The 115,343-nt window shown below is 44.1% G+C and carries 114 protein-coding genes, 1 other RNA gene, 2 pseudogenes and 3 other annotated features (1 of these 120 only partly in view); of the genes and pseudogenes, 17 read left to right on the forward strand and 100 right to left on the reverse strand.

Going from position 1 to position 115,343, the window contains the following annotated elements:
- Positions 1-133 precede the first annotated feature (133 nt).
- On the forward strand, positions 134-673 hold the full coding sequence (pssA, locus tag FOF60_RS17585) for a CDP-diacylglycerol--serine O-phosphatidyltransferase (protein ID WP_192470814.1): 540 nt from the start codon (positions 134-136) through the stop codon (positions 671-673).
- A gap of 114 nt (positions 674-787) precedes the next feature.
- Here pssA and FOF60_RS17590 read toward each other — a convergent pair whose 3' ends face one another.
- Complete coding sequence (locus FOF60_RS17590; RefSeq protein ID WP_192470813.1) at positions 788-2,569, reverse strand: M3 family oligoendopeptidase; 1,782 nt, start codon at positions 2,567-2,569, stop codon at positions 788-790.
- A 213-nt stretch (positions 2,570-2,782) separates the two neighbouring features.
- A complete protein-coding gene (locus FOF60_RS17595; protein WP_170029993.1) occupies positions 2,783-2,929 on the reverse strand; it encodes a hypothetical protein in 147 nt (48 codons plus the stop codon).
- Positions 2,930-3,105: 176 nt separating this feature from the next.
- Here FOF60_RS17595 and FOF60_RS17600 point away from each other — a divergent pair, with 176 nt between their 5' ends.
- Together FOF60_RS17600 and FOF60_RS17605 are read left to right on the forward strand one after the other, a co-directional pair.
- On the forward strand, positions 3,106-3,777 hold the full coding sequence (locus FOF60_RS17600; RefSeq protein WP_192470812.1) for a response regulator transcription factor: 672 nt from the start codon (positions 3,106-3,108) through the stop codon (positions 3,775-3,777).
- Positions 3,778-3,867: 90 nt separating this feature from the next.
- Entirely contained in the window at positions 3,868-4,224 is a 357-nt protein-coding gene (locus FOF60_RS17605; RefSeq protein ID WP_192470811.1) for a group I truncated hemoglobin, read from the forward strand.
- A 36-nt stretch (positions 4,225-4,260) separates the two neighbouring features.
- On the opposite strand, the gene FOF60_RS17610 is transcribed toward FOF60_RS17605, so the two are convergent.
- From FOF60_RS17610 to FOF60_RS17625, 4 genes are all read right to left on the reverse strand, one after another.
- On the reverse strand, positions 4,261-4,821 hold the full coding sequence (locus FOF60_RS17610) for a helical membrane plugin domain-containing protein (RefSeq protein WP_192470810.1): 561 nt from the start codon (positions 4,819-4,821) through the stop codon (positions 4,261-4,263).
- Positions 4,822-4,835: 14 nt separating this feature from the next.
- On the reverse strand, positions 4,836-5,972 hold the full coding sequence (locus FOF60_RS17615; RefSeq protein ID WP_192470809.1) for an NAD(P)/FAD-dependent oxidoreductase: 1,137 nt from the start codon (positions 5,970-5,972) through the stop codon (positions 4,836-4,838).
- A gap of 67 nt (positions 5,973-6,039) precedes the next feature.
- Positions 6,040-6,279, reverse strand: coding sequence for a sulfurtransferase TusA family protein (locus FOF60_RS17620; protein ID WP_192470808.1), 240 nt, complete (start codon positions 6,277-6,279; stop codon positions 6,040-6,042).
- A 121-nt stretch (positions 6,280-6,400) separates the two neighbouring features.
- The gene (locus tag FOF60_RS17625) at positions 6,401-6,802 is read right to left on the reverse strand and encodes a DsrE/DsrF/DrsH-like family protein (protein WP_192470807.1); all 402 of its coding nucleotides are present in this window, start codon (positions 6,800-6,802) and stop codon (positions 6,401-6,403) included.
- 269 nt (positions 6,803-7,071) lie between these two features.
- Between FOF60_RS17625 and sigK the strand changes: the two genes are divergently transcribed.
- Positions 7,072-7,794 carry an RNA polymerase sporulation sigma factor SigK gene (sigK, locus tag FOF60_RS17630; RefSeq protein WP_192470806.1) on the forward strand — a complete coding sequence of 241 codons (723 nt, stop codon included), beginning with the start codon at positions 7,072-7,074 and terminating at the stop codon, positions 7,792-7,794.
- Positions 7,795-8,233: 439 nt separating this feature from the next.
- Here the strand turns inward: sigK and FOF60_RS17635 are convergent, their stop codons facing one another.
- The 4 genes from FOF60_RS17635 to FOF60_RS17650 all read right to left on the reverse strand — a co-directional run bounded on the left by FOF60_RS17635 (position 8,234) and on the right by FOF60_RS17650 (position 11,421).
- Positions 8,234-8,371 (reverse strand): YrzI family small protein, encoded by a 138-nt coding sequence (locus FOF60_RS17635; RefSeq protein ID WP_102263671.1) that lies wholly within the window; start codon positions 8,369-8,371, stop codon positions 8,234-8,236.
- Between the two features lie 363 nt (positions 8,372-8,734).
- On the reverse strand, positions 8,735-8,989 hold the full coding sequence (locus tag FOF60_RS17640) for a YrhC family protein (protein WP_225649949.1): 255 nt from the start codon (positions 8,987-8,989) through the stop codon (positions 8,735-8,737).
- A gap of 318 nt (positions 8,990-9,307) precedes the next feature.
- Positions 9,308-10,012, reverse strand: coding sequence for a 5'-methylthioadenosine/adenosylhomocysteine nucleosidase (locus tag FOF60_RS17645; RefSeq protein WP_192470805.1), 705 nt, complete (start codon positions 10,010-10,012; stop codon positions 9,308-9,310).
- Positions 10,013-10,125: 113 nt separating this feature from the next.
- Positions 10,126-11,421, reverse strand: a complete 1,296-nt coding sequence (locus FOF60_RS17650) for an amidohydrolase family protein (RefSeq protein WP_192470804.1) — start codon at positions 11,419-11,421, stop codon at positions 10,126-10,128.
- 160 nt (positions 11,422-11,581) lie between these two features.
- Between FOF60_RS17650 and FOF60_RS17655 the strand changes: the two genes are divergently transcribed.
- Positions 11,582-11,788 (forward strand): YrzA family protein, encoded by a 207-nt coding sequence (locus tag FOF60_RS17655; RefSeq protein WP_192470803.1) that lies wholly within the window; start codon positions 11,582-11,584, stop codon positions 11,786-11,788.
- 31 nt (positions 11,789-11,819) lie between these two features.
- Here FOF60_RS17655 and FOF60_RS17660 read toward each other — a convergent pair whose 3' ends face one another.
- The 21 genes from FOF60_RS17660 to cymR all read right to left on the reverse strand — a co-directional run bounded on the left by FOF60_RS17660 (position 11,820) and on the right by cymR (position 33,381).
- On the reverse strand, positions 11,820-12,515 hold the full coding sequence (locus FOF60_RS17660; protein ID WP_192470802.1) for a DUF1510 family protein: 696 nt from the start codon (positions 12,513-12,515) through the stop codon (positions 11,820-11,822).
- An 85-nt stretch (positions 12,516-12,600) separates the two neighbouring features.
- Positions 12,601-14,376: a peptidoglycan D,D-transpeptidase FtsI family protein gene (locus FOF60_RS17665; protein ID WP_192470801.1), complete on the reverse strand. Its 1,776-nt coding sequence runs from the start codon at positions 14,374-14,376 to the stop codon at positions 12,601-12,603.
- A gap of 56 nt (positions 14,377-14,432) precedes the next feature.
- The gene (gene greA / locus FOF60_RS17670) at positions 14,433-14,909 is read right to left on the reverse strand and encodes a transcription elongation factor GreA (RefSeq protein ID WP_041967730.1); all 477 of its coding nucleotides are present in this window, start codon (positions 14,907-14,909) and stop codon (positions 14,433-14,435) included.
- Between the two features lie 207 nt (positions 14,910-15,116).
- Positions 15,117-15,752, reverse strand: a complete 636-nt coding sequence (gene udk / locus FOF60_RS17675) for a uridine kinase (protein ID WP_192470800.1) — start codon at positions 15,750-15,752, stop codon at positions 15,117-15,119.
- A gap of 4 nt (positions 15,753-15,756) precedes the next feature.
- Positions 15,757-17,025, reverse strand: a complete 1,269-nt coding sequence (locus FOF60_RS17680) for a peptidase U32 family protein (RefSeq protein WP_192470799.1) — start codon at positions 17,023-17,025, stop codon at positions 15,757-15,759.
- Between the two features lie 27 nt (positions 17,026-17,052).
- Complete coding sequence (locus FOF60_RS17685) at positions 17,053-17,982, reverse strand: peptidase U32 family protein (RefSeq protein ID WP_192470798.1); 930 nt, start codon at positions 17,980-17,982, stop codon at positions 17,053-17,055.
- 5 nt (positions 17,983-17,987) lie between these two features.
- Positions 17,988-18,626, reverse strand: a complete 639-nt coding sequence (locus FOF60_RS17690) for an O-methyltransferase (RefSeq protein ID WP_192470797.1) — start codon at positions 18,624-18,626, stop codon at positions 17,988-17,990.
- A 300-nt stretch (positions 18,627-18,926) separates the two neighbouring features.
- The gene (gene mltG, locus FOF60_RS17695) at positions 18,927-20,078 is read right to left on the reverse strand and encodes an endolytic transglycosylase MltG (RefSeq protein ID WP_192470796.1); all 1,152 of its coding nucleotides are present in this window, start codon (positions 20,076-20,078) and stop codon (positions 18,927-18,929) included.
- 525 nt (positions 20,079-20,603) lie between these two features.
- Positions 20,604-20,891, reverse strand: coding sequence for a DUF1292 domain-containing protein (locus FOF60_RS17700; RefSeq protein ID WP_192470795.1), 288 nt, complete (start codon positions 20,889-20,891; stop codon positions 20,604-20,606).
- Between the two features lie 15 nt (positions 20,892-20,906).
- Complete coding sequence (gene ruvX, locus FOF60_RS17705) at positions 20,907-21,323, reverse strand: Holliday junction resolvase RuvX (RefSeq protein ID WP_192470794.1); 417 nt, start codon at positions 21,321-21,323, stop codon at positions 20,907-20,909.
- A 1-nt stretch (position 21,324) separates the two neighbouring features.
- Positions 21,325-21,594, reverse strand: a complete 270-nt coding sequence (locus FOF60_RS17710; protein WP_023627198.1) for an IreB family regulatory phosphoprotein — start codon at positions 21,592-21,594, stop codon at positions 21,325-21,327.
- A 79-nt stretch (positions 21,595-21,673) separates the two neighbouring features.
- Entirely contained in the window at positions 21,674-24,307 is a 2,634-nt protein-coding gene (gene alaS / locus FOF60_RS17715; protein ID WP_192470793.1) for an alanine--tRNA ligase, read from the reverse strand.
- A gap of 352 nt (positions 24,308-24,659) precedes the next feature.
- Positions 24,660-25,739 carry an AI-2E family transporter gene (locus tag FOF60_RS17720; RefSeq protein ID WP_192470792.1) on the reverse strand — a complete coding sequence of 360 codons (1,080 nt, stop codon included), beginning with the start codon at positions 25,737-25,739 and terminating at the stop codon, positions 24,660-24,662.
- A 200-nt stretch (positions 25,740-25,939) separates the two neighbouring features.
- A complete protein-coding gene (locus FOF60_RS17725; RefSeq protein ID WP_225649961.1) occupies positions 25,940-26,065 on the reverse strand; it encodes a YrzQ family protein in 126 nt (41 codons plus the stop codon).
- Between the two features lie 34 nt (positions 26,066-26,099).
- Complete coding sequence (locus FOF60_RS17730; RefSeq protein ID WP_192470791.1) at positions 26,100-26,291, reverse strand: hypothetical protein; 192 nt, start codon at positions 26,289-26,291, stop codon at positions 26,100-26,102.
- A 9-nt stretch (positions 26,292-26,300) separates the two neighbouring features.
- A complete protein-coding gene (locus FOF60_RS17735) occupies positions 26,301-26,777 on the reverse strand; it encodes a PRC-barrel domain-containing protein (protein WP_192470790.1) in 477 nt (158 codons plus the stop codon).
- Positions 26,778-26,888: 111 nt separating this feature from the next.
- Complete coding sequence (locus FOF60_RS17740) at positions 26,889-29,348, reverse strand: SF1B family DNA helicase RecD2 (protein ID WP_192470789.1); 2,460 nt, start codon at positions 29,346-29,348, stop codon at positions 26,889-26,891.
- Between the two features lie 32 nt (positions 29,349-29,380).
- Positions 29,381-30,040, reverse strand: a complete 660-nt coding sequence (locus FOF60_RS17745; protein WP_192470788.1) for a tetratricopeptide repeat protein — start codon at positions 30,038-30,040, stop codon at positions 29,381-29,383.
- A 166-nt stretch (positions 30,041-30,206) separates the two neighbouring features.
- Positions 30,207-31,322 carry a tRNA 2-thiouridine(34) synthase MnmA gene (mnmA, locus tag FOF60_RS17750; RefSeq protein ID WP_192470787.1) on the reverse strand — a complete coding sequence of 372 codons (1,116 nt, stop codon included), beginning with the start codon at positions 31,320-31,322 and terminating at the stop codon, positions 30,207-30,209.
- A gap of 67 nt (positions 31,323-31,389) precedes the next feature.
- Complete coding sequence (locus FOF60_RS17755) at positions 31,390-32,538, reverse strand: cysteine desulfurase family protein (RefSeq protein WP_192470786.1); 1,149 nt, start codon at positions 32,536-32,538, stop codon at positions 31,390-31,392.
- Positions 32,539-32,958: 420 nt separating this feature from the next.
- On the reverse strand, positions 32,959-33,381 hold the full coding sequence (gene cymR, locus FOF60_RS17760; RefSeq protein ID WP_041967745.1) for a cysteine metabolism transcriptional regulator CymR: 423 nt from the start codon (positions 33,379-33,381) through the stop codon (positions 32,959-32,961).
- Positions 33,382-33,595: 214 nt separating this feature from the next.
- On the opposite strand from cymR, the gene FOF60_RS17765 reads away from it, so the two are divergent.
- Complete coding sequence (locus tag FOF60_RS17765; protein ID WP_264647582.1) at positions 33,596-34,906, forward strand: replication-associated recombination protein A; 1,311 nt, start codon at positions 33,596-33,598, stop codon at positions 34,904-34,906.
- Here FOF60_RS17765 and FOF60_RS17770 read toward each other — a convergent pair.
- The 5 genes from FOF60_RS17770 to FOF60_RS17790 all read right to left on the reverse strand — a co-directional run bounded on the left by FOF60_RS17770 (position 34,903) and on the right by FOF60_RS17790 (position 40,313).
- Complete coding sequence (locus FOF60_RS17770; protein WP_167831662.1) at positions 34,903-35,664, reverse strand: tRNA threonylcarbamoyladenosine dehydratase; 762 nt, start codon at positions 35,662-35,664, stop codon at positions 34,903-34,905. The genes FOF60_RS17765 and FOF60_RS17770 overlap by 4 nt on opposite strands.
- A gap of 422 nt (positions 35,665-36,086) precedes the next feature.
- A non-coding RNA gene (gene ssrS, locus FOF60_RS17775) (6S RNA) lies at positions 36,087-36,274 on the reverse strand.
- Positions 36,275-36,336: 62 nt separating this feature from the next.
- Positions 36,337-38,112, reverse strand: a complete 1,776-nt coding sequence (gene aspS, locus FOF60_RS17780; RefSeq protein ID WP_192470784.1) for an aspartate--tRNA ligase — start codon at positions 38,110-38,112, stop codon at positions 36,337-36,339.
- Between the two features lie 13 nt (positions 38,113-38,125).
- Positions 38,126-39,403, reverse strand: coding sequence for a histidine--tRNA ligase (gene hisS, locus FOF60_RS17785; protein ID WP_264647583.1), 1,278 nt, complete (start codon positions 39,401-39,403; stop codon positions 38,126-38,128).
- Between the two features lie 434 nt (positions 39,404-39,837).
- Positions 39,838-40,075: a binding site (T-box leader), on the reverse strand.
- Between the two features lie 61 nt (positions 40,076-40,136).
- Positions 40,137-40,313, reverse strand: a complete 177-nt coding sequence (locus FOF60_RS17790; protein ID WP_192470782.1) for a hypothetical protein — start codon at positions 40,311-40,313, stop codon at positions 40,137-40,139.
- Positions 40,314-40,504: 191 nt separating this feature from the next.
- Here FOF60_RS17790 and FOF60_RS17795 point away from each other — a divergent pair, with 191 nt between their 5' ends.
- Complete coding sequence (locus tag FOF60_RS17795) at positions 40,505-42,274, forward strand: N-acetylmuramoyl-L-alanine amidase family protein (protein ID WP_192470781.1); 1,770 nt, start codon at positions 40,505-40,507, stop codon at positions 42,272-42,274.
- Positions 42,275-42,428: 154 nt separating this feature from the next.
- Here FOF60_RS17795 and dtd read toward each other — a convergent pair whose 3' ends face one another.
- The 8 genes and pseudogenes from dtd to FOF60_RS17835 form a co-directional block, all read right to left on the reverse strand.
- Positions 42,429-42,869 carry a D-aminoacyl-tRNA deacylase gene (gene dtd / locus FOF60_RS17800; protein ID WP_192470780.1) on the reverse strand — a complete coding sequence of 147 codons (441 nt, stop codon included), beginning with the start codon at positions 42,867-42,869 and terminating at the stop codon, positions 42,429-42,431.
- Between the two features lie 58 nt (positions 42,870-42,927).
- Positions 42,928-45,124, reverse strand: a pseudogene (locus FOF60_RS17805) (RelA/SpoT family protein).
- Between the two features lie 551 nt (positions 45,125-45,675).
- Positions 45,676-46,188, reverse strand: a complete 513-nt coding sequence (locus tag FOF60_RS17810; RefSeq protein ID WP_192470779.1) for an adenine phosphoribosyltransferase — start codon at positions 46,186-46,188, stop codon at positions 45,676-45,678.
- Positions 46,179-48,545, reverse strand: a complete 2,367-nt coding sequence (gene recJ, locus FOF60_RS17815; RefSeq protein WP_192470778.1) for a single-stranded-DNA-specific exonuclease RecJ — start codon at positions 48,543-48,545, stop codon at positions 46,179-46,181. The genes FOF60_RS17810 and recJ overlap by 10 nt, the downstream gene beginning before the upstream one ends.
- Before the next feature lie 140 nt (positions 48,546-48,685).
- Positions 48,686-49,003 carry a LapA family protein gene (locus FOF60_RS17820; protein WP_192470777.1) on the reverse strand — a complete coding sequence of 106 codons (318 nt, stop codon included), beginning with the start codon at positions 49,001-49,003 and terminating at the stop codon, positions 48,686-48,688.
- A 20-nt stretch (positions 49,004-49,023) separates the two neighbouring features.
- A pseudogene (locus FOF60_RS17825) lies at positions 49,024-49,919 on the reverse strand (cation diffusion facilitator family transporter).
- A gap of 142 nt (positions 49,920-50,061) precedes the next feature.
- Positions 50,062-52,332, reverse strand: a complete 2,271-nt coding sequence (gene secDF / locus FOF60_RS17830) for a protein translocase subunit SecDF (RefSeq protein WP_192470776.1) — start codon at positions 52,330-52,332, stop codon at positions 50,062-50,064.
- Positions 52,333-52,604: 272 nt separating this feature from the next.
- Positions 52,605-52,901, reverse strand: coding sequence for a post-transcriptional regulator (locus FOF60_RS17835; RefSeq protein WP_192470775.1), 297 nt, complete (start codon positions 52,899-52,901; stop codon positions 52,605-52,607).
- Between the two features lie 123 nt (positions 52,902-53,024).
- Here FOF60_RS17835 and spoVB point away from each other — a divergent pair, with 123 nt between their 5' ends.
- Positions 53,025-54,584 carry a stage V sporulation protein B gene (gene spoVB, locus FOF60_RS17840; RefSeq protein WP_192470774.1) on the forward strand — a complete coding sequence of 520 codons (1,560 nt, stop codon included), beginning with the start codon at positions 53,025-53,027 and terminating at the stop codon, positions 54,582-54,584.
- A 25-nt stretch (positions 54,585-54,609) separates the two neighbouring features.
- Here spoVB and FOF60_RS17845 read toward each other — a convergent pair whose 3' ends face one another.
- Positions 54,610-55,272: a DUF421 domain-containing protein gene (locus tag FOF60_RS17845; protein ID WP_192470773.1), complete on the reverse strand. Its 663-nt coding sequence runs from the start codon at positions 55,270-55,272 to the stop codon at positions 54,610-54,612.
- A gap of 189 nt (positions 55,273-55,461) precedes the next feature.
- On the opposite strand from FOF60_RS17845, the gene FOF60_RS17850 reads away from it, so the two are divergent.
- The gene (locus FOF60_RS17850) at positions 55,462-55,848 is read left to right on the forward strand and encodes a TIGR04086 family membrane protein (protein WP_192470772.1); all 387 of its coding nucleotides are present in this window, start codon (positions 55,462-55,464) and stop codon (positions 55,846-55,848) included.
- 38 nt (positions 55,849-55,886) lie between these two features.
- Here FOF60_RS17850 and yajC read toward each other — a convergent pair whose 3' ends face one another.
- The 6 genes from yajC to ruvA form a co-directional block, all read right to left on the reverse strand.
- Entirely contained in the window at positions 55,887-56,162 is a 276-nt protein-coding gene (gene yajC / locus FOF60_RS17855) for a preprotein translocase subunit YajC (RefSeq protein ID WP_192470771.1), read from the reverse strand.
- Positions 56,163-56,233: 71 nt separating this feature from the next.
- Positions 56,234-57,373 (reverse strand): tRNA guanosine(34) transglycosylase Tgt, encoded by a 1,140-nt coding sequence (gene tgt / locus FOF60_RS17860; protein ID WP_192470770.1) that lies wholly within the window; start codon positions 57,371-57,373, stop codon positions 56,234-56,236.
- Between the two features lie 60 nt (positions 57,374-57,433).
- A complete protein-coding gene (queA, locus tag FOF60_RS17865) occupies positions 57,434-58,462 on the reverse strand; it encodes a tRNA preQ1(34) S-adenosylmethionine ribosyltransferase-isomerase QueA (RefSeq protein WP_192470769.1) in 1,029 nt (342 codons plus the stop codon).
- Between the two features lie 43 nt (positions 58,463-58,505).
- Positions 58,506-58,712 (reverse strand): DUF2905 domain-containing protein, encoded by a 207-nt coding sequence (locus FOF60_RS17870; RefSeq protein WP_192470768.1) that lies wholly within the window; start codon positions 58,710-58,712, stop codon positions 58,506-58,508.
- Entirely contained in the window at positions 58,709-59,710 is a 1,002-nt protein-coding gene (gene ruvB, locus FOF60_RS17875) for a Holliday junction branch migration DNA helicase RuvB (protein WP_192470767.1), read from the reverse strand. The genes FOF60_RS17870 and ruvB overlap by 4 nt, the downstream gene beginning before the upstream one ends.
- A gap of 70 nt (positions 59,711-59,780) precedes the next feature.
- Complete coding sequence (gene ruvA, locus FOF60_RS17880) at positions 59,781-60,389, reverse strand: Holliday junction branch migration protein RuvA (RefSeq protein WP_192470766.1); 609 nt, start codon at positions 60,387-60,389, stop codon at positions 59,781-59,783.
- Positions 60,390-60,541: 152 nt separating this feature from the next.
- Here ruvA and FOF60_RS17885 point away from each other — a divergent pair, with 152 nt between their 5' ends.
- A complete protein-coding gene (locus FOF60_RS17885) occupies positions 60,542-60,679 on the forward strand; it encodes a hypothetical protein (RefSeq protein ID WP_264647584.1) in 138 nt (45 codons plus the stop codon).
- A 70-nt stretch (positions 60,680-60,749) separates the two neighbouring features.
- The gene (locus FOF60_RS17890) at positions 60,750-60,935 is read left to right on the forward strand and encodes a hypothetical protein (RefSeq protein WP_264647585.1); all 186 of its coding nucleotides are present in this window, start codon (positions 60,750-60,752) and stop codon (positions 60,933-60,935) included.
- 165 nt (positions 60,936-61,100) lie between these two features.
- Here the strand turns inward: FOF60_RS17890 and FOF60_RS17895 are convergent, their stop codons facing one another.
- From FOF60_RS17895 to nadB, 7 genes are all read right to left on the reverse strand, one after another.
- Complete coding sequence (locus FOF60_RS17895) at positions 61,101-61,661, reverse strand: intercompartmental signaling factor BofC (RefSeq protein ID WP_225650082.1); 561 nt, start codon at positions 61,659-61,661, stop codon at positions 61,101-61,103.
- A gap of 131 nt (positions 61,662-61,792) precedes the next feature.
- Positions 61,793-62,503 (reverse strand): YhcN/YlaJ family sporulation lipoprotein, encoded by a 711-nt coding sequence (locus FOF60_RS17900; protein WP_192471536.1) that lies wholly within the window; start codon positions 62,501-62,503, stop codon positions 61,793-61,795.
- Positions 62,504-62,603: 100 nt separating this feature from the next.
- Positions 62,604-63,584 (reverse strand): aminoglycoside phosphotransferase family protein, encoded by a 981-nt coding sequence (locus FOF60_RS17905; RefSeq protein WP_264647586.1) that lies wholly within the window; start codon positions 63,582-63,584, stop codon positions 62,604-62,606.
- On the reverse strand, positions 63,574-65,352 hold the full coding sequence (gene safA, locus FOF60_RS24455) for a SafA/ExsA family spore coat assembly protein (protein WP_319801541.1): 1,779 nt from the start codon (positions 65,350-65,352) through the stop codon (positions 63,574-63,576). Before safA ends, FOF60_RS17905 begins: the two co-directional genes overlap by 11 nt.
- A gap of 166 nt (positions 65,353-65,518) precedes the next feature.
- Positions 65,519-66,625: a quinolinate synthase NadA gene (gene nadA / locus FOF60_RS17915; RefSeq protein ID WP_192471532.1), complete on the reverse strand. Its 1,107-nt coding sequence runs from the start codon at positions 66,623-66,625 to the stop codon at positions 65,519-65,521.
- Complete coding sequence (gene nadC / locus FOF60_RS17920; protein ID WP_192471531.1) at positions 66,591-67,478, reverse strand: carboxylating nicotinate-nucleotide diphosphorylase; 888 nt, start codon at positions 67,476-67,478, stop codon at positions 66,591-66,593. The genes nadA and nadC overlap by 35 nt, the downstream gene beginning before the upstream one ends.
- Positions 67,447-69,063: an L-aspartate oxidase gene (gene nadB / locus FOF60_RS17925; protein WP_192471530.1), complete on the reverse strand. Its 1,617-nt coding sequence runs from the start codon at positions 69,061-69,063 to the stop codon at positions 67,447-67,449. The genes nadC and nadB overlap by 32 nt, the downstream gene beginning before the upstream one ends.
- Positions 69,064-69,506: 443 nt before the next feature.
- Here nadB and FOF60_RS17930 point away from each other — a divergent pair, with 443 nt between their 5' ends.
- Positions 69,507-70,646, forward strand: coding sequence for an IscS subfamily cysteine desulfurase (locus tag FOF60_RS17930; RefSeq protein WP_192471529.1), 1,140 nt, complete (start codon positions 69,507-69,509; stop codon positions 70,644-70,646).
- A gap of 59 nt (positions 70,647-70,705) precedes the next feature.
- Positions 70,706-71,245 carry a transcription repressor NadR gene (locus tag FOF60_RS17935; protein ID WP_192471528.1) on the forward strand — a complete coding sequence of 180 codons (540 nt, stop codon included), beginning with the start codon at positions 70,706-70,708 and terminating at the stop codon, positions 71,243-71,245.
- 33 nt (positions 71,246-71,278) lie between these two features.
- Here FOF60_RS17935 and pheA read toward each other — a convergent pair whose 3' ends face one another.
- From pheA to FOF60_RS18080, 30 genes are all read right to left on the reverse strand, one after another.
- Positions 71,279-72,121 carry a prephenate dehydratase gene (pheA, locus tag FOF60_RS17940; protein WP_192471527.1) on the reverse strand — a complete coding sequence of 281 codons (843 nt, stop codon included), beginning with the start codon at positions 72,119-72,121 and terminating at the stop codon, positions 71,279-71,281.
- A gap of 32 nt (positions 72,122-72,153) precedes the next feature.
- Complete coding sequence (locus tag FOF60_RS17945; protein ID WP_192471526.1) at positions 72,154-72,606, reverse strand: ACT domain-containing protein; 453 nt, start codon at positions 72,604-72,606, stop codon at positions 72,154-72,156.
- A gap of 119 nt (positions 72,607-72,725) precedes the next feature.
- Positions 72,726-74,018, reverse strand: coding sequence for a GTPase ObgE (obgE, locus tag FOF60_RS17950; RefSeq protein WP_192471525.1), 1,293 nt, complete (start codon positions 74,016-74,018; stop codon positions 72,726-72,728).
- Positions 74,019-74,065: 47 nt separating this feature from the next.
- Positions 74,066-74,605, reverse strand: a complete 540-nt coding sequence (locus tag FOF60_RS17955; protein ID WP_192471524.1) for a Spo0B C-terminal domain-containing protein — start codon at positions 74,603-74,605, stop codon at positions 74,066-74,068.
- A 379-nt stretch (positions 74,606-74,984) separates the two neighbouring features.
- Positions 74,985-75,275 carry a 50S ribosomal protein L27 gene (gene rpmA / locus FOF60_RS17960; RefSeq protein ID WP_041964011.1) on the reverse strand — a complete coding sequence of 97 codons (291 nt, stop codon included), beginning with the start codon at positions 75,273-75,275 and terminating at the stop codon, positions 74,985-74,987.
- A 13-nt stretch (positions 75,276-75,288) separates the two neighbouring features.
- Positions 75,289-75,621 (reverse strand): ribosomal-processing cysteine protease Prp, encoded by a 333-nt coding sequence (locus FOF60_RS17965; protein WP_192471523.1) that lies wholly within the window; start codon positions 75,619-75,621, stop codon positions 75,289-75,291.
- Between the two features lie 15 nt (positions 75,622-75,636).
- A complete protein-coding gene (gene rplU / locus FOF60_RS17970) occupies positions 75,637-75,945 on the reverse strand; it encodes a 50S ribosomal protein L21 (protein WP_023627147.1) in 309 nt (102 codons plus the stop codon).
- Positions 75,946-75,960: 15 nt separating this feature from the next.
- Positions 75,961-76,041: a sequence feature (ribosomal protein L21 leader region), on the reverse strand.
- A gap of 87 nt (positions 76,042-76,128) precedes the next feature.
- Positions 76,129-77,583, reverse strand: a complete 1,455-nt coding sequence (locus tag FOF60_RS17975; RefSeq protein WP_192471522.1) for an Rne/Rng family ribonuclease — start codon at positions 77,581-77,583, stop codon at positions 76,129-76,131.
- A 65-nt stretch (positions 77,584-77,648) separates the two neighbouring features.
- The gene (locus FOF60_RS17980; protein WP_319801542.1) at positions 77,649-78,302 is read right to left on the reverse strand and encodes a site-2 protease family protein; all 654 of its coding nucleotides are present in this window, start codon (positions 78,300-78,302) and stop codon (positions 77,649-77,651) included.
- Between the two features lies 1 nt (position 78,303).
- Positions 78,304-78,516 (reverse strand): zinc metalloprotease, encoded by a 213-nt coding sequence (locus FOF60_RS24460; RefSeq protein ID WP_319801543.1) that lies wholly within the window; start codon positions 78,514-78,516, stop codon positions 78,304-78,306.
- Positions 78,509-78,976 (reverse strand): M23 family metallopeptidase, encoded by a 468-nt coding sequence (locus FOF60_RS17985; RefSeq protein ID WP_264647587.1) that lies wholly within the window; start codon positions 78,974-78,976, stop codon positions 78,509-78,511. Before FOF60_RS17985 ends, FOF60_RS24460 begins: the two co-directional genes overlap by 8 nt.
- Complete coding sequence (locus FOF60_RS17990; protein ID WP_264647588.1) at positions 78,897-79,289, reverse strand: hypothetical protein; 393 nt, start codon at positions 79,287-79,289, stop codon at positions 78,897-78,899. Before FOF60_RS17990 ends, FOF60_RS17985 begins: the two co-directional genes overlap by 80 nt.
- A 139-nt stretch (positions 79,290-79,428) precedes the next feature.
- Complete coding sequence (minD, locus tag FOF60_RS17995) at positions 79,429-80,232, reverse strand: septum site-determining protein MinD (protein ID WP_192471519.1); 804 nt, start codon at positions 80,230-80,232, stop codon at positions 79,429-79,431.
- Between the two features lies 1 nt (position 80,233).
- Positions 80,234-80,914: a septum site-determining protein MinC gene (minC, locus tag FOF60_RS18000; RefSeq protein ID WP_192471518.1), complete on the reverse strand. Its 681-nt coding sequence runs from the start codon at positions 80,912-80,914 to the stop codon at positions 80,234-80,236.
- A gap of 402 nt (positions 80,915-81,316) precedes the next feature.
- The gene (mreD, locus tag FOF60_RS18005) at positions 81,317-81,835 is read right to left on the reverse strand and encodes a rod shape-determining protein MreD (RefSeq protein ID WP_192471517.1); all 519 of its coding nucleotides are present in this window, start codon (positions 81,833-81,835) and stop codon (positions 81,317-81,319) included.
- A complete protein-coding gene (gene mreC, locus FOF60_RS18010; protein WP_192471516.1) occupies positions 81,832-82,722 on the reverse strand; it encodes a rod shape-determining protein MreC in 891 nt (296 codons plus the stop codon). Before mreC ends, mreD begins: the two co-directional genes overlap by 4 nt.
- A gap of 74 nt (positions 82,723-82,796) precedes the next feature.
- The gene (locus FOF60_RS18015; RefSeq protein WP_192471515.1) at positions 82,797-83,819 is read right to left on the reverse strand and encodes a rod shape-determining protein; all 1,023 of its coding nucleotides are present in this window, start codon (positions 83,817-83,819) and stop codon (positions 82,797-82,799) included.
- Between the two features lie 159 nt (positions 83,820-83,978).
- Positions 83,979-84,668, reverse strand: coding sequence for a RadC family protein (gene radC, locus FOF60_RS18020; RefSeq protein ID WP_285289141.1), 690 nt, complete (start codon positions 84,666-84,668; stop codon positions 83,979-83,981).
- Positions 84,669-84,733: 65 nt separating this feature from the next.
- The gene (locus tag FOF60_RS18025; RefSeq protein ID WP_192471514.1) at positions 84,734-85,306 is read right to left on the reverse strand and encodes a Maf family protein; all 573 of its coding nucleotides are present in this window, start codon (positions 85,304-85,306) and stop codon (positions 84,734-84,736) included.
- A gap of 173 nt (positions 85,307-85,479) precedes the next feature.
- Complete coding sequence (locus FOF60_RS18030; protein ID WP_192471513.1) at positions 85,480-86,604, reverse strand: SPOR domain-containing protein; 1,125 nt, start codon at positions 86,602-86,604, stop codon at positions 85,480-85,482.
- Positions 86,605-86,888: 284 nt separating this feature from the next.
- Positions 86,889-87,716 (reverse strand): hypothetical protein, encoded by an 828-nt coding sequence (locus FOF60_RS18035; protein ID WP_192471512.1) that lies wholly within the window; start codon positions 87,714-87,716, stop codon positions 86,889-86,891.
- Entirely contained in the window at positions 87,713-88,321 is a 609-nt protein-coding gene (locus FOF60_RS18040) for a hypothetical protein (RefSeq protein WP_192471511.1), read from the reverse strand. Before FOF60_RS18040 ends, FOF60_RS18035 begins: the two co-directional genes overlap by 4 nt.
- Before the next feature lie 2 nt (positions 88,322-88,323).
- A complete protein-coding gene (gene pilM, locus FOF60_RS18045) occupies positions 88,324-89,316 on the reverse strand; it encodes a type IV pilus biogenesis protein PilM (RefSeq protein ID WP_192471510.1) in 993 nt (330 codons plus the stop codon).
- Between the two features lie 69 nt (positions 89,317-89,385).
- Entirely contained in the window at positions 89,386-90,162 is a 777-nt protein-coding gene (locus FOF60_RS18050; RefSeq protein WP_225650078.1) for a prepilin peptidase, read from the reverse strand.
- Positions 90,163-90,172: 10 nt separating this feature from the next.
- A complete protein-coding gene (locus FOF60_RS18055) occupies positions 90,173-90,691 on the reverse strand; it encodes a type II secretion system protein (protein ID WP_192471509.1) in 519 nt (172 codons plus the stop codon).
- Between the two features lie 126 nt (positions 90,692-90,817).
- The gene (locus tag FOF60_RS18060; RefSeq protein WP_192471508.1) at positions 90,818-92,023 is read right to left on the reverse strand and encodes a type II secretion system F family protein; all 1,206 of its coding nucleotides are present in this window, start codon (positions 92,021-92,023) and stop codon (positions 90,818-90,820) included.
- Between the two features lies 1 nt (position 92,024).
- The gene (locus tag FOF60_RS18065; protein ID WP_192471507.1) at positions 92,025-93,065 is read right to left on the reverse strand and encodes a type IV pilus twitching motility protein PilT; all 1,041 of its coding nucleotides are present in this window, start codon (positions 93,063-93,065) and stop codon (positions 92,025-92,027) included.
- A gap of 13 nt (positions 93,066-93,078) precedes the next feature.
- The gene (locus FOF60_RS18070; RefSeq protein WP_192471540.1) at positions 93,079-94,734 is read right to left on the reverse strand and encodes a GspE/PulE family protein; all 1,656 of its coding nucleotides are present in this window, start codon (positions 94,732-94,734) and stop codon (positions 93,079-93,081) included.
- Between the two features lie 32 nt (positions 94,735-94,766).
- Complete coding sequence (locus FOF60_RS18075; RefSeq protein WP_192471506.1) at positions 94,767-96,083, reverse strand: G5 domain-containing protein; 1,317 nt, start codon at positions 96,081-96,083, stop codon at positions 94,767-94,769.
- Positions 96,084-96,113: 30 nt separating this feature from the next.
- Positions 96,114-96,641: a hypothetical protein gene (locus FOF60_RS18080; RefSeq protein WP_192471505.1), complete on the reverse strand. Its 528-nt coding sequence runs from the start codon at positions 96,639-96,641 to the stop codon at positions 96,114-96,116.
- A gap of 144 nt (positions 96,642-96,785) precedes the next feature.
- Between FOF60_RS18080 and FOF60_RS18085 the strand changes: the two genes are divergently transcribed.
- The 3 genes from FOF60_RS18085 to FOF60_RS18095 are packed head-to-tail and all read left to right on the forward strand — an operon-like array spanning position 96,786 to position 98,570.
- The gene (locus tag FOF60_RS18085; protein ID WP_192471504.1) at positions 96,786-97,202 is read left to right on the forward strand and encodes a type IV pilus modification PilV family protein; all 417 of its coding nucleotides are present in this window, start codon (positions 96,786-96,788) and stop codon (positions 97,200-97,202) included.
- Positions 97,203-97,206: 4 nt separating this feature from the next.
- Positions 97,207-97,638 carry a PilW family protein gene (locus FOF60_RS18090; RefSeq protein WP_192471503.1) on the forward strand — a complete coding sequence of 144 codons (432 nt, stop codon included), beginning with the start codon at positions 97,207-97,209 and terminating at the stop codon, positions 97,636-97,638.
- 11 nt (positions 97,639-97,649) lie between these two features.
- Positions 97,650-98,570: a hypothetical protein gene (locus FOF60_RS18095; protein ID WP_192471502.1), complete on the forward strand. Its 921-nt coding sequence runs from the start codon at positions 97,650-97,652 to the stop codon at positions 98,568-98,570.
- A gap of 33 nt (positions 98,571-98,603) precedes the next feature.
- Here the strand turns inward: FOF60_RS18095 and FOF60_RS18100 are convergent, their stop codons facing one another.
- From FOF60_RS18100 to hemA, 11 genes are all read right to left on the reverse strand, one after another.
- A complete protein-coding gene (locus FOF60_RS18100; protein ID WP_192471501.1) occupies positions 98,604-100,319 on the reverse strand; it encodes a sensor domain-containing diguanylate cyclase in 1,716 nt (571 codons plus the stop codon).
- 84 nt (positions 100,320-100,403) lie between these two features.
- Positions 100,404-101,717 carry a bifunctional folylpolyglutamate synthase/dihydrofolate synthase gene (locus tag FOF60_RS18105; protein ID WP_192471500.1) on the reverse strand — a complete coding sequence of 438 codons (1,314 nt, stop codon included), beginning with the start codon at positions 101,715-101,717 and terminating at the stop codon, positions 100,404-100,406.
- A gap of 69 nt (positions 101,718-101,786) precedes the next feature.
- Positions 101,787-104,426 (reverse strand): valine--tRNA ligase, encoded by a 2,640-nt coding sequence (locus tag FOF60_RS18110; RefSeq protein ID WP_192471499.1) that lies wholly within the window; start codon positions 104,424-104,426, stop codon positions 101,787-101,789.
- Positions 104,427-104,482: 56 nt separating this feature from the next.
- Positions 104,483-104,724 (reverse strand) — a binding site (T-box leader).
- Between the two features lie 391 nt (positions 104,725-105,115).
- Entirely contained in the window at positions 105,116-106,153 is a 1,038-nt protein-coding gene (gene ysxE / locus FOF60_RS18120) for a spore coat protein YsxE (protein WP_192471498.1), read from the reverse strand.
- A 433-nt stretch (positions 106,154-106,586) separates the two neighbouring features.
- A complete protein-coding gene (gene spoVID, locus FOF60_RS18125; RefSeq protein ID WP_192471497.1) occupies positions 106,587-107,762 on the reverse strand; it encodes a stage VI sporulation protein D in 1,176 nt (391 codons plus the stop codon).
- A gap of 384 nt (positions 107,763-108,146) precedes the next feature.
- Entirely contained in the window at positions 108,147-109,439 is a 1,293-nt protein-coding gene (hemL, locus tag FOF60_RS18130) for a glutamate-1-semialdehyde 2,1-aminomutase (RefSeq protein WP_192471496.1), read from the reverse strand.
- An 86-nt stretch (positions 109,440-109,525) separates the two neighbouring features.
- Complete coding sequence (gene hemB / locus FOF60_RS18135; protein WP_192471495.1) at positions 109,526-110,506, reverse strand: porphobilinogen synthase; 981 nt, start codon at positions 110,504-110,506, stop codon at positions 109,526-109,528.
- A gap of 3 nt (positions 110,507-110,509) precedes the next feature.
- On the reverse strand, positions 110,510-111,286 hold the full coding sequence (locus FOF60_RS18140; protein WP_192471494.1) for a uroporphyrinogen-III synthase: 777 nt from the start codon (positions 111,284-111,286) through the stop codon (positions 110,510-110,512).
- Entirely contained in the window at positions 111,283-112,218 is a 936-nt protein-coding gene (gene hemC / locus FOF60_RS18145) for a hydroxymethylbilane synthase (RefSeq protein WP_192471493.1), read from the reverse strand. Before hemC ends, FOF60_RS18140 begins: the two co-directional genes overlap by 4 nt.
- A 12-nt stretch (positions 112,219-112,230) precedes the next feature.
- Positions 112,231-113,064: a cytochrome C assembly family protein gene (locus tag FOF60_RS18150; protein WP_192471492.1), complete on the reverse strand. Its 834-nt coding sequence runs from the start codon at positions 113,062-113,064 to the stop codon at positions 112,231-112,233.
- A gap of 14 nt (positions 113,065-113,078) precedes the next feature.
- Positions 113,079-114,425, reverse strand: a complete 1,347-nt coding sequence (gene hemA, locus FOF60_RS18155; RefSeq protein WP_192471491.1) for a glutamyl-tRNA reductase — start codon at positions 114,423-114,425, stop codon at positions 113,079-113,081.
- A 260-nt stretch (positions 114,426-114,685) separates the two neighbouring features.
- Between hemA and FOF60_RS18160 the strand changes: the two genes are divergently transcribed.
- The gene (locus FOF60_RS18160; RefSeq protein WP_192471490.1) at positions 114,686-115,171 is read left to right on the forward strand and encodes a LiaI-LiaF-like domain-containing protein; all 486 of its coding nucleotides are present in this window, start codon (positions 114,686-114,688) and stop codon (positions 115,169-115,171) included.
- Positions 115,172-115,227: 56 nt separating this feature from the next.
- On the opposite strand, the gene yihA is transcribed toward FOF60_RS18160, so the two are convergent.
- Positions 115,228-115,343 carry the final stretch of a ribosome biogenesis GTP-binding protein YihA/YsxC gene (gene yihA / locus FOF60_RS18165; RefSeq protein ID WP_192471489.1) on the reverse strand. The gene runs 469 nt beyond the window's last position, so only the last 116 of its 585 coding nucleotides appear in the window; its start codon lies beyond the right edge, outside the window — the gene reads right to left on this strand; it ends in the stop codon at positions 115,228-115,230.

Raw genomic sequence — 115,343 nt, forward strand, 5'->3', positions numbered from 1 at the left:
CTTAATTAATTAAAATTTCCGAAAAGTATTAAAAAGAAATCTTTACGAAAATGCATAATGAGCTTAGAATTATATATTATTATATAATAACCCAATGTGCCAGTTCCCTTTTCTGATTATGAGGAGTGAAAATATGTTTTTGCATGATGTACTTGACAATACTGTCAAGAAAGTAAAATCCCAGACAGCCAATCTTCTGACACTGGTCAATCTTTCTTTAGGCGGATTCGCAATCATTTTTGCCATTAACGGCAACCTGAATTTAAGCCTTTTACTGATTTTCATTGCTGCCCTGGCTGACCGTTTTGACGGCATGGTCGCAAGAAAGCTCAATATCGAATCTGAACTTGGAAAACAGCTGGATTCCATGAGTGATATTATATCATTCGGGGTCGCGCCTGCACTATTAATCTATCAGGGAATTTTATCTGATTTTGGTGCTCCCGGAGCCTTCTTCATCGTTTTCTATATAGGCTGCGGCGCCTTCCGCCTGGCACGATTCAATATCACCGAGAATACCGGGTATTTCACAGGATTGCCGATTACAGCAGCAGGAGTGCTGGCAACACTGAGCTTCCTGGCCATCCCCCTTCTCCCACCGCAGACATACCTGTTCACTATGATGACCCTCAGCCTGCTGATGGTCAGTCCTTTCAAGCTTAAAAAAGTATAAAAACCCAGCCTGACAACGGCTGGGTTTTTGTATGTTTTTTTATAGATTTAGACGCAATTCCCCTAAAAAAGGCTATTTCAATTGCCAGTTTGGAAATCTGCTCTGGTAACAAAATTACTCCTCAATCAGAGCCATGAACTCCTCGACATCCTCCACACACATACGGACTGCTTTTTCCCAGAAATCCTTTTTCGTGAGATCGACGTTCAGGTGTTTTTGTGCCAGATCCTCGACCGTCATGGAAGCGGAGTCCTTCAACAGAGCAATATATTTTTCTTCATATCCCTTTCCTTCTTCTTGGGCCATCGCATAAATGCCAAGGGAGAATAAGTAACCGAATGTATACGGGAAGTTATAAAACGGTACTCCAGTAATAAAGAAGTGCAGCTTTGAAGCCCAGAATAATGGGTGATACTGATCCAGCGCATCGCCGTATGCTTCTGTCTGTGCATTTTCCATCAGCTCACCCAGTCTTTCTGCAGTGACAACTCCTTGCTTGCGTTCTTCATAGAATTTTGTCTCAAACAGGAACCTCGAATGAATATTCATCAAAAGTGCAACAGAACGCTGTATTTTATCTTCCAACAGACTGAGTTTCTCTTCTTTTGTTTTTGCGTTTTTGACAGATGCATCAGAAACAATCATTTCAGCAAAAGTAGAGGCAGTTTCGGCAACGTTCATCGCATAATTACGATTAAGCAAGTGTAAATCTCTCATCGCATATGTGTGGAATCCATGTCCAAGCTCATGTGCAAGTGTAGAAACATTGGATGGTGTTCCTGAGTAAGTCATGAAAATCCGGGATTGGCTGCTCTCAGGGAAGAAGGTATGGAATCCGCCTGGAGCCTTTCCAGGGCGATCCTCTGCCTCAATCCAATTGTTTTCAAATGCCATCTTCGCAAAGTCTGCCTTCTCCTTGCCAAATTGCTCAAAATTCTCGATGATAAAATCTGCGCCTTCCTGATAGGACATTTTTGACTCGGTACCGCCAATCGGCGCATCTAAATCGAACCAGCTCAGCTTTTCAAGCCCAAGTAGCTTTGCTTTCCGATTCAGGAATTGAACAAATGGCTCCTTATTGTCAGAAATGACCTCCCACATGGCATCAAGTGTTTCTTTTTTCATCCGGTTAATATCAAGCGGCTCTTTCAATACATCTTCCCAGCCGCGGAGTTTATAGACATTCAAACGAAAGCCTGCAAGATGGTTAAGAGTTTTTGCAAAGGTGTCCTCATTCTCTCCCCAGGCTTTTTCCCATTGAGCAAAAATCTCCTTACGGACAGAGCGGTCAGCATCAGAGAGCTTATTGGCTGCCTGGCCGACAGACAAACTTTCCTCTTTATAATTGATTTTCGTATTTCCAACAAGAAGGTCATACATCTGGCCCCAGCTATGGTATCCGTCTACACTCAAGGCATTGATTGCGGATTCTTCTTTTTCGGAAAGTTTTTCCGCAGCACGCTCGCGTCGCTCTGTCAATACAAAACGCAGCTCTTGCAGCAATCCTTCCTGGACAAGCTCCTCCCAAACACCTTCTGAAAAGCTGGATAGCTTCTGGTCAAAGATCGTCAGCGCTGTTTGCAATGAAGCACTTAGTTCTGTGACTGCCGATTTTAATTGTCCGGCTTTTTTATCAGAAGTATTCTGAGCATGCAAACAGCTTACAAAAGCCCCGGCCTGCCTTACCTTCCTGGCTGCTCCATCAAACATTTCAACAAGACTCGCCAGCCTTTCTCCCTCGCTTTTCTGGTCGGCTGGCTGCCAGCTCTCAACTTCCCTCTTAAAACTTGCAATATCTTTCCCTGCAGACTTAAGGTGCTCAGCGAATGCGGGTGAATCACTTCCCCCTTCAAAAAACACGTCTAAGTCCCAAACTTCAGAATATGTATTGGACATTGATTGGTTCCCCCTTTTTTTCTATTATATTATTATAAAGTTATTTTTCTAAAATTTCTATTTTTTCAAATGTTTTTCTGGATATGATTCTTCAGGATGATGCAGAACCCTTGTGAACCTGATTAATAATTAAATTATTCGCAAGGGAAATAATATGCAAGAAACAAAAAAATAAAGGTTTACCCCTGATTACAGGATAAACCTTTCTGCCTTCTATCCGTAGAAGTACCACCAGCCGCCAAAAATCAGGACTATGACCAGCAGGATGATGAACAGTGCAAACCATACACCACTTCCGCCGTAATATCCCGGATAACCCCCATAAGGTGCACCGTATGGTGGATAGTAACCGTAAGGCATACTTTCACACTCCTTTTCTGTATCCTATTATTACTTTATGGGATTCTGTCCATTTTGGTTTGGGCTTTTGGCGAACCTTTTTAAAAATGTTTTGTAAAACTCGATATATGTGCACAGTTTTTCCAAACTTTTAGGGTAGGATTAACTTAACAATTATATTTTCAAGGAGTTTTTTTATGGCTACGATTTTGTTGGTAGACGATGAAACGCGAATGCTTGATTTGCTGGCACTGTATTTGACACCATTAGGATATAAATGCATTAAAAAAACTTCAGGCAGTGAAGCCATCAGCTTTCTCGAGGACGACAACGCTGATCTCGTTTTACTTGATGTCATGATGCCTGAGATGGATGGCTGGGAGACATGCAATGAAATTCGCAAGCATTGGGATATCCCTGTCATCATGCTTACTGCCAGGAGTGAAAAGCCTGACATTGTCCGAGGCTTGAAAATTGGAGCTGATGATTATATCACCAAACCATTCGATGAAGGGGAATTAGTTGCTAGAATTGAGGCAGTGCTGCGGAGGCAAACTGCCCAAAGTCCCCTTCTTTCTTTCAATGGTTTAAAACTTAATATAGATTCCTATGATGTACAGTTCAACGGAACTTTGATTCCGCTAACCCCAAAGGAATTTGCCCTGCTCAGTCTTTTCCTGCAAAACGTCAACAAGGTCTTTACAAGAGAACACCTAATTACCACAATATGGGGATATGGTGTTGATACAGAAGACCGTACGATTGATTCACATGTCAGGAACCTTAGAGATAAACTTCGAAAATCTGGTTTTGCCGCGGACAATCATTTGTCTACCGTTTGGGGTGTAGGGTATAAGTGGACTGATTGATTAAATTTTTGCTATAAATGGTTTCATTCATAATCCTTTGGATAAAGAGAGATAATAGTGACGTTAACTTTTAGACAGGAGGAATATGGAATGGAAACATTATACGATCGTCTGGGCGGACAGGATTCCATTTCAAAAGTAGTGGATGTATTTTACGAAAAGGTACTGGCTGATGAAACAGTCAACAAGTTTTTTAAGGAAACGGACATGGAAAAACAGCGCCGGCACCAATCCTTGTTCATAAGCTGGGCATTAGGCGGTCCTAACCAATATTCCGGAAGAAGCATGGAGCTTGCTCATAAAGGCATGAATCTTAATGATGAGCATTTTGGAGCTATCGCCAATCATCTTGCAGCAAGCCTGAGGGAATTCGATGTATCGGAAGAAGACATCAATCAAGTTCTGGAGAAACTGACAGGCATGAAGAACGATATTCTTTATAAATAATGAAGAAAAGGAGAGGGAAATCCCCTTCTCCTTTTTTTATTTATTCAATTGTTTAGGCAGGTTTTGCAGGAAGGAAATCATCAAGGTCATGCCTTCCCTGGTTTCTTTCTGTGTTACTGCCTTCATCAGCTGCATGGACGACAACGGCTCTTTATCCTTTGTTTGCTCTTGAGCATCATGGAACGCGGTGAGCATTCCGTCTACCAGGTCAATAGCACCAAGCTGGACGAAGGAGTCTGCAAGTTCTACACCTTTGATTGCCTTCTCGGCCATCTCCGTCACCATCGGGCCGGTCATGGCACCCTTCATGGCAGCTGCCATATCCGCAAGCTGCATCAAGGATTTCAACACACCTGTTTCTTCCATGCGTTTTACTTCCATTAAAGTACGCTCAAGATTCTCAGCCACCTCAGGAAGGGCCTTTAATAGGGAAAGTGTTTCAGGCTGAAGCAGATCATCGGCCATCTCGACCATCTTGACTCCTGTTTCGGCTATAGTCGAGACCATTTCACCGGTTACCGCGTTCATGGCTGCATCGGTAAAACTGACGAGTTTATGTTGAGCATTTAGTTGAGCTTGAGGTGTTTCTGTAGCCATCTCAACCACCCCTTCTATAAAATCCCTTTGGCATTTAACCAGTAAAGCTCATTGTATACTGCTTTGAACCAGTGCAGCAGGTCAGATGTTTCTGCTGGCTGCGGCGGGTTGTTGTAATCAAATGTAATCATGCTGGCATCTTCAAGGCTGTTTTCAAGGAAGCAAGCTACCTTGCCATTGTACACAGCAGTTTCCGGACGTCCTGTCAGTCTGCTGATGATGTTGGCAACAAGCGATTCAGACTGATAGTGCGCTGTTGAGCCGGCTTTGCTGATTGGAAGATTCGTAGCATCACCAATTACATATACATCGTCCTGGCCAATCATCTTTAATGTTGAACGGTTTGTCGGAATGAATCCTGATTCATCTCCGATGCCGGAATCAATCACAGCTTTAGCGCCTGTATGGGCTGGAATAGTAATAAGCATGTCATATTCATGTTCTGAACCATCCATCGTGATGGCCACTTTGCGCTTTGGATCCACTTCTTCAAGATTGAAGAATGTCTCGTATTTGATATCGCGCTTTTCGAATTGAGGAAGTCCCCATTCTGCAACTGGAACCAATGAATGGATACGGCCGATAGGATAAGCGTATTTGATTTCGATGTCCTTGCGGCGGCCATTCTTGCGGTAATAGTCATCCAGCATCAATGCCAGCTCAAGAGGTGCAGCAGGACATTTATGCGGCACATCGATTGTGATCAGAATTTTTCCTTTTTCCATCGCTGCAAGATCATCGCGCAGGCGTTCTGCACCATCAAGGGTATAGAAATTGTGCGCTCCTTCTCTTAAGCCAGGCACACTGTCAAGGTCAGGATGTGATCCAGTTGCGATGACAAGGTAGTCATACTGGTACTGCTTCTTGCCTTTGACCGTCTTCTTCTCGACATCTATTTTTTCTACATCATCGTATACAAGGTTCACATGGCGATGAACGAGTGACTCCTGTTTTCTAATGAAGTGCTCAGATGGCTTTTCATTGAAAGCGATGAATAAGTATCCTGGCTGGTAGATATGCTTTTCTGTATTGGAAATCAAAGTGACTTCGACTTCACGCTTCTTGATTTCTTCCCCAAGCTGGCGGGCTAGTCTGTTTGCGACCATTGTACCTGCGCTGCCGGCACCAAGAATAACAATTTTCTTTGTCATTTGGTCCACACCTCTTTACTGGATTCTTTGATGAAGGCTGTTATCTGAACAACAGCGATCACAACGATTACTTAACCTTTTTAACTGCGATTTTGAATTCATCGCCATCATTTTCAAGGTAGGCAATTTCGTGCCCCATTTTATTTACCCACTCAGGGATATCGACTGCTGAACCTTTATCAGTTGAAAGAACTTCTACAACATCGCCAACTTGTGCTGTCTTGATTCCTTTTACCAATTCCATTAACGGACCTGGGCAATATGCTCCTCTTGCATCGATTGATTTAGTTACTTGTACTTCACTCATGATTTTTTCCTCCTATATAGTTAACTTTTATGTTAAAATTAGAAAAGATTTTTTATTTTTGCATGAAGGGGAAAAGGTTGAAAGGCCTGCACGCCGTACCACTTTTTCCTGCTTCTGCAGCTTACATTGTAATAACTGTTGCTCCTTGAGTCATTCCAAGGAATTTTGTAACCCCGATTACTCCATCGAATACATCAATCATATCTTCTTCTTGCCAATCCATGATGTCCATCGCCAATGCGCAGCCGTAAATATTAAGTTCTCCCATGTCCTTTCCTTCTTGTAAAAGTGAATCAAATAATGGGATCTTTTTAGACAGCATTTCCTTTCCGATTGTACCAGTGATGAAATCAGTAGTTTCAAAGCTGTCTTTGCGGAAAGATTTCAAAGCGTTCATTGTGACAAAAACATTCACAGTCATGCCTGACATTGATGCAACTGATCCGACCAATGCACCAGCATGCAGCTTCTCAAGATCTTCTGATAATAAAATAACGGCTAAAGATGGAGCTTGTTGTTCCATAATTTATTTCCTCCTAATAAATTCGAATGATTTACCTTACACCTGAATTATACCTATACCCCTATGTCTATGTCTGTTTCTTTTATGTGAACGTTCTTAGTCTAAAAAGTGACAAAACAAGGTGGTCATAGAATTATCTCTTGCTTCTTCAGAATATTATTCTGGCTTAAATTTCCAAAATAAAATATTTATGCGGACAGACACAATCGTCCCCCTTCAGACATAGGAATTTATTATAGGCGAAAGCCTAAAAAAGCGGGGGTGGAAACATGTCGGGCATACTAACAGCACTCGGGTACTTAGTTAAAGAAGTGATCCTTCTTGTTTCGTATGTTAAAAACAATGCATTTCCTCAACCGTTATCTGCAGCTGATGAGCGAAAGTACTTAAGGTTGATGGCTAATGGCGATCCACACGCAAGAAATATGCTGATTGAGCACAACCTGAGGCTTGTCGCACATATCGTGAAAAAATTCGAAAACACCGGCGAGGATTCGGAGGATTTGATTTCTATCGGAACAATCGGCCTGATCAAGGCTATAGAAAGCTATTCGGAAGGCAAAGGCACAAAACTGGCAACATATGCCGCCAGATGCATAGAAAATGAAATCCTCATGCATTTAAGAGCATTGAAGAAAACCAAGAAGGATGTATCTTTGCACGATCCAATCGGACAGGACAAAGAAGGAAATGAAATTTCGCTGATCGATGTCCTGAAGTCAGAATCCGAAGATGTCATTGATACCATCCAGCTCAATATGGAGCTTGAAAAAGTAAAAGAATATATCGATGTCCTCGATGAGCGTGAAAAAGAGGTCATTGTTGGCCGATTTGGCCTTGACTTAAAAAAGGAAAAAACACAGCGTGAAATTGCGAAAGAACTCGGCATCTCAAGAAGCTATGTTTCCAGGATCGAGAAGAGGGCATTGATGAAGATGTTCCATGAATTTTATCGTGCCGAAAAAGAAAAGAAGAAGAATAAAGGGAAGTAACGCACGCAAACCCGGGCCTACGCTCCGGGTTTGCGTTTTTTTTTACAAAAAAAAGGTATCAACCAATATTGATTGATACCTTTTTAATACTCTATTCCACGCTTACTTCTGCAGCAACTACGAGACCGACAGCGCCGCAGATTACCAATCCCATGACAATCAAGAACATGCCTATCACCCCTTCAGCATTCATCCGTGTTTACACCAAATTTACCATATAATGACGGTGCTAAAAGGAAGAGGTTGTGAACATTTTGTTAACGATGGGATTTCTTTTTCCTGAATATTAGTGTTAACAACAATACATGCAGTGACATACAGATTACCTCCCGACTCCGTCGTTAGGTGGTGTCCTTCTCCACCCATAAGCTAGCCAGTCTTCTTTGAATTAGATAAATCATTTTCATTCCACCTTTCTTTAGTTGATTATTCAAATGAATTAAAACGGGCGCAGCATTGTTTGACGAGTTTTATTGTCTTCCACCATTTTTTCTACCATTTCGTTATGGCGAATTTCTTCTAAAGACATTTGGCGTTTATTAATTGTAATTGTAAAGAACAAGATATTTAAGGTCATGATGAGTTCACCTCCTTTTTATTTCCACCCCAAAAAGCCGCAAGAATTCCTCCCCTGCGGCTAAAATGGGCACAAAAAAGCCACAGGGCACGATTCTCCCTGCGGCCATGGATGTATAAGTGTCAAAAAACAGCTTAAATAATCCCGTCCGATCCGGTCGAATGTGTATTGCGATATGAAGTTTGTGCATTATTCCAGTATCCATTCATGATCATTTCACTCGACCTCCTTTTGAATTATTTAACCACATTGGTAAGTATATCCACTTTACTTTAATTTGTAAACCTTTTTTTGGCCGATTTTTCCAAAAAAGTATTCGTCAAAAACCAACAAAAAAAAAAAAAACGCCCCCTAAGGACGTTTTTATTTCTTCATCAATAATTCCTGGCCTTCTTCTGATTCAATCAGCTCGTTGCGGTATTTTTTCGCAAAAGAAAAGAATACGATAGAACCAGCAAGAAATACAACGGACGCACCAGTAGCAATATATATATCTGTCATCACTTTCGTTTCAGACGGAAGGATCGTTCCAAGATAAAAGAAAACTCCCACAGCAAGCAGGACTGTCGCAAACTGTTTAAAATCAACCATTTTCTCATAGAGTTGCTTAGCCTTCATTAATATCACCTGCATTTTAATAGACTTAACCACAACCCTACTGTAACATCTTTTAAACATATTTTATGTATGTAATATTTGGAAAATAGGTGGTTAGGATCTTATGTGTGGTGATTTAAGGTTTTGTTAATCTATTCGAATGCACTAGAGCTGCTGCTTCGAACAAAACTGGCTGCTCCAGCTGTGTTTTTGTCCGAACCTGCGCCTAATCTGCTGTTTCTTCCTCCAGACCAGTTACTACTTTCAACCTTATATTCCAATAAAATAAATAGCGTGGAATAAATTCCACGCTAAAAAAAGTTTCCCCCTACACATTAATTAAAACTTCCAGTTCTTCACCATCTGATTGACGATCTCAAATGAATTCTTGGAAGCGAGCTTCGTGAATTCCAGGAAGTTCACGTCTGCTGAGCCATCTGCCTGGTCAGACATTGAACGGATAATCACGAATGGGATGCTATTCATGCTGCAGACCTGTCCCACGGCTGCGCCTTCCATTTCTGTACAATACCCATTAAGCTCCTCATATAGAAACTTTACTTTTTCACGGTCGGCGATAAATTGGTCGCCTGACAGAATCCTGCCGCTAATAATTTTCTTATCCTCAACAATTTCTTTGCTTGCTGAAATCGCCAAATCCACCAATCGCTCGTCGGCTTTAAATACAGAGACTTCCGTATAAGGGATTTCCCCTAGTTTGAAACCGAGTGCACGTACATCCATATCATGCTGCACACAATCAGTGGAGATGACAATATCTCCAATTCTCAGGTCAGGGTTCACAGCACCCGCGACACCTGTGAAGACAACCTGGGATGCGGAGAATTCATCAATCAGGATTTGAGTACATACACTCGCATTCACTTTTCCTACACCAGATTTACAAAGCACAACGTCATACCCATTGAAGGTGCCGACATAGAAAGTAATACCCGCTTTCTTTTTTACATCATAATCCTTCATGGCGTCGAGAATATGCTGTATTTCTTCATCCATTGCCCCAATAATACCGATTCTGCTCATTATTTGTGTCCTCCAATTTATAATAATCTAACTTCCGGTTAATTCTCTCCTGGCTTCAGGCGACTGATTTCGTCCGACCCCATAAGCCGATTTACTAACTATGTAAAAATATTTTATGACAGGAGTTTCGACATTCGATTTGCCTCATAAAGCACTTTTTCTTCATCTATCGTTGTAAACTGTCCGTCGGCAAGGATTTGTTTTCCCTGTACATAGACATCCTTCACATCACGTCCAGATCCAGAATAAACAAGGTGGGAAACTGGATTATGCTTAGGATAAAAGAAAGACTGATTGGAATTTACGACAATAAAATCTGCGTCTTTTCCTGCTTCAAGAGATCCAATCCGATCATCCAGCCAGAGGGATTCTGCTCCATGGATCGTAGCCATCCTCAAAGCTTCCTGAGCGGTAATGATTGTCGCATCCTGGCCGAATCCTTTATGGATCGTCGCCGCAGCTTTGAGCTCTTCAAACAAGTCGAGATTATTGTTGGAAGCTGCACTGTCTGTCCCAAGGCTGACGGTCACTCCCTTTGCGAGCATTTTGCCAACCGGGGCAATGCCGCTTCCCAATTTAAGGTTACTGATGACATTATGTGATACTTTTACATCTTTTTCCGCGAGGATTTGAATATCTTCGTCATTCACATGCACCGCATGGGCAACAAGCGAAGGCCGCTCAAAGAATCCCAGCTTTTCCAGGTGGCGTACCGGTGTAGCGCCGTATTCCTCGATATTCTTCTCAACTTCAAATTTCGTTTCGGACATATGAGTATGCAGCGGAACATTCAGCTCAGCCGATTTATCAATGATCTGGGCGATATATTCTGGTGAGCAGGTATACGGAGAATGCGGTGACAGCATCGTCGTAATCCTTCCATTGGCGCCGTTATTCCAGCTCCTCGCAAAATCTGCCGCTTCCTTAAGCTTGCTCTGTCGAAGTTCCTCCGAACCAAAGCCTATCACACCCCGGGTCAGTACTCCACGGATGCCAGCTTCCTCAACAGCCATTGCGATTTCATCCATATTGTCATACATATCAACAAAAGTCGTTGTACCCGTTCGGATCATTTCAAGGATGGAAAGCTTTGCACCCCATCTTGCATGCTCAGGAGTATATTTGGCTTCAAGCGGCCAAATTTTATCTTCCAGCCATGTCTGCAAAGGCAAATCATCTCCATAGCCTCTCAGCAGTGACATCGGTGTGTGTCCATGGGTATTGACCAGCCCAGGGAGCAGGATGTTCCCTTTTAAATCTACTTTTTCTTCATAAGAGGTAAAATCATCAGGTGTAATGCCCACATAGATGATTTTCTCCCCTTCAATGCCAATAGCCCCATTCTCGATCACTTCATGATCTGTGTTACTTGTAACAATCGTTCCATTATAAAATATCTTTCTTGTCATATTGATCTCTCCTATGTAAGAACACTTACTTACTAGAATCTGGTGCTAGTGCTTAAAATATGCCTGCCGTTTTAATTTATCAAAATAAGTATCATTTTTATAGAGAATTTGCTATTTTATTTTGTGTAGATACTGTTGAATGCAAAAGGAGAACGATTCTATGGATTTTCAATTTGAACTAATAGAAGACAAAGTTGAATTTTTTGAAGCGGTCGATTTGAAAACACTTGAACAAAAAATCAATAAGCAAATCGAAATCAATAAAGCGATCATGCTGTCCGTCCATCATGTGTCCCATCAGATGCATCTAGACGATAAAGGTAGGCTGTTTTATTCTGCGGTTGTCCACTTCAAGGCAAAAAAATAAAGGGGCGCTGCTTTCAAGCCCCCTTCCAACTTTACGATTGTTTTTGATCATTTTGAATCAGTTCTTCGACTTTTACCGGCTTCCAGCCTTCGCCGTCCACCCACTCAATCCAAACCCTGAATGTCTGGTCACTGCCCTTCTCAGAGATTGTTCCAACCGCTGTATTAGGCGCACCGCCATTTCCATTAAACCATACTGTCATGTTATCTTTATCGATTCCTGTAGCATATGAATAGGCCAGAATCATTTCCTGCCAATCTACCGCATTCTGGTCAAATACGGTAGTATGTTCGCCGGATTGGGTCGTACCAACCGGTTTCCACTCAGGATTCTCGATCGTTTGTTTCACATTGGCATCACTGCCGCCTTCTGTCACGATTGGATCGGACAATTCTTCTTCCTCAGCAGATTCCTCGTCTGCTTCTTCTTCTGACTCTGATTCATCTGCTTCCTTTTTACCGGATTCCTGGCTATCTTCTTTTTTGCCAGCATCCTTGCTGTCCTCTTTTTTATCCCGAGAGGCTGCGTCCTGATCCTTCTCAGCCACTACACCGTTTTGGTCGGCTGCCCCTTCATCATTGCTGAAGAAAATGTTAAATGAGACAATTCCAATTAACAAAATGACGACAACAATCAAGCTATTTAAAATAAGGTTCGTTTTTCTGCGCTTAGCCCTTATTCGTGAACGTGTCCCCTCATTTAGGTTATCATAATCATCGTGCTTCAAGATCTTTCCCTCCCTTATAAGGTTGTCAACATTCTACCATGACTGGGGGCAAACTTGAAGGATTTTATATTCATCTAATGATGGCTCAATTGTTTTCAGGACCATCAACATGGTTATATGCATAGACCTCTTTTACTATATCTGCAAAAAGGGGATTCACCCCGCCTTCATCTTCAAAAACCCCTAAATTGACGGTTACAAGCGCATACTTTGGGTTTTCATAGGGGAAATATCCGGCGAACCACTTATTGTGCAGCTGCTTGTCGCCTTCTTTGTATATCCCTGTTTCCGCTGTACCTGACTTTCCTGCCACAGCATATGGCAAGTCCCTGAACCACCTCCCCGTACCTTGCTCATTCACAACAACCTCCCGTAAAAGCTTTTGCAGTTTCATAGCGGTGAATGGAGATATTTTGTCTCCTTCAAGCTTCTGTTTAGGGAATTCAGTCATTTTAGCACCATTTTGATACTGGATGGACAAAACAGCCCTGACCATGTCTTTTTCTCCGCCCCTGGCTATTGTAGCCATCATGTTCGCAACAGCGAGGGGAGACACCCTTACTTCATGCTGGCCTATCCCCGATAAAGCTGCAAAATTTTTATCCTTCCGCGCTTCATCCGATAAAAAGACCCTTCCCTTTTCCTCGTCCTGAAGCTGGCTGAAATCTTCCAGATGGAAAATATCCCCCTTCCATCCTGTACCGCCAGTGATTGACAGCTTCTCAGCGTATTTTTCGAGCAGATTGGGGTCCTGCTCCTGAAGCTCCCTGGCCACTTCTCCAAAAGCCCTGTTGCAGCTTACTGCAAAGCTATCAGTGAAATTGAGCATTCCATAGTCATATTTTAAATCTGGTGAACCGCTGATTGACTTGCTGCAATCAAATTTCCTGGCAGGATCATCAAGCCCCTGATCGATCGCTGCCGCCGCGACAACCGTTTTAAAGACGGAACCGGGTATATGCTGCTTGACCATCATATTTTCAATTCCTTCATCATCGAAGGGTTTTGCCTGATTTATGACAGGCCTCGACACCATTGCCAGTATACTGTTTGTTTCAATATCGAGAAGCACCACACCGCCTCTGTTGATGTTGTGCTGATCAACTTTATCCTCTAAGAGCAATTGCAGGTCTTTATCTATCGAAGTCTGGAGGTTGATTGGATAAAAAGGATTTGCGGGGTCTATGTATTTAACATTAATCCCGAATAATGGCGCTCCTTCTCCGTCAACATGATAAACCAGCTTTGATTTCCCTTCGGCAACAAGGAACTCGTCAAAGCTTTTTTCCAATCCGGAGAGACCAATCAAAGTTCTTGGGAAGAAATCTTTCTCTCCATACCTTGATTTCAGAAGTGCTTCATTCTCGCCTATGATACCCAAAAGCTGCGCAGCTGGCACTTTCTCCATTGGATACTTACGCTCAACTGCAAACACTCCCGGGATTTCCATCTCATTAATGATTTCCATCTGACTCTTTGTCAAAATCTTCGGATCCGGGTCGCCAAAAGCAAATGGTTCCTTAGACTTTTCCACTGCTTTTTTCAAAGAGTATTGAGATATACCTAAAGTACTCGCGACCTTATCTGCTTCCCAGTCCATCTTCTTTAAAAATGGAAACAGGACAAGTACGGACGAAGTTTCATAGGATAAAGGGTCTCCTGAGCGGTCCAGGAAGTTACCTCGGCCGTTATCTACGACCATTTCCTGGGACCTTTGCTTGACGCTTGCCTCTATAAGATTTATTTCATGCCTTGAAAAGGATTCTGTTTCAAATAATTGCAGCTGGGCCAGCCTTAACATCAGCAGACCAAAGGCAGCTATACAAATGGAGATCCACGCCACCATTCTTTTTTTACGCATAAAAAACACCTCGTCAAAAGTGTTGACGAGGTGTGGTTGTTTCAAACCTATCGTATTTACTTTATTGTCGTGATGCGAACGTTCATTTCACCGCCAGGAGTCTGGACAGTCACTTCGTCGCCTACTTTTTTGCCCATCAGGCTTTTCGCAATCGGAGAATCATTCGAGATTTTCCCCTCAAACGGGTCAGCTTCAGCGCTTCCTACTATTGTATATGATTCTTCATCTCCATCAGGCAGCTCGACGAAAGTCACTGTACGGCCAAGGCTGACTGCATCTGTGCTCACTTCATCTTCCTGGATGATCTTTGCATTGCGGATCATATTTTCAAGAGTCGTGATACGTCCTTCTACAAAGGCTTGTTCCTCTTTTGCAGAATCGTACTCAGAGTTCTCTGAAAGGTCGCCAAAGCTGCGGGCGATCTTGATTCTTTCAACAACTTCTTTTCGTTTGACAGTTTTTAATTGTTCCAATTCTTGTTCCAGCTTTTCTTTTCCTGCCTGTGTCATAGGAAACACTTTTTCTGTAGCCAAAATACTTCACTCCTTCTAGTCTTCACAAATCCCCAATAAAATAGATTGTGTAATATTATATTATGTATCCTGAAAAATATACAGGAGCGCGTCCTTGGGCAGGGCGCGCGAATTAAATAGAGCCATTTCAGGCCATTTATTTCTCATTGGACAAAAGGAAGCACTTTATTCAAGTACTTCCATGTCCACATTATCTATGCTATTGTGTCACAAAAATGATTTTTGTTCAAGAATTGTTTGAATTTTTGTTACCATCAGGTCGATCGCAACATGGTTGTGGCCGCCTTCCGGTATGATCACATCTGCGTATCGCTTGGTCGGCTCGATGAACTGGTTATGCATCGGCCTGACTACATTCACATACTGTTCGATGACCGAGTCCATTGAACGGCCGCGCTCCTTGATGTCACGAAGCAGCCTGCGGATAATGCGCAGATCAGCATCTGTATCAACATAGAGCTTGATATCCATCAGGTCGCGCAATCTCTCGTCCTCAAGGATCAGGATCCCTTCAAGGATGATAACATCCTTAGGTTCAACATGGACAACTTCGCTTGACCGGGTATGGACAGCATAATCATAAACTGGCTTCTCAATTGCCTCATGGCGGAGCAGCTTTTGGATATGCTGAATCAACAGATCATTGTCAAATGCCAGCGGATGGTCATAATTTGTCTTTAGACGCTCTTCCATCGGCAAATGGCTTTGGTCTTTGTAATAGTAGTCTTGCTCAATCATCAGGATTGATTGACTCTTAAAGCTATCATATATTGCTTTTGTAACGCTTGTCTTTCCTGAGCCGGAGCCGCCGGCTACACCAATTACAACAGGTTTGCGGTCCATTGATTTACTTCTCCTTCCGCATCATGTTATTTGGGTAGACAGGCTTGTCCATCTTGAACTTAACGATTTGCAGCGGGTGGCGGGCAACATCCAGTTCATTGCCATCTTCATCCCAAATCTTCTCGACAACATGAGTGAAGTTCTCGATTTCCGGTCCAAAGAATTCAACCTCGTCGCCAGGCTTGAAGTAGTTCCTTTGTTGAAGTGTCACCATTTGTGTTTCAGCATCGTAATCAAGCACAAGGCCGGCAAAATCGAATGTTGTCTTTTTGCTATGGTTTCCAAACATTTGCTCTTTATACCCTGGAACTCCTTCAAAGAAGGCTGTTGCTGTCTCACGGTTAGCACATTTGTCCAATTCCTCAAGCCATTCCTGCTTGATGACGAAGTTCTCGGGATCCGCGCAATATGCATCAATCACTTTGCGGTATACGCTGACTACCGTTGCGATATAGTGGATCGACTTCATGCGGCCTTCGATTTTAAGGCTGTCGATACCAAGTTCGATCATGCGTGGAATGGATTCAATCAACTTAAGATCCTTAGGGCTCATCGCAAATGGAGAGTCACCATCTGCAAACAATGGGTTTTCTTCATTTCCTTCAAGTGTATACAAATCATAATCCCAGCGGCAAGACTGGCAGCAGCCGCCGCGGTTCGAGTCACGTGCTGTCATGTGGTTGCTCAAGGTACAACGGCCTGAGTAAGCGATACACATTGCACCGTGGATGAAGGTTTCGATTTCGATATCTACTTTTTCCTTCATTTCCTTGATTTCATCAGCACTAGTTTCACGCGCAAGAACAACACGCTCTAGACCTTCTTCTTTCCAGAACTGGACAGCCTTCCAGTTTGAAAGGGATTGCTGTGTGCTCAGGTGGACCTCGATTTCAGGAGCGACCCTGCGGCATGTTTCGATGATTAACGGATCAGCAACGATGATGCCGTGCACGCCGGCTCCCTTTAAGCCTAAAAGGTAGTCTTCAAGACCATCGATGTTTTCGTTATGTGCAAAGATGTTTGTTGTCACATAGATTTTCGCTCCATATTTCTTGGCGAACTCTACGCCTTCCTTCATTTCCTCAAAAGTAAAGTTATCTGCATTCGAACGCAAACCATATTCCTGTCCGCCAATAAAGACGGCATCTGCACCATAATGGACGGCAATCTTCAATTTTTCAAGATTTCCGGCTGGCGCAAGCAGTTCTGGTTTTTTGACAATCACGCGTTTTCCGTCAACAATCTGTGAGATTTTATCTGCTACTGCTGTCATCACGCAACCTCCTTATATTTCCTTCTGTTAATAAACCGTCTCTTTGAAAAAGAATCCTGTATCCAGCGGTCGGTTCGGCGGCTGCAAGGCTTCCGCCTCTTCAAGCAACCCATCTTTTTCTTCATCATATTGATCTGGATCCTCAACAGCCAAATCAATGGCTTTACGGTAAAGCTTCGTGACTTCAAGAATATATTCAGGGCTCTTCAGGATGCCGTCAATTTTAAAAGAATCAATACCAGCTTCCACAAGCTCCGTTAGTTCATCAATGATGCAAATATCATTAGGACTCATGATATGAGTGCCATTTTCATCTTCGAAAATAGGATATTTATTCTCACGCTCTTTATCGTGAAGGAACATATTGCGTTCTTGTTTGCGGTTCTCCACTTCAAGCGCTTTGCCTTGATATTCAAAGTAATGTCCGAGCAATGGTCGTTTAGACTGGAACATGTTCATCATTCCGTGAACCTGCACCTCAATTTCAACCTCGGCATTTTCCTTGATTTCAACAATAGCGTCCATATTGATTTCCCTTGCAAGAACAGCGCGTTTTGCACCCTTCCTGCCCCAGTAGTTGCAAGTATACCAGTTCGTACCTGTTGTCTCCGTGCTCCAATGGAGCTTCATTTCAGGGGTATATTCCTTTGCAGCCATAAGTACTGCCGGGTCGCCAAAAGTGACTCCGTCCGCATTGACATCTTTTAGGAATGTAAGGTAATCACCAAGCAAGTCGATTTTTTCATTGTGGAACAAAGCGTTCATGGCGATATACACTTTCTTGCCCTTTGAGTGTGCCAGTTCAATTGCCTGCTTTACGTCTTCACGGTTAAACTCGCCAGCTAAACGCAGGCCAAATTTCTGTTCACCAATCAAGAAAGCATCTGCTCCTGCTTCTGCCAGTGGAATAATATCCTCCACACTCTTTGGAGTTACCAATAATTCAGGTTTATTCATTCCGTTCACCTCTTCTTACTAATCGCAATACCATCGCCAATCGGCAGGATGACCGTATCATACTCCTGATTGGCAGCAAGCCAGCGATTGAATTCGTCTATTTTTTTTACCAGGCTGCGAAGTCTTCTGCTATCTGCTTCCTGATTATATACAAGTCCTTTAAAAAGGACGTTATCCGTAATGATCATTCCTCCCGGGTTTAAATACCTGGAGTACATTTCGAAAAAGCGCTTATACTGCCCCTTAGCCGCATCAATAAAAATGGCATCAAACGGAGCATGGCCGGCAACTTCCTCTTCCAGTTCAAGCGCATCACCACTGATCTGGATGATCTGCTGCTGCCTGTCTGCCCTTTCAATGTAATCAACAGCAAGCTTAAACCGTTCCTCATCACGTTCCAGAGTGACGACCTTTGTTTGCGGCAGGGCGAATGCCATCCTTAGTGCGGAATAGCCAATTGCCGTCCCTACCTCCAGGATCGCTTCCGGCTGCTGGATCCTCAAAAGCTGCAGCATAGTTTCAATACCTGCCGGCTCCATGATCGGGACACCATTTTGCTCTGCAAATTCCTCCATCTCTAAAAAGAGGCCATTCCGGGGCTGTATTAAAGAATCTATATAACTTTGCAGCTCTTGACTTAGCAAGCTGCTTCACCTCTATTCAAAGGCTATCTCTCAGCCAGAGTAGGTATATGAATGACTGTCCGAGCATGAAAAAAATAGCGTTCACAGGTTAAGAGGGAACACCTTCAGGCAAAGCTGCCATACAGGTTCATAAGCTAACAGCCACAACTCCTACTTCTGCAATACACGCTATCAAATGAATTTGAGCTCCTAGCGAGAGCCCACACTGAACAGTAATATTACTACAAAAAAACACTTGTATTATTTTATCACAATAAGAAGGGAAATGCTAACCTTTATGCATTTCCCTTTAATTTACTGCTATTTTTTATTTGTGATATGTTCATTTACTTTGCGATTGTGCTCTGCCAGTGTCTTGGAGAATAACACATCCCCTGTCGAAGTAGCAAGGAAATACATATGATCGGTATCAGCCGGAGCCAGAGCGGCTTCGATTGACATTACCCCAGGATTGGCGATCGGGCCCGGCGGCAATCCCTGTATTTTATAGGTATTATACGGATCATCGATTTCAAGGTCTTTGTAGAATACCCGATCTTTATGTTCTCCGTGCGCATACAAAACTGTTGGGTCTGTCTGCAGCATCATTCCGTCTTCAAGGCGATTATAGAACACGCTGGCGATTTTATCTCGATCTACTTTCTCAGTAGCTTCCTCTTCGATGAGCGAGGCCATCGTCATCAATTCATGTGTTGTCATTTCCCTTTCTTCCATCTGTCCGCTGAATTCACCTAGAACTTCTTTAGTCTTAGTCAGCATGACCGTAACAATCTCCTCGACCGTCGGCTTTTCAGAATAAAACGGATACGTTGCCGGGAACAGATAACCTTCAAGTGGATACTTGACATTTTCTTTTAGGATATCCTCTGTAAGTACATCTGGATATTTGCCCATCATTTTATTGATGAACTCTTTATCGTTCAGCTGATTGAAAATTTCTTCCTCGTCCTGCTGTGTCTTTTCGGCTATAATTCCAGCAATCTGCTTTAATTGCTTACCCTCAGGAATCGTTATTTTCATGACAACTTCCTGCATGACCTTTCCTGTTTTCAAGCTAGTGATGATTTCAGGAAGTGTCATGGATGGCTTCATTTTGTAATCGCCCGCCATAAAGCCAGCTTCGTTTTTAAACTTCACATAATATTTAAAGACCCTCGCATCCCTGATAATCCCGTTATCCTCGAGAATCTGACCGATCCCAGTTGTTGAGGAGCCTATTGGTATATTGACATCCACTATTTTCTTGCTGTTCTCATCCACTGGTTTCAGGGCTTCCTTGATATAATAATAGCCGCCCCCGCCAATTGCACCGATGAGCAGAATCGCCACGATTGAGGTGATGAAGACAATCTTCCTAACGATTCTCGCTTCCTTCTGCTGTTCAACCAGCTTTTCAGAAATCACTTGCTTTTTATCTGTTTTCGAATCTTTTATATTCTTCTCGTCTGACATAGTTCCCCCTCCAGTTAACAAAAACTTCCTTCCTGGATACTCTCTAATATCACATCTCGAACCATTATACTATATTTTCTATTTCTATTTGCAAATAATTACGAAAAAATACTGCAGACGACAAATTAACCTGAATTCCGACAGTGAACTCAGGCTTGTTTTTAATACTTGTATAACCGAATCATTAATTAGTAGTGCAGCTTCCTTTTTTTATTGGACACTTTTCACGGTTTGTCCTATTTGTTTGGCCGATAGGGCCCTTCTATCGGACACTTTCCATAGATTCACCCTTCCGTTTGGCCGATAGAGCCCATCTATCGGACACTTTTCACGGTTTCACCCTGCCGTTTGGTCGATAGAGCCCTTCTATCGGACACTTTCCACGGATTTTTCTCCCTGTTTGTCCGATAGGGCCCTTCTATCGGATACTTCCCTAAAATTCTTCACCCTGCTTGTACGATAGATATATCCGGAAAAAAATAAAAAGACCAGGCACAAATCGCCTGGTCCCGTTTAAACATATGTTTATTCTTCGTCTTGCTCAGCAAGGAATGTTTCTAGCATTTCTTCGATCATGTCCCATTCTGCGTCAGTTTCGATTGGCATTAATTCGCCATCTTCACTGTCTTCTGAAGGGTTGAATGCGGATGCGTGGATTTCGATTTCTTCGTCATCGTTGTCCTCTGCACCTACTGGATAATAAAGCACATATGACTTGCCGAATTCTTCTGAGTCAAATGTGAAAAGTACTTCGCATAATTGTTCATTGCCGTTTTCGTCTACTACTGTGATGTTGTTTTCGCCGTGGTCCATAATAGTCACCTCAATTTAATTTTGGCTGTTTAAATAGCCTTGTAAAATCATTACTGCAGCCATCTTATCAATGACCTTTTTCCTTTTTTTTCGGCTCATGTCTGCTTCGAGCAAAACACGCTCTGCAGCCACTGTCGTCAGACGCTCGTCCCAAAGGATGGCAGGGATGCCGAACCTTTCTTCCAATTCACGGGCATAGAATTGGCTCGCCTCTGCGCGAGGGCCGATTGTGCCATTCATGTTTTTAGGCAGCCCGACGACAACTTTGCCGACTTCATACTCTTTTATTATTTTACCAATTTCATCAAAACCAAACACATTTTCTTCTTCGTTGATTTTCAATGTTTCAAGCCCCTGAGCTGTCCATCCGAGTTCATCGCTCAGTGCAATGCCGACTGTTTTCGAGCCGACATCGAGTCCCATGATCCGCAATTTATTTCCCCTCTCGATGGTTCCTTAAATAGGATTTAACCAGTTCCTCGATAATTTCATCCCGCTCCAGCTTGCGGATGATGTTGCGGGCATCCCGATGGCGGGGAATATAGGCCGGGTCGCCGGAGAGCAAATAACCGACAATCTGATTGATCGGGTTATATCCCTTTTCCTGCAATGCTTCATACACCTGCAGCAGGACTTCATTGGCATCATGCTCAAAAGGCTCTTCGGGAAAATTAAATCTCATCGTCTTGTCAAACGAGCTCATCGAATGCACCTCACTTTTAAAAAATGGCCGGTAAAATTTTCTTCAAGATACCTTCATTCTACACTACTTTACTTTTATATCAAATTGATTTTACCCATTCTTCGGCAAATTGAAGCGCATTGTCGAGTTTTGAAGGGTCTTTTCCGCCAGCCTGGGCCATATCCGGACGGCCTCCGCCGCCTCCGCCGCAAATTGCCGCTGCTTCCTTGATCAGTTTCCCAGCCTGATAGCCTTTCTTGATCAGGTCATCCGTCACTGCTGCAATCAGGTTCACTTTACTGCCGTCGGTCATGCCAAGGAGGATGACTGCTGAACCAAGCTTCTGCTTCAAGTCATCAGCCATGTTTCGCAGGCTGTTCATATCAGCTGCTTCGACACGCGCTGCCAGCAGTTGGACACCATTTACTTCTTTGACCTTGGAAGTCAGGCTTCCTGCTTCAATATTACCCAATTTTGCCGAAAGGGATTCATTTTCGCGCTGAAGCTGCTTCATTTCAGCAAGCATTGAGTCAATTCTGTTTGCAACCTCTTTAGGAGATGTCTTCAATTTGGCTGCAGCATCTTTCAGGATGCCGATTTGATCATTCAGCACTTTGTAAGCTGCTTCGCCTGTTACAGCTTCAATCCTTCTTGTTCCTGCTCCGATGCCGCCTTCAGATACAATCTTGAACAGTCCGATGACGGATGTGTTTGGAACATGGCAGCCGCCGCAAAGCTCCAGGCTGTAATCGCCGACTTTTACGACACGGACAATATCGCCGTATTTTTCACCGAATAATGCCATCGCGCCCATTGCTTTTGCTTCAGCAATCGGCTTGAAGCTGGTCTCAACCTGAATGCTTCTCCAGATTTTTTCGTTGACGATTGTTTCTACTTGCTCAAGCTCTTCTGCAGTCACCTGACCAAAATGAGAGAAGTCGAATCGCAGTCTGTCAGGCTCGACAAGAGATCCTGCCTGGTTCACGTGACCTCCGAGCACATCCTTCAATGCCTGGTGAAGCAAGTGTGTCGCTGTATGGTTCTTGATGATTCGAGCACGATTTTCCTGGTCCACCTCAGCTGTCACTTCAAGGCCTTTGGTTACCTTGCCTTCTTCTACAACTGCATGGTGAAGATTCTGTCCGTTTGGAGCTTTCTTTACATCCTTTACAGATACCTTTACTCCATTCGCTGTAAGGGTTCCTTTATCGGCAATCTGGCCGCCGCTTTCTGCGTAGAAAGGTGTAACATCAAGGATGAAATGGATTTCATCGCCGGCATTCGCTTCTTCAACTAGCTCGCCTTCCTTGACCAATGCAACGATCTTGCTGTTTGTTTCGAAATTGTCATAGCCGACGAATTCACTGCTCTCTTTAATGTCGCCAAGGATACCGCCTTGAACCTGCATGGAACCTACGTCCTGACGTGCAGCACGTGCTCTTTCACGCTGCAGCTCCATCTCTTTTTCAAAGCCTTCATGGTCGACCTTCAAGCCTTCTTCCTCAGCATACTCTTCTGTTAATTCGACAGGGAAACCATAAGTGTCATAAAGGCGGAAGACATCTTCTCCCTGAACCATGCCGCTGCCTTTTTCCTTCTCCTTCTTGATCAGCTCAGAAAGAATCGCAAGTCCTTCATGAAGTGTTTCATGGAAACGGTCTTCTTCATTCTTGATGACCTTCTGGATGAAGTCTGTCTTTTCTTTTACTTCCGGGTAGAAGTCATACATGATTTCACCAACCACTGGCACAAGCTCGTACATGAATGGACGGTTGATGTTCAGCTTCTTGGCATAACGCACAGCGCGGCGCAATAGTCTGCGAAGTACATATCCGCGGCCTTCGTTTGAAGGAAGTGCACCATCGCCGACAGCAAAAGCTACCGTACGGATGTGGTCAGCAATAACTTTAAACGCCTCATCCTTCTCCTTGGACTGTCCGTATTTTTCACCGGAGATTTCTTCAGTCGCATTGATGATTGGCATGAACAAATCTGTTTCAAAGTTTGTCGGAACGTCCTGAACGACTGAAGCCATACGCTCAAGCCCCATACCTGTATCAATATTTTTCTTCGGCAGCGGAGTATATGTTCCGTCAGGATTATGGTTAAATTCAGAGAACACAAGGTTCCAAACTTCTAAATAACGGTCATTTTCTCCTCCAGGATACAATTCCGGATCTTCAGGATCATTGCCGTACTCAGGTCCTCTGTCATAGAAGATTTCTGTATTTGGACCACTTGGACCTTCACCGATATCCCAGAAGTTCCCTTCAAGGCGGATGATGCGCTCTTCAGGAACACCGATTTTCTCTCTCCAGATATTGAAAGCTTCGTCGTCTTCCGGATGGATTGTCACCGAAAGCTTTCCAGGATCAAAACCAATCCATTTTTCATCCGTAAGGAATTCCCAAGCGAATTCAATTGCTTCCACCTTGAAATAATCACCGATCGAGAAGTTTCCAAGCATCTCAAAAAAAGTGTGGTGGCGCGCTGTTTTGCCGACATTTTCGATATCGTTCGTACGGATCGATTTCTGCGCATTTGTGATACGCGGATTTGCCGGGATCACACGGCCGTCGAAATATTTTTTCAATGTGGCAACACCACTGTTGATCCAAAGAAGGGAAGGATCATCGTGAGGTACGAGCGATGCGCTCGGCTCGATTGCGTGGCCCTTTTCCTTGAAAAAATCAAGATACATTTTTCTAATTTCAGCACCTGTCAGTTTTTTCATAAAACTAACCTCCTAAATCCAAGTGAAATTTAAGCTTTCAGGGATTTTAGACAACAAAAAAAGCCCTCATCCCTGGACAGGGACGAGAGCTTGCTCGCGGTACCACCCTGATTATGGACGCAAAAACGCACGCCCATCTCTCAAAAACGCTTTAACGCAGCTGCTACGGCAGGTTTTGCCTACACTCCGGAATAGCCTTCTGTTATCCTTCACCGGGAATTCTTTCAGCCTGGGAATCCCTCTCTTGACGATGGTCTATAACATACTCGTTCCTTCTACACTTTTCGAATTATTAATCTATAGCCGAATTATATATACTCCAGGTGCGGTTTGTCAAACGACTTGGCGAAAATTATGAGGGGCGTTCTTTCTTTCTCTCAAGGATGATATGATCTTTTGCATGAATCAATGCCGCCCTCAATACAACCAGGACAGGAACAGCTAGAATCAATCCAAGAATGCCGCCGACTTCTTCACCCGCCAGCAGCGCAAACATGATCATCAGCGGATGCATGTGCAGGCTTTTCCCGACAATCAGCGGGGAAAGGATATTTCCCTCAAGAAATTGCAGAGAAAAAACAATTACAAGTGAAAGAAGCACCATCTTCACCGACATAGTTGCTGCAATGATCACGGCTGGAATAGCTCCAATGATCGGGCCAAAATAAGGGATCACATTCGTTATCCCAACGATTGCTCCTAACAGCAGCGAATACTTGATGCCCGCCATCCAAAAAAACAATGAAGACAGGACACCAATGATGAGACATATGAGCAGCTGGCCCCGGATATAGCTCCCGAGCGACTTGTCGACTTCGTGCAGGAACTTTGTGCCTGGCTGCCTCCACTGCCGAGGTGTTAGGTACCATGCCGCTTTTTTCATGACATCGAAATCCTTCAGCATATAAAAAGCGATAAACGGAATAACCGCTATCGTCAAAATTGAATTTATGATATCCATCAGGAATGTCATCGTACCTGCGAGCACACCATCAAGCCATTGCTCCATCCGGGTAATCCCATCCTCGATTCTTTCGTGGATGCCTGCCGGCCAAGTCGAGGTCTGGTCAACAATATTATTGACCATTTGCCTATATTGCTCTGCAAAATACGGGGCATTCTCCGCCAGGTCGCCCAGCTGGTGAATCAGTGCAGGGACGCCTTTGTAAAAAGCAAACCCCGCTCCGCCAAAAAACAAAATATAAATAATCAAAATCGAAACTCCACGGTGAAGTCCTCTTTGATGCAAGGCCTCAACAATAGGGTGGAGCAAATATGTAATAAACGCAGCCACGGAAAAAGGAACAAGCAGCGATATCAAAACTTCCAAAAACGGAACCCAAATGGACTGCAATTTAATAAAAACAAATAGCACAATAAATAAAAGGAGAAGAAATCCGAGCCGGTAATACCATTTCATCTGGATATTCACTATCTTCACCCACCTTCCTGTTTATTCTTGAAAGAAAGGTGGAGGATTATGCATTTTTTGGCCTTGCGAGGATATTTACACGCTTATTGAACTTTGATAATCATGCCATCTTCATAAAATTGGAAAGACCGCTAAACAGCAAAGAAACCCCTGCAAATATTACAGGGGTTCATCATTATAGGATTGGCGCAGACAGCATATTAAAATAAAGCTTTCGTCATTTTCTTGCCAAGCTTCTTCATTTTTCTGCCTGACATCATATTATTGTTTGACGTATAGTTGTAAGCTGCCATGCCAGCACCAAAAGCGATTACGGAGGTTAACATTTTATTCAATGTGCTTCACCTCTTCGTTTAATTTTTATATGCCGTATTGACGTTGATCTTCTTCAAACAAATCATCAAGTGAGCTCAATGTTCCATCTTCTTCGACTTGATGGGTATGGATCAAGCCTTTGTTCAGAGACAGTTCGATGAAGCAATTCCAGCAGTAATATTGGTTGATGCCAATTTTACCGATATCCTTGCTTTTGCAATTGGGACAACTTAACATAAGGACACCTCATCTCGATTTAACAGTGACGACGATGGCATCCTTTCCGATTGCAGGCGGACCAGTGGTCTTAATGACACGCTTCCCATTCGCGATATCCGAAAAAAAGCCATCCGTTAATTCGTACCCTACAATCGTGCCCACTTCTTCCATAAAATATACATCCTCCAGCAAGCCGAGCTGCTCCCCTTCCTTCGAAAGAAGCTTTTTCCCAGCGAGGCTCTCATTATGCTCGAATGTATATTCAGGCTCTGTCTCCAATCGCTCCAAGGCTGACTTGTCTTTCACCATGATCCCATCTTCACCAAAGGATGAAACCTGGTCCACTTTGACTTGAAACGTTTTCTTGAGGAACGCACCCTTTTTTACAAGTAAGCCTACTACGCTTCCATTGCCTGAAATGCTCACATCACAAACTTCGCCCAGTTTTTGACCACTCGCCAATTCATATACAGGCAGTCCTTTTAAAAGTGAAAATGTCCGCAAAAGTGTGTCCCGCCTTTCCGAACACTCTTAGTTTCCACTGACTGCAGACAATTCATAAGGTGTAAGGTTTTCCATGGAAAATAAAAAAGAATCCGCAATAATTGCAGATTCTTACGCCTCATTTTCCTCCATAAAATCATAAGGAGTCAGTTTGCCCATCCCTATCATCGGATCAGCTTTTTTGATGATATCGATATAATCCGTTCCCTCATCTTTTTGGATATTTTGTTCACTTTGATTTTCCGACTGGGGCTTGCCTTGATCGCTTGTTTCCGCTTCACCATTCAATTCAGGCAGCATTTGTACAAGCTTCTCAACGAGTGTAGTATTCCTTGCTGTATCCTCACCGCGTTCAATCCCCATTTTCAGTGCTTCTTCTTCGCCAACAAGAATGAGGAATTGCTTACTTCTGGTGATCGCCGTATAAATCAGATTCCTGCGCAGCATCCTGTAGTAGCTTTTTACCACCGGAAGGACAACAATCGGAAATTCACTGCCCTGGGATTTATGCACTGAACAGCAATAGGCATGGGTGATTTGCGACAGGTCCGGCCTATTGTAAGTGACTTCAATACCGTCAAAGGAAACAATCAGCTGATCTTGTTTTTCCGTGTTTTCCTTTGCGTAAAAGATTGCGACTACCTCACCCATATCCCCATTGAATACATTGGCTTCTGGCTGATTGACTAGCTGGAGGACTTTATCGCCGATCCGGTATTTCACATCGCCAAACGCCAGTTCTTTCCTGGTGCCATCATCATTCGCATTGAATAACTCCTGCAGCAGCTCGTTCAAACGGTCGATACCGGCAGGACCTCTGTACATCGGTGCCAGCACCTGGATGTTCCTAGGCGAATACCCTTTCTTTTTGGCATTCGCGACTACCTTTTCGACTACCTGCGGAATCTGGCTGGTCGTACATTTTATAAACGATCGGTCTGGCTGTTGTGCGGAAATATCATCTGGCATATAGCCATTTTTGATTTGGTGGGCAAGTTCGATGATCGACGAACCTTCAGCCTGCCTGTAGATGTCCGTCAGCCTCACTGTCGGGACTCTTCCTGAATCCAACAGATCCTTCAGCACCTGGCCGGGACCTACTGATGGGAGCTGGTCTTCATCCCCCACTACGATAACCTGTATATTGTCAGGAAGCGACTTGAACAATTGATGTGCCAGCCATATATCAACCATTGAGGTTTCATCAATGATCAGAATCTTCCCTTCTAGCGGCTGGTCTTCATTATGGTCAAAGCCTTCTGCGCCATTCCAGCGCAGCAGCCTGTGGATGGTCACGGCAGGGAGGCCGGTTGACTCAGTCATCCTCTTAGCCGCACGACCGGTCGGAGCTGCCAGCAAAAACGGATAAGGTTCTTCTTTTTTATAGTCCTTAGGATCCAAAGAACAGCCATGCAACTCCGCATAAAGCTCAACAATTCCCTTGATGACCGTCGTTTTCCCTGTGCCAGGACCGCCTGTCAGGATCATCATTGGTGACATAAGCGCTGTCTGGATCGCTTCCTTCTGGCTTGGTCCGTATTGGACACCCAGACGCTCCTCTAAATTACCGAGAGCAAGCAGAAACTCTGACTCAGGAAATTGATTTTCATATTCATTCTGGTCGAGAATCCTCTTTATGTTCACAACCAGGCCTTTTTCCGAATAATAAAGGGACGGCAGATAGATTCTCTGTTCTTCGGCAACCAGCTTTCCTTCTTCACCAAGCCTGACGATTTCGTTCGAGATATCAGTGAATTCAATCTCAATACTCTGATTGTCTTCAAGCAGCTTTTTTACCTCGACAAGCAAATTCTCCGCATCCATGAACACATGCCCGCCCTGGATGCTTGAACTTTCGAGTGTATAGAGACAGGCCGCCTTGATCCGGTCAGGATGATTTCCTGTCAGTCCAAGCTGGCTTCCCAGTTCATCTGCCCTTCCGAATCCAATGCCTTCGATATCCTCGACCAGCTTATAAGGGTTGTTCTGGATGACGTCGATGGCTTGTTCTTTGTATACTTGATAAATCTTCATCGACAACTGAGGGCCAAATCCATATTCGTTTAGTGCTACCATGACTTGTTCAAGGCCTTGATGCTCCATCAAAGTGTCATAAAGTTCCTTCGCTTTTTCAGGAGCCAGCTTAGGAATCTGGTCAAGTACGGATGGATTCTCAATGATTCGCGTTATCGCTTTTTCACCAAGTGTATCAACGATTTTTTCTGCCGTTTTTTTCCCGATTCCCTTGAAGAGATCACTCGATAGGTAACTGATGATCCCCTGCTTTGACTGTGGCAAATCCTTGCGGAAATGTGTGGCATGGAATTGGGCGCCGAATTTAGGATGTTCTTTTACCTCTCCAAAGAATATATAAGTCTCCTGCTCATGAATCCGGGGGAAATAGCCTGTTATGACTGCTTCCTTATCATCGTACTGCTCATTCGTTTCCTCAACCCTGATCCTCAAGACTGTGTAAAGATTTTGTTCATTATGAAAAATGGTGACAAGATGCTTTCCTTTCATGAACTTACCTTGTTCTGAAAACAAATCAAGCGAGTCCTGTTTATCCAAAGCACTTCCCCCTTTCATCCATTGACCTTTAATTAATGGAGATCCTGACCCTCAATCAATTTCTTGCCGTGTCCTGCAAGCAAGTGATCTGGCTGAACTTCCAATGCACGATTGAACATTTCAAGTGCCTTGTCGCCATCTTCTTTGTACCCATAAGCTACCCCGAGATTATAAAATGCGTCCGCATGCTCCGGGTCCAGTTGGATTGCATGTTCAAGCGCAATTATCGCTTCATCGATAAAAGCTTCCCTGGCGAGGCATAGGCCATATTGGAAATGGGCTTCAGCATCATTTTCGAGAAGTTCCGTGCTGCGCTGTAAATATGGCAGAGCCAGCTTGCTGCTGCCCAAATGCGCGAGACTCATACCCAGCATGAAAAAATTGTCTCCATTGTCCAGCCCTTTTTTCATGGCCAGCTCAAACATCTTTCTGGCTTCATCGAAATCCTGGTTATCGTAATAAACACTGCCCTTGCTGTAGTATGCTGCTGTAGCATTTTCATCAAGGCCGATCGCTTTATCGTAAAAATTCATCGCTCTTTCCGTATCGCCTACCGCGGTAAGTACGTTCCCGAAATTTATGTATGCAACTGGATCTTTTGGCTGAGCATCAATCGCTTCAGCAAATGCCTTCGCAGCCTCTTCCCATTTGCCTTCTCTCATAAAATCAATACCAATCTGGTTTTTATCCATAATTAACACTCCATTCTCCATGAAAGTATACCATATCAAGGGGTATTTTAGGCTCTCTCTAGTACTGCTGAACTTTACTTTTGGTTTGTAAAACAGAAAGTTTCCAAACAGACTTAAATCCAAAACAATCCCCGGCGAAGCTGGCCCGCCGGGGATTTGATCAGGATTAGCCGACATATGTCAGTTTGCTTCCGTTTTTGAAAATCTCGTCAATCGTTCCGCCGCCTAGACATTCATCACCATCATAGAAAACGACGGCTTGTCCTGGTGTCACGGCACGGATTGGTTCTTTGAACAGGACTTTTGCGGTCCCATCATCCTGGAGTTCGACCGTTACAGCATTATCGGGCTGGCGGTAGCGGAATTTGGCTGTACATTCGAATGTCTTAGGCTTTTCCCTGTCAGATACAAAGCCGACATTAACCGCCGTGATGCTGTCTGAAAACAGAAGTTCGTTGTGAAAACCTTGTTCAACCAACAAGACATTACGCTCAAGGTCTTTGCCGACAACAAACCAGGGTTCACCTGAACCGCCAATGCCAAGGCCCTGGCGCTGACCGATTGTGTAATACATCAGACCGTCATGTTTTCCTTTTACAACACCGTCCATTGTCTCCATATTGCCTGGCTGGGCCGGCAGGTAATTCCCAAGGAACTCCTTGAAATTCCTTTCACCTATGAAGCAGATGCCTGTACTGTCTTTTTTCGTTGCCGTGGCAAGGTCTGCTTCCCTGGCAAGCTCCCTGACTCGGGATTTTTCCAGATTCCCGATCGGAAACAATACTTTTTCAATCTGGCTTTGACTCAATTGGTTCAAGAAATAGGTCTGATCCTTATTTTCATCCAGTCCGCGAAGCATTTTACGTTCCCCGTCCCTGTCTTCGACTCGTGCATAATGGCCTGTCGCCAAATAGTCTGCTCCAAGGTTCATCGCATGCTCAAGGAATGCTTTGAATTTGATTTCCTTATTGCACATGACATCTGGATTCGGCGTCCTGCCTGCTTTATATTCATCTAGGAAATAAGTGAATACCTTATCCCAATATTGTTTTTCAAAATTGACCGCATAATATGGAATGCCAATCTGGTTGCAGACGCGGATCACATCCTCGTAATCCTCGGTCGCCGTACAGACTCCGTTTTCGTCGGTGTCATCCCAGTTCTTCATGAAGATGCCGATCACATCATAGCCCTGCTCCTTTAAAATGAGCGCAGCAACTGATGAATCAACACCGCCGGACATCCCTACCACCACTCTTGTATCCTTAGGTGATTTTTCCATTATGCTTCACCTCTTTTCTCTTCCTTTAAAACTTATTCTTCCCTGAAACCTGGCTATTTTTCTAAAACTAGCTATTTTTCGCAAGCCGGCTGACAATTTTCGCAGTAGCCTCAGCTGCTTTTTCAATCTGTTCCTTTGTATTGTGCAACCCAAAGCTAAAGCGGATGGAATTGGTCAGCTTATCATCTTCTTTTCCAAACATCGCGACCAGCACATGGGAGGGATCGATTGATCCAGCCGTACATGCTGAACCGCTTGAAGCAGCAATGCCAGATAAATCAAGGTTGACAAGCATCGCTTCGACATTCGTGCCCGGAAAGCTTAAGTTTAAAATATGAGGAAGTGATTTATCAAGCAATCCGTTCAGCTGGAAAGAGATTCCGCTGCTTTTAAGTTGATCGATAAACAAATTCCTTAAATCATTATAGAAGCTTCGCTTTGTTTCAAGCTCCGTTTGGGATAGCTGAACAGCTTTGCGGAACCCGGCAATCGCCGCGACATTCTCGGTTCCGGCACGGCGTTTTCGTTCTTGTTCACCACCGAATATCTGCCTGGACAGCTTGATTCCATCCCGGATATAAAGAAAACCAATTCCCTTGGGTCCGTTGATTTTATGGGCTGAAACAGAAAGCAAATCAACCTTCAGTTCTTCGACATCCAATTTTTCAATGCCATAAGCCTGGACAGCATCTGTATGGAAAACAGCTTGATGCTCAGCTAGCGTTTCACCAATCTCTTTGATAGGCTGAATGGTGCCAACCTCATTGTTACCATACATTATTGTTACAAGGATCGTGTCATCCCGTAATGCCTCATTCAATTTTTCCAAAGAAACCAGGCCATTTTCATCTGCCGGGAGATAAGTGACCTCAAATCCACGCTTCTCCAATTCCTCACAGCTGTGCAGGACAGCATGATGTTCAATCTGTGTCGTGATGATATGCTGACCTTTAGAGCGATTGCTTTCCGCATAACCGATGATGGCCAGGTTATCTGCTTCAGTGCCACCGCTCGTAAAAATGATATTGTTTCCCTTCGTCCCGATGCTTTTCGCTAGTTCATCGCGGGTATCGTCGAGGATCTTCCTTGCCTCACGACCAAAATGATGGATGCTAGAAGGGTTACCGAATTCTGCTTCCATTACCTTGACCATTTCGGCCAGCACGTCCGGATGCATTGGTGTAGTGGCTGCATGGTCCAAATAGATTCTTTCCAAAGTCTTACCCTCTCTTCAGAAGATTTTTTATATTGGCTCTTTAAAATTTGACTGTTGATTTTCGTTCCAGGCGCATCGCTTTCCGCGGGGAAGATTTATGAAAAAGCCCAACTGCCGGCTTTTTCAAAGTTCAAATTCTTCCTTGCAGTCGTGGAGCCTCCTCGGCGCTTTAAGCGCCTGCGGGGTCTCCCCATGACTTTCTCATCCAACAGGACTTTGAATTAGCTTCCTCGAACGTGCCCACGCACGATGGAAATGCGTTAGCATTTTCGGAGGAGTCTTCGCGCCTTCCACTACAATCAACAAGTTTTATAAAACCTCGATGGGCTATAACAGAGCCACTAACTATCATGAATTTTGCTGCTTATTCAGCCGAAGAAATTCTGAATGAGAACAAGCGGCATTCCATACGAACAGGCTTTATATATAAAACATATAAGCGTCGGACTCGCCAAAGTTGTCGGAATGATTGGCGAGGTCTTCGATTGTGGTATTGTCGAGTACGTCCTTGACAGCATCTCTGATTCTTGTCCAGAGTTCGCGTTTGGCAGGTTCCTCATCCTCGATACCCTCAACGATGCTAATCGGCCCCTCGAGTACACGGATGATGTCTCCAGCCGAGATGGTTGATGGTTCTGAACTGAGAATATACCCGCCATATGCTCCTCTGATGCTTTTCACCAGGCCGGCATTTCTGAGCGGAGCAACCAATTGCTCTAGGTAATGCTCTGATAAATCATTCGTTTGCGCAATGGATTTTAGTGATATCGGGCCTTCACCATATTTTTTGGCCAGCTCGATCATGATCGTCAATCCATAGCGTCCTTTCGTCGATATTTTCATAATGCACCTCTGTTCCATTTTTCTTAAAAGTTAGCTGTTTTTTTCAGATATATTCATAATGCCCCATATGGCATTCTCTCAATATAAATAGTATCAAAATCCTCAGTCAATAGGTAGGCTTTTGCAATTATAGCACAAATTGCGTGCCCCATGCGCAAGTCCCCCGTTCGTGTTATTGTATATATACGAAATATGCGTTATTGGAGCGATGAGCATGAATCTTAAACCTCTTGCTTTCAGGATGCGGCCGAGGACGGTCGAGGAAGTAATCGGCCAGTCACATCTAGTAGCTGAAGGAAAAATCATAAACCGGATGGTCAAGGCTCGGCAATTATCCTCGATGATCCTTTACGGACCGCCTGGCATTGGAAAAACATCGATTGCCAGCGCCATTGCAGGAAGCACGAATTTCGCGTTCAGGACACTGAATGCTGTTACGAATAATAAAAAGGATATGGAAGTAGTCGCCGCCGAGGCAAAAATGTCCGGAAAGGTGATTCTGCTTCTAGATGAGGTCCACCGCCTCGACAAAGCGAAACAGGACTTCCTGCTTCCTTACCTGGAAAACGGAATGATTGTCTTAATTGGAGCGACGACAAGCAATCCTTACCATGCAATCAATCCAGCAATCCGGTCAAGATGCCAGATTTTCGAACTGAAGCCGCTTGAACCAGATGATATTAAAACCGCGTTGCGCCGGGCTATTGCCGATGAAGAAAGAGGCCTTGGAGACTTGAAGATTGAGATTACCGAAGAGGCGCTTACCCATTTTGCAACAGCCTCAGGCGGTGATGTCAGAAGTTCACTAAATGCGCTTGAACTCGCAGTGCTGTCCACTGAACCTGATGAAGACGGTGTCATCCATATAGATGAAGCTGCTGCAGAAGAATGCATGCAGAAAAAAAGTCTCTCGCATGATAAAGACGGTGATGCTCATTACGATGTACTGTCAGGCTTCCAAAAATCAATCAGGGGCAGCGACGTAAATGCCGCCCTCCACTATCTTGGCAGATTGATAGAAGCTGGCGACCTTGTCAGTATTAACCGCAGGCTCCTTGTCATTGCCTATGAAGATATTGGACTGGCTAGCCCGCAGGCAGGACAAAGGACGCTGGCAGCAATCGAAGCAGCCGAAAGGGTTGGCTTTCCGGAAGCAAGGATTCCATTGGCCAATGCAGTTATCGAACTATGTCTGTCTCCAAAGTCCAATTCTGCTTATGTTGCGCTTGATGCTGCACTGGCGGACATCCGTTCCGGTATCAGCGGCGAAGTTCCCGACCATCTAAAGGATGCCCATTATAAAGGGGCAAAAGACCTGGGAAGAGGCGTTGATTATCTATATCCGCACGATTATGAAGGCGGGTGGGTCAAGCAGCAGTATCTCCCGGACAGGATCAAGAACAAGGTTTATTACAAGCCTAAGAGAACCGGAAAATTCGAACAGGCCATTGCAGCAATCTATGAAAAGATTACAGGACAAAAAAAAATAACGGAAGGGCCGATTTCGGCTCTTCCGCTTTTTTAGCTATTCACACGCTCAATTTCAATATCTTTTAACAGTTCCCTGACAACATGACTTGCCATGATTAGCCCCGCTACTGACGGAACAAAAGCATTGGAAGATGGCGGCATCTTCGCTTTCCGGATTTCCGCATTATCATTGCCGACCTCTTTTCGGACATCTTCCCGGATCACGATTGGGCTTTCATCTGAAAATACGACCGGTATTCCCTTCTTAATTCCTTCTTTTCGTAAACGGGTACGAATGACTTTAGCAAGCGGGTCAGTATGCGTCTTGAAAATATCAGCAATCTGGAAACGGGTCGGATCCATTTTGTTCGCTGCTCCCATGCTCGAGATCATCGGAATGTCACGCTTGATCGCCTCTTTGATCAAATGGATTTTGTAAGAGATTGTATCCGATGCATCAACAATAAAGTCCAGATCATAGCCAAAAATTTCTTCATATGTTTCTTCTGTATAGAACATCTTCAACGCAATGACTTCGCATTCAGGATTTATATCCATAATCCTGTCGCGCATCACTTCTACCTTCTGCTTTCCGACAGTGGAAAGAAGAGCAATAAGCTGGCGGTTGACATTCGTGATATCAACATCATCCTTGTCAATCAAGATCAGCTTGCCAACTCCCGACCTTGCCAGGGCTTCTGCAGCAAACGAACCAACTCCGCCTATTCCCAAAACAGCGACGGTACTGTTCTTCATTATATCAAGGCCTTCCTTGCCGATGGCCAATTCATTACGAGAAAATTGATGAAGCATCCATACTCACTCCAAATTTAAGATTAATGTTACTATCTATACCCGCTTTTGAATATAACATACCCTTCATTAATTTCAAGTATTTTTATAGGAATTAAAGTGTATGTAAGTCTTGGTAGAGCACTGAATGAAAGACAGCTGTATTACTTAGAAGTGTCTATTAGAAGATTTCTATCGGACAAACAGAAGCCTGATTTCCTAATTTTTGTCCATTAGAAGGGCTCTATCGGACAAATCGGAGGCTGGTTTCCTAATTTTTGTCCATTAGAAGGGTTCTATCGGACAAACTCAAGTAATAATATCACAAAAACTGTCCGTTAGAGAAAAACGATTTCAGCCGGATACCTATTTGGCCATTCATATGGACGATCGTGACATCAAAAAAACCATGCATTCTGCATGGTTTTAATTACGTATGTAGGAAGAGTCCCAATCGTGCCGTCGTGTTGGTTGCCTTCGTCTTGAACCCGCTCTCAGCAGGTGGGTGCCCTGTTCCGGATTTCTGTAAGTCCTCTAGCCAGAGGCATTTACGCGGCCCGGAAACGCGAACTCCCGAAGGATAGATGTTAGGTCAAAACTTCAGGTTAAACAACGAACACATCAGGACTCTTCATCTGTTGTTATTATATTACCACACGCCTGTATGAACTTCAAGGATATGGCTAATGGATATTACTGGTCTTTTTTAACATTTAATGACAAGTGAAGTTCGTCCAGCTGTGCTCCGCTTACCTCGCCAGGAGCGTCTGTCAGCAGGTCGCTTGCGCTTGCTGTTTTCGGGAAAGCAATCGTATCGCGCAGGTTTGATCTGCCTGCAAGGAGCATTACCATTCTGTCCAGGCCAAGCGCTATACCGCCATGCGGAGGCGTTCCATATTCGAATGCCTCAAGAAGGAATCCAAACTGCTCGACTGCCTGTTCCTTTGTGAAGCCCAGAACGGAGAACATTTTTTCCTGAACATCTCTTTCAAAAATTCTAAGTGATCCACCGCCAAGTTCATAGCCGTTCAAGACAAGGTCATACGCTTGTGCCTTGACACTTGCCGGATCGCTCTCGAGCAAAGCCAGATCTTCGCGTGCTGGCATTGTGAATGGATGGTGAGCGGCGAAATAGCGATCTGCTTCCTCGTCAAACTCCAATAGCGGCCAGTCTGTAATCCAAAGGAAATTAAATTTGCTCTGGTCAATCAACTCAAGCTCTTTTCCAAGCTTTAAGCGTAAAGCACCAAGCGCATCTGCTACAACAGACTTCTTATCGGCAACGAACAGAAGGAGGTCTCCAGCTGAAACTTCCAGCTTGTCCTTAAGTGCCGCTTGTTCTTCTTCCCCAAAGAACTTGGAGATTGGCCCTTTAAGTCCATCTTCTTCTGCTTTCAGCCAGGCAAGGCCTTTGGCACCATACACAGAAACAAACTCTGTTAAAGCATCAATATCTTTACGTGAGTAGTTAGCTGCAGCACCTTTTACATTGATGGCCTTTACCTGCCCGCCGTTTGCGACCGCAGAAGCAAATACCTTGAAGCCGGAATCTTTGACGGTTTCCGAAAGATCGATAAGTTCCATTCCAAAACGGGTATCTGGCTTGTCAGACCCAAAGCGGCTCATTGCTTCCTCATAGCTCATACGCGGGAATGGCGCAGGAACATCCAAGCCTTTTACATCCTTCATGACCTTTTGCATCATTTGTTCAGTCAGACCCATGATTTCTTCCTGGCTCATGAAGCTTGTTTCAATATCGATTTGCGTGAATTCCGGCTGGCGGTCAGCTCGCAAATCCTCATCTCGGAAGCAGCGCGCAATCTGGTAGTAACGCTCAAAGCCGCCAACCATCATCAGCTGCTTAAAAATTTGCGGTGATTGAGGAAGAGCGTAGAACTCACCTGGATGAACACGGCTTGGCACTAGATAGTCACGTGCTCCCTCAGGTGTACTTTTCGTTAAAATTGGCGTTTCTACATCAAGGAAGCCTTCTCCATCAAGGAAGTCACGAATCGCTTTAGTTACCTGGTGCCTCATCTTGAATGTTTCGAACATGACCGGACGACGGAGATCAAGATAACGGTATTTCAAGCGCACATCTTCTGATACATCTGTTTTATCAGCAATCACGAAAGGTGTTGTTTTCGCTTCATTGATGATTGTAAGCTCTTCAGCCTGGACTTCAATTCTGCCAGTCTTTAGATTTTCATTGATGCTTCCTTCACCGCGGGCGATGACCGTTCCTTTCACATCAAGAACGTATTCAGTACGAACTTTTTCAGCAAGCGTCAGTGCCTCTGGGGATACATCAGGATTGAAGACAATCTGTACAAGTCCTGTCCTGTCGCGCAAGTCGATGAATATCAGTCCGCCAAGATCCCGGCGCTTCTGCACCCAGCCTTTCAACGTTACCTTTTCACCGATTGCTTCTTCTGTTACTTCACCGCAAAAATATGATCTCCCAAACATCGAAACTCCCCCTCTACTTACAAATATCCTTGAATTTTCCAACAAAGCTCTCAAGCGGCAGTTGAATTTGCTCCCCATCCGCCATCGACTTCAGGTTAATCTTCTTCTCTTTTAATTCGTCTTCTCCCAGCACTGCTACATATCTAGCATTCATCCTGTCAGCAGCCTTGAACTGTGCTTTGATTTTGCGGTCTTGATAATCTCTTTCCGCAGAGAAACCTGCCATTCTCAAATTGTGTAGCAAGCCGACAGTATAATCCTTTGCTTCATCTCCCAATGAAACGAGGTAGCAATCGATTTCTTCTTTTACAGGAAGATCAATCCCTTCTGCCTCCAGTGCTGCAAGCAATCTTTCAACACTTAGCGCAAAACCGATACCCGGTGTTTCCGGTCCGCCGATTTCTTCGACAAGGCCATTGTATCTGCCGCCGCCGCAAAGAGTCGTAATTGCTCCAAACCCTTCTGCATCACTCATGATTTCAAATGCTGTGTGGTTATAGTAGTCCAGACCGCGTACGAGATTGGCGTCAACCTCGAATTCAATCCCGAGATCACTCAAATACTTCGTCACTTTACTAAAATATTGAGCAGAGTCATCAGTCAGGTAATCAATGATCGATGGTGCCGACTTCATCAGTTCATGATCACGGTCAGCTTTGCAGTCCAGAATTCGCATTGGATTTTTTTCAAGGCGATTCTGACAATCGCTGCAGAATTCCCCGATTCTAGGCTGGAAATGGCTTACTAAAGCATCCCTGTGAGCTTTTCTGCTTTCCTTATCACCGAGACTGTTCACGACAAGCTTGAGCTTTTTCAATCCAAGTTCCTTATAAAGGGACATGGCAAGGGAGATCACCTCAGCGTCAATCGCCGGGTCTGCACTGCCCATTGCCTCAACACCAAACTGGACAAACTGGCGGAAACGTCCAGCCTGCGGGCGTTCGTAGCGGAACATCGGTCCCATGTAATAAAGCTTCACTGGCTGGTTTGGGCTTCCGAACATCTTATTTTCGACAAAAGAGCGAACAGCTGCCGCCGTACCTTCAGGACGGAGCGTCAGGCTGCGGTCGCCCCTGTCAGTGAACGTGTACATTTCTTTTTGGACGATATCTGTTGTATCACCAACGCTTCGCTTGAAAAGGTCTGTATGCTCAAAAATCGGAGTCCTTAATTCCCGATATTGATATCTTTCACAAAGTTCTCTTGCCTTCGCTTCTATAAGCTGCCATTTCTCTGTCTGGCCTGGCAAAATGTCCTGTGTACCGCGCGGTATATTGATTTGATTAGCCACAGTGCATCCTCCTCCATTCATTTCAAATCATTACTTTATAGGCGTTTTCACCTTTTCATTACTTTTAACGGGTTCGGGAATTTCTCAATAAAATACCCTTCAATTAGCAACATACCAATGAAAAAACCAGCCTTATGTAGGCTCTGTTAAACTCGGCTGTTGATTTCCGTTCCAGGCGCTTCGCTTTCCGCGGGTAGTCGGGGAGCCTCCTCGGCGCTTTACGCGCCTGCGGGGTCTCCCCATGACTTTCTCATCCCGCAGGACACTGATTGAGCTTCCTCGAATTTGCCCACGCACGATGGAAATGCGTTAGCATTTTCGGAGGAGTCTTCGCGCCTTCCACTCCAATCAACAGGAGTTGAGAAAATATTTAGCTATAACAGAGCAATGTAAAAAAAAGAATACAAAAAAGCCCCCAATCCCTTGCCATAATAACAAGGGACGAGAGCTTTGAATTCCCGTGGTGCCACCCTAATTGAAGCGCTTGAGTGCACTTCCTCTTTAACAGTTAACGCCTGATTACGTCTCCTCCTAATGATGGGTCAGCCCACGTTCAGAGAAAATCCTACGGAGTGTTCATTCGCCAAGTCATTGTGCAGAAATGCTTTCAGCCAAGGCATTCCCTCTCTTTTCACTTGTTTCATGGCTACTATGCTCCATCAACGGTATGTTTTCTATATAACATTTTATTTATATTATAATACGGAGTCCAAATGGCCTTGTCAAGCACAATTCAAGAACGTTCAATCTGTTTTTTCAGTTTTCGGACATCCCGGAGAGACAGCCCAAATTCCGAAGCTAATTCTACAGTGTTGGAGCTTTGTTCTTTTTGGATAAAATCGTGAAAATCCACTCCAAATAATTGATTCTCCCCGAATGCAGCAGAATTTCCTTTGTCACTGAACCGCATGGTATCACCTTCCAATGTTTATTGCTAACTATTCTGCCCAGCCTCTGTGAAAACTTTTCATGATTTTAAGATATTCTTTAACACTTGAACTTTTTTCGTTCTTTACCGATATAAGAGAAAAGTCCTCGTGATTTTACCGGAAAAATCCGGTAATATATTTTTTATAGAGAGTAAGAGAGGGAGGGAGAGCATTGCCCAGAAATAAAATGGTTCCGATCATCCTTTGCTTGATGCTCATTTTCGGGAGCCTTCCAGCTTTAGAATCGGCTCAGGCGGATAATGGAAGTGTCTCGATTACTGCCGCAAGCTTAAATGTAAGGTCGGGGCCGGGACTAAGTTACCCGGTAACAGGATCAGTCAAAAAAGGAGAAAAGTTTTCAATCGTAAAGGAAGAAGGCGAATGGATACAAATCAGCCTTGGCGGCAGTAAAAACGGCTGGGTCGCTGAATGGTTTACTGCCAAGGAATCTCCCAAGCCAGCAGTTTCACCAGCTGTTTCGGCAAATTCCAAAGGCTCAGGCAGCGTTAATGTCAATGGGTTGAGAGTAAGAAAAGGACCAGGCACCAACCACCAGGTCATTGGATCTTTTAACAGTGGACAAGCTGTCGAAATTCTTGGATTCAATGGAAATTGGGCGGAAGTGCGCACTAGTAAAATAAGCGGCTGGGTCTCAAAGGAATACATATCGGTAAAAGAAAGCAAGGCTTCAGAAGCACCTGCAACAAGCACTAAAACAAGCGGGACGGTCACCGCTACTTCCTTGAATGTTAGAGAAAAGCCTTCATTGAACTCTAGCAAAGTGGGACAATTAAGTTATGGAGCTGCAGTGACTGTCCATTCTCAGTCCAATGGCTGGGCCGAGATTACATACGAAGGTAAAAGTGCCTGGGTAAGCGCTGAGTACGTGAAAATCGGAGGAAAACCAACGGCTGACAGCAGCAAGCCATCACCCCCTGCCGATCAGTTCACAGGCACAGTAACTGCCTCACAGCTCAATATCCGGGATAAGAATTCACTAGATGGCAGCGTCATAGGTTCTGTATCAAAGGGACAAAGCTTCAGGATTCTAGATGAACAAAACAATTGGGTCCAGATTGAATACGAGCCTGGCAAAACAGGCTGGGCGGCTGGCTGGTTTTTTGAAAAAAAGAAAAACGGACCAGCAACTGCACCAAGCCAGTCAATTCAAAACAGCAGCGTCTCTATGCTCCACAACGGGACAAATATACGAAAAGGACCAAGCACAGGCACAGCAGTCATTTACCGTGCCAATCAAGGTGACAGCTTTGAAATTATAAGCGTCGAAAAAGATTGGTATAAGATTGCGCTGCCAAATGGGACTAGCGGGTTTGTTGCCGGCTGGATTGTTTCTGTAAAGGGTAATGCGCCGCAAATAGAAAGACCAGGAGCGGAAAAGCACACAAAAAACAAGACAATCGTCATTGATCCTGGCCACGGCGGCAGGGATAATGGGACAACAGGTGTCAGAGGTACCTTGGAGAAGACGCTTACCCTGAAAACAGCCCAGCTTTTATATGACAAACTAAGAGCTGCCGGCACAAACGTCATCTTGACCAGGAACAATGACCAATATATTTCACTAGGTTCAAGAGTAAGCAGCTCCCACTACCATAATGCCGACGCGTTTATCAGCATCCATTACGACAGCATCAACGACCGGACTGTCAGAGGCATGACGACTTACTATTATAGTTCAAAACAAAAGCCTCTCGGTGAACAAATCCACTCTGCGGTAGTCAGCAAAACGATGTTGAAGGATCGAGGCACTCGTTTTGGCGACTATCACGTCATCAGGGAAAACAGGCAAACAGCCGTACTCCTGGAATTAGGCTATTTAAGCAACCCGACGGAAGAGATGCTTGTCAATACACCACAATATCAGGAAGCAGTAGCAAACGGGATATTTGAAGGACTTGCCCGCTATTTTAAGAATAATTAAGAAGACCGACTGAAGACATCCATACTGTCTTCAGTCTTTTTGTGTTGTAAAAGCCTTATGACTTCGAATCCTTCTCAATAAGGTAATCTATAAGCACGGCAGGTCCCCTATAGACTAAAAAAAGGAATCCCGCTATTGGGATTCCTTCTTTGAGCTATTTGCTGTCAATAATCAATGTAACCGGACCGTCATTTGTCAATTGAACGTCCATCATGGCGCCGAACACACCCGTTTCAACCTTGATTCCCTTTTCGGAAAGGAAACGGTTGAATGCTTCATAGACAGCTTCTGCGTGGTCTGGCTTGGCTGCGTCCATGAAGTTTGGACGGCGTCCCTTGCGGCAATCACCATAAAGGGTAAACTGTGAAACGGAAAGAATCTCTCCCCCTACATCGAGAAGGGACAAGTTCATCTTTCCTGCATCATCTTCGAATACCCGTAAATTTGCAGCCTTCTCGGCAAGAAAGGCTGCATCTTTTTCCGTATCCTCATGTGTAACTCCGACAAGGATGACAAATCCCTTATTGATGGAGCCTGTTACTTCCCCATCAACCGTCACTTTTGCTTCTTTGCTTCTCTGTATCACTAAACGCATCGGTAATCTCCTTACACATCGGTCTCTCAATTTGTTGCAGCATGACTACTAAGTCTGCTTAACTCATTATCCTTCTGACCGCATAGATATCCGGAATTTGCTTAATTCGGTCGACGACTCTCTGCAGATGGCTGACATTATGGATGGCGATGGACATATTGATGGTTGCCATTTTATTTTTGTCAGATTTCCCGGAAACAGCTGTTATGTTCGTCTTTGTTTCATTTACCGCCTGCAGGACTTCGTTCAGCAAGCCCCTGCGGTCATAGCCGCTGATCTCGATATCCACATTATATTCCTTGCGGTCATTCAAGCCGGTCTCCCATTCTACCGGAATCAACCTTGCCTGCGCATCCTCAGTGTGGATGTTCGTGCAGTCGGAACGGTGAACAGATACTCCCCTGCCTTTTGTGATAAAACCTACAATATCATCCCCAGGTACAGGGTTGCAGCAGCGGGATAGCCTGATCAGCAAATTATCGATACCCGACACTCGGACTCCAGACTCTCGCTTTTTAGCAGGTGAAAATGATTTGAGCTCAGAAACAGCATTCGAAATATCCTTTTCCTGTTCCAGGTCACGCTGCTTGCGGAGCTTTTCTGTCAGCCTGTTCGCTACCTGGAGAGCTGTTATTCCGTTGTATCCAATTGAAGCAAGCAAACAAATCTTCCTCATTGGTAAAATTATATTTCTCAGAAACCTTTTTCAGGTTTTCAGTTGTCAAAATCTCTTTAACATCAAAATCCATATTGCGGATTTCTTTTTCCAGAAGCTCACGGCCTTTTTCAACATTTTCATCCTTCTGCTGCTTCTTGAAGAATTGGCGAATCTTGTTTTTAGCCTGGGAGGTCTGTGCAAGCTTTAACCAATCTTTGCTCGGTCCATAAGAATGTTTTGAAGTAAGGATTTCGATGATATCCCCAGTTTTCAATTGATAATCCAAAGTCACCATCTTGCCATTGACCTTGGCACCGATTGTCTTATTGCCGATTTCAGAGTGAATCCGATAGGCGAAATCGATTGGCACTGAACCAGCTGGCAGCTCGATAACATCGCCTTTCGGTGTGAAAATAAACACCATATCTGAGAAAAGATCAATTTTTAGAGACTCCATGAACTCTTCTGCATTTGCAGTATCATTCTGGAATTCAAGAATTTCACGGAACCATGATAGCTTTGTTTCAAAATTGGATCCGTCAGTTGGTTTGCCCTCTTTATATGCCCAGTGGGCCGCAACCCCGAATTCTGCGATCCTGTGCATTTCATCTGTCCTGATCTGGACTTCCAGCGGATCACCTTTAGGGCCGATCACGGTAGTGTGCAGGGACTGATACATATTAGGCTTTGGCATCGCGATATAGTCTTTGAATCTGCCTGGCATCGGTTTCCAGCATGTATGGATGATCCCCAGGATTGCATAGCAGTCCTTGATGCTGTTGACGACAATACGGACAGCCAGCAAATCGTAGATTTCGTTGAACTGCTTGTTTTGCAGTACCATTTTCCGATAGATGCTGTATATATGCTTAGGCCTTCCTGAAATTTCAGCTTTGATTGAAACCTCATTCAGCCTTTCCTTCACTTCATCGATGACTTCATCAAGATATTGCTCGCGTTCTGCCCGTTTCTTTTTCATCAGGTTGACGATACGGTAATATTGCTGGGGATTAAGATAGCGTAAAGCAGTATCTTCAAGTTCCCATTTGATTTTTGAAATACCGAGCCTGTGAGCCAGCGGCGCAAAAATCTCCAGCGTTTCATTCGAAATCCTCCGCTGTTTTTCACTCGGCAAATGCTTCAAAGTCCTCATGTTATGAAGGCGGTCAGCAAGCTTGATCAAGATGACACGAATATCCTGTGCCATTGCAACAAACATCTTCCGGTGGTTCTCTGCCTGTTGCTCTTCATGCGACTTATACTTGATTTTCCCAAGCTTCGTGACTCCATCAACAAGCATGGCCACTTCGTCATTGAACGCCTTTCTTATATCATCAAGAGTCACGTCCGTATCCTCGACGACATCATGAAGAAAACCAGCTGCGACCGTCGCCGGATCCATCTCCAGGTCTGCGAGAATCCCCGCTACCTGGATAGGGTGGATGATGTACGGTTCCCCGGATTTCCTGAATTGATCATGATGAGCCTGTCTGGCGAACTCATATGCCTCTTTTACCATTTCAACATGTTCATCATTCAAATATGATTTTGTACAGTCAATGACTTGTTCTGCGGTCATTACCTGGTCATTCGCCATAGGATCACCTAATTTAATTTCTTTATATTAACCCGCACTTACTCTCCAGCGGGAACCAAGGAAAGAGTCGACAAAATACGAAAAGCGCAAGCGCTTTGTTCAGTAGTAAATTTTACATTTTTATTCTATAACAACATCCTTTATATACAATAATTATTCTTATAAAGGATTGTTACTATTATCAAAGAAAAAATCGAAGATGTAAAGAGAAAGGAAGAGATTTTACAGCAGAAATTAAAAAAATTGTCGAAAGATATTTAATTTCATTCAATTATAGGTTTATTTTAGCAAACCTGCCTGCGATTGGGTGTGTTTCTTCTTATAAAAAGCTGTTTTCGTAAAGATTGTTGTTAAAATCCTAAAGCCGATTTTAACGTAATAGATGGCCATTTTGCAGGTCGGTATAAAGTTTGCATGCACTTTTCTCATAAAAGAGTTAACCTTTCGAAAGAAAGTATGTCATTCAATCCTATTTTGTAGTCAATAGCAACAAGGCTCGAGAAAAGAGACTTATAAAAAAAGGGCACTTCGCAATGAAGCACCCTGTCCGTTTAATATTGCATCAAGGTTAAAACATCATAGCCATCCAGCTTTTGACGGCCATCGAGATAAGTAAGTTCAATCAGGAAGGCGATTCCTGCCACAACTCCACCTAGTTCTTCAACTAGCTTGATCGTTGCTTCAATCGTTCCGCCAGTTGCCAGCAGGTCATCGGTGATCAGGACTCTTTGTCCTGGCTTGATCGCGTCTCTATGGATCGTCAAGACGTCACTGCCATATTCTAGACCGTAGTTGACCTTGATTGTCTCGCGCGGAAGCTTTCCTTCTTTTCTGACAGGAGCAAAACCTACTCCATGTGCGTAAGCAACCGGGCAGCCGATAATGAAGCCGCGTGCTTCAGGTCCGACTACAAGATCTATTTGTTTTTCACGGGCATAGGCCACGATTTGGTCTGTTGCATATCTATAAGCATCGCCATTGTCCATTAAGGTTGTGATGTCCTTAAATTTAATGCCGGGCTTTGGCCAATCGGGAACGATTGTTACAAATTGTTTCAAATCCATTGAATAATTGCCTCCTCATTTTTCACCGACTCTTGAATGAATTGGTCAAACCAGTTCTTCAATTGCTCATACGATGAGTAGAGCAATTCATTTTCAAGAGTGAATGCTTGCACCTTGTGCTGATATGTTTTGGATTCAGTCAGATCCCTTTTGGGGACATTTTCTTCTAGTGAAATAAACCCATTGTTTATTTTAACAAAATCTAGTTCAAAAAACACCTTCGACATGAAATCTATTGTTTCTTTTGTCCACCCTCGATGCTTGGCCAAATCGTCGCCATACCGTTTAAGATCAAATGGGCCTTTCTTGGCAAGGAATGCGTAAAACCATTTGAAATGCTCCCTCGTTGGCATCGTCGTGAAGAAATCGCTGCTTTCTTTATAAAAATGGACATAGACCCTTCCCGGATTTTTTCCTGAAAATAACTTCTCCAGAATTTCCTTGGATGGCGGCAGGTCCAATAGAACAACATACGAATGTTCGAGATTCAGCTGTTCAGCTTGTTCATCGGTGGTTACCAGTTCCAATGACTCTCCGATAATTGGAGAAAACTTATTTTTCAAATCAGCGTTAAAGAGAACCCATTTAATATGATCCCCTGGAATCATTTCGGGTAGCTTTTCCAGTCTCTTAAGACCGCGGAAATCGAATAGCTGCCAGGACTTAACCGCTACATCCCTGAGGAAAATTTGCGGCTTCCTGATATTGTTCCATTCGTTGATGGACAATTCGCCAATGACGGACAGCTTCGAGCTCGGCGAGATATGGTCATGGAGATGGCCAAACCCGAATCCAATTCCATCAATAACGGTGCCTTCCTCTTCCAGTGCCAGCTTAAGATGGGACTGATCTGCCCCTATCTTTCTGAGGGTTGATATATTAGCTCCATCAATCAGGACCTTGGGTTTTGGGTTGCTGACGCCATATGGAGATAGCTGCCCAAGTTCATTTATGGTCTCAATCGTAATCTCTTTAACATCTATTCTCGCATCGATATGAGAGACAGGAATTAAGTCTTCTTCTTTCAGCTGCTCTTTTGCCAGTGAATTCAATCTTGACCTTAATTCGTCAACATCATTAAGTTTCAATGTCATGCCCGCAGCCATAGGATGACCGCCAAAATGCGGAAGGATTTCTCTGCAGGTTGATAGATTTTTGAAAAGATCGAAACCAGCGATACTTCGCGCTGACCCCTTCGCAAGTCCCTTTTCTTTGTCAAAACTAAGGACAATCGTTGGCCGGTAATATTTTTCTACAAGCTTGGAAGCTACGATGCCGATGACCCCTGCATTCCAGCCTTCCTTACCAACGACAAGGACTGAATTATCATGGATTGGGTAATTCATTTCCACTTCAGAAACTGCTTCTTCGGCAATTTGTGAAACGATGTTTTGACGCTCTTTATTGATTGAATCTATTTCTTCCGCAAGCATCATTGCTTCTTCTGGATCATCTGTCATCATTAATTGCACCGCTGGGTCCGCGCTCCCAAGTCTCCCTGCTGCATTGACCCTCGGTCCAATCATAAAACCTATTGTTTCTTCATCAATAGACGATCTGTCTGTTTTCGCTAGTTTAAGCAGCGCATTCAAGCCAGGTGTCTGGCTCGATTTCAACTTCTCGATTCCTCTCAGGGCAATCAGCCTGTTCTCTCCCATAAGGGGGACAAGGTCGGCAATGGTCCCAATAGCCGCAAATTCCAGCAAATGCTCTGGGACTCTCCCCAGAAGGGCATGGGCAACCTTAAAAGCGACACCCACACCAGCTAAATCCTTGAAAGGGTATACACTATCGTCCAGCTTTGGATGGATAATTGCAAATGCATCCGGCAGGACCGGGCCAGGTTCATGGTGGTCTGTAATGATCAGGTCAATCCCCACTTCTTTGGCAACATCTGCTTCATGGAGAGCAGAAATACCCGTATCGACAGTGATGATCAAGCCCACTCCGCTGTCCGAGGCACTCCGAAATGCTTTTTCATTCGGACCATATCCTTCTGTAAAACGGTTCGGTATGTAATAGTCGGCGTTCGCCCCCAGCTCAGCCAGGGCTTTCATCATGACCGTCGTACTGCTCACACCGTCTGCATCATAGTCACCAAACACAAGAATAGGCTCTTGCGTTTCTATTGCTTTATTGATCCGCTCAACTGCCTTATCCATGTCTTTCAGCAAAAAAGGGTCGTGAAATTCGCTTTTTTGCCCAAACAAAAAATACCGGGCATCTTCCACGGTATCAAGTCCGCGATTGACTAGCAGTGAAGCAGTCAGATGATTTATGCTCAATTCCTTGGCGAGTGAATCTATTACTGTCTGGTCGGATTTTTTTACAATCCACCTTGATTTTGGCTTTAACATACGTTCACCTCTCAGCTTATTCATTATACAAAAGCGGAGAGAGTGTTTCAATGACAATGAATGTTAATAAAGGACTTTCGAGTAAGGAAATGTAATGAATTAAAATGGCAGCATAATTGTATGCTGCCATGAGTGCTGGATTAATGGATATCTTCTATTTCGTGCTGGGGTGCTGTTTCCTCCGGCAGAGTTTCTTTTTGGGCCAGCTGCTCTTCTAATGAATTGTTTTTCTTCCTCAAAGATTTTACTTCTCTTTGAAGCACAAACATCCTGAACAGACCGACAGAGCCAACGATAATCCCGCCCATCAATACAGAACCTAATATGACCAGGATTAACGGCCATTCTGATTCCCCAAATAAATAGTTCACTGTTACTGGATCGACATTGATGACGGCGAAAACAGCCACAATCAATGCAAAAGCAAGTCCCAGCAGCAATGTCCATTGAAACTTCATTGTTTCCCCTCCCCTGAGACTTATTGAATATCTACACCATCCTCGGAATTCCCACTCTCACTGAACGGATTTATATGGACCAGAACATTTTGGACATTTTTATTTTCCATCAGTTTCTTTTTTACACTCTTACCAATTCGGTGGCCCTGTTCCACGGTGATATGTGGATCGACAGATATTTTCAAATCAATGATAACATAATGACCATGCTCTCGGGCATGTAATTGATCCAGTTTCTTTACTTCAGGAATTGACTGCACAACAGTCCTAATTCTTCTGTATCCTCATCATGAAGCAGATGGTCAAGTGTATTATGGATCGATTCCTTGCCAAGCTTCCATACCATCCTGATGACCAGAAACGCAACCAGCAGTCCCGTCACTGGGTCAGCGTATTCCAGCCACCCAATTCCAAATATACCGCTAAGCACAGCCGCGCTGATTCCTATTAGTGCTGCTATGGAGGAATAGAAATCCGATCTATGCTCATATGCATTGACGATCAGCGCATCACTATTCAATTGCTTTCCCAATTTGTATTTGTACCTGAACATTCCCTCTTTTACTATGATTGAAACGACAACAGCCACAATCGCCACTGATTTGGGAGGTCCAATAGGATGAAAAAATGCTTCGAACGATGATCTGCCGATTTCGACTCCCACAAGCATTAATAATACTGCCACAATGATGGCAGCAATTGACTCGGCCTTACCATGACCGTAAGAATGATCTTCATCCGGCGGAGCTTTCGCCGCCTTAAGACCTATGTATACAGCTAATGAACCCACTACATCAGATGCAGAATGGACTGCATCCGCTACAAGCGCTTTACTGTTAGCATAGATGCCGCCCCCCCACTTCAATCCTGCAAGTATAATATTACCGACAACCAATCGCAAAACTCCTCTCTGCAAAGAGCTTTTATTCCGCGTCCTTTACTTTTCCCACCATAATTAGTCTGTCGGCATTTATTTTATTTTATCCTGAAAAATGGCTGTTCTAACCAGAAATAAAAAATACCACGGAAAAATCCGTGGTATTTCAAATGCACTTATTTTAAACTTGCGGCTCATCTGAGTAGACTTTCTTTTCCTTGTAAGTCTTGATGGTGCCTTTCTTCTTAAGCTCTTTATTTTTCCATACATACCACAGCTGTGCTGCGATGAAAATGGAGGAATACGTACCGGCAATCAGGCCGATAAGGAGAGCGAAAGAGAAATTCCAGATTGATGTACTGCCGAAAACCAACAGAGCCACGACTGTTATGACAACAGTCAGAATGGTGTTGACCGAACGGCCGAGCGTCTGGCGAAGAGCAGTATTGACTACATCCGCAATATCTTGCGGTGTTTTCAAGCGCTTCTTCTTCACCATATTCTCACGCATCCTGTCAAAAGTAACAATCGTATCATTGATTGAGTAACCAACGATTGTCAGTACAGCTGCGATAAAGGTTATATCCACTTCAAGCCTTGTAAGACTGAACAGAACAATGATAAAGAATGCATCATGAAGCAATGCGATAATAGCAGCCAGTGCCATGTAAATCTCGAATCGGATCGTTACATAGATAATTATCCCAACGGAAGCAATGGCAACAGCAATCATGGCATTCTTAGCAAGTTCTTTCCCGATTGTTGGTGAAACAGTTCCAACATTCGGCTCGGCACCGAATTCTTCCTTGAAGTGAGATTTAAGCTCAGAAATCTCATCTTTGGATAGAACTGTTTTAAATCTTGCTACGCCAATTTCGCTATTATCACCGGAGATGACAATATCGTTCGTTTCCAAATCAACTTGCTTAAGCTCTTCTTTTAATTGTGCCGCTGTAATTTTGCTGTCAGACATGACCTCTACCCTTGTCCCAGCCGCAAAATCAATTCCAAGATTCAGACGGAACACGAGGAGTGCAATCAAACCTATGCCGATTAATACTGCTGAAGCAGTAAAGAACTTATTGCGGCTCTTAATGAAATCAAAGCGATCAAATTTAGTTTTTAAATCAAGTGAATCTAAGCCTTCAGAAATGTCATGGACTTCACTTTGCTTAACACCGAACAAGCTTGGTTTGTTTTTGAACAAGCCACTGTTCACGAGCAACCCAAGGAACAAGCGTGCACCGAAGACTGCTGTGATAAAGCTTGCCAGGATACTGATGATCAGCATGGTCGCAAATCCTTTTACAGAGCTTGTCCCGTACGCGAATAAAACGATTGCCGCTAGCAAAGTCGTAATGTTGGCATCAAAAATCGTAGACAGGGAGCCTTTGCTGCCCGCGTCAAACGCTGCTTTGATATTGCGGCCAACCTTCAGTTCTTCTTTTATCCGCTCATACGTGATGATATTCGCATCGACCGCCATACCGACACCGAGGATCAATGCGGCGATTCCAGGCAGTGTAAGAACACCGTTCATCCAATCAAATACAAGCAGGATGAGGTAAACGTAAATGGATAACGTAATAACGGCAACAATTCCAGGGATACGGTATAAAGCAAGCATGAATACGAAAACAGCAAGAATACCGATGATTCCGGCAAAGATCGTTTCATTTAATGCCTGTTCACCGAATTTTGCCCCTACAGAAGTAGAGTAGGTTTCTTCAAGATTAACCGGCAATGATCCCGCATTAAGCAGTGATGCAAGCTGCTGGGCTTCTTCAATTGTAAAATTACCAGTAATCTCAACATTCTTTTGGTTCAGGATCTTATCAACATTAGGATTGGAAAGGAATTTAGGTTCAGGCTTCATCCTTTCTTCCTTATAGGAATCTACCCCTTCTTCGAAATCAAGCCAGATGATCAGCTGGTTCTCAGGGGCCATATCACGGATTTCTTTCGTGATTTCACCGAATTGATCACCATCTTTTAGTGTGATTGAAATGCTCGGCTTGTTTTGCTGGTCGAAGCTTTGTTTAGCACCATTTTCTTCAAGGTCACTGCCATCCATCATGACGCGGTCGTTCACGTCACGGAAGGTAAGATTCGCTTCTGTAGAAAGAATTTCACGCGCTTTGTTCTGGTCTTTTACGCCAGCCAGCTGTACGCGAATCCGGTCATCTCCTTCAATCTGGATGTTCGGTTCACTGACACCGAGGACGTTGACCCTCCGTTCAAGAGCCTCAGCAGTACTCTTCAGGGTTTCTCGGTCAACTTTCTCGCCCTCTTTTCCATTTAGAGGCGTGACTTCATAAAGAACCTCAAAACCACCCTGCAGGTCAAGGCCGAGCTTGATATCTTTCAATATATTCTGGGTTGTTGCACCCATGGCACTTCCGATTAAAATAACCAGCAAAAAGAAGGCCACGATGCGGCTGCGTTTTACCATTATGTATAAATCCTCCTTATTCTTCGCGCAAACATGCTGCCAGACAAATAAAACATAAGACTAAGAAATTAAACAGTAGCCAATTTATAGCATTCTAATTATGTAACAGTTTAAAAAAACTGTCAATTAAGCATTTCCGTTATCTGCATATAGAAAGTCTCTCAATCTGGAAAAAAGCGGGTTCTGGATTTTTTCGGGTATGATCTCGAAATAAACCCTAAAGGCAAGATTCAGTCTAAAGAGGAAATGCCGCTCAATCCCAAACTCTACCTTCATTTAAGCAGTGCTTTGCGTTCCTCTTCATCATCCATAGTGAAATCTCCCAGTTTGAAGGCTTCAACGGTGGTGAAATTCATTACGTCTCCGATTTTCGCGGATAAAATATCAGCAACGATTTCATACATTTGTATTTCTTCTTTCGGTTTCTTCCACTTTTTCTTCGTGAGATAATCCCATAATTCTTTTTCTCTAACTTGTTCATACCCGAATATTTTGAATTCTTCAATTTTACTTTCCAGAGCGGGCTTTACTTGCTTGTAAAACCGTCCATATTGATGGCTTTGATTCATTACCTGGCCTCCTCGTCCAATTTTCCAGTCTTTTAATGTCTTAACCTTGTCATGCTTTGTCCACTTTCTTGCATATAGTTAATTGTATATGAAATATGCATTTTTGAGAAGGCAGGGAGCGGAATGTCGAAGTTTTTAAAAGGAACATTTATTTTGTTAATGGCCGGGCTCGTCACGAGGGTGCTTGGTTTCATAAATCGGATTTTCATTGCCCGTTTCATTGGCGAGGAAGGTGTTGGCCTTTACATGATGGCCTTCCCCACCATGGTGCTTGTCGTTACGATTACTCAGCTAGGTCTCCCAGTTGCGATTTCAAAAAATGTGGCTGAAGCTGAGGCAAGAGGCGACTTCCGAAAAATCAAGAAAATCCTTGTCGTTTCCCTTGCCACCACAATATCTCTATCGATTGTCTTTACACCGGCGCTCATTCTCCTTGCTCCATACCTGTCCGAGACATTGTTCACGGATCCAAGAACACAATGGCCGCTGCTCGCCATTGCACCAATTGTTCCAATCGTTGCAGTATCATCGGTTCTCCGCGGCTACTTCCAGGGAAGGCAGAATATGCGGCCATCCGCGATATCACAGGTGATCGAACAGCTTGTCAGGATCACGTTGATTGCTGTTTTGACAAAGGCCTTCATGCCGTATGGAATTGAATATGCGGCGGCAGGTGCAATGATTGCGTCAGTGATAGGAGAACTTATTTCATTGATTTATTTAATGACGACCTTTAAGCTTAGAAAAAAATTCAGGCTGCGAAAAAACTTCTTTCAGTTCGTCCATTCTGGAAAATCGACTTTCAATGATTTAATGGGGATTGCACTGCCAACAACGGGTTCCAGACTGATCGGATCTGTTTCCTGGTTTTTTGAACCGATCGTCGTTGCGCATAGTCTGGCGATTGCCGGTGTGGCTGCCGTCGCTGCCACCAAACAATATGGGGCATTGACTGGCTTTGCCATGCCCTTGCTGTTATTGCCTTCCTTCATCACCTATTCTTTGTCCACTTCACTTGTACCGGCTATTAGTGAAGCGAACTCCCGTAAAAACATGAAGGTGATAGAACATCTTCTGCAGCAATCTTTGCGATTTTCACTGTTGACCGGGGGACTGGCGATCGTTGTTTTATATGTACTGGCGGAACCATTAATGACGTTGATGTACGGGACATCCAATGGTGCACAATTCATCAAGCTGATGGCGCCATTCTTCCTGTTCTACTATTTCCAGGGGCCGCTGCAGGCAGCACTGCAGGCTCTTGATTTGGCCAGGGCGGCGATGATCAACAGCCTGATCGGAAATCTTGCCAAGACCGCTGTCATCTTCCTGTTGGCAAGCCAGCCTGCTTTCGGCATAAACGGCGTAGCCCTCGGAATGGTCATGGGGATCGTCCTGATCACCCTCCTCCATTTCGCAACCATGCTGAAGGCCGTTTCGTTCACCTTTTATGTAAAAGATTATGTGAAGATTTTGGCCGTAATCATACTTACAGGATCACTGGGTTTCCTGATATGGGATAGGCTTGATGAAAATCTCTCATTGGCACTCAGGATTCTTTTAAATGCAGGAACTGTAAGCATACTGTACGTATCGCTTTCTGTTGCCCTTGGATTGATCAGGAAAAATGAGCTTTCAAAAATGCGATCCGTGTTAACTTCATTTCTTAAAAAAGGCAAGTAAAAAACGTGGGCGTTGTTCCACGTTTTTATTTATCCTTTAAATCGATATAAAATTTTCCATTTTGGAAGCTGCAGAAAGAAATCTCTCCTGGGTCTTCATGCCCTTGTTTTCTCAGCTCTTCTAACAGCCAGGACTTCGATTTGTCTATCATACCCAGATTATCTTCCTGGATTTCCCCATCAATGATTAACGGTAGTGCAAGGCTGCTGCTATCCTGCTGTCCTTCCTGCTCACCCTGCTTCTTTTGAAAAATGGACAAGGTTCCTGATGGCTCCAAGATGGCATATTCCACATCGGCAATATCCCCTACATCCTTTTCACGCAATTGAAGCAGCAAATCGTCAAAATTATATCTTTGCGACCGCATGGCTTTTTCATCAATTTTCCCATCATTAATAATGATTGTCGGCTTCCCATCGACGAGATCCCTGAACTTTTTGCTTTTAAGAGAGAGCATCGCCAAGGAAATTTGAATGATGACAAAAATACCGATCGGGAGAAGAGTGTTAATCAAGGGATCTTTCGTATTTTCAATTGCTAAAGATGCCATCTCAGCGATCATGATATAAACAACCAAGTCCAGTATACTTAATTCACCAATTTCCCTTTTTCCCATTAAACGAAAAATCAACAGGATCAATAAGTAAAGAAAAACTGTCCTAAAAAGGATGATGAAATAATGTTCCACTTTTCCCCCGCCCTTCACACAGCATTCTTCTTTAGTCTTTTACTTAGAACAAAATTAATACTTATTGTTTCAGCATTTTTTAAAGGAACATTCCCGAATAAAAACTGATTCTATTTGTCCTTTTTCGTGAATATGCTTGTACTAGGCAAATCCCGTTTAAAGGGATTAGATCAGAGAGGAGAGGGGTTAATGGAATCCAAAAGTTTAGGAAGGGCCGTCCTGTACGGGGTAATCGCAATATTTCTACTGGCAATCGTGAGCAGTTTGATATTTTCTCTTCTTTTAAAGTTCACTTCCGTCCAAGAATCTTCACTTCAGTACGTCATGACATCTATTTCTTTTTTATCCATTTTCATCGGCGGCTTTATTACTGGCGGGAACGGAAAAGAAAAAGGGTGGATGATTGGTGGAGCAACAGGCCTGGTTTATTCTTTAATTATTTTCCTGTTCCAATACCTGGGTTATGACAGCTTATTTTCTATTGAACAAATCATCTACCATATTTGCTATATTCTCACAGCTATGATGGGCGGCATTCTCGGTGTGAACATCGTTGGCGGTCCTTCAAAGGCATAAAAAAGAAGCGAACTGAGTTCGCTTCTTTTTTGTTTGCATTATACCCCTGCTGCTGATTCTTTGACGTCGCGAATTGCCGCGCGGTCATATGTAAGACGGCTTCCGTCTCCACATTTGATGACAACAGTGCCTTCATCAAGTGCATCGACAATACCATGCAAACCGCCGATTGTTACTACCTTGTCGCCTTTTTGCAGGTCGCTTTGCATTTGCTGGACCGCTTTCTGCCTCTTTTGCTGAGGGCGGATCAACAAGAAATAGAATAGTACAAACATCAGCAATAGCGGGAATACTGTACCTATTAATCCTTCCATTCATTTCCCCTCCTTTCATGTTCAAGGCTGATGACGCCATGCGAGAGCAGCCTTATTAAAAAGCAGTTTATTTAGAAGTTTTTGGCATTCGGCTTATTATAGCCATATTGCTCAAAGAACTCTTCTCTAAAATCCCCCAGACGATCTTCACGGATCGCCTGTCTGACCTGCTCCATTAATTTTAGCAGAAAATAGAGATTATGGTAAGAAGTAAGTCGAATTCCAAACGATTCATCCGTTTTAATCAAGTGACGAATATAGGCTCTGCTGTAATTTTTGCATGTATAGCAATCGCAGTTCGGATCTAACGGTCCAAAGTCACGCGCAAATTTGGCGTTCTTGACGACCAATCTTCCCTCGCTCGTCATCAATGTGCCATTCCTGGCAATACGAGTTGGCAGCACACAATCAAACATATCAATTCCGCGGATGGCACCGTCAATCAATGAATCTGGTGAACCTACCCCCATTAGATAGCGAGGCTTGTCCGCTGGCAGCCATGGTGTGGTGAATTCCAGCACTCTGTCCATAACATCCTTCGGTTCGCCGACTGAAAGGCCCCCGACAGCATAGCCAGGGAAGTCCATTGAAACAAGGTCCTTGGCGCTTTGCTTTCGCAGTTCTTCATATTCTCCGCCCTGGACGATCCCGAATAATCCCTGGTCCTGTGGACGCTGGTGAGCTGTAAGGCAGCGCTCTGCCCAGCGTGAGGTCCGCTCGACCGATTTTTTCATGTAATCATATTCAGCAGGGTATGGCGGACATTCATCGAATGCCATCATGATATCCGAACCAAGAGCGTTCTGGATTTCCATTGCCTTTTCCGGTGAAAGGAAAAGCTTGTCCCCATTTAAGTGATTGCGGAAATGCACGCCTTCTTCTTCGATTTTCCGGAACTCGCTCAATGAGAACACCTGGAAACCGCCTGAATCAGTGAGGATGGCACGATCCCAGTTCATGAATTTATGCAGGCCGCCTGCCTCCTTGACAATCTCATGGCCTGGCCTAAGCCAAAGATGATAGGTATTGCTCAGGATGATCCCTGCACCCATTTGGACCAATTCCTCTGGTGACATGGTTTTGACTGTTGCCAGTGTACCAACGGGCATGAAGACTGGAGTTTCAAAAGAGCCGTGCGGTGTATGCACACGCCCAAGCCTTGCTCCTGTCTGCTTACAGGTTTTAATTAATTCGTAACGGATTGCTGACAATGTATAAGCTCCTTCCAGAAGTCCAATTTCAATTTAAGTGTTTATTTTACAATGTTAGAACTATAGAATCAGCATCGCATCGCCGAAACTGAAAAAGCGATACCTTTCCTCTACAGCTTTATTATAGGCATTAAGGACATTTTCCCTACCAGCCAGAGCACTTACAAGCATGATCAATGTCGACTTTGGCAAGTGGAAATTCGTAATCATTCCATCGATTGCCTTAAACTCATATCCAGGATAAATGAAGATGTTTGTCCAGCCATTTTCAGCGACAAACTTACCATCATTGGCTGTCGCAATCGTCTCCAGGGTTCGTGTTGAAGTCGTTCCAACTGTGATGATTCGGCCGCCTTGTTCACGGACCGTGTTTAGCAGCAAGGCGGTTCCTTCAGTCACCTGATAAAACTCAGAGTGCATATCATGTTCTTCAATCGAATCCACGCTGACAGGCCTGAATGTTCCCAGTCCGACATGAAGGGTAATGAAGGCGATATGGACGCCCATCTCCTTGATTTCTTCCAGCAGTTGCTCCGTAAAGTGCAAGCCTGCAGTTGGAGCCGCCGCTGAACCTCTTTCCCTTGCGAACACAGTCTGGTACCTGTCCTTATCCTCCAGCTGCTCTTTAATATAAGGTGGAAGCGGCATTTCGCCCAGCTGCTCCAGCACTTCATAAAAGATGCCGTTATAAGAAAATTTAAGGTTCCTGCCGCCGTGTTCAGCTTCCCCGGTGCATTCCGCAGTCAGAAGGCCGTCACCAAAGACGATTTTTGTGCCTTCCTTCACTCTCTTTGCTGGTTTCACAAGTGTTTCCCACTCATCTCCCTCCAGCTGCTTTAAAAGAAGGACTTCAATCTTAGCTCCCGTGTCTTCTTTCATGCCAAAAAGCCTTGCCGGAAGAACTTTTGTGTCGTTCAGGACGAGGCAGTCACCGGGCTTAAGATGGTTTTTGATGTTCTTGAAAACATCGTGTTCTATATTGCCCGATTCTTTATTCAAGACCATCAGCCTGCTTTCCGCTCTTTGTTCAAGCGGAGTCTGGGCAATCAGTTCCTCAGGTAAATAGAAATCAAACAAATCTACTTTCATGTTGTCACCCTTACTAGTTTCTGTTTATTTTGTTGTTGGCCGATCATCTGAACCGGCCGAAAAAGTAAAAGATCGCAGACAAGATAATGCTTGCCAGGATGGAAGTCACAATTGGGAAGTAAAAAGTCGTGTTGCCTTTTTTAATGACGATGTCTCCTGGCAGCCTTCCCAAATTGACAAACTGCATGATGAAGCCAATGATGAAAATGACTGCCCCGGCGATCATCACGAACTTAGCTGCACCTGTCATCGTTCAGGCACCTCCATTTCAAAATGCCGGTATACTGCCTCCGTTACAATTCTTCCCCTTGGCGTCCTCTGTAAAAACCCGATCTGCAATAAATATGGTTCATACACATCTTCTATTGTCTGCGATTCCTCTCCGATGGTTGCGGAAATCGTCTCTAATCCGACCGGTCCCCCGCGGTATTTTTCAATGATGCCTTTGAGCAATTTATGGTCTATATGGTCGAGTCCCAAGCGGTCTACCTGCATTAGTTCCAATGCCTCCTGGGCAAGAGTTTCCTCAACAGCACCATTGCCTCGCACCTGCGCAAAGTCGCGTACCCGCTTCAATAGGCGGTTGGCGATTCTCGGTGTACCACGCGATCTCCTCGCAAGCTCCTGAGCGGCAGGCCAGTCGATGTCAGTTTCCAGAAGCTCAGCTGTCCTGACGACAATATCAGTAAGCTGTTTCTCATTATAGTATTCCAAACGGCTCAAAACTCCAAACCTGTCTCTTAATGGAGCTGACAACGAACCAGCGCGGGTTGTCGCACCAACAAGCGTGAATGGCGGGAGGTCAAGCCTGACAGATCGGGCACTTGGCCCTTTCCCTATGACGATATCAAGGCAAAAGTCTTCCATAGCAGGATAGAGTACTTCTTCAATCGTCCTTGGGAGTCTGTGAATTTCATCAATGAACAGGACATCGCCAGGCTCCAATGCCGTCAGGATGGCTGCCAGGTCCCCGGGCCTTTCGATCGCCGGTCCGGATGTCGTCCTGAGGTTGACTCCCATTTCATTGGCGATGATTGCTGCGAGTGTCGTCTTGCCCAAACCAGGCGGTCCGTAGAGCAGCACATGGTCCAGCGTTTCACGCCTCATTTTGGCCGCTTCAATAAATACCTCAAGATTTGCTTTTACTTTATCCTGGCCGATATATTGCCTGAGTGTCTGCGGACGCAGGCTCTGCTCAAATGAAACATCCTGGTCGCCCGCTTCACTGGAGATGATTCGCTCTTCCATCAGTTTCTCACCCTTCTAATAAGCTGGTTAACCGATCTCCTCAATGGTATTGGTCTATTTTAACTCAGCATTACTTTAATAGCTTCTGTAAAGCTTTCTTTATATATTGATCTGTCGTCAATGTTTCCTTCTTTAAATCTGGAGTTATTTTGCGGATTTCTTTTTCAGAGTAACCCAGCGCCTTAAGTGCCAAAACCGCCTCATCAAATTCGGCTGACTGGCTTATTGTGGCAGCAACCTCGTCCGAATTGAAAAGATTTGGTAAGTAATCCGGCACAAGGTCATGAAGTTTCCCTTTCAGATCGAGAATCATTTGTCTGGCGGTCTTCTTTCCTACTCCAGGGAATTTGACCAGGAACGACTCATCCTCATTTTCAATTGCCTGAACCACCTGACCAGGCTCACCCGATGCCAGGATGGCCAGAGCCCCTTTCGGACCGATTCCAGAAACATTCAAGAGCCTTGTGAAAAGCGCCTTTTCTTCTCGATTCTTGAATCCATATAGTGCAATCAGGTCTTCTCTGACATAATGATATGTATAAATACAAATCTCTTTACCTGCTTCTTTTGTAAATACAAATGGGTTTGGTGTCATGATTTGATACCCAATCCCGCCATTTTCAATGACTATATATTCAGGACCGACGAAGTCGACGGTACCTTTTATGAATTCATACAATTCTCTCGCCCCTCTGCTTTGCTGTAACTCATTTTAACATACTCCTTTTAAAGGTATGAATAAAAATATGCAAAAAGGCGAACGTATGATCATTTTTATAAGAAAAGCGCAAGTGCCTTGGTCAGCCCCGACAAGCGTTGGAGGGCGGACCGGTGAAGTCGCTCTTTGACTTCATCGGGCGGACCGAAATCGAAAAGTATAGCCGACTGTCCAGAAACCAGAAACTGGAGACTCCGACAAAGAAGCGCTTTTTGCTTCTGCCGGCGGAGTTGAAGTTTCGGAGTTTCTAGGAGGTGAAACTAGACAATTCGAAAAGCGGAGGCGACTGCCCAACTCCGACAAGCGTTGGAGGGCCTGACAGTGAAGTCGTTTTTTGACTTCATTGGCAGGACCGAAATCGAAAAGTATAGCCGACTGTCCAGAAACGCAGAAACTGGAGACTCCGACAAAGAAGCGCTTTTTGCTTCTGCCGGCGGAGTTGAAGTTTCGGAGTTTCTAGGAGACGAAACTAGACAATCGTCTCGAGGAGTTAGGAGCCGCAGCTAGACAAACGTCTCGAGCTGCTCAAAGCTAACGCTTCTCGCAAGATACTCGGGGAGCAAATTCAGGGATGAAAACTGGCTAGGCGCTGGAGCTAGACACTAATCTAAGTGGATAAATTTATACTTTCTTAGCCAGTAATAAAAGCGGGAAAACACAAATAAGAGCCAGTCAGCCTGGCTCTTCACTGTTTTCTATCACTGTATATGGTTTAAAAGTCTCCAATACCTCTTCATAACATTGTTTATTCCGGATTGGTATGCCTTTCTTCAATTGATTCCGCTTAATACTTTCAAGTCTGCCAAGGTCAATCTGAAAGAAAGATTGGATAATATTCGAACCATCCGGCCTTCCATTAAAAATAGTCAGGACCCCTTCATCTGACAGCCCAAAATATCCATTTGCCTTTAACAGCGGCGAAATATCATCATATTCCTGCCTGAATACCGCTTTGTTCGCTTCCATATCTACTAGCTGCCATTCGTCATATTTTGCCCAAAAGTCCTCCATAGACCAAATCGTTTCCTGAATCCGCTCCTCACTCATTTCACCATCAAGGTAGACTCTTTGCAAAATGATCGTGACCTTAAGAGGTCCGTTGATTTCATCGACTGCTTCTTCAGGCTTCTCAGCAAAAACTGGCTCTGTCTGAAGTACTAAACTGTATCCTGATAGACTAATTAGGAGCATAACAGCTGAGCTTAATACTTTTAATAATTTAATTGAAGCCATTGCTGTCCACCTCTCTTATTTGCTAAAATTTGTTCTTTTTCACTAATAGTGTAGCCAAAATGAAGTTATTTATCCTATTTAAAGTAACCATGAAAAATAGAAGGCAAAGGTTACTCTGCCTTCTATCTTGCTTACGGGTTGAAGTTTATGCTTTCCCTTGGATTTCCATTCCTCCGGTCATAATCGATATTCCTTGATCTGCTGAAGGTACCTTCATCCTCGATGATCCGTAGTTCTCTGTCTTCAGTATATGGAAGGACAACCTGTTTGATTTTCTTGTCTGTCTGTTTTTTCTGTGACTTGTCCTTATAGGTCACGGCAATTTCTACTTTCCTGCCAAATAAAACTGATCTTACCTTATCAACATTGGCGACAGACTCAGCAGCAAGTCCTACTTTGCGGGCCAATCTGTTATCTTGCTCAGAATTTGTGTAGATTCTTGCCTGGCGGCTTCCCCTTTGCTCACTCAGGTGTCCATGGTAATTTAAATCACCACGGCTGTATTTATTATCTCTTTGGAAAAAGTTGTGGTCATGATCAGAACGCGGGACAGTTGGATTCGGAGGATTGCCGTTTTCATCTCTGGACTGAAGCATCCTCCGTTTCCGGTTTTCTGCAGCCATTCCCTCTTTTCCAAAATTATGGTCGAAAATTTCCGTGATCGCACCCTCTCTGTCATCCATCACGTCAATTTCATTTCCTTTTTCGTTCGAGTAATAGCCAAGTGGCTGCCCACCGTTGGCATTCCTGTCCTGTACAGCGGATTCCTCATTTCCATTACAAGCCGTCAGCCCAATTGTGAGCAAGGAAGCTATAGGTAAGAACAACATCTTTTTGTTCAATAGAAAAACCCCCATCCTAGCTAAAATGAGCAATGATATATGCTCATTATTAGAGTGCGGATGGGGCTGGATTTTCATTCTGACAGATACGTCCAAAAACCTAAGCATCCAGTCTGGATTTTACCTCTTCCTGAAATCGTTTCCTTTGCTGATACTGGCTGACAGTCATTTCAACGATTGGTGCCAGACTATATGGATTGGACTGATTTCTGTCTCTCAACAAGCGGTTCCACTCCCTTAGAATATCAGCAGGGTACAATAGCCCGCATAAGAAAGCATCAAAGTGCAACCATTTATTTAAATGATTTATTTTTTCCAGTGACTCAAACTGCCAACCCAGGAATGGCAGAATCCGATTTGCGTACTGCAGCATATCATATGCTCTCGATCCCGTGCTGATCAAATCGAAATCAATTAAGTGCAGCTTCCCAGCCTTCGAACGCAGAAAATTGTGATGGGCTACATCCCCATGAAGAATGACTGGCGGCTCTGTTTCAAGCTCATTTTTCAACTTCACAAAATTCGTCAGGGAAAAATCCGCCCATTCCAGCAGCTCATTGGTCAAGCTTTTATTAACATAGCGATTAACTGCAGGGAGGTTTTTCGTGAATTCATTCGTTCGATGCCGCCACTTTCTCGCTAAATCCGTTTTCGGCAGCATAGCAGCATACGAAGGAACAAGAACGGAAGTATGATCATGGAACCTATTCAGCAGTTCAACGCCTTCCTCTCTGTCCTTTTGGACTCCATAATCAAAACGCTGTTCATGGTGGTCAATAAACTCAATACAACCATAGTATGACCCATGGAAATGAAGCGGATCTTTATTTTGATTATAAAATCGGTAGGATTGGTCAAAACCCGATTTTCGTAAAGATGAAGCAAATGTTTCTTGAATTTTTAATTTTCGCAGATCCTTATATCCTTTTATAATAATTTTTTTGCTGACTGTTTCAACAAGATAGACATTCCCTCTCAGGTGGGTCATACCTTTGATTTCCACATCGAGTTCTCTGGATAAATAAGAGAAGAGACGATTGAAAAAGAAATCGTCTCCACCCCTCTTGATGTTAATATTCATTGCTCTCTTCATCATCGAAACGCGGCATCGGCATTCCATATCCTCCACCCATTGGACCTGGGCCATAAGGATTCATGAACCCCTGCGGACCCATGCCCATTTGATATCCATGGTGCGGGTGAGGATGCATACCCGGAGCACCAGCGAAACCATGGTGCATCATATGCTGAGGATGGTGCATCATATGCTGAGGATGGTGCATCATATGCTGAGGATGGTGATGCATGCCTGCTCCCATCATACCGTAAGGATTACCCATTTGACCTCCGCAGCCACAATCATTGCCGGCACCCTGGACTGCCTGCTTAGGCATCATTGTAGGCTGCATCATGCCGCCTACTTGCGGCATTTGGTTATCCATCATTCCGCCAACTTGCGGAAATTGATTATCCATCATTCCGCCTACCTGTGGCATTTGATTTTCCATCATTCCGCCCACTTGCGGCATCATTGGCATTTGATCCTGCATCATTCCGCCTACCTGCGGCATCATTGGCATTTGGCCCTGCATCATTCCTCCGACCTGTGGCGGCATTTGATATGGCATATCCGAAGATTCATCATCCATCATTCCGCCTACCTGCGGCATTTGATTATCCATCATTCCGCCTACTTGTGGCTGTAAAGGCATTTGCTCATCCATCGCACCTGCTACTTGCGGCATATATGGCATCTGTTGAGGATACCCTTGTTCTGGAATGCAGCCTGGTCCAGGCATTACAGGTGAAATAGGAACACCGTGGAAAACAGGACCTGTCATTTGCGGTGCTGTATGATGAGGCATATTCCCCCCCATAGTCGGGCTCAATGGCATCTGCATCTGGGCAAAAGATGATGATTCCATATCCTCCGCTGGCAATGCCATGTTTGGCATCATCCCTGGGTATTGGGACATCCCCTGTACCTGAGGGTATGGCATTTGCTGTCCTTGAGGATATGGCATTTGCTGTCCTTGATGGCCATATGCGGGACCTGTCATGGAAGGTGCTCCTGGATAACAGTTATAAGGATAAGGGATCATCGGCTGCTGGTAACCTCCTTGAACGAATGGCATCATTGATGGAGATTCATCCATGAAATCATTCTTTTCAATTTTTATATCGGGCTTTATTTCTGACTTCACATTTGGTTTCATCTCAGCTTTTGGCAGCTGAGGTTTTACCTCTGGCTTAACCTGTGGTTTGACCTGCTGCTTGACTGGAGCCTTGACTTCTGGCTTTACCTCTGGCTTGATTTCTGGGAAGATATTGTCTGGTTTCGGCGGCAGTTGCGGCTTGGGTTGTGGTTTTGGCTGCGGTTTTGGCTGCGGTTTTGGCTGCGGCGGCATCTGCATATTAGCCATATTCATCATATAGTAATTGTTGATGTCAATCTCAGGCTTAATTTGCACTGGCATCTTCGGTTTATATGGTTTAACTGGCTCTTCCTTTGGAACAGGTTTAGGCATCTCCATCTTCGGCTGTTCCTTAACTGGAGCCTCTTTTGGAACTTCTTTCTTCACTTCTGGCATTGGCATTGGTTTCTCTTTGGCAATCGGCATTTCCTTTTTGCCACCCATATTGATTTTTGCTTGAGGCGTTCCACCTGCGATTGGAGCTTCTTTTTTTACTGTTCCTCCAGCAGTTGGAACTTTTATTTTCATACCGGGCATAATCATATCAGGGTTGCTGAGCTGCGCGTTCATCTTTTTCAGCTCTTCAAAGTTCACGCCGTACTTCTTGGCGATCTTCCAAAGAGTATCCCCTTTCTGTACGATATGGATTTTCACTCTGATTCCCTCCTATGGCATAAGTCCATATATTCTATGTTGGTGTGGGCAAATTGCTAACAATCTTCAAAAAAACTTATGCTTCTATCTAAATAAATATGTTTTTCCACAGGAGATTAAGCTTTTCCCATAAAAAAAATCCTCCCCGGTCCGGGAGGATTCCAATTTATGATTGCTCAAGCATGCGGTTAAGGGCAAGCTTCGCGTTTAATGCTGTTTTTTCATCTACTTTTATAACATTAATTTCTTGCCCCTGAAAAACTGAATCGAGACTCCAGGCAAGATGCTGCAGGTCGATCCTGTTCATTGTCAGGCATGGACACATATGAGGATTCAAGGAAATAATCTGCTTATCAGGATGTTGTGAAATCAGGCGTTTGACCAGATTCATTTCTGTCCCAACCGCCCAGGAAGAGCCGGCAGGTGAACCTTCGATCGCTTCAATAATATAATTTGTAGAGCCTGCCATGTCTGACAACGCAACAACTTCACGTGAGCATTCAGGATGGACAATGATTTTCATGTCCGGGTATACTTCTCGCACATGGGCAACATTTTCCACCGTAAAATTCTCGTGGACAGAGCAATGTCCCTTCCAAAGGATGACCTTCACTTTTTCAAGGGGGCCGTCAAATTCAAGGATATTCTCAATCGGGTTGTAAACGGCCATTTCGTCCAGATTGACGCCGATATTAAAAGCAGTATTCCTTCCCAAGTGCTGATCCGGAAGGAATAGCAGACGTTCTTTTTTTGAAAAAGCCCAGCGTACCATCTTCTCGGCGTTGGAGGATGTCACAGTCGCACCGCCATTCGCTCCGACAAATGATTTAATCGCTGCTGTTGAGTTCACATACGTCAACGGCAGAATAGTGTCACCAAACAGGACCTGAAGGAATTCCCAGGCTCTTTCCGTCTGGTAAATATCCGCCATGTCCGCCATCGAGCAGCCTGCCCTCATATCTGGCAGGTAGACCTTCTGGCTTTCGGTCGTTAATATGTCTGCCGTTTCGGCCATGAAATGAACTCCGCAGAACACAATATGTTCTGCCTCCCTGTTCTCTGCCGACAGCTGGGCTAATTTCAATGAATCCCCAGTCGCATCAGCGAATTGAATCACTTCATCTTTTTGATAATGATGACCAGGGATAAAAAGTTTCTTGCCCATTTTCTCTTTAATTCCCTTGATCATGTCCTCAAGTTCCTGGACAGACATATTTTTGTACTTATCAGGAAGCATCCTAGATTTCGCTTCGAGCGCCTCCAAAATATTCATATTCTGCAGCCCCTTTCGTTTCAGCCATCACTTTTGCGCTAATATCCAATGATTTTACGGAATGAGTAAGGAATCCAAGAGAAATATAATCTACACCGCAATCTCTATAGCTATGGAGGTTATCGAGCGTAATCCCTCCGGATGCCTCTGTTAAAATTCCTGCTGGGACATTGCTGATCCATTCCCTGATTTGTTCAGGCGGCCTGTTATCGAACATGATGCAGTCAGCTTTTGAATCAATCGCTTCAAGAAGCTGGTCTTTTGTTTCAATCTCGACTTCGACCTTCACCATATGCCCAAGATTAGATTTCACTGCTTCAACTGCACTGCTGATTGATCCTGCGAATGAGATGTGATTATCCTTGATCATCACTGCATCATATAAACCATAACGATGGTTGAAGCCGCCGCCGCAGCGCACTGCATACTTCTCAAGCATCCTGAGACCCGGGGTGGTTTTACGCGTATCACAGATTCTCGTTTTTGCACTGTCCAAAACACTGACTGCTTCATTGGTTTTCGTCGCAATCCCGCTCATCCGCTGTACAAGATTAAGGACGACTCTTTCTGCTTTAAGCAAAGCGGAAACTCTGCCAGTGATCAAGGCTAATTCTTGACCCTTTACTACTTTATCTCCATCTTTAACATGCAGGATGATCTGACTGCCCTCATCAAGCAGCCTGAAGCCTGTTTGGATAATTTGCTCCCCACAGAAAATCCCTTCATCCTTCGAGATTAAAACCAGGCTTCCTTTGTTTTCTTTTCCGAAAATCAGTTCACTGGTGACATCACGTTCACCTATATCTTCAATAAAAAATTGCTCAAGTAGCAAGCGCAGTTTGATTGAATTCATGCTTACCATCCTTTACGTTTTTTCGTTGATGGATGATTTGTTTTTTCATCCAATTGGCGTTATCTTCATGCGGAAAATCTTTTCGGTAGTGCCCGCCCCTGCTTTCAGTCCTTTCCAAAGCCGACTGTGTGATTAAGGTTGCGGTGATGTACATGAACAGTCTGTTCAATTCAGATGGATCCAAGTGGTCCAGACGAGCCTCAAGCCATTGTCCCAGTTTAAACTGATCAAGCCACTCATTCTGTATGATCAGCAATTCTTTTGTCCGGACAATGCCTGTACGGTCCATCATTGTTTGTTTTAGTGAATCCATGTCTGGAAGCTCACCTTCGAATACAACCTGATTCATGTTGGATTCTCTTTTGACAGTTTGATAATGAATTTCCATGAAACTTACGACTTCTTTTTTGGCAACTTGATGGCTGTTGATCCATTCAGCAAGGTTTTCGCCAACAAACATGCCTTCTAATAAGGAATTGCTCGCCAGCCTGTTAGCCCCGTGGATTCCATTGCATGCAGTTTCACCGATTGCATACAATCCGGGAATACTGGTTCTGCCTTGCAAGTCTGTTTTTACCCCGCCCATGATAAAATGGCTCCCGGGAACAACAGGGATCAAGCCTTTTTCAATATCTATCCCATGCTGTGCACATAGCGTGCTGATCGTCGGGAACCTGCTGTTGAAATCCTGGATGTTGGCAATGTCTAAATAGATTTGAATCCCTCTCCGGGAGTAATCATAAATAGTCTGAGAAACAATGTGCCGTGGTGCCAGATCCTTCAACGGATGAATTTCTTCCATGATCCGCTTTCCCTCTGCAGTGACAAGAACGGCCCCTTCACCCCTTACTGCTTCTGAAATGAGACCCTTCGTCTTTCCATCTACGTAAAGAAGTGTAGGGTGAAACTGGATAAATTCCATATCGGCCAGCTCCGCACCTGCTCTGTAGGCCAGCGCCATTCCATCCCCGGTTGCAGTCTCAGCATTCGAGGTGAGGGCGAATACCTGCCCGCAGCCGCCCGTAGCAAGGACAACATGGGGAGCACAATATACTTCAATCGTTCCATCCGGCAGCTTCGCTTTCACTCCGGTACAGCGTGTTTCATCACTGTTTAAAATAAGTTCATAAACAAATGTGGATTGTTGAACTGAAACATTGGCATTCAGACCCGTTAGCAAAAAGTCGACCATATGCTTTCCAGTCGCATCACCGCCGCTGTGGATAATCCTTTTTTCACTATGAGCGCCTTCCATCCCAAGAAGCAATTTTCCGTTTCCATCTTCATCAAAGCGACATCCTGATTGCCATAAACCCTTAATCAGCTGCGGTGCTTTTTTGGTCATTTCAAGTACAGCTTCAGGGTTACTATGATGAGCTCCCGCCTCCATTGTGTCGAGATAATGGAAATAAGGATCATCACTCGTGGAAACCGCAGCCGCAACCCCACCCTGGGCAAGATATGAATTGCCCGCTGTCATTTCCCTTTTTGTGAGAATAATCACATTTAAATCCTTTGATAATTTATTGGCCAATTGCAATGCGGCAATCCCACTGCCAACAATGATTACATCTGATTGTTTCATATAATGATAGCCTCCTGGATTAACAGGTGTCTTGACATCTATATTTACACAGTTTTACACTGTTGACAAGAGCTTTTATTTTTACAATGGAGAACGCTAGATGCGATACGTGACCGAGAGGAAACCGAAAATGCTAGATTTCTGTCTCATATTGGTCTTCTTGTTACCGAGATTCGTTAGAAAGCCTGACTTCGGGCACATGCTGGCTCTTCTTGTGACCGAAATTCGTTTGAAAGCCTGACTTCGGGCACATGCTGGCTCTTCTTGTGACCGAAATTCATTTGAAAGCCTGACTTCGGGCACATGCTGGCTTTTCTTGTGACCGAGATTCGTTTGAAAGCCTGACTTCGGGCACATGCTGGCTCTTCTTGTGACCGTGATTCCAGAAGAATCAGCTTTTACATGCATAAGCAAACAGTAAGAGTGGACAGGAGCGAAAACCTATGAAATATTTTGATTACGCGGCAACATGCCCGCTTGACCGGGACGCAGCTAATATTTTCATTGAAGCGTCGACAAAGTACTTTGGAAATAGCCAGAGCCTGCATGAAGCCGGGAGTGCATCTGCCAACCTCCTCGAGAGCTGCAGAAAGGAGTTTTCACACCTGCTTGATGTCGATGAAGCCGGGATTTATTTTACAAGTGGTGGTTCTGAAGCGAATTATCTTGGCATAATGGCTCTGCTCTCTGCCAAAAGAAAATCAGGCAATCACATTATTACCGGGGCAGCCGAGCATTCTTCTGTCTACAATCTGATGAAAAAGCTTGAAGGAGAGGGATGGGAAATCACATACCTCCCCTTGGATATAAATGGAAAAATAGGGTTTGCCAGTTTTACAGAAGCTGTCAAGCCGGAGACTGTGCTCGTTTCGATTCATCATGGAAACCCTGAGATTGGCACAATCCAGCCGGTCATCTCTATTGCTGATTTTTGCCATTCAAAAGACATACTGTTTCACACTGACTGTGTGCAAACATTTGGAAAAATACCACTTAATACCCTGGCCGGCTGCGTAGATGCCCTTTCGATTTCAGGCCATAAGTTTTACGGGCCAAAAGGAACCGGTGTGGCCTATGTCAATCCGAAGCTTGCATGGAAGCCTTACATTGATGGAACGGTACATGAAAAAGGCTTCAGGCCTGGCACGGTAAATGTCCCGGGAATCGCAGCAATGACTGCAGCAGCGCAAAAAGCACATTCCCTCATGAATACAGAAACGAATAGAGTTAATAAATTGAGAGAGGCTCTTATTGAATCCCTTTCAGATTTCAGGAATTCAATTGAGATTTTTGGTGCAGAGGGCGATGAACAGCTTCCAGGTATTGTGGGAATGGCGATAAGGGGATTGGAGGGACAATATGTCCTGCTTGAATGCAACCGCAGTGGATTTGCGATTTCCACCGGAACCGCTTGTCATACAGGCATGCTGTCACCAGCGAAGACGATGTCTGCAATGGGAATCAAAGGAAAAGAGGCAAAGGAATTTTTCAGAATTTCTTTCGGGAGGGAGACTAGCCAGGAAGATGCGGTCGATCTTGGGAAAATGCTTGCAGCCATCACTACACAGATGTCGGCCGTTTAACTTCAAGCTGATTTTATGGTAAAATTCTCGAATGAAGAAGTCGAAGGAGAGATCGGATTATGAAGGAACCTACGAAAATCCTCGGAGATGAACGTCGTGCATACATCCTGAAACGTCTGCAAGAAAGCAGCGAACCCATCACCGGAGGCGAACTTTCGGCGATAACGAATGTAAGCAGGCAGGTTATAGTTGGCGATATTACCTTGCTTAAAGCCAAAAACGAGCCAATCATAGCTACCAGCCAGGGATATCTATATATGCATGCCTCCCGTCCTTCTGCAGCGGAAAGGACCATTGCTGTCTCCCACGGCCCTGAAAGGACAGAAGAAGAACTCCTGCTTCTTGTCGATCACGGAGTAACTGTTAAGGACGTAAAAATTGAGCATCCTGTGTACGGGGATCTAACTGCATCCATCATGGTTTCAAACCGGAACGAAGTAAAACAGTTCATGGAAAAAATCAGGGCTACTAACGCTTCTTACCTATCGGAATTAACGGACGGAATACACCTGCACACAATCTCCGCTCCAACGGAAAAAGTGCTGGATGAAGCAGAAGAAACGCTTAGAAAAGAAGGATTAGTTATTAATTTCGAATAAGATATAAAAAAAATCCATCAATTGATGGATTTTTTATATCTTTTGGCTTGAATAGCTCCCAAGCACCTTAACAGTGCACCCCAGTGCCTCTAATTCCGCAATCGCTCCCGGAACCAATACATCATCCATTTTCAAATTGATATCGATAATGAAAAAGTATCTTCCTAAGCCCGTTTTCATCGGTCGTGATTCAATCTTGGACAGATTGAGCTTCCGCCAGGAGAAAGCAGATAAAACTTGATGCAGCGCTCCTGCACGATCTGAAGGCAGTGTAATCATCAGGCTTGTCTTGGACTCTTCGGTTTGATCCATGTGAATATCATGATCTTCCTTTGCAAGCACAGCGAAGACGGTATGATTATAGCTGTAATCATGGATATTTTGCTTAGCCGTCACCAATTCGTATTCCTCTGCAGCGAGGCTATTCGCGATGGCGGCAATATTTTGCTCTGGATGGTTTTTTACATATTTGGCCGCTGCGGCTGTAGAAGACATATCTTCAAGAGGAATTCCTTTGAATTCTTTATGTAAAAATTTATGGCACTGTGCAAGTGCGTGTGGGTGACTGCAAATTAAATCAGCTTCCATCCACTTTTCGATATTGTCTCGATGAACCAGCAAATGCTGCCTGATTGGCACCACCGCTTCACCAACAATCTGAAGGTCTGTTTCATGGACCAAATAATCGATGGTAAGATTAACGGAACCCTCGATTGAATTTTCCAGCGGAACGATGGCTGCATCAATTTCTCCTGCAGAAGCCGCATCCATGCATTCTGGTATACTCACAAATGGTATCCTCTTAGCCTCTTTAAACAATTGACGGGCAGCATAATCCGTAAATGTTGCTTCCGGTCCAAGATATCCAATAATCAAGCCTATCCCCCCTGCTACAGTACCCTTTCTTGTTAAGCTCCTGACCCCAGAACTTCAACTTTTTCTACAAATTCCAATCTTTTCAGTCTCGCGAGCATTTCATCCATTTCGACTCTCATTTCGGTGACATTCAAGCTCAGCGTTACATTTGCCCTGCTTTGCAGAGGAATGGTCTGATGGATGGTCAAAACATTGCAGCCAGTTGCAGCAACCGTGCTCAACAGTTCAGAAAGCGTCCCAGACCGATCTTCAAGCTGAAAAAACAGCGTAATGATCCGTTCCTTCACAATTGTATGGAAAGGAAAAACGGTATCACGGTATTTATAAAATGCACTTCTGCTCAAATCGACACGTTGAACTGCATCCCAGACTGACTCTGCTTTACCACGCTCGATCATTTCCTTTGCCTCGAGCGTTTTCTTCATTGCCTCAGGCAGGACATCTTCACGAACAAGGTAAAACTTCCTATCTTGATTTTGCTTCATCTCCACCACCCCATCCGTTTGCTGGCTTTTTTATTCTTCTTGCTGCCACGATTCGTTTTTTAAAGAGGAAAGCCGATTAGCCTGTTTCCGGCTAATCGACCTTCTAAAATCATTTAAGCCTATTCCACGAATTCAAATTCATATTCAAGAAGCTTCACTGTATCTCCATCTTTCGCGCCTCTTTCACGAAGGGCATCATCAATGCCCATACCACGCATCTGGCGGGCGAATCTTTGGACAGATTCATCCCTAGAAAAATCGGTCATCTTGAACAGCCTTTCAATACTGTCACCGGAAATAACAAATGCTCCATCCGATTCACGTGTAATCTGGAATTCCTGCTCCGCTTTTTCATGCTTGTACATGACTCGGGTTTCATCTTTTTCTAATTCCTCTTCATCAATGAGAGGGAACTCAGGAGTATTTTCAATCAGGTCAGCTACCGCGAACAATAATTCACGCAGACCTTCTCTTGTTACAGCCGAAATTGGGAAAACAGGATGCTCATCTCCCAATTTTTCCTTGAACACTTTCAGGTTTTCTTCCGCATCTGGCATGTCCATTTTATTGGCCACGATTACCTGCGGTCTCTCCGTCAGCCTCAAGTTATATTCCTTCAATTCATTATTGATCGTCAGATAATCCTCATAAGGATCGCGGCCTTCCGTTGCAGCCATGTCAATAACGTGGATGATAACCCGTGTACGTTCGATATGGCGCAGGAACTGATGCCCAAGGCCCACACCTGAATGTGCTCCTTCAATAAGCCCAGGCAAGTCTGCAAGCACGAAGCTTCTGCCGTCTTCTGTTTCGACCATACCCAAGTTCGGTGCAATGGTCGTGAAGTGATATTCTGCAATCTTTGGCCTAGCAGCTGAAACAACAGACAATAACGTCGATTTCCCGACGCTCGGGAAGCCCACGAGCCCCACATCCGCCAGAAGCTTCAATTCCATGATGATTTCTTTTTCTTGTCCTGGTTCACCTTTTTCGGAAAGCTCTGGTGCCGGGTTGGCCGGTGTAGCGAAACGCGAGTTACCGCGTCCGCCGCGTCCTCCCTTGGCAATAACAGCTTTCTGCCCATGCTCTACAAGGTCAGCAATGATTGCGCCGGTCTCGGCATCGGACACAATTGTCCCTGGTGGAACCTTTACGATCATATCCTTTGAATTTTTACCATGCTGGTTTTTAGACATTCCGTGCTCGCCGCGCGGTGCCTTGAAATGGCGCTGGTACCTGAAATCCATCAGCGTGCGCAGTCCTTCCTCTACCTGGAAAACCACATTCGCACCATTACCGCCGTCGCCGCCAGCCGGGCCGCCCTTCGGCACATACTTTTCACGTCGGAACGCGACCATTCCATCGCCGCCGTCCCCGCCTTTTACATAAATCTTAACCTGATCGACAAACATTATGTCATTACCACCTGTCTGAAATTTGTTATCGCTTCTATGTTTCCCTAGACTGATTCCATAAAAACTTCTATCGTCAATTCCCCATCGACCACGCCATCCGAGATCACTTTCATATTTTTACCCGGCTGCTGGTCGAGGAAGCTAATTAAGCGATTTTTATCATTTATTATTCCGCTAAAATCAAAAAAGAACCCGATTCCTTTCTCCTGCGGCTCAATTGTGACGGAGAGATGATTTTCCTGATATTGTTCAATCGAAGAATTCAATGTATCAAAAAGCTGCTCTGTCCAGCCAGTCAAAAGCTGGTCATCTAATCTGTGGAAGTTCTGGGAGTCCATTACTTCATATTCCAATTGGAAATGATGATTCTCCCAATTGCAGGTTAACAATGTAGAGGCAAACTGAGGAAGATGTAAATTAGATAGCTTTGCATCCTGCCTGGCTTCCATGATAATTTCTTCAATGATCTCTTTAGCCCGGTCCACTTTATTCAGTGATAAATTCCCTTTAATTAATTGAAGCTTATTCATCCAATCATGTCGTGCATGGCGCAAAACCTCGATTGTATCCCACTCTTTCTTCATACACATACTCCTACTCATAAGACTGCTTGGTGTAAGTATAACAAAAAAGCCATTCTGCGTAAGCTAATTATGTATTTAAGTTAAAAATTGGATTGCTTATAATATTTATTTTTTTGTTCTTTTAATCAAGACTGTTGATTTCCGTTCCAGGCGCTTCGCTTTCCGCGGATGGCTCGGGAAGCCTCCTCGTCGTCCACTCCTGCGGGGTCTCCCCTGACCCATGGTCCCGCAGGAGTCTACGCGCCTTCCACTACAATCAACAGGATGCTAATAAGGCTTATCCTTTAATTCTTTTTTATATCTAAAAAATCTTACTGCAAGCCGCCAAGCCAAAAAAACAAGAAAACCCTAACCGCAGTGGTTAGGGCTTCTCTTTAGCTTACGCTTCTTGAGCTGCTGGATAAACACTTACTTGCTTGCGGTCACGGCCAAGACGTTCGAATTTAACGACGCCGTCAACCTTAGCGAATAGAGTGTCATCTCCACCTTTACCCACGTTTACACCTGGGTAGATTTTAGTTCCGCGCTGACGGTAAAGGATAGAACCACCAGATACGAATTGACCGTCTGCACGCTTAGCGCCAAGGCGCTTAGAGATTGAGTCACGTCCGTTCTTAGTTGAACCTACACCCTTCTTAGAAGCGAAGAATTGAAGATCTAATCTTAACATTTTGTTCCACCTCCTACTGTTTGAAGGTTAATTTTATATGCTTTCCGTACTCTTTTTCCATCGATTGCAATGTAATGACCATGCTTTCGAGGAGCAGTTGGATTTTCTCCTGTGTATCCGCCGGCAAATTGTCGGGGATTTCACAGCGGAGAAAACCGTCGGCGCCTTGTTCAATGTCAGGGGTGATACCTGTCAAACCAATGATGGAATTGACAGTCCCAATTGAGATGGTCGAAACACCTGCACAGACAATGTCACTGCCATGGGCAGCGAATCCAGCGTGGCCGCTAATCGTAAACGATTGGATGCTTCCGGATTTTGTACGATTAATCGTTGCACGAATCATGGTAATCCGCCTTAATTAAGCGTTGATCTTTTCGATAACAACTTTAGTGTAAGGCTGACGATGACCTTGCTTCTTACGATTGTTCTTTTTCGCTTTGTACTTGAAAACGATGATTTTCTTTTGACGGCCGTTCTTTTCAACTTTAGCAGTTACAGTTGCGCCTTCAACTACTGGGCTACCAACTTTAACGTTATCGCCACCTACAAAAAGAACCTTGTCAAAAGTTACAGTTTCGCCTTCAGCAGCGTTTAGCTTTTCAATGTAGATTGCTTGTCCTTCTTCTACCTTTACTTGCTTGCCGCCAGTTTCGATAATTGCGTACATTCCAGTGCACCTCCTCATTAGACTCAGACTCGCCAACCGCAGGCGTTTGCGAATTTGCAAAGCTTAAATACCTGAAGTGTGCGGTTGTAGCACGGGTGCTACAAACAATAACATTAAAATACTATCATATGTTTAACGAAAGTGTCAACATAATTATCGATGTTCTTTTAATGGCCAGCTTGGCTAACCTGATTCTGTCGAAGCACCAACCTTAAGAATTTCACAAAAAGGTTTCGCCGCGTCTGACAACGAGAATTTTATCTTAAGGCCCAGTGCTTTTTCAAGCCTCAATTTATGGATATCGGCCTCACCGGAAAAATGGTTGATGACCTCATTCGTCGCTGATATGAGGACTTCTTCATAATCTGAGTTTTTATATTCCCACAACGCGCGCTCGAGTCTGTATGCGACGGTTTCCGAGCTCAGCACTTGCCCCGTTCCTCCGCATGTCCAGCATTTTTCAGTCAGCGTCTCGGCCAGCGACTGCTTCGTTTTCTTTCTTGTCAGCTGGAGGATTCCCAGCTCGGTAAAGCCGATAATCCTTGTGCGCCGCTCATCCTGGAGCAGCTCTTTTTGAATGAGTTTCTGCACCTTGTTCCGTTCACTATCATTCTTCATATCAATAAAATCAATCAGGATGATACCTGCAAGATCCCTAAGCCTGATTTGCCTTGCCGCTTCGACTGCAGCATTCAGATTCGTTTTCGTGACAGTATCACGCAAATCAGTTTTGCCGGAAAACTTTCCTGTGTTCACATCGATCATCGTAAGTGCCTCACCCTGGTCAATGACCATGTAGGCTCCTTTTTCCAGCCAGACAATCCTTTTAAGCAGCCGCTCGATTTCCTGTTCGATTTTATAAAAAGAAAAAATATGATCATTTCCATTATAAAACTCAATCTCTATACCTTCAGTGATATGGTCCTGGATTCTTTTCTTAAAATCGAGACTATCTGTAATCACTTCTCCATTTTCAAAGGACAGAAGTGCTGCCACAGCCTGCTCAAAAAAATAATCACGGCTATGGATGATTCCGGGCTTCTTCATTGCTGATATGGCGCTTTTCATTTGAGAGTATTCAGCGCGGTGGCGCTCAAGCTCACTCATGATTGCTTCCTCGGTCTGGTTCAGGCTTTCGGTCCTGAAAATAAGGCCTTCTTCAGGCGTTTTGACCTGGCTGGCGAATTCTCTCCATTTATTCCTGGTGTCTGCTGAATCCGCCTTTTTGGACACAGCTATGTAATTACCCTGAGGCATATAGACAAGGTTATCACCCTGTAATTCGATGATTCCTGTCAGCCTTGCCCCTTTTGTCCCGGCCGCATCTTTTTCAACCTGGACCAGCAGTTTTTCACCTTGATGGACATATGAAGAGATAGACCGATTCGTCTTATTTTCGTCATCTGACAGTACGTAAGATGGGAGCTTATCTTTCTGCAGGAAGCCGCTCATTTCTTCGCCAAAATTAATGAATGCCGCGTTCATCCCTGGAATGACTTTTTCGACGATGCCAAAATAGACATTCCCGACCAGCGATTGCTGGCCCGGCTGTTCGATATATATTTTTTCAACTTCGCCATTCTTGACCATTGCGAAGCGCTTTTCTCTTGAATTTGCATTGATAATTAACTGGTTCATTGTTTCTCCTAATCGCAAAAAAAATGCAGCGCAAAAGGTATCTGCGCTGCATTCATTATCCTATTTTAGAAGGTGTAAAGCAAATCTCCTATTTTCGCCGATAATAACTTTTCACTGAAAAAAGCATGGAGTAATTCATTCTCGTCCATGACCATTTCCTTGCCGTCCTGCTGCTTGACGATGATGGGATGCTTGCAGCCGCGCTGGAACTTTTCCAATACATGGCCGACCATTTCATTCTCTGTTGCGTTGATCGGCTTTAGCTCTCTCAAGTCCAACTGCTTTCCATAATGCCGCTCCATCAAAAAACGCATGAAGATAAAACGCCGCTGCTTCCATTCATAATAAATAGAAAAGGCCAGGAAACCGATGATGACCCAGACATTCAATGTCAAAGGTGCGATAATGCCTAGAATCAGCGAAAAAATAACGAGTGAACCTGCTGAAACATACAATGTACGCAGATGGGCTTCCTGAAAGGATTTGTTCATTGATAACAAAATGAACACCAGCTTGCCTCCATCCAATGGCCAGATTGGGATCAGATTGAACAGGAGGATCATCATATTATATTCAATGAACAGCAGATGCCATTTTTCCGGAAACACACCTCCGATAAAAAGCAAATAGGAGAGTGCCATCATCCAAACATGCTGCAGAGGTCCTGCCAGAACAACAATCAATTCTTCTTTTAACGGCCTGTTCCCATGCTCATCCATTTCAGCTACCCCGCCAAATGGAAGCAGGGCGATTTTCTTGATTCTCCACGAAAAAAAAAGAAGCTGCAGCACCATGTCCCATTTCATGAACAAAAATAATCAGCAGCACCATCATCAGCTCTATAAAATGCGCGGTCGCAACAGCAAGGGCGATGATCACCCACAGCAAAGGATGGATGTGTATTTTTCGCAATAACGCAATGGCTTTATTCAAACTTGATCACCTGGACGGGATCTACGAAGTCATCCCCTTTTTTAATGGCAAAATAAAATGAGCCTTTTATTCCATCCGTACTGTCCATTGCCGTACCTACCTTCGCTCCCTTAGAGATATACTCGTAGAGGCTCACATCGATTTTATCGAGGTTTCCATACCACGTTTCGCTCTTGTCTGCATGCTGCACAATGACCGTTTTACCGAATCCTTCTTTCATGCCGACAAAGTGGACAAGCCCTTCATCCATCGCTTCTACGTCGGCACCCTTGCCGGTTTCAATCTGAATTCTCTGGCCATTGTCGCCAAAATCTTCAAGGATTTTCCCGGAAGCAGGGAGTGCATATTGAGAGCCTGGGTTCAGTTCCTGATTGGTTTCTTCATCTGCACTTTTTTTTGGCTGGGAGCAAAGCAAGCGGCTTGCCGAATTGGTCTTCATACCAGTTTGAAACAGCAGCAAACTGGAATTCCTGGTCCATCGTATGCTTCACATATTGCTGAAATGTTTCTGCTTTTTCTGATGGACTCCGGAAAATGATCGCAATGATCAAAACAAGGCATGCCGAAGCGAGCACTTTGAATAAAAAAACTTCCTTCTTGAATAGAGGATGTCCCCCTTCACCCGGCCCCATGTCATAAGATGGAATCCTTTCAAACCCATGCCGTTCTTCCTCCGTTGAAAATAAGCGGTTATGGCTCATTTTCTCCATTCTTTCCCGCTCTCTTTTCCTTTTCATCATCCTTCTGCGTATATCATCAGCTCTCGAGTTCATCCAATCCCCACCATTCCCCTTGTACTCTAAGTTAGTACAAGTCTATGACCTGTCCAATAAGAGTATGACAAGTTCAATTATTAGAAATGGATAAAAAAAAGCATCAACCCTCAAAAAATCGAGAGCAGATGCCTTTTGATCAGCGGACACCGAAGAACTTTTTAATCTTCGAAAATACGCCTTTATTATCATTATCCAATTGCTGCAACGGAACAGACTCACCAAGAATCCTCCTGGCAATGTTCCTGTACGCAATGGATGCTTTGCTATTTGGGTTCAACGCGATTGGCTCGCCGTGGTTTGATGCTTTGATGACTTCATCATCATCGGCCACAATCCCGATTAAATCGATGGAGAGATGGGTCGTGATTTCATCCACATCCAGCATGTCGCCATTTTTCATCATATGGGTGCGGATCCGATTGATGACAAGTTTTGGTGATTCAACATTTTCCTCTTTTTCAAGCAGGCCGATAATCCTGTCAGCATCCCTGACCGCTGAAACCTCTGGAGTAGTGACAACAATAGCCTTGTCAGCACCAGCAACAGCGTTTTTATAGCCCTGCTCGATTCCTGCCGGGCAATCGATGATGATATAATCATAATCCTGCTTTAGTTCATTCACCAATTTTCTCATTTGTTCCGGCTGGACCGCCGTTTTATCGCTAGTCTGTGCCGCTGGAAGCAAATATAGGTGGTCATCGAAGCGCTTATCTTTTACAAGGGCCTGATGGATCTTGCATCTTCCTTCAATTACATCGACGAGATCATATATGATGCGGTTTTCAAGCCCCATGACAACGTCCAGATTGCGCAAGCCGATATCTGTATCGACAAGGCAGACTCTTTTGCCTTGAAGGGCCAAAGCTGTACCTATATTAGCAGAAGTTGTTGTTTTGCCAACTCCGCCTTTTCCGGATGTAACTACTATCGCTTCTCCCACTTTAGAGGCCTCCTTCAAATCTAGTTAAATTAGGTCTTTTTTTCATTAAAACTTGCAATCTATCAACTACAATCTGTTGACTTTCCGATATGTAAGCACATTCCATCACGCGGTTTTCTTCATCGGGAACATGGTCTGGAGCCCGGTTGATGCAATCACTGATCCTGAGTTGTGACGGCTTCATGACAGAAGCTGCAATGACTGCTTCGTTATTGCCTTCCGAACCTGCATGTGCAACCCCTCTTAAAGCACCCATGATAAATATATTTCCTGTCGCTTTAACGGTTCCTCCGGGATTGACATCTCCAATGAGGAGCAAGTCCCCAGTTATCTCAAGAACCTGTCCTGAACGGATCACTTTGGCAACAGGCACGATTTCTGTTTCCTGACGAAGCTTGTCGGCCTCCTCCCTGGTGATCACATTTGTCTCCAGGTCCTCGACGATTAAGTTCCTCTTCTGCCGGATCAGGTCTTTCAGCTCTTCTTCCTGAGCTTTTGAAAGGTACCTATTTCCTACTTTCACCTTAACCGAAAGCAGCTGCTCCTCTTCCTGGACACGTGAAGAATTGGAAAGTTTCCTGTCGAGCTCCTTCTTCAGTTCATCGTAGGAGCAAGTATCATCCAAATGGAGCGTAAGTCCATCTTTTGTTCCTTTTATTGTCACATTTTGTGTTTTCTTCATACTGGATGTTCACCTCATACGAAAAGCGCAAGCGCCTTGGTCAGCCCCGACCAGCGTTGGATGGCCTGACAGTGAAGTCGTTCTTTGACTTCATTGGCAGTACCGAAACGTCTCGAGGGGCTAGGCGCTGGAGCTAGACACTAATCTAAGTGTAAAAAGTCTAAACATTAATCATAAGAAAAGCGCAAACGCCTGGCAGCCAGAACAATTGCCTGGGACCGCACTACAGTTTCTTTGACTGCATTAAGTCATCTCATTGCAACAATGGTGGCTTGGCGCTGGAGCTGGACATTTATCTGCCGTAATAAAATCATTTCACCTGAAAGAAATTCGACATCCCTCCGCCAAATTCCTTTATTCGGGATACATGTACAATATTTTTATAGCTCCGATAAAATAATTCTAATCATTTCTTAACCGGTCTGCGGCATTCTCGAACTGTTTTTTAAATGGATAGGCCGCTAATATGATAAAAGCGAGATTCAGAATCAATGTAGGGACTAGTCTTATTTTAACATAGGTCGAAAAGTCCAGGTCAGTAATTTTTATCAGCAGCATCAACTCGTAAACTCCTACCTCCAGAAGCGCAATGCCAAGCAGGGATAGAATCGATACAATTAAAATATTGGTCTGCAGGATCCTCATCATGTTTGCGGCCAAATAAGCAATGAACGGGAACATGAATAGGTAGATCCCGATGATTTCCGTGTAGACGATATCAAAAAGGAGTCCAAAAATTAACCCATAAAGGATTCCATGTTTTGGGCTCAGGTATGCCGTCAAAAATAAAATCCCAGCCATGAGGAAATGCGGCACAAGAATCCGGTCACTGTTGAATAACTCGGCAGGCAGCAGTTCGACAAACAAACTTTCCAGAATGAATAAAAAAGCGAAAAGAGCAGGGAGCAAGAAACGGATCAATTGCCTTCCTCCTCGCCTTCGCTATCTTCCAAGCTTTCTTCAATGTCGACTGATATCATTGATTTTTTTACAACCATGACATGTTCCAGGTCATAGAGATTTGCTTCTGGCTTAATATATGCTGTTTGGTTCAAGCCAAATTGATCCGGGACAACTTTGACAACCTTGCCGATAGGAAGATCTTTCGGAAAGATGCCGCCCATACCAGTGGTGACGACATTTTGCCCTTTTTCAATTTCCGCATTATATGGCAGTCCTTTTAATAAAAGAAGCTCATTTTTCTTATCATATCCTTCGATCGTGCCATAAAGGGGCTTATCAGCCTGCAAGATGGCAGAAATTCTGTTGGTCGGGTCAATTGAGCTGATGAGCTGCACGGTTGCCGAAAATGGTGTTGTGCTTTTGATTTTGCCAATTAAGCCTTTTGATGTGATAACGGCCATATTTTTTTCAATTCCGTTGGAAGCGCCTTTATTGATGATGATCAGTTCATTCCATCGTTCAGGACTTCTGGCAATCCTGACAGCCTGGATTGGCTCATAGTCTGCTAGTGATTCTTTCTTATCTAAAATTTCCTGAAGCTCCTCGTTTTCTTTTTCAAGGGAGTACACTTTCGCTTCAAGGCGGGCCATATCATCAACGCGTTTCTTCAACTCTTTGTTTTCCTGATATGTATTTTGCAAGTCTTGAAGGTTTTCAATTAAACCAGCGATATAATTGGCCGGCCTGGAAACAACGGATTGCACCCAGCTGGTCGAGTCTTTGATAAACTGCTCGGGCCATGTCAATTCTTCTCTTTCCCTTAAAGAAAATCCAATCAATGCCACGAGGACTATAATGCTCACAAGCAGCATTATCAGGCGTTTATTAAAAAAGAACTGTGGCATGATTTACACCTCTAATCTATAAAAATGGATGACAGAAAGGGAGGGAAGTGGATATTCCCAGCTTCCCTTCCCTATTACCTTGATTCTTTTGCTTTAGTCTTGAATAAATCGATATGGTCCAATGCCTTCCCAGTACCGATTGCAACACAATCCAGCGGATCTTCGGCAATCAAGACTGGCATCTTTGTTTCTTCACTGATGACCTTGTCCAAATTACGGAGCAAAGCGCCTCCGCCTGTAAGGACAATTCCTCTGTCCATGATATCAGAAGCAAGTTCTGGCGGTGTTTTTTCCAGAGTCAGCTTCACAGCATCAACAATGGCGTATACTGTGTCACGCAATGCTTTGGCAATTTCTTCTGCCGTGATTTCAATTGTTTTCGGCAGACCTGTCAGCAAGTCACGGCCGCGGATTTCCATATTTTCAATGCCATCCGCATCTCCTGCTGAACCGACTTCCATTTTAATCGCTTCCGCTGTTCTCTCACCAATCATCAAGTTGTAAGTTTTACGGATATAATTGATGATAGCGTCATCCATCTCATCACCTGCAATACGGACAGACTGAGATGTCACGATTCCTCCCAGAGAGATAATCGCAACTTCTGTCGTACCGCCGCCGATGTCGACGACCATGCTTCCAGTTGGTTCCCATACAGGAAGGTTTGCTCCGATCGCTGCTGCAAACGGTTCCTCAATCGTAAAAGCATCTCTGGCGCCAGCCTGGCGAGTCGCGTCAATAACCGCTCGTTCTTCAACAGCTGTTATGCCAGATGGAACACATATCATGACATACGGCTTGCCGGCGAACCAGCCCTTATTCTTCGTTGCCTGTTTGATGTAGTACTTCATCATTGTCGCTGTTGTCTCGTAATCAGCAATGACGCCATCCTTCATCGGCCTTAAGGCGACGACATTTCCAGGCGTACGTCCGATCATATTCTTTGCATCATTACCAACAGCGACGATATTTTTTGTGTCCGTCTGAAGTGCCACAACCGATGGCTCTCTTAAAACGATTCCTTTTCCTTTAACATAAACAAGTGTATTAGCAGTACCAAGGTCGATTCCCAGGTCTCTTGTACCAATCCCAAACATATTTGTATCTCCCTTTCTTAACAAAAAATGCAATAAAAGAACAGGCAATCTATAACAAAATCAGTTGATTGTTCATAGGCAGATTTCCTGACAAATTTTTAACTTGTCCGCAAAAATCATAAATTATATTATATCGCATCGTCAATCAAAATCCTAGTATCATACATACCCTTTTTCCTTCAAACTAACATATTTATTTTCCCCAATGATCAAATGATCTAACAATTCAATTCCGACGATTTTTCCGGACTCGGCAAGCCGCTTGGTGACTTCGATATCCTCCCTGCTCGGAGTCGGATCACCCGAGGGATGATTGTGGACGCAAATGACGGATGCTGCCGATCTGCGGACCGCTTCTTTGAAGACCTCTCGCGGATGGACAATCGAAGCGTTAAGGCTGCCGATGAAGATCGTCTGCTTATGGATCACCTGATTTTTCGTATTCAAGTACAGGCAGACAAAATGCTCCTGTGTCAGAAAACGCATATCGTTCATTAAATATTTCGCACCGTCTTCCGGTGAGCGAATCACATAGCGTTCATCAAGGGTATGGTTAGCGATGCGCCTGCCGATTTCGACAGCCGCAAGGACATGGATCGCTTTGGCAGTCCCGATTCCTTTAATTTGTGTCAGCTCTTCCAGTGTTGCATCTTTAAGAAGCCGAAGGCCCTCGAACTGGGAAAGCATTCTGTTTGCAAGCTGAAGGACTGATTCCTCCCGCGATCCTGTACCTAACAGCAGGGCAAGCAATTCATGATTGGAAAGGCTCTGGGGGCCATTTTGGACAAATCGCTCCCGCGGCCGTTCATTTTGCGGATAATCTCTGATCATTAATGAATGTGTAGACAATAGATTTTCCTCCCAGTCATTGATTATGACGAGGGAAGTGTAGAAGAAGTTTCTGTGGTTTTCTTTTAATAAGGAAGGTTGTACCCGATTTTTCTTAACTCCCTGATCACCCTGGATACAGGCAGTCCAACAACTGTGTAATAATCCCCACTGATTTCTTTGACAAGCATGCTGCCGAATCCCTGGATTCCATAGCCGCCCGCCTTATCGAATGGTTCACCGCTCTTTATATAGGTGTCGATTTCTTCATCTGACAATTCCCAGAACGTCACATCTGTTTTTTCATAGAAACGCGTTTCCTTCTCAGGGGAGATTATTGATACTCCTGTGTAGACTGAATGGGTGTCCCCAGACAGCTTTTTGAGCATCTTCAAGGCTTCTTGTCCGCTTTCTGGCTTACCAAGGATCGTTCCATCATGAACAACGACAGTATCCGAGCCAATCACGAAGCAACCAGGATAATCCTTAGCCACAGTTCCCGACTTTCTGGAAGCCAGCTCCATTACTACGTCGGCAGGGCTGAGTGTCTCACTGAAACTTTCGTCTGCATCACTGCTCGAGATTTCAAAATTCAAGCGGAGGTTTTCAAGAAGTTCTTTTCGCCGTGGAGAAGAAGAGGCTAAAATGAGGCGTTGCATAAAATCACCTTTCTTTTCTTTTTGCATCAAAGGGAGATACAAGCTAATACTATCAAAGTTCACCTTTAGTAACAATCTTTAGTCATCTGTTTGGCAAAAAAAAATCAGAGCCTGGCGCATTTTGCCGAAGGCTCTGTTAATTTGTACAATTTCCCGGAAAATATTCTGGTATATTACTTGCCAATCGTCTGATACGCAGACAGGAATGGCAGGAGGCTTTTCTCCATTTCCGCCAGCTGATTGGCATCCTTCGTTTTCTGGTAGCTTATAAAAGCAGCTCCCGCCCTCTCCATGCTTGCCTTAGCCTTCAGGACAGTCTTATCTGCTACACTCTTGTCTTCAATCTTGGTCAGCATGTTCTGGTAATTTTCAGCTTTTTCCACTTCTTCCGGTGCAGCTGCCGAACCATTCATCAGGATGGCATAGATTTCCGGTGCCTGCCGGAGGAAGTCCGATTCAGCTGTTGTTAATCCGGATGCCGTTCCGCCTGCAATTTCAAATGGTTTAGCGTACACCTCTTCAACACCCTTAGCCTTGAGTGCCTCTGCCTGTTTCTTGGCAGCCTCAATACTTCCCGCTGTTGATAAGTAGACGGCGAACTGCCCATTCACTTGAAATAGCTCAGCTGTGACTCCCTGGCCGGCAAGGAGATTCACCCTTTCCTTCGCAGCTGCCTCTGTTGTGAAAATACCATTCTGGACGATAAAAGTCTGAATCGATTTTAACTCAAGCGACTCCTTCCCGCCAGCCGGTTTCTCTCCTGCTTGTCCGGCTTTCGGCTGAGCCACTGCTGGTGCAGCTGTATCTGGTTCTGCCGGAAGGAATTTAAGGAACGTCACTCCAAAGGCTGTCCCAAGCAACACGGCAAAAAGGACATTCATGATGATCGTCGTATAAAGGCGATTGCTGCGTTTAGATTTAGAATTCCAAACGGAAATGCCGATGCCTTTCTTTTTTTGCTTTTTTGCCTGTTTCGGCGCGATCTTGTATTCCTTTATGGTTTCCTCGTCGATGGGATCAGGTAAAATCCAATCAAAGCTTTCCTCAGTTTGTTCCTGGGCAGCTGCACTTTCATTCAACGCTGTATCATTTTCCAGCGGATAGACCTTGCTTCGGTCACCGCGACTATCATTGATTGGGTAGCTGCTGCTCTTTTTTTGATCATATTGAAGATTCTCATTGGGGCCGTCTTGTTTATGTTTCTTTCTGTTATCATTACTCTGAATTTTTTTGCCTGCCTGAATTGGACGGTCCTTGCCATTAATCTTGATTGTGATGGTCTTTCCCTGCTTGTCCAATGCTTGTACCTCCCCCTGCCCGTTCGTGTTTGGCTCCATCCTATCATAGCGGCAAAAAAAAATAACAAGACTTTTGTCGTCTTGTTACAGAATGCTTTCGTCAATTTTTTTACTAGATGATTTATTAAATAGTCTGTTGATTTTCGTTCCAGGCGCTTCGCTTTCCGCGGGTGGCCCGGGGAGCCTCCTCGGCGCTTACAGCGCCTGTGGGGTCTCCCCCTGCCCCATGCTCCCGCAGGAGTCTTCCCGCCTTCCACTACAATCAACAGGATTCAAATACTAAATTACTCTTCATCATCTTCTGTAAAACTGCTATCAGACTTACTCTCTTCAATCAAGTTCTCATCAGAATAATCACCGAATGTCGGGAATGGATTGCGTTTGTTGGCAGGTTCGGGTGCCTGGATTTTTGGGTTGTAGTCTATCAAGTCTGCAAGTTCCGGAAAATAAAACGAATTGATCGATAGCGACATTTCAATCGGCACTTCTTCATCTGATACAGCAAAGCTTTCTTGCGGTCCACTAAAAGAAATAGATTCTACGACCACAATGCGCCTTAAGGATTCTAACGTTTCTATGAATTTCTCAAGGCTAAAGTAATTCTCTGCTTTAACATTGATTTGAACAGATGTTTTTAACAGGCCATCGGGAACCATGGTTTGTGAATTTGATACAGGAACCTCTGATATGGATTTTTCAGCCTGGTCGTCAGAGTCATTATTTTGTTGTTCAACCTGTTCTTCAGCTGTTGTTTCCTGTTCCATTGGAACCCCAGCCTGCTGCTCAGCATTAAATTCGATCGAAGAGACAAAGCTGTTGGAAATCACTTCTGCTTTCTCAATGTCTAGAACTAACTGCTCTACCATTGGGTCAACCGGGAGCCTTTTTTGCAACTCAGCTGTACTGCTAAAGTCTGTTTCATTTACTGTTGCAAGTCTCGCTTCCAATGTTGTATTCAGCTCTTGCTCCATTTTTAATTGGCTTTCCTTTAACGCTAAGCTAGTATTCAAGGGCTTCAAATATAAATAAAAAGCAATTAGATAAACGAAAATAGAGACGACTGCTGCGGCAAGAAGAATAATATAATGCTTTTTTTCCAGTCGAAGGTTCATGAGCCGTTTCCTCCTTCGCCAGCTTCCAGTTTGAAAAATTCCGGACGATATACAATTTTATAATCCGCACTATAGCGGGGAAGTGTTACTCCATCAGAAGAATTGTTTTCTTCAGCATCATCTGAAATCTCAAGTGCTACGACATTTAACAATTCCGCTTCTTTAACCCATTCCGATTGTTTCAAGGAGCTCAGGTAAAAGGCAGCGTCCCTTGAAGCATCATATTGAATACTGACGAGAATAGAATCCATGTTGCTATATTCAAAGTTCTGGATAAATCCGCGTTCTGGGAGCAAGGAAATGATGTTCCGCACAATAGGTACTGTTTGCACCGGGTATTTCTCCGCCCATTGTACCGCTTCCTGAAGTTTGATTACTGAATTTCCGGCATTTTCTTCAGCCAATTTTTCCTGCTGGAGATTATTTAATTTTTGCAGATTAGAGATTTTCTGATCGACTTGTTTCATTTCATTTTCATAGCTGCTTCCTTGAAGATAAATAATAGAAAAAGTTATCGCTATGAACAAAATGGTAATCGCGGCAATAATAAGCTGTGATGACTTTCTATGCTCTTTTTTTGGTAAAAGATTGATTTCAACCAGCATTATTACACCTCTTTCAAGCCAAGCCCAAGTGCAAGATTAAACGCAACTGGCAATTCTTCTGATTTCGAGCCAGTTGTTTTCATATTGATTGTTGATACAGACATTCCAAACCGGTCGGTCATATCGGCAATAGCCCGGTCCAGCATGGGATGGTCACCATTTACTAAAATTCTCGTTACCTCTTTTTTTCCCTGTGTCAGGGAAAATCGATAAAAATCCATTAATTTCGCAATATCCCGATAGATCTCCTCAAGCTGGAAGATAATATCGGATACTTCCCCATCATAAACGAGTTCAGTATTTGAATGATCCTCTCTCCGAAGTGAAAGCTTCCAGTTATCCTTTAAATCACCTGGAATATGTCGCATAAAAACAGGGATTTGCTCTTCAAATATACACAGACTGACAACATCAAGGTCGAATTGAACAGTAAGCAATACCTCATTTCTCACTGCCATGTCATGATGATGATAGAGTCGGTAGATGGCAAGCGGTGAAATATCAGCTGCCACTGGCTTAAGTCTGACACTCTTAAATAAGTCTTCAAACTCAAGTATGTATTTTTCCGGGGCAGCGAATAAGAGAATCTCTTGTTTATTATTTTCTGTACCTAGTTTAATCGTATCAAATACAGGATCTTCAAAAGGCAAATGGATGGTTGAACCGAGCTCCAAATATAAGTAGCCATCGATTTCATCATCTTTGACATCCGCAGGGATACTTACCTTCCTGATAATGACAAGGGAATCAGGTACGATGAAGCGAATCTCCCTTTTGGCTATTTTCCATTCAGCTATGCATTCATCCAATATATTGGATAGAGTGGCAAAATCGAGGATTTTTCCATCTGAAATAATTCCTTGCGGTAAGTACCTATGTCCATAATGATTCACTATGACCGGGTTGTTCTGTTTTAATTCCACAAAACGAATGGAATGGTCATTGAGCACGATATTGACAATCTTGTTTCTGCTGGAAAATAAGGAAAATGCCATGATTGAAACTCCTTAATGTATGACTGTACTTTTAATGGTGAGAATCTTTGACTTAAATTAATTGCTTAATTACAAGGCAATCACAAAAAGTTGAAGATACCATCCTAAGATTTCTGCACCATAGAAATAGGCTGTTAGAGTACCAAGGGCAATGAACGGGCCGAATGGAATAGCTTGCTTTCTTTTTACATATCCGAGCAGCATGGCAGCAATGCCAAAGAAAGCGCCATAAAAGGTAGCAAAGAAGAATGATAGAAGCATAGTCTTAAAACCAACCACGAACCCAATCAACGCAAAGAGCTTGATATCGCCGCCACCCATTCCCCCTTTGCTGATGAAGGCAATAAACAAGAGGATCATGAATCCCGCAACAGCTCCAGCGAATGAGTCCCACCAGGGTGATAGAGGAAGAATTATACGCTCGATAATAAAAATACCCGCAAATACAAGCAGCACCTTATCAGGGATAATCATATACGCAAGGTCGGACACCGTAATGATGATGAATAAAGAAATCAAAGTCAGCGCGATGACCAATTCACCGCTCCAACCAAGCAAAAGATAGGCACCCGCAAACAGCAGACCTGTCAAAAGCTCAAAAAAAGGATAAACGGGCGAAATGCCGACCTTGCATTGGCGGCACTTCCCCCTTTGAATTAAATATGAACCTACCGGAATCAATTCGGTCGCACGCAGCTGATGCCCGCACTTTGGACATGAAGACCTGGGAGCGACGATTGATTTTCCTTCTGGGACACGTAGGCCTACTACGTTGTAGAAGGAGCCTAGGACTAGGCCGTACACGAATAGTATAACAATAATTATTGAGTGAATCGTAACCATCATTTTTGCTTACTTAGTCTTGAGTTCCATCAGTATCTTTAGGCGCGGCAGGAATATCATTAACAGCGCTTCTATTAAGATCTGATATAGCTACTGGATTACCTGAAGTGTGAACGCCTCTTTCAGCATTAATTAATTTTACTGATTTTACTTTACCTTCATTAACAACTACATATGATACATCTGCCGCCGGTGGAGATTCCAATACTGTATCAGAACCTCCGATTTTATAAGTTCCATTGTCTGGATCCTCAATCTCATCTAAGAAGTTCTCAGTCATAAGATACTTAAGCGTTAAATACTTATCTCCTTCTTCTAATAAACTTTGATCCGCTGTAACAGCCATCTTTGCAGCATTTACCATCTGTTGTGCATTACCTACATGTGCATCTTTCTTCGAATTATCAATCAAACCACCAATACTCGGCACAGCAATCGCACTAATAATCCCTAAAATTACAACTACAGCCAAAAGTTCAACCAGTGTCAAACCTCTTTGATCTTTCATTTTTTTCTTGATTGCTTTCAACATAATAACCTTCTCCTTTTAGTTAATTTTACCTATGACCATTGGAATATATATCTAATCATATTATAAATGATAGGTTATGAATTTCATATAAAGAATGTGTAGATATTTGTCTCATTCTGTTTAATATCAATTGACGTGATTGAATATGTCGAACATTGGAATCATGATGGAAGTAACGATTGTGCCAACGAGTCCGGCAAGAACGACGATCATGATTGGTTCAATCAATGATTTTAACTGGTCAGTACTTGTCTCAACTTCTTTTTCGTAGAAGTCGGCTACTTTTCCCAGCATGGCGTCAAGAGATCCTGTTTCTTCACCGATTGCAATCATCTGTGTGACTAATGGCGGGAATGCCCAGTGTTTTTTCATTGGGCCGGTCATGGATTGTCCGATTTCAAGCGCGTCACGTGACTCCCGGACGACTCTTCCGACCACTTCATTCTCCACCACGTTTTCGACTATTGATAACGCCTGCAGGATAGGGACTGAACTCGAAAACAGTGAACTAAGGGTCCTTGTCATTCTGGCCAGGACTGCTTTTTGCATCATTTTTCCGAAAATCGGCATCCTTAAAATGGCGAAATCAAGATAATATTTGCTCTGCTTATTTTTCTTCATTGCCGACAGACCCGCAACTACTCCTAAAAGCAATAACATGATCAGCCACCAAAAAGATTGCATGAATTCGCTTGCCGCAAGAACAAATTTGGTGATAGCTGGCAATTCACCGCCAAAATCCTCGAACATGCCAACAAATGTAGGGACAATGGAAACCAGCAAAAAGATGACTACCAGTATCGCCAGTACCGCAATGACGGCTGGATAGCTGACTGCGGCGATAACCTTCTGCCGGGTGTTATGCTGCTTTTCATAATGTTCAGCGAGCCGTTCCAGCGTCTCATCCATATTTCCGCCTGCTTCTCCTGCCTTCACCATATTGATATACATGGGAGAAAAGATTTTACTGTGCTTGGAGGTTGCTTCTGATAGCTGGACCCCTTCCCGCAGATTTGCTTCGATGTCCATCAGTGCCTTCTTCAATGCTTTACTGTCCGTTTGTTTTGCTAAAATCTTAGTGGATTCCACCACCGAGACCCCAGCTTTTAACAAGGTAGCAAACTGGCGTAAATAGATGACCAGATGCTGCAGCTTGACAGGATTTCCGATCGTGATATCTCTTGTAAGCCAAGTTTCAGGCACTTCGATAATCTCGGTAGTCCTGATTCCGTCCTCACGAAGCTTCTCCAATGCTTCACGTTTGGAACCAGCCGTAATCGTGCCAGAACGTTTTTTTGTCCGGTCGCGTCCGGAATACTTAAAGCGAGCCATATTAAATCATCTTCTCCATTAAGAATGGTTCAGCAGTTTCCTTGGAGACAATTCCTCTCTGGACAAGCTCCTTGATATCCATCTCAAGGGTATGCATTCCATGAATTCTGGAGGTCTGCATGATACTGATGATTTGATGGATTTTCTCGTTCCTGATTAAATTCGCTACGGCCGCATTATTGATGAGGATCTCCGTTGCGCTCCTGCGTCCTTTTTTATCGACAGTAGGAAATAACCGCTGGGAAATGACTGAAACTAGGACCGAAGCGAGCTGAATCCGTATTTGCGCCTGCTGTCCCGGAGGAAAAACATCTATTATTCTATTGATCGTGGCTGGGGCACTTGAAGTATGGAGAGTGCCAAGTACAAGATGCCCGGTTTCAGCAGCTGTGATTGCAGTCTGTATTGTATCTAGGTCACGCATTTCCCCTACCAGGATGACATCTGGATCCTGGCGGAGAGCTGCGCGCAGTCCGTTGGCGAAATTATTGGTATCCAGACCAATTTCACGCTGGTCAATAATGCTGTTGCCATGCTTATGCAAATATTCAATCGGGTCCTCTAATGTGACGATATGCTTCCGCATGGTCATGTTCATATACTGGATCAATGATGCCAGTGTCGTAGATTTGCCGCTTCCGGTTGGTCCTGTCACGAGAACCAGTCCCTGTGGTTTTTCGGCAATTCTTTTAAGGATATCTGGCAGTTCCAGCTCCTCCAATGTCGGGATTCTAGTAGGAACAATCCTGACTGCAAGCGAAACACAGCCCCTTTGGTGGTAAGCATTTACCCTAAACCTGGAGATGCCTGGTATCCCGTAAGAAAAGTCTAGTTCTCCTTTTGATTTGAACACATTCCAGGAATTTTCCGGGATGATGGCTTTGGCCATTTCTTCAACTTCATCTGGAGTAATCGAATCTGTTCCATACCTTCTTAAATCCCCATTGATTCTCATTACTGGGGGAATGCCGACAGTTATGTGAATATCTGATGCCTTAAGTTCGAAACCAGACCTCAGCAAATGCTCTATTTTTTCCTTCATGCTAACTCCCCGCTTATTCTGTTATGGCTACCCTTAATACTTCTTCGGTCGTGGTAAGTCCCTGTTTAATTTTCAGCAATCCATCGTCGATCAGGAAGATTGTTTTATTCCTTACTGCTATCTCCCTTAGGGCTGTAACAGACTCTTCATTCATGATCGCTCTGCGAAGTTCGTTATCTACTGACAGCACCTCATGGATTGCCAGCCGGCCTCGATAACCAGTCATATTACAGGAAGAACATCCTCTTCCCTTCCAGACAGTCTCAATCGAAATTCCTCTTTTAGAAAAAATGTCAATTTCACGCTTTGTCGGTTCCTGAGCTTCTGAACAATCCCGGCACACCCTCCGGACAAGACGCTGAGCGACTACTCCACTTAACGAAGAAGCGACAAGGAAAGGCTCGACTCCCATATCCAGCATCCTCGTAACAGAGCTCAGAGCATCGTTCGTATGCATCGTGCTCAGTACCAGATGTCCGGTCAAAGAAGCTCTTACTGCCACTTCCACTGTCTCTTTATCCCGTATTTCACCTACCATGATGATGTTCGGATCCTGACGGAGGATTGACCGCAGACCTGCGCCGAAGGTCATGCCAACATTCGGGTTGACCTGAATTTGATTGATGCCCTCAATCTGGTATTCTACCGGATCCTCTATCGTAATGATGTTGACCTCTTCACTATTCAGCTTGTTCAAAGCGGCATACAGGGTAGAAGATTTCCCGGAGCCAGTCGGACCAGTAATCAGAACAATTCCATTCGGTTTCGAAATCATCTTAGTAAACCGGTTGAGATTATGCGTGTTAAACCCCAGCTTCTCAATGTCATTCAAGGTGCTGCCCATATCAAGAATTCGCATGACCACCTTTTCTCCAAAAACAGTTGGCAAAGTGGAAACACGAAGGTCAATAGGATGAAAATCAAGATTGACTTTGATTCTTCCATCCTGAGGAGTCCTGTTCTCTGTGATATCGAGATTCGACATAATCTTAATCCTTGCGATCAGCACATTTTGCATATGCTTCGGCAGCACCCGTTCCACCCTAAGAATTCCGTCTATCCGATAGCGGATAACAACCTTCGTTTCCTGCGGGTCAATATGGATATCACTTGCCTTGTTGGCAGACGCATTTGAAAGCAATTGATTCACCAGCCTGATGACAGGAGAATCGGCTTCTGTCAGATTTTCTTCCTGAACAGTTTCCATTGCCGGGCTGCTGATGCCAATTAAATCGTCAAGTCCATCGTTGTTATCGTAGTATTTATTAATTGCTCGGATGATATCGTCCTTGGTTGCTATCGCGGTTTCAATATGGAAGCCTGTTGACAGCCTGAGATCATCGACTGTGAAAAAGTCCATCGGATCCGCCATCGCAACGAACAGTTTTTCCCCTTCTTTTTTCAGAGGAATCACTAGATTACGCTTTGCCATCTCTTTAGGAATGAGCGTAAAAAGCTTTGTATCAAATGGATAGCGGTATAAACTAATATGCGGAATTCCCAGCTGGAACTCGAGAACTTCAATCAGCTGCTGTTCTGTTATCAGCCCTCTTTGCAGGAGTGCATCTCCCAATTTTTGCCCGGCTGCTTTATCAGCAAGGGTTGCTTGCAGCTGAGCTTCTGAAAGCAGCCCTGTTTCGACTAATAAGTCACCAAGCCGTTTTCTCATTTGCCTCACATTGATCACTCCTGTGTTTTGGCTTACTTTGGTTCTTCATTCGGATTTCCGAATAGTCCATCGTTATCGGTATCAGCTTCTTCATCGTCCTTTTCATCTTCAACAGGCTGCGTTTCTCCTGCAGATTGGTCTGGCTGCACGGCTGTATTACCCTCACTAGGTAAAACGATTGAATCTTCCCCATCAGCAGTTCCAGATCCAGTTTCATTGGCAGCTGTTCCTAAAGGATGAACTTCTATGCGGTGGACTGGAGGATAAAAATCTTCAGACAATACCTCTGTTTTCATCAGTTCACCTTCTTTAGAATGGGTTTCGCGAACGACCTTCACGACCAGACCAGGACTTCCCTCCACTTTTACAGACTTTTGGCCAGCACTTAAAAGCGGTGAAAATTGCTTGATCATCCTCGGTTGAAATTCCTGCTTGTCTAAAGTGTGAATACTGTAAGTGTATAAGAATGGCGCTCCCTTAACCGACACTTCCAGGTTGGGGCTTTTCCAGTCGAATTCGATTGTATAAGTCGAGGCGTTGGGGTTATAAATACTAAAATCCATTTTTTTCTCAAATTGAACTTTTGCTTCAAAACCCGGATCAATATGATCTGGAAGCTGCCTGCTTATATGCCTTTCCGATATAAGAAAGTTCGTGGGCAAGACGGCCTGATAAATGGCAGTCGCTATTTGGCTGTAAGTATGATCCGACAGCTGTGGCATTTCACTTTCCGCCACAAAAGCGGCAAGCGAGAACAGTGACTCGGCTTCCAGCTCAATAGCCGGGAAAGAGTCAATAAATGCAGAAACTTCCTCATTTTTATCCTTCAGGAGGTAAGAAGCCGAAGAAACTTCAATTGGTTCCTCTTTTGGGAGATACCCGGCCAAATCGATGACAATATGCTCTTTGAAGCTTTGGATAGCTTCGGTTAAATCATTCTCCAGCATTTCCTGGTTCAATTGTTTAATGATTGCGTCGGGCAATACTCCATTTAAATATTCCAGTTGAATGAAAAGTCCATTCTTTTGTCCACTACTCGCAGAGCTGACTGACTGATCTATTAAAAGAGTAAGATTTTCTGCCGTAACAGGATAAGAATGCTCTTTATATATCAGTGCCACCTTTGCACTAGAAACCCATTCGGCCCACTTTTCTTCCAATAAAACCCTCGCTTCATCTTTTGATTTATTTGATACATTGATTGGCCCAATGAAAGTCTGGTCAGAGTATAACGATTCCACATTTTTTGGGGAGCTGATAGCAGAAGCACCAAAATAAGTGAAACTGTAGGTAAATAGTGAAAAAACAATGATGATCAAAGAGACTTTTACTATTTGGCGCGAATTCACATATATTCCCCTCTGGTAAAAAGATTGTATTTAAGAAGTCTTGCTATCGTAGGCAATTATTTCTTCGTCTTTTGGACCTTCAAAATTCAGAACAGGAATTACCTCTATGTCAGTCAATTCAAATTTTGTATTATTCCTGACTTCCAAAAACGAAATATCCTCAGCTATATGTATTTCTTTTGAGTTGAGAGTATTTGAGACTGGTATTTCATTCAAGTCAATGTTTTCGGCCTGGTCACCCGTTTCTTGAAGATGATTGTCAACTTCTGATTTCGATAGATCAACCGAATCCATCACCCTAGGTGTGCGTTCTTCAATTCTAGGAATACCAGTTGCCCTTGTAATGATTCCATAACCTGCCGAAGCAGCCAACAAAATGATGACCAGCATCGATTGCCATGGAGTGGCGATGAAACTAAAAGCAATTCCAAGGGAGCCAATAACAGGCACGGCGACAGAAATTAACTTTTTCTGTCTGATTTCTAAGCCAAATGGAATGAAGTGAATGAGTATAACACTTAAAACTGAGGATAGGATTAAAAATATCAGGATTACCATTGTCTCACTCCACGCTGCGTTGTATTTGATCTCTTTTTACAAAATTCCGCAATATATCAGTCTATCATCTTAAATTATGACAAATTTCACTCTCTTATATTGTATAATAAAACCAATAGATTTAATAGACGGAGGAGCAATGACTTGGGCAAAAAGTTGGATGACCAAAGCGGAATCACCTTGCTGGAAGTTTTGCTGTCAATTGTACTACTTGTAATCGTTCTTACATCTTTTGCTGGCTTCTTTACACAATCAGCAATGTTTGTAAAAAAAAATGAAGACAAAATCAGTACAACCCAGACAGTCCAGCAAATAGTGAATTTAATAGAAGTGAAGCTGACCAGGGATACACTGAGCACCAGCACCGAATGCCCGAGTCTTCCATGCACCCTCAATGAGGATCACTTGGCGGAACTATTGGACCGTTCATTCGGTAGTACACACAAGATTTCTGTCAGCTTCAATAATGGTGAAGAGGGGTTAATTCGCGTGGAAGTGTCTGTGCAAGATCGAAACAACCCAGACAGTACTTCAAGGACTTTTACATATATAAGAAGGTGATATCTTGAGAGACGAACGTGGATTCACATTATATGAACTGCTTGCTGCGATTTCGATCCTTTTTGTCGCTTCTGCTCTTATTTATGGAGTTTTCTTCGGATTCAATAAAAACTATAACCAGATTTCAGAAAAAAATAATATGGATCAGGCAGCAAACCTGATTATCTCTACTATAAAGCAACATCATTTGAAGTACGATAAATATATGATCGACTACAATGCAGCGGAGCAAACCGCGAAAATTGGGGTAAATGCCAGCGAGCAATTTTTGGGCGATGACAGATATTCCCTTGAAATCAGGGCGGGTTCCCCAGACCCTGAGCCTTTTACTGGTGAAAAAGTAATCTATTCAAACAGTCCTTTATCGATCCAGTTAATTCTCAAAGACAACACCGGACAAACCTATGAAATAGAAACGATGATTAAAAGATATTAGGAGGGAATGTGATGAAAAATGAAAAAGGCTATGCGCTAGTCCTGGTTTTGCTGATTATCACCATCACCTTCACCTTCGCCCTCTCCTTGAGTGGAATGGCGCTTTCTGCCCGAAAGCAGTTCAACAAGACAGACGAAATCAATAGAGCCACAGATCTTGCTGAAATGGGAGTGGCTCATTATGAGGCGCTGCTGACCAGAATCGTAAAAAATGCAAATGCTGAAGCTGAACAAACGGTACAAAATGCTCTTGATTTATTGAGTAAAAATCCTAATCTTAAAGTTCCTGATTATGACGATGTGTTCAATAAGGTATTGTCGGATGAAGTTGGAAAGAATGCCTACTTGCCACTGGCTGTAGATGAAGCCAATTCCTATGAAATCTCGAATCCAGTCATCTCCAGACATAGTGGGAAGATAACCCTAACTTTCGAGAGCAAAGGCTTAACTGCTAATGAGGAAAAGGAGCTGCAAGGTACACTTACCATTATAAAAAATAAAGACTCCTTGGACGGTGAATTGGCCACAGATGAGGAAGAATATGATTATGTTGTATGGGATGATTTTGATTTTCATGGCGGAAAAAAACATACAGAGACTTTCCCTGGCTCCACTTTTTTCAAAAAATCAGTCACTCTAAGAGGTACTTCTTCCTTAATCATAAGAGGAGATGCCTTCTTTCATTCAAGTGTTACGCTAAGAGGCGGAGATACGATCATCGTGTATGGTGATGCAATATTTGCTGAAGATTTAGATGAAATTAAAGCAGCCAAAGCAAAGGTTTGTATTTTGGGTACACCTTACAAAATAGTGAATCAAAAAATTGAAGAGTATACTCCCTTCGATGGAGGAGATACCGATAGCTGCCCTAAGCCAATACTAGACAATGAGTGGTCCATTGACCCTGACAATGGCATGGAAGTTAAATATTAAACAACAAGGCTGACCACGCTGGGTCAGCCTTGTTTATTTAACATATTCCGCAACCCGATTCCGTCCGGATCTTTTGGCACCCACATACAAAGCCCTGTCGGCATGCCTGATCAATGCCAGTGAGTCATCGGCGTCCTGCGGGGCGGTTGCTACACCGATTGACGCGGTGATATGGACCAGGAGCTGCTTTCCTTCTTCATCCATCGATTGAAACAGTGTGAAGGGATTTTCGGCGATCAACAGCCTGATCTGTTCTGCCAGTTTGAGGGCATCCCCTTTCATCATGTCAGGCAGCAGGATCACAAACTCTTCCCCGCCATACCTGGCAACTGTACCAATATGGCCGATTCTTTCACTGATCCGTTCAGCAAGCTCGATTAAAATTTCATTTCCGCTTTGGTGTCCATATGTGTCGTTGACGGATTTGAAGTGGTCTATATCGAGCAGGATCAAGGAGAGTAGGTGTCTTTCACCTTTTTGTAATTTTCCGAATTCTATGCTCAGCATGTTTTCAAAGTAGCGGTAATTATATAGCCCGGTCAATGCGCAGCGTTCGCTGTATTCCTTCGTTTTTTCATGGTGCCTTGCATTCTCTACGGCAATCGCAAAGTGGGAACATAGGATATCGATGATCATCAGCTGCGATTTTTCGAATGCCCTCTTTTTGTTTGCGGCCAGTACAAGGACGCCGATCACTTGGTTGTTCCTGACGATCGGCACTCCGAGAATGCTTTCGGCACCTGCTGGAATATAGCCAGAATTTATATGCTTCCATTGTTTTTTCGAATGAAAAAGTACAGGCTTTTTCTCAGCCCAGACAAGCCCGCTAATTCCTTTGCCTTTTCCAAGCGGCTCGGCTACAGGATCCATTACTTCCCCAAATTCCACCTTATGAATCAGTTTCAGTTCCCTGTCATCTACCACATCCAAAATGTAGGCATAGTCAACCGGAAGCATCTCAATCACTTTTTGAACAAAGAGATCCAGAACATCATTGGGCTTCAGTCTCTCAGCCAGCTGGTGGCCAATCTCTGCGGCACTCTGTAAAAAATGGTTCACCTTTCCGCTTGAGTAATAGAGACTGAGAATGATAGACAAACTCGCAAAAGGAATCCCGACAAACAACAAGGAGTAGAGCCCCATCTCACTATGGTACAGTTCATATAGTATGAAGCCTATAGGGAATGTAATCAATGTCGTAACGGTTTCCCAGATGAAATCTTTACCGAAATAAGGCCCCTTCAATTTTAGGACGACTGCTTGCAGCAAAATCAGGAATAAAGTATTCACACTATAATTGCTGATGCCATATACCGTTCCCAAAATATAAGTATATGGATCGTCGGCCAAATGCGCGCCATGCGTTCCGCCCAGTGCGTAAAATATCAATCCGCTCACTAATGAAACAATGAAGAACATTAATGAATTCAGAGGAAACCTGTAGATATCAGATTTTTGTACCCGGAGCCTCATTAAAAGGATCAACACCGAAATTTGCATTAAAACCATTTCTACGAAAATCCCGTATGACAGGAATACAGCGAGCGAAACCCACTGGATGAGGAAAATCGGCGTATTATTGACGACCATAGGCATGGAAGCCACAACAGACATTAAGACAAGAAAGGTGAATACTTCCAATAGAGAAATATTATTGGGAGGCGGATAGACTTGATAGGTCAGCCAGAGTCCAACCGGAACGATCAGGAGCCAGCTGAACCATATTGATTTTTTAACTATTGGAGTCATCTTTATCTATCCACCTCCTTTCTAGGTAAAAAGTCGCACTTTTTTTATAGTTTAGCAAACTTTTTGTACAATGTCATAATTTTCTTATTTATTTTTCAACAGGTTCACAATAAAAGGTTTTGCTTCTGATAAAAAGTAAAGGGAGCCCGTGACAATTAGAATTTCATCTTCATTTAATTCATTTATTTTCACAGAGAGAAAGTCTTGGTAATCGACTGCTAGATTGTTATTTCCCTTATTGCTTCCAACATCCATCAGTTCTTCCGCAGAAGCTGCCCTTGGGAAGTCGAATGTTGTGAAAGTCAGCTGGTCGGCAGCTTCTTCAAGAGTCGCAATCATTCTGTCTAACTTCTTATCCTTAAGAGCAGCAAAAAGAATACTAATCTTTTTATCGGCAAATCGAGAATTAATTTCACTTGCCAGCGCATTTATTCCTTCTTCATTATGAGCACCATCAATCAGAACTAAAGGATTTTCACTTAAAACCTCAAGCCGGCCTGGCCAGTAGGCTTGAAGCAGCCCTTCCCTGATATGCCCTTCCTCGATCATAAATGAATAGTAGTTTACAAGGACCTGGCTTGCCATTACAGCACAGGCGGCATTGTCTACCTGATAAGAACCGATCATGGAAGTTTTCAGGTTCTGAAGCTGTCCGAACATACTGGAAAACGAAAATTCTTCTCCTCGCTCTAAGGACTCTCTTAAACCTGTTGTGAATTCATCTCCAAGATGGTACATCGGGGACTTGCTTTCAATCGCTTTTGTTCTGATTACATCCAATGCTTCAGGCTGCTTGACTCCAGTAATGACACTTACACCATTCTTGATGATTCCTGCTTTTTCAAAAGCGATTTGTTCATATGTATCACCCAGAATCGCGGTGTGATCGAGACCGATACTAGTGATGATCGATAGAAGCGGATGAATGACATTGGTCGAATCGAAGCGGCCGCCCAGTCCAACTTCATAAATGACAACGTCAACAGGTGACATCTCCGCAAAGTAATAGAGCGACATCGCGGTAATAACTTCGAATTCAGTCGGTCCGCCCAACTCTGTAAGATCCAGTTCGTCAGCAAGCGGCTTGATCGCATTCGTTAATTCAACCAATTCTTGGTCACTGATCGGCTGGCCGTTAATACTGATTCGCTCATTGAATTGTTCAAAATATGGCGAAGTAAACGTACCGACCCTGTATCCTGCTGTCTGAAGGATGGAACGCAGGAACGTGACTGTCGAGCCTTTCCCATTCGTGCCGCCGACATGGATGGTTTTGATTCTTCTTTCAGGATGCTCCAGCCTTGCAAGCATCCATTCCATCCTTGAAAGTCCTGGCTTTATTCCCAGACGCAGCCTTGCATGGATCCAATCAATTGCCTGTTCATATGTATTAAACATAAAACACACCTCAATTCAAGATGAAGACGAACCACCACTGGTTCGCCTTCAAATTTTTATCTATACTAATTAGTTTCTCAATTCACTGATGCGCGCTTCGACTGCTGCACGTTTTTCTAGATAGTCTTTTTCCTTTGCGCGTTCCTCTTCAATGACTTTCTCAGGAGCTTTTTTAACGAAGCCTTCGTTTGCCAGCTTCTTCTGGACACGTTCTACTTCCTTATCCAGCTTCTCCTTCTCTTTTTGAAGACGGGCAATTTCCTCGTCGATGTTGATCAGGCCTTCAAGCGGCATGATGATTTCAAGTCCCGTAGCGACTGCTGTCATCGCTTTTTCAGGAGCATTGACTTCAAGCCCAATTTCCAGGTTCTCAGGATTACAGAAGCGGACAATATAGCCTCGGTTATTCTCAAGCATACTCAATGTCTTTTCATCCTTCGCCTTCAGGAACATATCAACCTTCTTGCTGAGCGGTGTGTTCACCTCAGAGCGTATGTTCCTTACTGCACGGATGACTTCAACCAGCAGCTTCATATCATCTGCTGCTTCTTTATCAGTCAGAGCAGGATCAACCTGCGGCCAGCTTGCAACCGTAATGGACTCCCCTTCATGAGGAAGGTTCTGCCAGATTTCTTCTGTAATGAATGGCATGAATGGGTGAAGCAGGCGCATTGTGTTATCAAGAACGTAAGCAAGAATCGATCTTGTTGTCTTCTTAGCACCTTCGTCTTCGCCGTAGAGCGGAAGCTTCGCCATTTCGATATACCAGTCACAGAAATCATCCCAGATAAAGTTGTAAAGTGCTCGGCCAACCTCACCGAACTCATAACGCTCTGAAAGTCTTGTAACAGTTTCGATTGTTTCATTCAGCCTTGTCAAAATCCACTTATCCGCAACAGATTTCTCGCCGCTCAGGTCGATTTCTTCATATTTCAGGCCGTTCATGTTCATTAGCGCAAAACGTGATGCGTTCCAGATTTTATTCGCGAAGTTCCAGGTCGCTTCAACCTTCTCTGTGCTGTAGCGAAGATCCTGCCCCGGTGAGCTTCCTGTTGTCAGGAAGTAGCGGAGTGAGTCAGCGCCGTATTGGTCGATGACATCCATCGGATCGACACCATTGCCTAGTGACTTACTCATCTTGCGGCCATCTTCTGCACGAACGAGTCCGTGGATCAGTACATCTTTGAATGGTCTTTGGCCAGTGAACTCAAGTCCCTGGAAAATCATTCGTGATACCCAGAAAGCGATAATATCATATCCAGTTACAAGGGCATCGGTTGGATAGTAACGCTTGAAGTCAGCTGCATCTTCATCCGGCCAGCCCATTGTTGAGAAAGGCCAAAGCGCTGAACTGAACCATGTGTCAAGAACATCATTGTCCTGTTCCCAGTTCTCTGGGTCTGCAGGCGGCTCATGGTCAACGTATACCTCGCCTGTTTCTTTATGGTACCAGGCAGGAATTCGGTGCCCCCACCATAGCTGACGGGAAATACACCAGTCCCGGATATTTTCCATCCAGCGCATATAAGTATTTTCGAAACGCTCAGGTACGAAGTTTACCTTTTCTTCTTTGTTCTGAAGCGCGATTGCTTCGTCAGCAAGCGGCTGCATTTTAACGAACCATTGAGTTGACAGATATGGCTCGACTACTGCTCCGCTTCGCTCAGAGTGTCCTACTGAGTGCATGTGCTCTTCAATTTTAAACAGAACGCCTTCTTCCTGAAGGTCCTTGACGATTTGCTTGCGGCACTCGAAACGGTCCATTCCCTGGTACTTGCCCGCTCGTGCATTCATTGAACCGTCCTCGTTCATGACCAGGACTCTTTCAAGGTTATGGCGGTTGCCAATTTCAAAGTCGTTCGGATCGTGTGCAGGAGTGATTTTTACAGCTCCAGAACCGAACTCCATATCAACATAGTCGTCGCCTACAATCGGAATTTCACGGCCAACGATTGGCAGGATAACACTTTTGCCGATTAAATGCTTGTAACGGTCATCTTCCGGATGAACCGCAACCGCAGTATCGCCAAGCATTGTTTCCGGTCTTGTTGTTGCGATTTCAATGTGGCCGCTGCCATCAGCCAGAGGATATCTCATGTGGTAAAAAGCACCCTGGATATCTTTATGGATAACCTCAATATCAGATAAGGCCGTTTTCGCTGCAGGATCCCAGTTAATGATGTATTCGCCGCGGTAGATCAGGCCTTTGCGGTATAAAGAAACGAAAACTTCTTTTACTGCCTTTGATAGACCTTCATCCAATGTGAAGCGCTCGCGGCTGTAATCAAGTCCCAGCCCAAGCTTTGACCACTGCTTGCGGATATGCTGAGCGTATTCCTCTTTCCACTTCCAAGATTCTTCCAAAAACTTTTCACGGCCAAGCTCATAGCGGTTGATGCCCTGGCTGCGCAGCTTCTCGTCAACCTTCGCCTGTGTCGCGATGCCCGCATGGTCCATTCCCGGGAGCCAAAGTACGTCATAGCCCTGCATGCGCTTCATTCGCGTCAGGATATCCTGAAGCGCTGTATCCCAAGCATGGCCTAGGTGCAGCTTTCCAGTTACGTTTGGCGGCGGAATCACGATTGTATAAGGTTTTTTCGTTTCGTCATCCTTCGCTTCGAAAAACTTCCCCTTGATCCACCATTCATAACGCCCTTGCTCAATTGACGACGGATCGTATTTAGTCGGCATAGACAAATTCTCTTCCATCAGTTTTTCCTCCATTCAAATGCATTTCCTTTAAAAATAAAAAACTCCATTCGCCATAAAAGGACGAATGGAGTTTGTTCGCGGTACCACCTTTTTTCCCAGCAACGGTAAAAACAGTCTTGCTGCTGGCTCAAATATGGATAACGGTTCTTCACCGTCGCCTGTTACTGAGAATATTCCGTTCCCAGGCGATGCTCAAGGGCGACCTTCCATGGTTCCGCTTAGAAGTCCTCGCAGCTAATGGACTCCCTCTCTTTAAGCTGGCTGCTCATGTACTCTTCCCTATCAAAGCTTTGCTTTATTATGTGTTTTGTATATTAGATATACTACCCAAAAAAGTGGATTGACGTCAATCATCATTTCCTATTTTTTATTATTTTATACTTTTTGCTCCTTGATGTGCGAACAATAAGCACTTTTTGGGCCTCTCACTCATAGAATAAAAAAAGGGATACCTGATGTTTGGAGGGATGGCGATGAAGAGGCGAAGATATAACCCTTATACACTCCCGAGGTGGGCGAGGACGGCGCGGGCAGTATGCGCTCAGCTCATTATTCCTTTTTGTGTTTTCCAGGGGATCCGAACCCTGTTTTTTCCGACGACATTTGATGTTTTTCTGTTATCAATATTCATCATAATTGCCCTTGCGATTAAATTCGAAATTATTTAAGGAGCCTGAGAGCATTGTTTAGCTCTGGGCTCCTTCTTGTTTTGCCTGCTCCTTTTGTTTTTCCATTTCGTCGATTTTGGTCACTACATAACCCGTATTACTCAAGAGCCAGTATTGTCGCTGCAGTTTTTGGACAAACTTCCTTTCATCCACATCTGTCTTGCGCTGATGGTACATCTCCGCAACCCGGATAATGCCTGACGGAAAAGCAAGATAGCTCATGAATAGCTGCATTTCATCCTCTCGGAAAGGAAAGTATTTCAGATATAGATAAATCCAGTCGATGACTTCATCCCCATACTTTGGCTGGGTCTTCAGCGATCTTGCCAGAAATGGGAGTAAATCCTGGATTGGCGACCCTTGCCTCGCCTTCTCAAAATTGATGAAATACCCGTATCCTCTTTCATCAAACAGGAAATGTTCAGGAGAAACCTTACCGTGAAGCGTGACCGTCCTCGTTTTCTTTTGCTCCTTCGTTTTTTCATTCCATGTCTCCAGCTTTTGCTTGGCGAACTGTATTGCCTGGCGGATCTGAATATAATACAGGCAGTATGTTAGTTCAAACGGGGACATATATACCCTGTTCTCACAGCTTTCAAGGAATCCATTAATGAATTCTTCTTCCTTTTCCCATTCTTTTAACGTCTTTTCATAATGCTCCTGCTTCACTTCCGCACTGATTTCCAGTTCCTTGACTGACAATGTATGCATCCTCGCCAATTCCCTGAACAGCTGCTGGTGTCTTTGCGACTGATCCTCTCTTGTTTCGTTCGGGATCCACGGCATTAAATAATACAGGGACTTATTATGCAACACTGCATATCGCCCGTCATTTGCCGGATAGACTGGAACAATCCTGTTATAGCCTTTTTGATAAAGGTGCTGGATATGTTTAATGAAATCTGTCCCCTCATACGGGTGGATTTTTTTCAAAGCGAATGTCCCCGATTTCGTGTAAACTTTTTTCACTTTGCCAAAATCCTCTGCAAAATAAGGATCGATAGGATATTGCTTTAACACTGCAGATTCTTCTTTTAAAAAATTGCGATCATCCATCGAATCTCGCCTACTTTCTGGACATTTCAATAAATAGGTCTGGGCAGGTGTTAGACACCTGCCCATACTAAAAGCTATAGCAATCCCAGCCAGCAGCCAAGCCAGCCCTGACAACCAGCCCCCTTTTGGACAAGGTGTTGCTAAAAAGAAAAGCGCAAGCGCCTTGGTCAGCCCCGACAAGCGTCGGAAGGCCTGACAGTGAAGTCGTTCTTTGACTTCATTGGCAGGACCGAACTCGAAAAGCGGAGGCGACTGCCCAACTCCGAAAAGCGCTGGAGGGCCTGACAGTGAAGTCGTTCTTTGACTTCATGGGCAGGACCGAAGCGTCTCGAGGAGTTAGGAGCCGCAGCTAGACAAACGACTTGAGGGGTTAGGCGCTGGAGCTAGACATAAATCGTATTGCAAAACCTTAATACCTATAAAGTGAAAAATGTTAGCTATTATGAACCGCTACGCCTGGAACATATAGGACCTGGCCTTCATGTACCTCATGGTCGATGCTAAGATGATTCACACGAAGAAGCTGCTGGACTGGCACATCATATCGTTCGGAAATCGATTGAAGTGAATCGCCCTGCTGAACAATACACACTCTTATTTTAGCAACCTCAGTTTCTTCTTCTTTACGCGCTAAGAATTCAGCAATCGAAATACCTTGTTTCATATTCGGCTTCTTCTTTTTCAATAGTGGAGATGATGAGCTTTCGGGAGACTCTTCCATTTCAGCAGGCTGATTTTCTGCTTCTGGCTGATCCTCTGCCTCCAGTTCAACTTCCTCTTGCTCTAATTCGACCTCCGCAACTGGCTCCGGCTCACCTCTAAAGTCACTGAAAGCATACTCAGGAACTTGTTGGTGCTCTCTTTGCTCTTGCAATTCAGGTTCAGATGCTTCTTCTGCTTCTAGCGATTTTTTTGCTTCTGCTCTAAATGGCGCATACAATTCTTCTTCGTACGATTCCTGCTCTTCCTGTTCATTTAGTGCTTCATTTTGCTGGACGAAAGAATAGGCAGGAGCTTCCGGGAAGTCTTGTTCATCTCTCTCTTCCTGGCTATCGCGCTCTGCATCTTCTTCAGTTTCCGCTGCAGCCTCCACATCAACTTCTGCAGTAGCCTCCTCGCGGTAACTTACTTCCAGTTCTTCCGCCTCTTCACTGTCAGCATCCTGTTCGGCTTCATGCTGCTGTTCGCCGTACAGACCAGTGATGGCAAGGTCAGCATTCAGTTTCAGTCGGTCTTTTTCCGGAAAAACATAATCAAAACCCTCCACCTGAATATCAATGTCATAGATGCTTTCAATCCGGTTTTTAGGAATTGTGATATCTACCGGGAAACGATGAAGGAATTCATAGACTCCTTCTTCCCTTTCCATGACAGAATGCACGTACTTAAGGGCTGCGATCTGGCTATCATCCTCCTGCTGCTGTTCATGGCATGTATATTCCCCAGTCAACTCCAGCGATCCGCGAATGGATACGTATTGTTCATTTTCCTGGATGGTTATATTCGGATCGAGTGAAATCGAGACAAGCTCCGCGACTTCCTGTCCTCTTTGAAACCACACAGACTCTTCTAATGAAAATCGCAGGCACGATTGATTCCCCTGAGACAAAGCGACTCCTCCTTTCATTCCTTAAACGTAAAATCACTATGTCATTAACACTTTATGAGTCTATATTTAGTTTTATGATAATTTAGAACATAAAAAGGAGTTGGAAAGGGATAGTTTGAAGTGGATTACTACTTAAGGAAATTGTTTGAGGAAAATTAAAGCCAGGGAGATATTCACGTGAAATACTTCGGACAAAGTTAGGTGGATACGACTGAGTTTTGTCCGAACATGGGCCTACTTCGGACATAGTTATGAGAATACGAACGGGTTTTGTCCGAACCCTGGTGCTACTTCGGACAAAATTAAGAGAATACAGCCGCATTTTAGCCGAACCCTATGCGGCCCACGCAAAAAAACACTCTCCAAAACGGAGAGTGTCATAAATTACCTATTCTGCAGTTTAGCAAATGCTTTCTCTGCTGCTTGAATTGTTTTTTTCAGATCTTCATCTGTGTGTGCTGTTGACAGGAATAATCCTTCAAACTGTGATGGCGGCAGGAAGACTCCTTCGTTCGCCATTTCACGATAGTAGGCTGCAAAGAATTCAAGGTTCGATTGTTTGGCCACTTCATAGTTGATGACATTTTCATTTGTGAAGAAGATGCCGATCATTGAGCCTGCGCGGTTGATTGTGTGCGGGATTCCGTATTTCTCAGCCGCTGCCTTCAAACCTTTTTCAAGAATGTCAGCTTTGCGTTCAAATTCTTTGTAGGACTCCGGTGTCAGCTGCTTCAACGTTTCGAGGCCGGCTGTCATCGCCAGCGGGTTGCCTGAAAGTGTTCCCGCCTGGTAAATCGGACCGCTTGGAGCGATTTGCTCCATAATCTCCCTCTTCCCGCCGTATGCGCCTACAGGAAGACCGCCGCCGATTACTTTTCCGAGACATGTCAAGTCAGGTGTTACATTATAATAGCCCTGTGCACAGTTATAGCCTACACGGAAGCCTGTCATAACCTCATCAAAAATAAGAACTGTGCCATACTGAGTGGTGATTTCGCGCAGACCTTCCAGGAAGCCTTCAACTGGGGGAACAACACCCATATTTCCGGCTACTGGTTCCACAATCACACCAGCGATATCATCACCAAACTGCTCAAACGCGTAACGGACGCTCTCAAGGTCATTGTAAGGTACTGTAATCGTGTTTTTGGCAACTCCTTCTGGAACACCCGGGCTGTCTGGCAAGCCTAGTGTAGCAACGCCTGAGCCGGCTTTAATAAGCAATGAGTCTCCATGTCCATGGTAGCATCCTTCAAATTTAAGGATCTTATTGCGGCCAGTATACCCGCGCGCAAGGCGCAATGCACTCATCGTTGCCTCAGTTCCCGAAGATACCATCCTTACCATTTCGATCGATGGGACACGGTCAATGACTAACTGTGCAAGCTCATTCTCAACAACAGTTGGTGCACCGAAGCTTGTCCCAAGCTCTGCCACTCTCTTGATTCCCTCTACGACCTTGTCGTTCGTGTGTCCAAGGATCAGTGGTCCCCATGACAATACATAGTCAATATACTCATTGCCATCAATGTCATAGATTTTAGAACCTTTTCCTTTTTCCATGAAGATAGGATCCATATCGACAGACTTGAATGCGCGGACTGGACTGTTAACTCCTCCTGGCAAAAGTTCTGTCGCTTGCTTGAAAGCTTCTATCGATTTATCATATGAGCGCATACTATCCCTCATTTCTATTTAATTGACTCCGGCGATTTAGTTCCAGCCATTATGACTGCCAGAAACCTCAACAAAGCCTTATATCCTTATTGTTCCTTCAGCCAGCGTGCTGCATCCTTTGCGTGATAGGTAATGATTAGGTCTGAACCTGCGCGCTTCATACCTGTCAGCATTTCCATCACGATGCTCTTTTCGTCGACCCAGCCATTTTGAGCGGCTGCTTTGACCATTGAATATTCACCGCTGACATTATAAATGACAACAGGCAGGTTGAAATTGTTTTTTACGTCACGGACGATATCCAGGTAAGGCATGCCCGGCTTGACGATCAGGAAGTCTGCACCTTCCATGACATCTGATTCAGCTTCGCGCATCGCTTCGATCCGGTTTGCCGGATCCATCTGGTAGGATTTGCGGTCACCGAATTGTGGCGTACTTTCCGCAGCTTCACGGAATGGACCGTAAAATGCAGAAGAATATTTAACAGCATAAGACATGATCGGCACATCATGGAATCCTGCCTCATCCAAAGCAAAACGAATCGCAGTAACAAAACCATCCATCATATTCGATGGTGCGATGATGTCCGCTCCAGCTTTAGCCTGGCTGACCGCTGTTTTTCCGAGCAGCTCAAGAGATGGATCATTGAGGACCTTGCCATCCTCGATGACACCGCAATGGCCATGGCTAGTGTATTCACACAGGCAAGTATCGGCGATGACAACCATATCAGGAAAGTCCTTTTTAATGACTCGGATTGCTTCCTGCAACACTCCTTGGTCATGATATGCCTGACAGCCTACTTCATCTTTTTCGTCAGGTACGCCAAAAAGCAGCACGGATTTAATGCCCAAAGAATCTACTTCAGTGATTTCTTCTTTCAGGTTATCAAGGGATAGTTGATAGACTCCCGGCATTGAAGAAACTTCTTTTTTCACATTTTCTCCTTCAACGACAAAAAGCGGATAGATCAGGTCTTCAGTGCGAAGATAGTTTTCACGTACTAGTGCGCGCATATTCGCTGATTGGCGAAGACGGCGGTGACGGCTGAATTCAAGATGTTCCATGGATTACCCTCCAATATTTATAAAATTGGCAACGCTTTTCAGCATTTCTTCGACGGTGTATTTTTCCGGCATGGCATGCACCTTCAATCCACGCTGCTCTGCCTTCCTTTTGGATACAGGGCCGATGCAGGCAACGATGCAGTGCTCCAGCTTGTCTCTTAATTGATTTTCCTCAACGATTTTCATAAAGTGGTCAATCGTAGAAGGGCTTGTAAATGTAAGTATATCAAGACTTTCTTCAGATAGCATCTTAACGAGCTTGCCTCTGCTTTCATCAGGCATGAATGTTTCATAGATGATGATTTCATCGACAATTGCGCCCTTTTCTTTCAATGCAGCAGAGATATAATCCCTTGCCAGGTTTCCTTTTGGAATCAGGATTCTCTCACCCTGATTGACATGTGGTAAAAACTCATCGACAAAGCCTTCGGCAACATATTCATCCGGAACAAAGTCGACTGTTTCACCCATGTCCTCAAGGACTTCTTTCGTTTTTTCGCCGATCACGGCTATTTTAGGCAGAAGAGCCTGTCCCTTTTTCAAAAAGGAATAAAAGGTTTCCACCGTCACATTACTCGTAAAAATTATCCAATCATAGGTATGTAAATTCGCAAGTGTTTTAAGTAGTTTTTCAGATGCTGCAACCGGCTGAAAGGCAATAAGAGGGATCTCCACCGGAATCCCTCCATTTCTTGCAACCAATTCGGAGAAAGACTTCGCGTGAGCCTTTCCCCTTGGAATCATGACCGTTTTATTTTGCAGCGAATGCGCTGGAATCATTCACTATCAAGCTCCTGTTTTACCTGGTCAATCAGGTCCTTGGCTCCCTGGCTGATCAATTTATCAGCTGCAAGTTCACCAAGTTCTTCTGGATTAGTTCCAGTTACAATCTCCTTGAAAATCGTCTTTCCATCCGGAGAACCAACTAGTGCTGTCAGGACGATTTCTTCCTGGTCGTTAAGATATGCATATCCGGCAATTGGTACCTGGCAGCCGCCCTCCATCTTGTGAAGGAATGCTCTTTCGGCCCTGACTGTCGCACTAGTTTCTGCAGAAGTGAATTTTTCAAGCAGTTGAAGAAGCTCTTCATCATCACCGCGGCACTCGATTGAAAGCGCGCCCTGGCCGACAGCTGGTACGCAAATATCCTCATCGATGAACTCAGTTACAGTATCACTGGCCCATCCCATGCGCTTTAAACCAGCAGCAGCAAGGATAATGCCATCATAGTCTTCTGTTTCAAGCTTAGCGATTCTTGTATCGATATTTCCGCGAATCCACTTCATTTCAAGATCAGGCCGCTGAGCCAACAGCTGGGCACTTCTGCGCAGGCTGCTTGTTCCGATGACTGAACCAGGTTTCAGATCTTTAAAAGCAACATGTCCGTTGGAAATCAAGACATCACGGTGGTCTTCCCTTTCAGGAATTGATCCGATGACAAGTCCATCAGGAAGTACGGCAGGCATATCCTTCATGCTGTGGACAGCCATGTCAATTTCTTTATCAAGCATAGCCTGTTCGATTTCTTTTACAAAGAGGCCTTTTCCGCCAACCTTTGATAGAGTCACATCAAGGATTTTGTCTCCTTTTGTGACGATTTCTTTTACTTCGAACTCAAAAGGAGCACCTAGTTTTTTCAGCTGCTCAATTACCCAATTTGTTTGTGTCAATGCTAGCTTACTCCGTCTGGAGCCAACGATAATTTTTCTCATGACAGCCTCCTATTATTGGTACCAAAAATGGAAAGATGATAATTTTCCGAAAAGGAAAAAGTTGATTAATACAATCAGGAACGATGCGACATTCCAAAGGGCAAGCGATTTTCCATACATTTCTTTGCCAACCCTTAAATACAGGTAGATGCTATAAACAGCGAGAACAATGAATGACCCTATCAGCTTGGCATCATACCAGGCAAGGTCAGGCACCTTGATCCACGCCCACTGAAGCCCGAGTATCAGGCTCAGGATCAGCATCGGCACTCCGATGACATTCAATATGTATGACCAATAATCCAGTTTTGTTAAATCCGTGATCCTCCATAACAGCTTACCCCACTTTTTCCGCTTTAAAAGGTCATATTGAATGAGATATAGCAGCGAAAAGACCACTGAGATCGAAAATGCTCCATATGACAGGATCGCCATCGTGATATGGATGAGCAGTAGTTCCGATATAAGCTGTTCGGACATAACATTTGAATCATATTGCACGGGTGCGAATGTATGGATTGCCATGATGATGAATCCAAGGATATTTGTAAAAAAGACAATAAAATCTACTTTTAAAAGCTTATTGATTGCCAGCGACAGCGTTACCAGCACCCATGCATAAAAGTAAAGCCCTTCAAAGAGGGTCAGAACTGGGAACCGGCCCTGGTCGATCATGTAATACAACAGGAAAATCGTCTGGAAACCCCAAACAAATGCAAGTAACCAGAAGGCAATTTGGTTTGCCCTCCGGTTACTGTTAAGAAAATCGATAAAGTATAAGAGCACGCTGGCCGCGTAAATCACAATGGTTATTTCATGGAGACGCGTAATATAAAGATCACCCATGGGCACCACCTCTCTTACGGCTGAAAAGAAGCCTGAGGCGAAGGGACTTTTACCTGCTTGGTTTCAGCTGTTTTCATTCCTTCTTGTTCAGCGACGAGCTGTTCAATATTGAAAATCTTCACGAATAGATCAAGTGCTTCATCAGCATCCGGACCAGCCGCAAGCTCTTTCGCCTGCAGGATTGGATCTTTAAGGAGCTGATTGATGATGCTTTTTGTATGCTTGTTAAGAACTTTAATATCACGATCAGATAGATGTGGCAGTTTTCGTTCGATGCTGTTCATCGTTTCCTGCTGGATTGAAAGGGCTTTGACTCTCAATGCAGAAATGACCGGAACGACACCAAGTGTATTCAGCCACTGTTTGAATTGGACGATCTCACTTTCAATCATGATCAGAATTTTCTCTGCTGCCTTCTGACGTTCCTGCAGATTCGCTTCAACGATGCCCTCTAGATCATCGATATCATAAAGGAAGACATTTTCAAGCGTCGCGATTTCCGGATCAAGATCACGTGGCACCGCAATATCCACCATGAATAATGGTTTTCCTTTTCGTTTTTGCTCGACCTTTGCCATCATATCCTTCGTGACAACAAAGTTCTTCGCACCTGTTGAACTGATCAGGATATCCGCATCCACAAGCGCAGTTTGAAGTTCATCCAGTGTTTTTGCCTTGCCAGAAAAACGGTTCGCCAAATCCTCAGCTTTCTGGTAAGTACGGTTGATGACCGTCACCTTCTTTGCACCATTTGCATGAAGGTTCTGGATCGCAAGTTCACCCATCTTCCCAGCACCAAGAATCAAGACATGCTTCTGGTCCAGAGTGCCGAAAATCTTCTTGGCAAGCTCAACAGCTGCGTAACTTACAGAAACAGCATTCGCTCCGATATCTGTTTCGGAATGGCCGCGCTTGGCGATAGTGACTGCCTGTTTGAACAGCTGGTTAAAGACCGTACCAGTCGTGTTCTTTTCAAGGCCAAGCATGAAGCTTGAACGCACCTGCCCAAGGATTTGGGTTTCACCCAACACCATGGAGTTCAAACCACAAGAAACCTTGAATAGATGCTCAATAGCCCCGTCTTGTTCATAGATGAACAGGAACGGCGTGAATTCTGCCTGAGGGATCCCGAACCATTCAGATAGAAACTCTTTGATATAATATCTGCCTGTGTGAAGCTGATCCACGACAGCATATATTTCTGTACGGTTGCAAGTTGATACGATGACATTCTCAAGGATGCTCTTCTTTTCCTGAAGGGCGCTCATGGCTTCCCCAAGATTCGCCTCGTTAAATGTCAATCTTTCGCGGATTTCGACAGGGGCAGTTTTATAGTTAAGACCGACAACGATAATATGCATTATTAATTGACACCCCCACATAGAAATTGCATAATTGGCTAAGGCAATTATACATGACGTTTTTTTTCTTCTTACGTTGTAAATGTGAACAACTAATGAAAAAACATATATATATAAATGCATTGATTAAATTGGACTATATCATCTGTATGTTTGTTATACTTTTATACTATATCAAAAGCAAATAAACATACTCCCTAATGTACCTTATCAAAGTTTGTCCTTTAATTCAAGTGAGCCTTTCTGGAAGCGGTGAAAGAATGAAAAATCAGAGAATTTTACCAGCAATGATATTAATCGGATTTGGAATTTACTTTTATCTTCAGCAGGAAAATGTATCGTTGTTCAATGAATTTTATACGTGGCCGACACTTTTGATCATCGTCGGAGCAGCCTTTTTAGTTCAGGGCTATTGGGGCAGGGATTATGAAGCGATCTTTCCGGGCGTGATACTCGTCGGCTTCGGTGTTCACTTCCATGTGGTCAATCAATTCACACTCTGGCCAGATCACCTTGGAGCTTTTATTTTAATCATCGCCCTTGGCTTTTTGCTGCGATATCAGAAAACAGGCAACGGCTTGTTCCACGGCGTCCTCTTTCTCATCTTAGCAGGACTCCTGCTGTTTTATGACAAAGTCAGCGGTTGGCTTGGTTTATTGGAAAACGGAGTTTCAACAGCATGGAGATTTTGGCCGGCAGCATTGATCCTTATTGGTATTTACCTGTTATTTATGAAAAAGAAATAAGAAGACCCGCACCGTAGTCGATACGGTGCGGGTTTCTTTGTGCTTCTATGAAAAAATCATCTCATGAAACTTCCTAATACTGACCAGGCTTTGTCTTTCCCTTCCCCTGTTTCTGATGAGAAAAGAATAATTGTATCATCCGGATCGAGATCAAGTGTCTCTTTTGTAATCT

Origin of the sequence: Mesobacillus jeotgali (genome assembly GCF_014856545.2) — a bacterium.
Lineage (GTDB): Bacteria > Bacillota > Bacilli > Bacillales > Cytobacillaceae > Mesobacillus.

Excerpts from the sequence above, each read along its gene's own strand:
- FOF60_RS18060 (WP_192471508.1), bottom strand. The coding sequence starts at position 92,023 with ATGGCTCGCTTTAAGTATTCCGGACGCGACCGGACAAAAAAACGTTCT.
- FOF60_RS17620 (WP_192470808.1), bottom strand. The coding sequence starts at position 6,279 with ATGAGTGAAGTACAAGTAACTAAATCAATCGATGCAAGAGGAGCATAT.
- FOF60_RS18070 (WP_192471540.1), bottom strand. The coding sequence starts at position 94,734 with ATGAGAAAACGGCTTGGTGACTTATTAGTCGAAACAGGGCTGCTTTCA.
- FOF60_RS17600 (WP_192470812.1), top strand. The coding sequence starts at position 3,106 with ATGGCTACGATTTTGTTGGTAGACGATGAAACGCGAATGCTTGATTTG.
- cymR (WP_041967745.1), bottom strand. The coding sequence starts at position 33,381 with ATGAAAATATCGACGAAAGGACGCTATGGATTGACGATCATGATCGAG.
- FOF60_RS17655 (WP_192470803.1), top strand. The coding sequence starts at position 11,582 with ATGGATTTTCAATTTGAACTAATAGAAGACAAAGTTGAATTTTTTGAA.
- FOF60_RS17975 (WP_192471522.1), bottom strand. The coding sequence starts at position 77,583 with ATGAACCAGTTAATTATCAATGCAAATTCAAGAGAAAAGCGCTTCGCA.
- hemA (WP_192471491.1), bottom strand. The coding sequence starts at position 114,425 with ATGCATATTATCGTTGTCGGTCTTAACTATAAAACTGCCCCTGTCGAA.
- FOF60_RS17980 (WP_319801542.1), bottom strand. The coding sequence starts at position 78,302 with ATGGATGAGCATGGGAACAGGCCGTTAAAAGAAGAATTGATTGTTGTT.
- pilM (WP_192471510.1), bottom strand. The coding sequence starts at position 89,316 with ATGGCATTTTCCTTATTTTCCAGCAGAAACAAGATTGTCAATATCGTG.
- FOF60_RS17650 (WP_192470804.1), bottom strand. The coding sequence starts at position 11,421 with ATGACAAGAAAGATATTTTATAATGGAACGATTGTTACAAGTAACACA.
- FOF60_RS17895 (WP_225650082.1), bottom strand. The coding sequence starts at position 61,661 with ATGGCTTCAATTAAATTATTAAAAGTATTAAGCTCAGCTGTTATGCTC.
- FOF60_RS18065 (WP_192471507.1), bottom strand. The coding sequence starts at position 93,065 with ATGAAGGAAAAAATAGAGCATTTGCTGAGGTCTGGTTTCGAACTTAAG.
- FOF60_RS17770 (WP_167831662.1), bottom strand. The coding sequence starts at position 35,664 with ATGCTTCATCAATTTTCTCGTAATGAATTGGCCATCGGCAAGGAAGGC.
- FOF60_RS17835 (WP_192470775.1), bottom strand. The coding sequence starts at position 52,901 with ATGAATCAAAGCCATCAATATGGACGGTTTTACAAGCAAGTAAAGCCC.
- FOF60_RS17850 (WP_192470772.1), top strand. The coding sequence starts at position 55,462 with ATGGAATCCAAAAGTTTAGGAAGGGCCGTCCTGTACGGGGTAATCGCA.
- FOF60_RS18080 (WP_192471505.1), bottom strand. The coding sequence starts at position 96,641 with ATGGTAATCCTGATATTTTTAATCCTATCCTCAGTTTTAAGTGTTATA.
- FOF60_RS17625 (WP_192470807.1), bottom strand. The coding sequence starts at position 6,802 with ATGGAACAACAAGCTCCATCTTTAGCCGTTATTTTATTATCAGAAGAT.
- FOF60_RS17685 (WP_192470798.1), bottom strand. The coding sequence starts at position 17,982 with ATGAATAAACCTGAATTATTGGTAACTCCAAAGAGTGTGGAGGATATT.
- FOF60_RS17870 (WP_192470768.1), bottom strand. The coding sequence starts at position 58,712 with ATGACAGGTGCAGCTAAGTTCGTGATGATCGCCGGGGCAGTCATTTTC.
- FOF60_RS17725 (WP_225649961.1), bottom strand. The coding sequence starts at position 26,065 with ATGTTAACCTCCGTAATCGCTTTTGGTGCTGGCATGGCAGCTTACAAC.
- FOF60_RS18035 (WP_192471512.1), bottom strand. The coding sequence starts at position 87,716 with ATGAACCTTCGACTGGAAAAAAAGCATTATATTATTCTTCTTGCCGCA.
- alaS (WP_192470793.1), bottom strand. The coding sequence starts at position 24,307 with ATGAAAAAACTGACAGGTGCTGAAATTAGAAAAATGTATCTTGATTTT.
- aspS (WP_192470784.1), bottom strand. The coding sequence starts at position 38,112 with ATGTTTGGGAGATCATATTTTTGCGGTGAAGTAACAGAAGAAGCAATC.
- FOF60_RS17665 (WP_192470801.1), bottom strand. The coding sequence starts at position 14,376 with ATGCGTAAAAAAAGAATGGTGGCGTGGATCTCCATTTGTATAGCTGCC.
- FOF60_RS18015 (WP_192471515.1), bottom strand. The coding sequence starts at position 83,819 with ATGTTTGGGATTGGTACAAGAGACCTGGGAATCGACCTTGGTACTGCT.
- FOF60_RS17930 (WP_192471529.1), top strand. The coding sequence starts at position 69,507 with ATGAAATATTTTGATTACGCGGCAACATGCCCGCTTGACCGGGACGCA.
- queA (WP_192470769.1), bottom strand. The coding sequence starts at position 58,462 with ATGAAAGTAGATTTGTTTGATTTCTATTTACCTGAGGAACTGATTGCC.
- rpmA (WP_041964011.1), bottom strand. The coding sequence starts at position 75,275 with ATGTTAAGATTAGATCTTCAATTCTTCGCTTCTAAGAAGGGTGTAGGT.
- mltG (WP_192470796.1), bottom strand. The coding sequence starts at position 20,078 with ATGTCAGACGAGAAGAATATAAAAGATTCGAAAACAGATAAAAAGCAA.
- FOF60_RS17635 (WP_102263671.1), bottom strand. The coding sequence starts at position 8,371 with ATGACCTTAAATATCTTGTTCTTTACAATTACAATTAATAAACGCCAA.
- FOF60_RS17935 (WP_192471528.1), top strand. The coding sequence starts at position 70,706 with ATGAAGGAACCTACGAAAATCCTCGGAGATGAACGTCGTGCATACATC.
- FOF60_RS17610 (WP_192470810.1), bottom strand. The coding sequence starts at position 4,821 with ATGGCTACAGAAACACCTCAAGCTCAACTAAATGCTCAACATAAACTC.
- FOF60_RS17590 (WP_192470813.1), bottom strand. The coding sequence starts at position 2,569 with ATGTCCAATACATATTCTGAAGTTTGGGACTTAGACGTGTTTTTTGAA.
- FOF60_RS17645 (WP_192470805.1), bottom strand. The coding sequence starts at position 10,012 with ATGAGCAGAATCGGTATTATTGGGGCAATGGATGAAGAAATACAGCAT.
- spoVB (WP_192470774.1), top strand. The coding sequence starts at position 53,025 with ATGTCGAAGTTTTTAAAAGGAACATTTATTTTGTTAATGGCCGGGCTC.
- FOF60_RS17955 (WP_192471524.1), bottom strand. The coding sequence starts at position 74,605 with ATGAAGAAAGAGTGGGATACAATCGAGGTTTTGCGCCATGCACGACAT.
- mnmA (WP_192470787.1), bottom strand. The coding sequence starts at position 31,322 with ATGGAAAAATCACCTAAGGATACAAGAGTGGTGGTAGGGATGTCCGGC.
- FOF60_RS17945 (WP_192471526.1), bottom strand. The coding sequence starts at position 72,606 with ATGAAGCAAAATCAAGATAGGAAGTTTTACCTTGTTCGTGAAGATGTC.
- FOF60_RS17595 (WP_170029993.1), bottom strand. The coding sequence starts at position 2,929 with ATGCCTTACGGTTACTATCCACCATACGGTGCACCTTATGGGGGTTAT.
- FOF60_RS17605 (WP_192470811.1), top strand. The coding sequence starts at position 3,868 with ATGGAAACATTATACGATCGTCTGGGCGGACAGGATTCCATTTCAAAA.
- FOF60_RS17820 (WP_192470777.1), bottom strand. The coding sequence starts at position 49,003 with ATGAAGTTTCAATGGACATTGCTGCTGGGACTTGCTTTTGCATTGATT.
- nadC (WP_192471531.1), bottom strand. The coding sequence starts at position 67,478 with ATGAATTCAATCAAACTGCGCTTGCTACTTGAGCAATTTTTTATTGAA.
- FOF60_RS17790 (WP_192470782.1), bottom strand. The coding sequence starts at position 40,313 with ATGCGGTTCAGTGACAAAGGAAATTCTGCTGCATTCGGGGAGAATCAA.
- pssA (WP_192470814.1), top strand. The coding sequence starts at position 134 with ATGTTTTTGCATGATGTACTTGACAATACTGTCAAGAAAGTAAAATCC.
- dtd (WP_192470780.1), bottom strand. The coding sequence starts at position 42,869 with ATGCGTTTAGTGATACAGAGAAGCAAAGAAGCAAAAGTGACGGTTGAT.
- FOF60_RS18100 (WP_192471501.1), bottom strand. The coding sequence starts at position 100,319 with ATGACTCCAATAGTTAAAAAATCAATATGGTTCAGCTGGCTCCTGATC.
- FOF60_RS17710 (WP_023627198.1), bottom strand. The coding sequence starts at position 21,594 with ATGAGCTCGTTTGACAAGACGATGAGATTTAATTTTCCCGAAGAGCCT.
- FOF60_RS18095 (WP_192471502.1), top strand. The coding sequence starts at position 97,650 with ATGAAAAATGAAAAAGGCTATGCGCTAGTCCTGGTTTTGCTGATTATC.
- FOF60_RS18110 (WP_192471499.1), bottom strand. The coding sequence starts at position 104,426 with ATGGAAGAGAATTTGTCTATGCCGACTAAATACGATCCGTCGTCAATT.
- FOF60_RS17615 (WP_192470809.1), bottom strand. The coding sequence starts at position 5,972 with ATGACAAAGAAAATTGTTATTCTTGGTGCCGGCAGCGCAGGTACAATG.
- yajC (WP_192470771.1), bottom strand. The coding sequence starts at position 56,162 with ATGGAAGGATTAATAGGTACAGTATTCCCGCTATTGCTGATGTTTGTA.
- FOF60_RS18140 (WP_192471494.1), bottom strand. The coding sequence starts at position 111,286 with ATGATTCCAGCGCATTCGCTGCAAAATAAAACGGTCATGATTCCAAGG.
- mreC (WP_192471516.1), bottom strand. The coding sequence starts at position 82,722 with ATGCCACAGTTCTTTTTTAATAAACGCCTGATAATGCTGCTTGTGAGC.
- FOF60_RS17680 (WP_192470799.1), bottom strand. The coding sequence starts at position 17,025 with ATGACAGCAGTAGCAGATAAAATCTCACAGATTGTTGACGGAAAACGC.
- ysxE (WP_192471498.1), bottom strand. The coding sequence starts at position 106,153 with ATGGATGATCGCAATTTTTTAAAAGAAGAATCTGCAGTGTTAAAGCAA.
- ruvB (WP_192470767.1), bottom strand. The coding sequence starts at position 59,710 with ATGGAAGAGCGAATCATCTCCAGTGAAGCGGGCGACCAGGATGTTTCA.
- udk (WP_192470800.1), bottom strand. The coding sequence starts at position 15,752 with ATGGACCGCAAACCTGTTGTAATTGGTGTAGCCGGCGGCTCCGGCTCA.
- obgE (WP_192471525.1), bottom strand. The coding sequence starts at position 74,018 with ATGTTTGTCGATCAGGTTAAGATTTATGTAAAAGGCGGGGACGGCGGC.
- FOF60_RS17765 (WP_264647582.1), top strand. The coding sequence starts at position 33,596 with ATGAATCTTAAACCTCTTGCTTTCAGGATGCGGCCGAGGACGGTCGAG.
- FOF60_RS17640 (WP_225649949.1), bottom strand. The coding sequence starts at position 8,989 with ATGAAGGCTAAGCAACTCTATGAGAAAATGGTTGATTTTAAACAGTTT.
- FOF60_RS18025 (WP_192471514.1), bottom strand. The coding sequence starts at position 85,306 with ATGCAACGCCTCATTTTAGCCTCTTCTTCTCCACGGCGAAAAGAACTT.
- FOF60_RS18055 (WP_192471509.1), bottom strand. The coding sequence starts at position 90,691 with ATGTTGAAAGCAATCAAGAAAAAAATGAAAGATCAAAGAGGTTTGACA.
- FOF60_RS17745 (WP_192470788.1), bottom strand. The coding sequence starts at position 30,040 with ATGGATAAAAACCAGATTGGTATTGATTTTATGAGAGAAGGCAAATGG.
- secDF (WP_192470776.1), bottom strand. The coding sequence starts at position 52,332 with ATGGTAAAACGCAGCCGCATCGTGGCCTTCTTTTTGCTGGTTATTTTA.
- FOF60_RS18105 (WP_192471500.1), bottom strand. The coding sequence starts at position 101,717 with ATGTTTAATACATATGAACAGGCAATTGATTGGATCCATGCAAGGCTG.
- FOF60_RS17905 (WP_264647586.1), bottom strand. The coding sequence starts at position 63,584 with ATGAATATTAACATCAAGAGGGGTGGAGACGATTTCTTTTTCAATCGT.
- hemC (WP_192471493.1), bottom strand. The coding sequence starts at position 112,218 with ATGAGAAAAATTATCGTTGGCTCCAGACGGAGTAAGCTAGCATTGACA.
- hemL (WP_192471496.1), bottom strand. The coding sequence starts at position 109,439 with ATGCGCTCATATGATAAATCGATAGAAGCTTTCAAGCAAGCGACAGAA.
- FOF60_RS18160 (WP_192471490.1), top strand. The coding sequence starts at position 114,686 with ATGAAAAATCAGAGAATTTTACCAGCAATGATATTAATCGGATTTGGA.
- sigK (WP_192470806.1), top strand. The coding sequence starts at position 7,072 with ATGTCGGGCATACTAACAGCACTCGGGTACTTAGTTAAAGAAGTGATC.
- hemB (WP_192471495.1), bottom strand. The coding sequence starts at position 110,506 with ATGGAACATCTTGAATTCAGCCGTCACCGCCGTCTTCGCCAATCAGCG.
- nadA (WP_192471532.1), bottom strand. The coding sequence starts at position 66,625 with ATGAATATTTTGGAGGCGCTCGAAGCGAAATCTAGGATGCTTCCTGAT.
- FOF60_RS17810 (WP_192470779.1), bottom strand. The coding sequence starts at position 46,188 with ATGGATTTGAAACAATTTGTAACAATCGTTCCCGATTGGCCAAAGCCC.
- rplU (WP_023627147.1), bottom strand. The coding sequence starts at position 75,945 with ATGTACGCAATTATCGAAACTGGCGGCAAGCAAGTAAAGGTAGAAGAA.
- FOF60_RS18150 (WP_192471492.1), bottom strand. The coding sequence starts at position 113,064 with ATGGGTGATCTTTATATTACGCGTCTCCATGAAATAACCATTGTGATT.
- FOF60_RS18040 (WP_192471511.1), bottom strand. The coding sequence starts at position 88,321 with ATGCTGGTTGAAATCAATCTTTTACCAAAAAAAGAGCATAGAAAGTCA.
- recJ (WP_192470778.1), bottom strand. The coding sequence starts at position 48,545 with ATGTTAAAGCCAAAATCAAGGTGGATTGTAAAAAAATCCGACCAGACA.
- FOF60_RS17990 (WP_264647588.1), bottom strand. The coding sequence starts at position 79,289 with ATGAACTCGAGAGCTGATGATATACGCAGAAGGATGATGAAAAGGAAA.
- FOF60_RS17965 (WP_192471523.1), bottom strand. The coding sequence starts at position 75,621 with ATGATTCGTGCAACGATTAATCGTACAAAATCCGGAAGCATCCAATCG.
- FOF60_RS18050 (WP_225650078.1), bottom strand. The coding sequence starts at position 90,162 with ATGATGGTTACGATTCACTCAATAATTATTGTTATACTATTCGTGTAC.
- FOF60_RS17700 (WP_192470795.1), bottom strand. The coding sequence starts at position 20,891 with ATGGACCACGGCGAAAACAACATCACAGTAGTAGACGAAAACGGCAAT.
- minC (WP_192471518.1), bottom strand. The coding sequence starts at position 80,914 with ATGAAGAAAACACAAAATGTGACAATAAAAGGAACAAAAGATGGACTT.
- nadB (WP_192471530.1), bottom strand. The coding sequence starts at position 69,063 with ATGAAACAATCAGATGTAATCATTGTTGGCAGTGGGATTGCCGCATTG.
- FOF60_RS17730 (WP_192470791.1), bottom strand. The coding sequence starts at position 26,291 with ATGTTAAGTTGTCCCAATTGCAAAAGCAAGGATATCGGTAAAATTGGC.